General features: G+C 62.8%; 104 protein-coding genes, 1 other RNA gene and 1 pseudogene (1 of these 106 running past the window's edge). 57 read left to right on the top strand and 49 right to left on the bottom strand.

Features of this window, described 5'->3' with window-relative positions; all coding sequences use genetic code 11:
• The first annotated feature begins 90 nt into the window (after positions 1–90).
• Positions 91–612 (top strand): disulfide bond formation protein B, encoded by a 522-nt coding sequence (locus tag LOY37_RS26490; protein WP_045201012.1) that lies wholly within the window; start codon positions 91–93, stop codon positions 610–612.
• Between the two features lie 227 nt (positions 613–839).
• Entirely contained in the window at positions 840–1,310 is a 471-nt protein-coding gene (locus LOY37_RS26485) for an Rsd/AlgQ family anti-sigma factor (protein WP_045201014.1), read from the top strand.
• 15 nt (positions 1,311–1,325) lie between these two features.
• On the opposite strand, the gene LOY37_RS26480 is transcribed toward LOY37_RS26485, so the two are convergent.
• On the bottom strand, positions 1,326–1,991 hold the full coding sequence (locus tag LOY37_RS26480) for an FKBP-type peptidyl-prolyl cis-trans isomerase (RefSeq protein WP_258716048.1): 666 nt from the start codon (positions 1,989–1,991) through the stop codon (positions 1,326–1,328).
• Positions 1,992–2,217: 226 nt separating this feature from the next.
• Between LOY37_RS26480 and LOY37_RS26475 the strand changes: the two genes are divergently transcribed.
• Positions 2,218–3,306: an AlgP family protein gene (locus LOY37_RS26475; protein ID WP_258716047.1), complete on the top strand. Its 1,089-nt coding sequence runs from the start codon at positions 2,218–2,220 to the stop codon at positions 3,304–3,306.
• Here LOY37_RS26475 and LOY37_RS26470 read toward each other — a convergent pair.
• Positions 3,282–3,764, bottom strand: coding sequence for a TIGR02444 family protein (locus tag LOY37_RS26470; RefSeq protein WP_258716046.1), 483 nt, complete (start codon positions 3,762–3,764; stop codon positions 3,282–3,284). The genes LOY37_RS26475 and LOY37_RS26470 overlap by 25 nt on opposite strands.
• Positions 3,765–3,814: 50 nt before the next feature.
• Here LOY37_RS26470 and LOY37_RS26465 point away from each other — a divergent pair, with 50 nt between their 5' ends.
• From LOY37_RS26465 to LOY37_RS26455, 3 genes are all read left to right on the top strand, one after another.
• The gene (locus LOY37_RS26465) at positions 3,815–5,725 is read left to right on the top strand and encodes an ATP-binding cassette domain-containing protein (protein WP_195885294.1); all 1,911 of its coding nucleotides are present in this window, start codon (positions 3,815–3,817) and stop codon (positions 5,723–5,725) included.
• A complete protein-coding gene (locus tag LOY37_RS26460; protein ID WP_045201021.1) occupies positions 5,725–6,312 on the top strand; it encodes a mechanosensitive ion channel family protein in 588 nt (195 codons plus the stop codon). The genes LOY37_RS26465 and LOY37_RS26460 overlap by 1 nt, the downstream gene beginning before the upstream one ends.
• A gap of 82 nt (positions 6,313–6,394) precedes the next feature.
• The gene (locus tag LOY37_RS26455; protein ID WP_045201023.1) at positions 6,395–7,027 is read left to right on the top strand and encodes a LysE family transporter; all 633 of its coding nucleotides are present in this window, start codon (positions 6,395–6,397) and stop codon (positions 7,025–7,027) included.
• A 51-nt stretch (positions 7,028–7,078) separates the two neighbouring features.
• Here LOY37_RS26455 and LOY37_RS26450 read toward each other — a convergent pair whose 3' ends face one another.
• Genes LOY37_RS26450 through LOY37_RS26435 form a run of 4 tightly spaced genes read right to left on the bottom strand, consistent with a single transcriptional unit; the run spans position 7,079 to position 10,213 of the window.
• Positions 7,079–7,819 carry a hypothetical protein gene (locus LOY37_RS26450; protein WP_045201024.1) on the bottom strand — a complete coding sequence of 247 codons (741 nt, stop codon included), beginning with the start codon at positions 7,817–7,819 and terminating at the stop codon, positions 7,079–7,081.
• 3 nt (positions 7,820–7,822) lie between these two features.
• Entirely contained in the window at positions 7,823–8,410 is a 588-nt protein-coding gene (gene lpoB / locus LOY37_RS26445; RefSeq protein ID WP_045201026.1) for a penicillin-binding protein activator LpoB, read from the bottom strand.
• A gap of 24 nt (positions 8,411–8,434) precedes the next feature.
• Positions 8,435–8,806, bottom strand: coding sequence for a YcfL family protein (locus LOY37_RS26440; protein WP_045201027.1), 372 nt, complete (start codon positions 8,804–8,806; stop codon positions 8,435–8,437).
• A 9-nt stretch (positions 8,807–8,815) separates the two neighbouring features.
• Positions 8,816–10,213: a COG3014 family protein gene (locus LOY37_RS26435; protein WP_045201029.1), complete on the bottom strand. Its 1,398-nt coding sequence runs from the start codon at positions 10,211–10,213 to the stop codon at positions 8,816–8,818.
• Between the two features lie 344 nt (positions 10,214–10,557).
• On the opposite strand from LOY37_RS26435, the gene LOY37_RS26430 reads away from it, so the two are divergent.
• Complete coding sequence (locus tag LOY37_RS26430) at positions 10,558–12,456, top strand: cytochrome c/FTR1 family iron permease (protein WP_258716045.1); 1,899 nt, start codon at positions 10,558–10,560, stop codon at positions 12,454–12,456.
• A gap of 59 nt (positions 12,457–12,515) precedes the next feature.
• Positions 12,516–12,983, top strand: coding sequence for a YaiI/YqxD family protein (locus tag LOY37_RS26425; protein WP_038998109.1), 468 nt, complete (start codon positions 12,516–12,518; stop codon positions 12,981–12,983).
• Positions 12,984–13,070: 87 nt separating this feature from the next.
• Here the strand turns inward: LOY37_RS26425 and elbB are convergent, their stop codons facing one another.
• A complete protein-coding gene (gene elbB / locus LOY37_RS26420; protein WP_258716044.1) occupies positions 13,071–13,739 on the bottom strand; it encodes an isoprenoid biosynthesis glyoxalase ElbB in 669 nt (222 codons plus the stop codon).
• Positions 13,740–13,841: 102 nt separating this feature from the next.
• Here elbB and LOY37_RS26415 point away from each other — a divergent pair.
• Positions 13,842–14,480, top strand: a pseudogene (locus LOY37_RS26415) (sterol desaturase family protein); the annotation flags it as partial.
• A gap of 501 nt (positions 14,481–14,981) precedes the next feature.
• Here LOY37_RS26415 and LOY37_RS26410 read toward each other — a convergent pair.
• Positions 14,982–15,626 carry a DedA family protein gene (locus LOY37_RS26410; protein WP_082075496.1) on the bottom strand — a complete coding sequence of 215 codons (645 nt, stop codon included), beginning with the start codon at positions 15,624–15,626 and terminating at the stop codon, positions 14,982–14,984.
• Between the two features lie 207 nt (positions 15,627–15,833).
• Between LOY37_RS26410 and hemB the strand changes: the two genes are divergently transcribed.
• Positions 15,834–16,844 carry a porphobilinogen synthase gene (hemB, locus tag LOY37_RS26405; protein ID WP_045201037.1) on the top strand — a complete coding sequence of 337 codons (1,011 nt, stop codon included), beginning with the start codon at positions 15,834–15,836 and terminating at the stop codon, positions 16,842–16,844.
• Between the two features lie 19 nt (positions 16,845–16,863).
• The gene (gene ppk1, locus LOY37_RS26400; protein WP_045201039.1) at positions 16,864–19,095 is read left to right on the top strand and encodes a polyphosphate kinase 1; all 2,232 of its coding nucleotides are present in this window, start codon (positions 16,864–16,866) and stop codon (positions 19,093–19,095) included.
• On the opposite strand, the gene ppx is transcribed toward ppk1, so the two are convergent.
• Positions 19,082–20,584, bottom strand: a complete 1,503-nt coding sequence (gene ppx / locus LOY37_RS26395; RefSeq protein WP_258717228.1) for an exopolyphosphatase — start codon at positions 20,582–20,584, stop codon at positions 19,082–19,084. The two genes, ppk1 and ppx, sit on opposite strands and share 14 nt — an antisense overlap.
• Positions 20,585–20,825: 241 nt before the next feature.
• On the opposite strand from ppx, the gene trxA reads away from it, so the two are divergent.
• The 5 genes from trxA (at position 20,826) to LOY37_RS26370 (ending at position 26,127) form a co-directional block, all read left to right on the top strand.
• A complete protein-coding gene (trxA, locus tag LOY37_RS26390) occupies positions 20,826–21,155 on the top strand; it encodes a thioredoxin TrxA (RefSeq protein WP_195885292.1) in 330 nt (109 codons plus the stop codon).
• Between the two features lie 229 nt (positions 21,156–21,384).
• A complete protein-coding gene (rho, locus tag LOY37_RS26385; RefSeq protein ID WP_028942380.1) occupies positions 21,385–22,644 on the top strand; it encodes a transcription termination factor Rho in 1,260 nt (419 codons plus the stop codon).
• Between the two features lie 129 nt (positions 22,645–22,773).
• Positions 22,774–24,240, top strand: coding sequence for a 4-hydroxy-3-polyprenylbenzoate decarboxylase (ubiD, locus tag LOY37_RS26380; RefSeq protein ID WP_045201047.1), 1,467 nt, complete (start codon positions 22,774–22,776; stop codon positions 24,238–24,240).
• Positions 24,241–25,209: a CDP-6-deoxy-delta-3,4-glucoseen reductase gene (locus LOY37_RS26375; protein ID WP_045201050.1), complete on the top strand. Its 969-nt coding sequence runs from the start codon at positions 24,241–24,243 to the stop codon at positions 25,207–25,209.
• A 276-nt stretch (positions 25,210–25,485) separates the two neighbouring features.
• Complete coding sequence (locus LOY37_RS26370; RefSeq protein WP_045201052.1) at positions 25,486–26,127, top strand: gamma-glutamylcyclotransferase; 642 nt, start codon at positions 25,486–25,488, stop codon at positions 26,125–26,127.
• Between the two features lie 16 nt (positions 26,128–26,143).
• Here LOY37_RS26370 and LOY37_RS26365 read toward each other — a convergent pair whose 3' ends face one another.
• Positions 26,144–27,121 (bottom strand): NADPH:quinone oxidoreductase family protein, encoded by a 978-nt coding sequence (locus LOY37_RS26365; protein ID WP_045201054.1) that lies wholly within the window; start codon positions 27,119–27,121, stop codon positions 26,144–26,146.
• A gap of 156 nt (positions 27,122–27,277) precedes the next feature.
• On the opposite strand from LOY37_RS26365, the gene LOY37_RS26360 reads away from it, so the two are divergent.
• Entirely contained in the window at positions 27,278–27,682 is a 405-nt protein-coding gene (locus LOY37_RS26360) for a flagellar basal body-associated protein FliL (RefSeq protein ID WP_045201057.1), read from the top strand.
• On the opposite strand, the gene LOY37_RS26355 is transcribed toward LOY37_RS26360, so the two are convergent.
• From LOY37_RS26355 to LOY37_RS26340, 4 genes are all read right to left on the bottom strand, one after another.
• The gene (locus LOY37_RS26355) at positions 27,683–28,801 is read right to left on the bottom strand and encodes an ABC transporter permease (RefSeq protein WP_045201059.1); all 1,119 of its coding nucleotides are present in this window, start codon (positions 28,799–28,801) and stop codon (positions 27,683–27,685) included.
• Positions 28,801–31,524: a ribosome-associated ATPase/putative transporter RbbA gene (gene rbbA / locus LOY37_RS26350; RefSeq protein WP_258716043.1), complete on the bottom strand. Its 2,724-nt coding sequence runs from the start codon at positions 31,522–31,524 to the stop codon at positions 28,801–28,803. Before rbbA ends, LOY37_RS26355 begins: the two co-directional genes overlap by 1 nt.
• Positions 31,521–32,480, bottom strand: coding sequence for an HlyD family secretion protein (locus tag LOY37_RS26345; RefSeq protein WP_195885934.1), 960 nt, complete (start codon positions 32,478–32,480; stop codon positions 31,521–31,523). Before LOY37_RS26345 ends, rbbA begins: the two co-directional genes overlap by 4 nt.
• A gap of 101 nt (positions 32,481–32,581) precedes the next feature.
• The gene (locus LOY37_RS26340; RefSeq protein WP_258716042.1) at positions 32,582–33,031 is read right to left on the bottom strand and encodes an EVE domain-containing protein; all 450 of its coding nucleotides are present in this window, start codon (positions 33,029–33,031) and stop codon (positions 32,582–32,584) included.
• Between the two features lie 178 nt (positions 33,032–33,209).
• Here LOY37_RS26340 and LOY37_RS26335 point away from each other — a divergent pair, with 178 nt between their 5' ends.
• On the top strand, positions 33,210–33,350 hold the full coding sequence (locus LOY37_RS26335; RefSeq protein WP_165392175.1) for a hypothetical protein: 141 nt from the start codon (positions 33,210–33,212) through the stop codon (positions 33,348–33,350).
• On the opposite strand, the gene LOY37_RS26330 is transcribed toward LOY37_RS26335, so the two are convergent.
• The 4 genes from LOY37_RS26330 to LOY37_RS26315 all read right to left on the bottom strand — a co-directional run bounded on the left by LOY37_RS26330 (position 33,331) and on the right by LOY37_RS26315 (position 34,751).
• Positions 33,331–33,951: a 5-formyltetrahydrofolate cyclo-ligase gene (locus LOY37_RS26330; RefSeq protein ID WP_045201067.1), complete on the bottom strand. Its 621-nt coding sequence runs from the start codon at positions 33,949–33,951 to the stop codon at positions 33,331–33,333. The two genes, LOY37_RS26335 and LOY37_RS26330, sit on opposite strands and share 20 nt — an antisense overlap.
• A gap of 80 nt (positions 33,952–34,031) precedes the next feature.
• A non-coding RNA gene (gene ssrS, locus LOY37_RS26325) (6S RNA) lies at positions 34,032–34,209 on the bottom strand.
• Between the two features lie 18 nt (positions 34,210–34,227).
• Positions 34,228–34,545: a cell division protein ZapA gene (locus tag LOY37_RS26320; protein ID WP_258716041.1), complete on the bottom strand. Its 318-nt coding sequence runs from the start codon at positions 34,543–34,545 to the stop codon at positions 34,228–34,230.
• Positions 34,542–34,751 carry a TIGR02449 family protein gene (locus tag LOY37_RS26315; protein WP_010221172.1) on the bottom strand — a complete coding sequence of 70 codons (210 nt, stop codon included), beginning with the start codon at positions 34,749–34,751 and terminating at the stop codon, positions 34,542–34,544. The genes LOY37_RS26320 and LOY37_RS26315 overlap by 4 nt, the downstream gene beginning before the upstream one ends.
• Before the next feature lie 152 nt (positions 34,752–34,903).
• Here LOY37_RS26315 and LOY37_RS26310 point away from each other — a divergent pair, with 152 nt between their 5' ends.
• The 10 genes from LOY37_RS26310 (at position 34,904) to gcvP (ending at position 47,177) form a co-directional block, all read left to right on the top strand.
• Positions 34,904–35,458: a YecA family protein gene (locus tag LOY37_RS26310; protein ID WP_093378230.1), complete on the top strand. Its 555-nt coding sequence runs from the start codon at positions 34,904–34,906 to the stop codon at positions 35,456–35,458.
• Positions 35,459–35,481: 23 nt separating this feature from the next.
• On the top strand, positions 35,482–36,816 hold the full coding sequence (pepP, locus tag LOY37_RS26305) for a Xaa-Pro aminopeptidase (RefSeq protein WP_045201072.1): 1,335 nt from the start codon (positions 35,482–35,484) through the stop codon (positions 36,814–36,816).
• Complete coding sequence (gene ubiH, locus LOY37_RS26300; RefSeq protein WP_045201074.1) at positions 36,813–38,006, top strand: 2-octaprenyl-6-methoxyphenyl hydroxylase; 1,194 nt, start codon at positions 36,813–36,815, stop codon at positions 38,004–38,006. The genes pepP and ubiH overlap by 4 nt, the downstream gene beginning before the upstream one ends.
• 2 nt (positions 38,007–38,008) lie before the next feature.
• Positions 38,009–38,491 (top strand): DUF4442 domain-containing protein, encoded by a 483-nt coding sequence (locus LOY37_RS26295; protein ID WP_045201076.1) that lies wholly within the window; start codon positions 38,009–38,011, stop codon positions 38,489–38,491.
• A gap of 9 nt (positions 38,492–38,500) precedes the next feature.
• Complete coding sequence (locus LOY37_RS26290; RefSeq protein WP_258717227.1) at positions 38,501–39,718, top strand: 2-octaprenyl-3-methyl-6-methoxy-1,4-benzoquinol hydroxylase; 1,218 nt, start codon at positions 38,501–38,503, stop codon at positions 39,716–39,718.
• Positions 39,719–39,820: 102 nt separating this feature from the next.
• Positions 39,821–40,822 (top strand): extracellular solute-binding protein, encoded by a 1,002-nt coding sequence (locus LOY37_RS26285; RefSeq protein ID WP_045201202.1) that lies wholly within the window; start codon positions 39,821–39,823, stop codon positions 40,820–40,822.
• Positions 40,823–40,966: 144 nt separating this feature from the next.
• Complete coding sequence (locus tag LOY37_RS26280) at positions 40,967–42,589, top strand: iron ABC transporter permease (protein WP_258716040.1); 1,623 nt, start codon at positions 40,967–40,969, stop codon at positions 42,587–42,589.
• Between the two features lie 121 nt (positions 42,590–42,710).
• Positions 42,711–43,793, top strand: coding sequence for a glycine cleavage system aminomethyltransferase GcvT (gene gcvT, locus LOY37_RS26275; RefSeq protein WP_258716039.1), 1,083 nt, complete (start codon positions 42,711–42,713; stop codon positions 43,791–43,793).
• Positions 43,794–43,840: 47 nt separating this feature from the next.
• Positions 43,841–44,224, top strand: coding sequence for a glycine cleavage system protein GcvH (gcvH, locus tag LOY37_RS26270; RefSeq protein ID WP_123565199.1), 384 nt, complete (start codon positions 43,841–43,843; stop codon positions 44,222–44,224).
• A gap of 79 nt (positions 44,225–44,303) precedes the next feature.
• The gene (gene gcvP, locus LOY37_RS26265; RefSeq protein WP_258716038.1) at positions 44,304–47,177 is read left to right on the top strand and encodes an aminomethyl-transferring glycine dehydrogenase; all 2,874 of its coding nucleotides are present in this window, start codon (positions 44,304–44,306) and stop codon (positions 47,175–47,177) included.
• A 51-nt stretch (positions 47,178–47,228) separates the two neighbouring features.
• On the opposite strand, the gene LOY37_RS26260 is transcribed toward gcvP, so the two are convergent.
• The 3 genes from LOY37_RS26260 to LOY37_RS26250 all read right to left on the bottom strand — a co-directional run bounded on the left by LOY37_RS26260 (position 47,229) and on the right by LOY37_RS26250 (position 49,714).
• Positions 47,229–47,546: a DUF2388 domain-containing protein gene (locus tag LOY37_RS26260; protein WP_045201089.1), complete on the bottom strand. Its 318-nt coding sequence runs from the start codon at positions 47,544–47,546 to the stop codon at positions 47,229–47,231.
• Between the two features lie 91 nt (positions 47,547–47,637).
• Positions 47,638–49,308: a GspE/PulE family protein gene (locus LOY37_RS26255; protein WP_258716037.1), complete on the bottom strand. Its 1,671-nt coding sequence runs from the start codon at positions 49,306–49,308 to the stop codon at positions 47,638–47,640.
• A gap of 85 nt (positions 49,309–49,393) precedes the next feature.
• Positions 49,394–49,714, bottom strand: a complete 321-nt coding sequence (locus tag LOY37_RS26250; RefSeq protein ID WP_195885282.1) for a hypothetical protein — start codon at positions 49,712–49,714, stop codon at positions 49,394–49,396.
• A gap of 125 nt (positions 49,715–49,839) precedes the next feature.
• Here LOY37_RS26250 and LOY37_RS26245 point away from each other — a divergent pair, with 125 nt between their 5' ends.
• On the top strand, positions 49,840–50,310 hold the full coding sequence (locus LOY37_RS26245) for an Lrp/AsnC family transcriptional regulator (protein WP_093378268.1): 471 nt from the start codon (positions 49,840–49,842) through the stop codon (positions 50,308–50,310).
• A gap of 3 nt (positions 50,311–50,313) precedes the next feature.
• On the opposite strand, the gene LOY37_RS26240 is transcribed toward LOY37_RS26245, so the two are convergent.
• Positions 50,314–51,681, bottom strand: a complete 1,368-nt coding sequence (locus LOY37_RS26240) for an inorganic triphosphatase (protein ID WP_258716036.1) — start codon at positions 51,679–51,681, stop codon at positions 50,314–50,316.
• Between the two features lie 126 nt (positions 51,682–51,807).
• Here LOY37_RS26240 and argE point away from each other — a divergent pair, with 126 nt between their 5' ends.
• Both argE and argA read left to right on the top strand, forming a co-directional pair.
• On the top strand, positions 51,808–52,965 hold the full coding sequence (gene argE / locus LOY37_RS26235; RefSeq protein ID WP_258716035.1) for an acetylornithine deacetylase: 1,158 nt from the start codon (positions 51,808–51,810) through the stop codon (positions 52,963–52,965).
• 115 nt (positions 52,966–53,080) lie between these two features.
• Complete coding sequence (gene argA, locus LOY37_RS26230) at positions 53,081–54,379, top strand: amino-acid N-acetyltransferase (protein ID WP_195885279.1); 1,299 nt, start codon at positions 53,081–53,083, stop codon at positions 54,377–54,379.
• Positions 54,380–54,485: 106 nt separating this feature from the next.
• Here argA and LOY37_RS26225 read toward each other — a convergent pair whose 3' ends face one another.
• The gene (locus LOY37_RS26225) at positions 54,486–55,862 is read right to left on the bottom strand and encodes a glutamine synthetase family protein (RefSeq protein ID WP_045201104.1); all 1,377 of its coding nucleotides are present in this window, start codon (positions 55,860–55,862) and stop codon (positions 54,486–54,488) included.
• 605 nt (positions 55,863–56,467) lie between these two features.
• On the opposite strand from LOY37_RS26225, the gene LOY37_RS26220 reads away from it, so the two are divergent.
• From LOY37_RS26220 to LOY37_RS26190, 7 genes are all read left to right on the top strand, one after another.
• Entirely contained in the window at positions 56,468–57,826 is a 1,359-nt protein-coding gene (locus LOY37_RS26220; protein WP_045201108.1) for a glutamine synthetase family protein, read from the top strand.
• A 47-nt stretch (positions 57,827–57,873) separates the two neighbouring features.
• A complete protein-coding gene (locus LOY37_RS26215) occupies positions 57,874–59,232 on the top strand; it encodes an aspartate aminotransferase family protein (protein WP_093378291.1) in 1,359 nt (452 codons plus the stop codon).
• Between the two features lie 169 nt (positions 59,233–59,401).
• The gene (locus tag LOY37_RS26210) at positions 59,402–60,499 is read left to right on the top strand and encodes a polyamine ABC transporter substrate-binding protein (RefSeq protein WP_045201113.1); all 1,098 of its coding nucleotides are present in this window, start codon (positions 59,402–59,404) and stop codon (positions 60,497–60,499) included.
• A 163-nt stretch (positions 60,500–60,662) separates the two neighbouring features.
• The gene (locus tag LOY37_RS26205) at positions 60,663–61,757 is read left to right on the top strand and encodes a polyamine ABC transporter substrate-binding protein (protein ID WP_093378296.1); all 1,095 of its coding nucleotides are present in this window, start codon (positions 60,663–60,665) and stop codon (positions 61,755–61,757) included.
• A gap of 59 nt (positions 61,758–61,816) precedes the next feature.
• On the top strand, positions 61,817–62,959 hold the full coding sequence (potA, locus tag LOY37_RS26200; RefSeq protein ID WP_045201117.1) for a polyamine ABC transporter ATP-binding protein: 1,143 nt from the start codon (positions 61,817–61,819) through the stop codon (positions 62,957–62,959).
• Positions 62,956–63,876 carry an ABC transporter permease subunit gene (locus LOY37_RS26195; protein ID WP_093378301.1) on the top strand — a complete coding sequence of 307 codons (921 nt, stop codon included), beginning with the start codon at positions 62,956–62,958 and terminating at the stop codon, positions 63,874–63,876. The genes potA and LOY37_RS26195 overlap by 4 nt, the downstream gene beginning before the upstream one ends.
• On the top strand, positions 63,873–64,763 hold the full coding sequence (locus tag LOY37_RS26190; RefSeq protein WP_010221198.1) for an ABC transporter permease subunit: 891 nt from the start codon (positions 63,873–63,875) through the stop codon (positions 64,761–64,763). Before LOY37_RS26195 ends, LOY37_RS26190 begins: the two co-directional genes overlap by 4 nt.
• Before the next feature lie 70 nt (positions 64,764–64,833).
• On the opposite strand, the gene LOY37_RS26185 is transcribed toward LOY37_RS26190, so the two are convergent.
• Positions 64,834–65,994 carry an AAA family ATPase gene (locus LOY37_RS26185; protein WP_258716034.1) on the bottom strand — a complete coding sequence of 387 codons (1,161 nt, stop codon included), beginning with the start codon at positions 65,992–65,994 and terminating at the stop codon, positions 64,834–64,836.
• Positions 65,995–66,138: 144 nt separating this feature from the next.
• Between LOY37_RS26185 and LOY37_RS26180 the strand changes: the two genes are divergently transcribed.
• Genes LOY37_RS26180 through LOY37_RS26170 form a run of 3 tightly spaced genes read left to right on the top strand, consistent with a single transcriptional unit; the run spans position 66,139 to position 71,341 of the window.
• Positions 66,139–67,230, top strand: a complete 1,092-nt coding sequence (locus tag LOY37_RS26180; RefSeq protein ID WP_093378311.1) for an efflux RND transporter periplasmic adaptor subunit — start codon at positions 66,139–66,141, stop codon at positions 67,228–67,230.
• Entirely contained in the window at positions 67,227–68,297 is a 1,071-nt protein-coding gene (locus LOY37_RS26175; protein WP_258716033.1) for an efflux RND transporter periplasmic adaptor subunit, read from the top strand. The genes LOY37_RS26180 and LOY37_RS26175 overlap by 4 nt, the downstream gene beginning before the upstream one ends.
• Entirely contained in the window at positions 68,294–71,341 is a 3,048-nt protein-coding gene (locus tag LOY37_RS26170; RefSeq protein WP_258716032.1) for an efflux RND transporter permease subunit, read from the top strand. Before LOY37_RS26175 ends, LOY37_RS26170 begins: the two co-directional genes overlap by 4 nt.
• A gap of 78 nt (positions 71,342–71,419) precedes the next feature.
• Here the strand turns inward: LOY37_RS26170 and LOY37_RS26165 are convergent, their stop codons facing one another.
• The 11 genes from LOY37_RS26165 to LOY37_RS26115 form a co-directional block, all read right to left on the bottom strand.
• Positions 71,420–71,875 carry an REP-associated tyrosine transposase gene (locus LOY37_RS26165; RefSeq protein WP_093378320.1) on the bottom strand — a complete coding sequence of 152 codons (456 nt, stop codon included), beginning with the start codon at positions 71,873–71,875 and terminating at the stop codon, positions 71,420–71,422.
• 133 nt (positions 71,876–72,008) lie between these two features.
• Positions 72,009–72,653, bottom strand: coding sequence for a methionine ABC transporter permease (locus LOY37_RS26160; RefSeq protein WP_093378325.1), 645 nt, complete (start codon positions 72,651–72,653; stop codon positions 72,009–72,011).
• Positions 72,643–73,773, bottom strand: a complete 1,131-nt coding sequence (locus LOY37_RS26155) for a methionine ABC transporter ATP-binding protein (protein ID WP_258716031.1) — start codon at positions 73,771–73,773, stop codon at positions 72,643–72,645. The genes LOY37_RS26160 and LOY37_RS26155 overlap by 11 nt, the downstream gene beginning before the upstream one ends.
• A gap of 1 nt (position 73,774) precedes the next feature.
• Positions 73,775–74,578, bottom strand: coding sequence for a MetQ/NlpA family ABC transporter substrate-binding protein (locus LOY37_RS26150; RefSeq protein WP_258716030.1), 804 nt, complete (start codon positions 74,576–74,578; stop codon positions 73,775–73,777).
• Positions 74,571–75,962, bottom strand: a complete 1,392-nt coding sequence (locus LOY37_RS26145) for an LLM class flavin-dependent oxidoreductase (protein ID WP_258716029.1) — start codon at positions 75,960–75,962, stop codon at positions 74,571–74,573. Before LOY37_RS26145 ends, LOY37_RS26150 begins: the two co-directional genes overlap by 8 nt.
• Complete coding sequence (locus LOY37_RS26140; RefSeq protein ID WP_258716028.1) at positions 75,962–77,167, bottom strand: SfnB family sulfur acquisition oxidoreductase; 1,206 nt, start codon at positions 77,165–77,167, stop codon at positions 75,962–75,964. The genes LOY37_RS26145 and LOY37_RS26140 overlap by 1 nt, the downstream gene beginning before the upstream one ends.
• 22 nt (positions 77,168–77,189) lie before the next feature.
• Positions 77,190–78,431, bottom strand: a complete 1,242-nt coding sequence (locus tag LOY37_RS26135; protein WP_258716027.1) for an SfnB family sulfur acquisition oxidoreductase — start codon at positions 78,429–78,431, stop codon at positions 77,190–77,192.
• Positions 78,432–78,708: 277 nt separating this feature from the next.
• The gene (tcyN, locus tag LOY37_RS26130; protein ID WP_258716026.1) at positions 78,709–79,470 is read right to left on the bottom strand and encodes an L-cystine ABC transporter ATP-binding protein TcyN; all 762 of its coding nucleotides are present in this window, start codon (positions 79,468–79,470) and stop codon (positions 78,709–78,711) included.
• Positions 79,471–79,473: 3 nt separating this feature from the next.
• The gene (gene tcyL, locus LOY37_RS26125; protein WP_123565219.1) at positions 79,474–80,139 is read right to left on the bottom strand and encodes a cystine ABC transporter permease; all 666 of its coding nucleotides are present in this window, start codon (positions 80,137–80,139) and stop codon (positions 79,474–79,476) included.
• Positions 80,139–80,939 (bottom strand): cystine ABC transporter substrate-binding protein, encoded by an 801-nt coding sequence (gene tcyJ / locus LOY37_RS26120; RefSeq protein WP_093378350.1) that lies wholly within the window; start codon positions 80,937–80,939, stop codon positions 80,139–80,141. Before tcyJ ends, tcyL begins: the two co-directional genes overlap by 1 nt.
• A gap of 106 nt (positions 80,940–81,045) precedes the next feature.
• A complete protein-coding gene (locus LOY37_RS26115; RefSeq protein ID WP_093378354.1) occupies positions 81,046–82,044 on the bottom strand; it encodes a D-cysteine desulfhydrase in 999 nt (332 codons plus the stop codon).
• Between the two features lie 192 nt (positions 82,045–82,236).
• On the opposite strand from LOY37_RS26115, the gene epsC reads away from it, so the two are divergent.
• Entirely contained in the window at positions 82,237–83,169 is a 933-nt protein-coding gene (gene epsC, locus LOY37_RS26110; RefSeq protein WP_045201146.1) for a serine O-acetyltransferase EpsC, read from the top strand.
• A gap of 173 nt (positions 83,170–83,342) precedes the next feature.
• Complete coding sequence (gene betT / locus LOY37_RS26105; RefSeq protein WP_045201147.1) at positions 83,343–85,343, top strand: choline transporter BetT; 2,001 nt, start codon at positions 83,343–83,345, stop codon at positions 85,341–85,343.
• 66 nt (positions 85,344–85,409) lie between these two features.
• On the opposite strand, the gene tauD is transcribed toward betT, so the two are convergent.
• Genes tauD through tauA form a run of 4 tightly spaced genes read right to left on the bottom strand, consistent with a single transcriptional unit; the run spans position 85,410 to position 88,886 of the window.
• Positions 85,410–86,243: a taurine dioxygenase gene (tauD, locus tag LOY37_RS26100; protein WP_093378359.1), complete on the bottom strand. Its 834-nt coding sequence runs from the start codon at positions 86,241–86,243 to the stop codon at positions 85,410–85,412.
• Between the two features lie 19 nt (positions 86,244–86,262).
• A complete protein-coding gene (tauC, locus tag LOY37_RS26095; protein WP_093378363.1) occupies positions 86,263–87,102 on the bottom strand; it encodes a taurine ABC transporter permease TauC in 840 nt (279 codons plus the stop codon).
• Positions 87,099–87,893, bottom strand: a complete 795-nt coding sequence (gene tauB, locus LOY37_RS26090; protein WP_045201150.1) for a taurine ABC transporter ATP-binding subunit — start codon at positions 87,891–87,893, stop codon at positions 87,099–87,101. The genes tauC and tauB overlap by 4 nt, the downstream gene beginning before the upstream one ends.
• 15 nt (positions 87,894–87,908) lie before the next feature.
• On the bottom strand, positions 87,909–88,886 hold the full coding sequence (tauA, locus tag LOY37_RS26085) for a taurine ABC transporter substrate-binding protein (RefSeq protein ID WP_045201151.1): 978 nt from the start codon (positions 88,884–88,886) through the stop codon (positions 87,909–87,911).
• 587 nt (positions 88,887–89,473) lie between these two features.
• On the opposite strand from tauA, the gene LOY37_RS26080 reads away from it, so the two are divergent.
• From LOY37_RS26080 to LOY37_RS26045, 8 genes are all read left to right on the top strand, one after another.
• On the top strand, positions 89,474–90,799 hold the full coding sequence (locus LOY37_RS26080) for an OprD family porin (protein WP_093378368.1): 1,326 nt from the start codon (positions 89,474–89,476) through the stop codon (positions 90,797–90,799).
• A gap of 162 nt (positions 90,800–90,961) precedes the next feature.
• On the top strand, positions 90,962–91,600 hold the full coding sequence (locus tag LOY37_RS26075) for a peroxiredoxin (protein ID WP_045201153.1): 639 nt from the start codon (positions 90,962–90,964) through the stop codon (positions 91,598–91,600).
• A 223-nt stretch (positions 91,601–91,823) separates the two neighbouring features.
• A complete protein-coding gene (gene ssuE / locus LOY37_RS26070; RefSeq protein ID WP_045201154.1) occupies positions 91,824–92,417 on the top strand; it encodes an NADPH-dependent FMN reductase in 594 nt (197 codons plus the stop codon).
• A 92-nt stretch (positions 92,418–92,509) separates the two neighbouring features.
• Positions 92,510–93,475, top strand: a complete 966-nt coding sequence (locus tag LOY37_RS26065; protein ID WP_045201155.1) for a sulfonate ABC transporter substrate-binding protein — start codon at positions 92,510–92,512, stop codon at positions 93,473–93,475.
• A 58-nt stretch (positions 93,476–93,533) separates the two neighbouring features.
• Positions 93,534–94,682: an FMNH2-dependent alkanesulfonate monooxygenase gene (gene ssuD, locus LOY37_RS26060; protein ID WP_045201156.1), complete on the top strand. Its 1,149-nt coding sequence runs from the start codon at positions 93,534–93,536 to the stop codon at positions 94,680–94,682.
• Positions 94,683–94,692: 10 nt separating this feature from the next.
• Entirely contained in the window at positions 94,693–95,487 is a 795-nt protein-coding gene (ssuC, locus tag LOY37_RS26055) for an aliphatic sulfonate ABC transporter permease SsuC (RefSeq protein ID WP_195885265.1), read from the top strand.
• A complete protein-coding gene (gene ssuB, locus LOY37_RS26050) occupies positions 95,484–96,296 on the top strand; it encodes an aliphatic sulfonates ABC transporter ATP-binding protein (RefSeq protein WP_093378378.1) in 813 nt (270 codons plus the stop codon). The genes ssuC and ssuB overlap by 4 nt, the downstream gene beginning before the upstream one ends.
• A 19-nt stretch (positions 96,297–96,315) precedes the next feature.
• Positions 96,316–96,531, top strand: a complete 216-nt coding sequence (locus LOY37_RS26045; RefSeq protein ID WP_010221227.1) for a molybdopterin-binding protein — start codon at positions 96,316–96,318, stop codon at positions 96,529–96,531.
• A 56-nt stretch (positions 96,532–96,587) separates the two neighbouring features.
• Here the strand turns inward: LOY37_RS26045 and LOY37_RS26040 are convergent, their stop codons facing one another.
• The 4 genes from LOY37_RS26040 to LOY37_RS26025 form a co-directional block, all read right to left on the bottom strand.
• The gene (locus tag LOY37_RS26040; protein WP_045201159.1) at positions 96,588–97,214 is read right to left on the bottom strand and encodes a TetR/AcrR family transcriptional regulator; all 627 of its coding nucleotides are present in this window, start codon (positions 97,212–97,214) and stop codon (positions 96,588–96,590) included.
• 1 nt (position 97,215) lies between these two features.
• Positions 97,216–98,802, bottom strand: coding sequence for a glutamate--cysteine ligase (gene gshA / locus LOY37_RS26035; RefSeq protein WP_408980674.1), 1,587 nt, complete (start codon positions 98,800–98,802; stop codon positions 97,216–97,218).
• Positions 98,803–98,955: 153 nt separating this feature from the next.
• A complete protein-coding gene (locus tag LOY37_RS26030; RefSeq protein WP_045201161.1) occupies positions 98,956–99,339 on the bottom strand; it encodes a PaaI family thioesterase in 384 nt (127 codons plus the stop codon).
• Positions 99,339–101,657, bottom strand: a complete 2,319-nt coding sequence (locus tag LOY37_RS26025; protein WP_258716024.1) for a Tex family protein — start codon at positions 101,655–101,657, stop codon at positions 99,339–99,341. Before LOY37_RS26025 ends, LOY37_RS26030 begins: the two co-directional genes overlap by 1 nt.
• A gap of 240 nt (positions 101,658–101,897) precedes the next feature.
• On the opposite strand from LOY37_RS26025, the gene ompR reads away from it, so the two are divergent.
• Together ompR and LOY37_RS26015 are read left to right on the top strand one after the other, a co-directional pair.
• The gene (gene ompR, locus LOY37_RS26020) at positions 101,898–102,638 is read left to right on the top strand and encodes a two-component system response regulator OmpR (protein WP_045201163.1); all 741 of its coding nucleotides are present in this window, start codon (positions 101,898–101,900) and stop codon (positions 102,636–102,638) included.
• Between the two features lie 128 nt (positions 102,639–102,766).
• Entirely contained in the window at positions 102,767–104,080 is a 1,314-nt protein-coding gene (locus tag LOY37_RS26015; protein WP_038998193.1) for an ATP-binding protein, read from the top strand.
• Here the strand turns inward: LOY37_RS26015 and rimK are convergent.
• Positions 104,077–104,982: a 30S ribosomal protein S6--L-glutamate ligase gene (gene rimK / locus LOY37_RS26010; protein WP_010221234.1), complete on the bottom strand. Its 906-nt coding sequence runs from the start codon at positions 104,980–104,982 to the stop codon at positions 104,077–104,079. The two genes, LOY37_RS26015 and rimK, sit on opposite strands and share 4 nt — an antisense overlap.
• Positions 104,979–105,395 carry an ATP-dependent zinc protease gene (locus tag LOY37_RS26005; RefSeq protein WP_371128664.1) on the bottom strand — a complete coding sequence of 139 codons (417 nt, stop codon included), beginning with the start codon at positions 105,393–105,395 and terminating at the stop codon, positions 104,979–104,981. Before LOY37_RS26005 ends, rimK begins: the two co-directional genes overlap by 4 nt.
• A gap of 209 nt (positions 105,396–105,604) precedes the next feature.
• Here LOY37_RS26005 and LOY37_RS26000 point away from each other — a divergent pair, with 209 nt between their 5' ends.
• Entirely contained in the window at positions 105,605–106,006 is a 402-nt protein-coding gene (locus LOY37_RS26000; protein WP_038998195.1) for an RNA-binding S4 domain-containing protein, read from the top strand.
• On the opposite strand, the gene LOY37_RS25995 is transcribed toward LOY37_RS26000, so the two are convergent.
• Positions 106,003–106,806, bottom strand: a complete 804-nt coding sequence (locus LOY37_RS25995) for a phosphatase PAP2 family protein (RefSeq protein ID WP_258716023.1) — start codon at positions 106,804–106,806, stop codon at positions 106,003–106,005. The genes LOY37_RS26000 and LOY37_RS25995 overlap by 4 nt on opposite strands.
• Before the next feature lie 105 nt (positions 106,807–106,911).
• Between LOY37_RS25995 and hslO the strand changes: the two genes are divergently transcribed.
• Positions 106,912–107,814 (top strand): Hsp33 family molecular chaperone HslO, encoded by a 903-nt coding sequence (hslO, locus tag LOY37_RS25990; RefSeq protein WP_045201165.1) that lies wholly within the window; start codon positions 106,912–106,914, stop codon positions 107,812–107,814.
• A 179-nt stretch (positions 107,815–107,993) separates the two neighbouring features.
• Positions 107,994–109,535, top strand: a complete 1,542-nt coding sequence (locus LOY37_RS25985; RefSeq protein ID WP_258716022.1) for a phosphoenolpyruvate carboxykinase — start codon at positions 107,994–107,996, stop codon at positions 109,533–109,535.
• A gap of 63 nt (positions 109,536–109,598) precedes the next feature.
• Here the strand turns inward: LOY37_RS25985 and LOY37_RS25980 are convergent, their stop codons facing one another.
• Positions 109,599–109,871, bottom strand: a complete 273-nt coding sequence (locus LOY37_RS25980) for a type II toxin-antitoxin system RelE/ParE family toxin (RefSeq protein ID WP_258716021.1) — start codon at positions 109,869–109,871, stop codon at positions 109,599–109,601.
• Entirely contained in the window at positions 109,871–110,335 is a 465-nt protein-coding gene (locus tag LOY37_RS25975) for a hypothetical protein (RefSeq protein ID WP_258716020.1), read from the bottom strand. The genes LOY37_RS25980 and LOY37_RS25975 overlap by 1 nt, the downstream gene beginning before the upstream one ends.
• Positions 110,336–110,438: 103 nt before the next feature.
• Here LOY37_RS25975 and LOY37_RS25970 point away from each other — a divergent pair, with 103 nt between their 5' ends.
• On the top strand, positions 110,439–110,867 hold the full coding sequence (locus tag LOY37_RS25970) for a thioesterase family protein (RefSeq protein WP_258608520.1): 429 nt from the start codon (positions 110,439–110,441) through the stop codon (positions 110,865–110,867).
• 6 nt (positions 110,868–110,873) lie between these two features.
• On the opposite strand, the gene LOY37_RS25965 is transcribed toward LOY37_RS25970, so the two are convergent.
• Positions 110,874–110,887, bottom strand: the final stretch of a protein-coding gene (locus LOY37_RS25965; RefSeq protein WP_026001197.1) for a response regulator transcription factor. Its footprint extends 643 nt past the window's final position; 14 of the gene's 657 nt are visible here — the last part of the coding sequence; its start codon lies beyond the right edge, outside the window; the stop codon is at positions 110,874–110,876.

The raw sequence follows: 110,887 nt of genomic DNA, 5'->3' as shown, positions 1-110,887 counted from the left end.
TTCAGGGACGTGTCCCGGCTGTCTTGCCTTGATACAAGCCGCGCCTTTCCTCTACCGTTGTCGCCTGTCCATCGCGCTCCTGGATTCGCCATGTCGTTGGCCCGCTTGCGTTCACTGTTCTTCCCGGCGTTGCTGGCATCGGTACTGGTCCAGGCTGCCGCCTATTACCTGGAATTCGGCATGGGCCTGGTGCCTTGCCCGCTGTGCTACAGCCAACGTTTGTTTTTGGGCGCCTTTGCTCTGGTTTGCCTGTGCGCGGTAGTGCATTCCCCAGGGCGTCTGGGCACCCGCATCTATGCCGCGCTGGCGTTGTTCTTCGCCACCGGCGGGGCACTGTTGGCCGCCCGGCATGTCTGGCTGCAAGGCAATCCGGCGCTCTCGAGCATCGAATGCGAACCGGCTTTTGACTATGTCCTCGAAAGCATGCCAATGCTTCAGGTCGTCAAGGCAATGATCATCGGCAGCCCGGATTGCGTGCCAATCACCTGGAGTTTCCTCGACCTGACCATCCCTGAGTGGAGCCTTTTGTCGTTCGTCTTGCTGGCAACCCTGCCGACCTGTCGCCTGCTCGGGCGCACCCGTCCACTGTTCAGTCGCTCGGTAAAAAACTGAGGCGAAGTTTTTCACTGTGCAAGCGACCGGCGGCAAAGGATGGGCGGATTAAACACTTGTATGAACTTTGTCGCGTGCGTACCTTGAAGGCTAGGGCGCACGGGAATAATCTCCCTGCACGCATACCGAAAACACAGCTGCTCGATGCCGCTCTGCTGACTTCACCTTTGCTCTGCACATTTGCGGCGCGGGGGCAGGGGGCATTACCCAGAAGGGAAGAGATCGCCATGCTAGATAGTTGTCAGAATGCTCAGGAACGCTGGGGTGGGGTCCATAAACTCATTGACCGCTGGTTGGATGAGCGTGCAGAGCTGGTGACGGCTTTCCGCGAGCTGCGTGATGCCAAACCGGCCTTTGCCGACAAGGACAAGAGCCGGGACTTCTGTGCGGTACTGGTCGACTACGTGTCAGCCTGGCATTTCGAAGTGAGCGAGCAACTGGTCAGCGAAGCCAAGGCGTTTGGCGATACTCGCGGGCTCGAGCTAGCCAAGCAGATCAGCCCGCGCATTGATGCAATTACCGAAATCGCGTCGGCCTTCAACGATCATTGCGACAAGGGCGACTGCAATGACTCTGAGCGCTTCGCGAAAAAGCTTCGCGAGCTGGGCAGTTTGCTGCACGAGCGTTTCGAACTCGAAGACTGCCTGATCGAAGTGCTGCACACCGCGCACAGCGAAGAAGGCGCAGTCCAGGCTTGAGGGTGCTGCCGACCTTCAGTCGGCAACCCCAAGCAACTCGATCTCGAACACCAGCGGCGTATAGGGCGCAATCAGGTCGCCCGCGCCTTCGGCACCGTAAGCCTGTGCCGAAGGAATCACCAGCCGCCATTTCGACCCGCTCGCCATCTGTGGCAATGCCACTTGCCAGCCCTCGATCACACTGTCCAGATTGAACCATTGCGGCTGCTGGTTCTGATCGAACACCGTGCCATCCGGCAACTTGCCAACATAGCGAACCTGGACTTTGCCGCCGGCTTTTGGCTTGCTGCCAGTACCGGCCTGCAACTCGTTCACGAGTATCCCTTCAGCCAGTTCACGCACTCCGGCCCGGGCCCGTTCAGTGGCCAGGAATCGTTTTTCCGCGCTCAGCAATTGTTCGCTTTGTGCTTGAACTGCAGCTTGGTTGGCCTGGGCATCATGTTCGCTGAGTATTGCCGCCATGCGTTCTTGGCTCAGGGCCAATGGCTTGTTCTGATAAGCCTGGCGCAAGCCATCGATCAAGGCATCGAGTTGCAGGCCGGGAACTTCCGTGCGCAGGCGCTCGCCCAGGCTGGCACCCAGGCTGTAAGCCAGGTCATGGTCGCTGGCGGGTTTAGTATCAGGCGCTGCAATTAACGCTGTTGGCAACAGCAACAGGGTAAGGACTAGATAACGCGGCACAGGCTCGCTCCTGCTTCAGAGGAAATAAAGTATGCCAGCCTTCGCTCGTCACTTCGTGTAAATATCAGCAACACTTTGTGCAGCATCTACACTTGTTTCCAGCTGCAGCGATAACAACTTTGCCCAGGCATGCAACGCGGCGCATTTAATACTGTCAACATGCCCTAGCGGCGGTAGCAGCAGAAGCATAGTATGAGCCGCAATCTCGTCAGCCAGGAGGTAAACCATGTCGGCCAATAAGAAGCCAGTAAGTACGCCGTTGCACCTGCTCCAGCAACTCTCGGGCAGCCTGCTCGATCATTTGGAAAATGCCTGCTCGCAAGCGCTGGCTGATGCTGAAAAACTACTCGCCAAGTTGGAAAAACAACGTGGCAAGGCCCAGGAAAAACTGCACAAGTCGCGGCTGAAACTGCAGGACGCTGCCAAGGCTGGCAAAGCCAAGGCGCAGAAAAAAGCCAAGGACGGGGTGAGTGAACTGGAAGGTTTGCTCGACTCGCTGAAAGACCGCCAAACGCAAACCCGCACCTACATCCTGCAGCTCAAGCGTGACGCTCAGGAAAGCCTGAAACTGGCCCAGGGCGTTGGCAAGGTCAAGGAAGCTGCCGCCAAGGCATTGAGCGTGCGTTCGGCCAAACCTGCTGTTGCAGCAGCCAAGCCCGCAGCAAAACCTGCCGCCAAAGCACCGGCCAAACCTGCGGCGAAAACCGCAGCAGCCAAACCCGCAACCAAGCCAGCGGCTAAACCTGTGGCCAAAGCGCCAGCCAAGCCAGCGGCGAAAACCGCAGCGGCTAAACCTGCCGCCAAGCCAGCGGCCAAACCAGCAGCGGCGAAAGCACCTGCCAAGCCTGCAGCAAAAACTGCAGCAGCCAAGCCTGCCGCCGCTAAAGCCCCGGCTAAACCTGCGGCTAAACCTGCGGCAAAAACCGCAGCTGCCAAGCCAGCAGCCAAACCTGCGGCTAAAGCGCCAGCCAAGCCAGCGGCTAAAACCGCAGCGGCCAAGCCTGCCGCCAAGCCAGCGGCCAAACCAGCAGCGGCGAAAGCACCTGCCAAGCCTGCAGCCAAACCAGCAGCGGCAAAACCTGCAGCCAAGCCGGCCGCTAAACCTGCCGCAGCTAAAGCGCCGGCCAAACCCGTTGCCAAACCGGCAGCCACTAAACCTGCAGCCAGGCCAGCCGCTGCCAAGCCAGCTCAGCCTGTAGCTGCCAAGCCTGCTACTCCAGCAGCGCCTGCAGCACCCGCTGCTTCTGCACCGGCAACCACAGCGCCAGCAGCTTCGGTAGCATCGACCACTCAGACCCCGTCTTCGGCGTCCTGAGTCGTCAGCATCACGGCGCGCAGCCTTTGCAGCGCGTCGTGATGCGCACCGGCGCCTTCGGGTGCCAGCCAGCCTATCCAGTCCACTTCGGCTTCGGGCGTTGCTGCCCAGTCTTTGCAGGCCGTCTCCAGGCGCTCCAGCAGGATGCGTTCTGCCGCTAACTCCAGGCCTTTTACCTGCTCGCGCAATACCGCCAGTTGCGCATCCTTGGCTGCTTCGTCACGCCAGGATTGGCGCAGTGCGCGCAACGGTTTCACCACCTTGGTTTGCCAAGCCTCGGCGAGTTCCTTGAGTTGTTTAACCCGTTGTTCGTTCGCTGCAATACCGCGTGCGCCGAGCCACACGCCGCACAGCAGCAGGCAGACGTCGCCACCCCGGGCCTGCCATTGCAGGCAGGCGGCTTCTACGCCCGGTCGAGCGTAGAGCTTCAGGGCAAAATTCCACAGGTCGGTGTGCATGGTCCCACTCGCGCCAGTTGCCGACGAAGCTGGTAGACTCCGCGGCCATTATGATCAGACTATCGAACCTCACTTTACAGCGTGGTCCACAGCGCCTGCTAGAAGGCGCCGAGATGACCCTGCACGCCGGCCAGAAAGCCGGCCTGATCGGTGCCAACGGCGCCGGTAAATCCAGCCTGTTCGCCTTGCTGCGCGGTGAGCTGACGCCCGACTCCGGCGACTGCCAGCTGCCTGGCGACTGGCGCATCGCGCACATGCGCCAGGAGGTCGACACCCTCGAGCGCCTGGCGGTCGACTATGTGCTCGACGGCGATGCCCGCCTGCGCAAGGTCCAGGCCGACCTGGCTGCGGCCGAAGCTGCCCACGACGGCACTGCGTTGGCACGCCTGCATATCGAGCTCGACAGCGCCGACGGCTATACCGCCGATGCGCGGGCGCGCAAGCTGCTGGCAGGCCTGGGGTTTACCAACGAGCAGATGGACCGCCGGGTCGGCGACTTCTCTGGTGGCTGGCGGATGCGCCTGAACCTGGCCCAGGCCCTGATGTGCCCGTCTGACCTGTTGCTGCTCGACGAACCGACCAACCACCTGGATCTGGACGCCATCCTCTGGCTCGAAGACTGGCTCAAGGGCTATCCGGGCACGCTGCTGCTGATCTCCCACGACCGTGACTTCCTCGATGCCGTGGTCGATCACGTCGCCCATGTCGAGCAGTGCAAGCTGACCCTCTACCGTGGTGGCTACACCGCGTTCGAGCGCACCCGTGCCGAACGCCTGGCGCAGCAGCAACAAGCCTACGAGAAACAGCAGGCGCAGCGCGCGCACATGGAAAAGTACATCGCCCGGTTCAAGGCCCAGGCCACCAAGGCCCGTCAGGCGCAGAGCCGGATCAAGGCCCTGGAGCGCATGGAGGAGCTGTCGGCGGCGCATGTCGATTCGCCGTTCGACTTCGTTTTCCGCGAGTCGGAGAAAATCTCCAGCCCGCTGCTCGACCTGTCCGAAGCCCGCCTGGGCTATGGCGACAAGACCATCCTCGAGAAGGTCAAGTTGCAGCTCACCCCGGGGGCGCGGATCGGCCTGCTCGGTCCCAACGGCGCGGGCAAGTCGACCCTGATCAAGAACCTCGCCGGCGAACTGGAGCCGCTCAGCGGGCGCCTGGTACGCGGCGAGAACCTCTCGGTTGGCTACTTCGCCCAGCACCAGCTCGACTCGCTGGACAACAAGGCCAGCCCGTTGCTGCACCTGCAGCGCCTGGCGCCGACCGAGCGCGAGCAGACCTTGCGAGACTTCCTGGGTGGATTCGATTTCCGCGGCGCGCGCATCGACGAGCCGGTGGTGAATTTCTCCGGCGGCGAAAAAGCCCGCCTGGCCCTGGCCCTGATCGCCTGGGAGCGGCCGAACCTGTTGCTGCTCGACGAACCGACCAACCACCTGGACCTGGAAATGCGCCTGGCGCTGACCATGGCCCTGCAGGAATTCAGTGGTGCGGTGTTGGTGGTCTCTCACGACCGTCACTTGCTCAAGAGCACCACCGATGACTTCCTGCTGGTCGCCGACGGCAAGGTCGAGACCTTCGACGGTGACCTGGACGACTACACCCGCTGGCTGGTTGAGTACCGTCAACGCAATGCCCCGGTCAGCACTGCGCCGGTCAATGCCGACAAGACCGACAAAAAGGCCCAGCGCCAGGCCGCTGCCGCCCTGCGTCAGCAACTGGCACCGCACAAGCGTGAAGCCGACAAGCTCGAACGCGAGCTGGGCACCGTGCATGAGCAACTGGCCAAGGTTGATGCCAGCCTGGCTGACAGCGCCCTGTATGAAGCCGCGCGCAAGGACGAGTTGCGAGAGCTGTTGGCCCAGCAGGCCAAGCTCAAGGTTCGTGAAGGGGAGCTCGAGGAAGCCTGGATGGCCGCCCTGGAGACCCTCGAGGGCATGCAGGCGGAGCTGGAGGCGTTATCCTGATGGAATCCTTGCAGTTGCCATTGCCGGTGGAATGGATCGCTCCGTTCTGGCTGGGTTTGCAGATCCTGCTGATACTTTCGGCGGCGTTCATCCTGCAGCGCGTGGTTGCCCGTTGCCTCAAGCGCCTGGGCGAGCGCTACCCGTTGCCACCGGAGCTGCTGATGCCGCTGCGTGGTGGCCTGCGCTGGCTGATCATGGGCAGTGCGCTGATCTTCGTGCTCGAGCGCCTGGGGGTTTCCGCCACGGTGCTGTGGACCGCACTGTCCGGGTTCGTGGCGGTTGCCGCAGTGGCGTTCTTCGCCATGTGGAGCGTGCTGTCGAACCTGCTGTGCGCGGTGCTGATCTTTACCGTCGGGCCGTTTCGCATCGGCGATGTGGTGGAACTGGTGGAAACCATCGACAAGCCGGGCGTCAAAGGCCGGGTGGTGGCCATCAACCTGTTGTTCACCACCTTGATCGAACTGCCGGAAGCGGGCGGTGCGCTGGTGCAAGTGCCCAACAGCCAGTTCTTCCAGAAATCGGTGCGGCGCTGGCGCGGTGCCGAAGTGCTGCCGCTGGTGAGCGAGAGCAAAACCCCGGGCAATTGATCGATCGCAGAAAAAATCGTGGTGATTTTTTCGCCACGGCACTAGCTTAGAGGTTTGTAACAAGTTAGTGCCGAGGTGCGCGATGTCATTGGAAACGTGGTTGGCATTTTTTGCCGCTTGCTGGGTGATCAGTCTGTCGCCGGGTGCCGGGGCCATTGCCTCGATGTCCTGCGGCCTGCAATACGGCTTCTGGCGCGGCTACTGGAACGCGCTAGGCCTGCAGCTGGGCCTGGTGCTGCAGATTGCGATCATTGCCGCCGGCGTCGGTGCCATCCTCGCGGCATCGGCCACCGCATTCCAGGTGATCAAATGGTTCGGCGTGGCCTACCTGGTGTACCTGGCGGTCAAACAGTGGCGGGCGCTGCCGGCTGACATCAGCGACGAATCCGCCGTGCGCCCGATCGGCAAGCCGTTGAGCCTGGTGTTCCGTGGCTTTCTGGTCAACGTCAGCAACCCCAAGGCGCTGATCTTCATGCTCGCGGTGCTGCCGCAGTTCATCAATCCGCATGCGGCGCTGGTGCCGCAGTACCTGATCATTGCCGCGACCATGGTCACGGTCGATCTGATGGTCATGGCCGGTTACACCGGGCTTGCGGCCAAAGTGCTGCGCCTGTTGCGTACGCCCCGGCAGCAGCGGCGGATGAACCGCACCTTTGCCGGACTGTTCCTGGGGGCTGCGACCTTGCTGGCGACCATTCGCCGCGCGCCGGTGTAGGAAAACAATCAGCATAAAAAAAGGCGACCCGAAGGTCGCCTTTTTACTTTCTCAACGCAGGATCTGCGCTGGCTCGTCAGGCGGCAGGTTGTTGCGCGCCGGGGTGCGTTCACGCTCCGGCATCGCGCCTACCAGCTGTTCGGCCAGTTGCTTGGCAACGTCCATGCCCAGTTCCTTGGAAACCTCACGTACCACCCGTGGGCGGTTGAGGGTGACCCGAACATCCTGGCTGTTGACCAGCTTGGTGTCCTGGCCCTCACCCATGGCGGTGAACGCCGAGGTGATCTCGTAGGTCTTGGTGTTGATCAGGCTGAAGTCGGCCACCAGGCTCAGGCCGAGGATCGCCGAATAGCTGTTGGTGTTGTCCAGGGAGGTGATATCGCGCTGGAAGTCGATATCCGACAAGGTACCGAACAGCACGTAGTCAGCACCTTTGAAGTTGCCGTTCTTGATGCGGCGGATAACGTCGTAGACGTCAGCCTTGGCATCAGCGGTGTACGGCGTACCCTGGACCAGCTGGAACATCCCGGACTTGAGAATCTCGCCCTTGATGTCGCCGCTGAACTTGCGCAGCTCGGTCTGCTCGATGTAGCTCTCGCTGCTTTCGAACTCGCTGTAGCTCGACGAACCACTGGCGTGGTACATGCTCGCCTGGCTGCTGTTCTGCGCCGAGACCATGTGGATGTACTGCTCCACACGCTCCTGGTAGGCGAGGTCGGTTACTGCGACTTTTGGGGCCGCTTGCACGCTGAACGCGCAAGCCAGGCCCAGAATGCCCATCCATGCACGCATTGCTTAGCGCTCCGTGGTCTTGCGGATTTCTTTCTCGTCCATCCACTCGGCCAGGCCGCTCTCGACGTCGATCAGCTGCAGGCTGAACTTGTAGAACACGTCCTTGTAGTCGCTGCTGCGCTTGACGATCGAGCTGATCGAGCCTTCCAGGCGGTACTTGGCGGCGATCATGTTGCCGGTCTTGGCCACGGTGCCTTTCTTGTACAGGCCGCTCTGGTTCTGCAGCTTGAGCTGGTCAACCTGGCTCTGCATCTGGGTGTTGTCGCTGGCGAAGCGGGCGGTGCCGGACTTCATCAGCTGGGTCTTGATCGACGTGGTGATCTCGCGGGTATCGATGTACTCGCTGGTCTTGTTCTTCACGTCATAGACCTGCACCACCGGGCGACCCTGGAGGATGCCGGACTGGGCCAGCGAGCGGGTCATGGACTCGGCGATCATCTGCAGGTCGGTCGAACCGAACTCGTTGGTCACCAGTTCTACGGCCTTGCTGTCGCCGTAGCCGATGTTCTTGCCGCCCAGGACCGGCGACGGGGTGCTGCAGCCGCTGACCAGGGCAATGGCAATGGCGGCGAGGGAAATGCGTGCAATCATGAAAATGTGCTCCTGCAAAAATGATTACTGAGACTGAACTTCGATACGGAAGTCGGTGGCCTGGGATACCGGGGCAATCGCCGGCAACACGCTGGCCTGCTTGCCATACAGGGTGACGGTCTTCCAGCTCTCTTCATCGGCCACCGGGAAACCGTCGTTGCCCAGCCAGGCGAAGCGGTAGAACAGGGTCTTGTTGCTGCTGCTGGTGTTGTTCAGGGACACCTTGACGGTCAAGAAGCCGTTCTCGCGCGCAACGCGCATCGGGCCGGTCTCGATGTTCTTCAGGTTGCCCATTTTCACCACTTTGCTGGCAGCGCTGCCCGGCTCTGGTGGTGGCGGGGTCGCGCAACCGGCCAGCAAGGCTGTGACGAGAACGGCGAGCAATTTGATACGCATGGCGTTTCCTTAAGGTTGTTTGAGGCTGGCGACGGCCTGGCCAGTGGCTTTTGGTGCCACCTGCAGGGCAGGGCCACCGGCGAAGACCTGGTTGCCGACTACGCGCAGGGTGACCACCTGGAACGGCCGGTCAATCTTCACGCTGACCTGGCTGCCGCCCAGGCTCGAAGGCAGGCTCAACTGGTGTTCGCCCTGACGCAGGCGCACACGGGCTACCTGGGTTTCATCCGGCAGGGTGCGCCAGGTACGGGTGTCGGCACCTTCGGTGATGGTCGAGGCGATACCCAGTGCCAGGCCAGCCAGCGGGTTGGCGTCGTTCAGTTGCTTTTGCGCCACACCACGAGAGATAGCCCGCACGCTGGTGCGCAGGATGATCCCCGGCATGTCGTCACGCAGGGCGCGGCGGGACATGGCAGTGGTGCTGTTGAGTGCGGTCAGCTTCAGCGAGTGGTCGTTGAGGTAGATTTCGCTGAAATGCGCGGTGGAAGTGTCTTCCTTGATCACCGGGAACGACAGCGGGGTGATCACCAGGTTGCCGCTGATCGGCAGCGGCAGCGGGACGCGCACCGAGTCGCGGGCCGGAGCGAGGCCGCTCTGGATCACGATCAGCACATCGCTTTCAGTGGCTTTCGCCGCTGGCTTGTCCAGGTCGAGCAGGGCTTTTTCCAGCAGCGGGGTGTTCGGGCGCAGTTCGGCAGCCTTGCGGTAGCCCGGTGCGGCCAGGCCTTTCTCACCCAGGGCTTCGTAGACATAGCCAGACAGGTAGTGGCTGAACGCACTCTGGTAGCTGTTCTTGAGGCCCACCACTTCTGGCGCGTCGAGGCTGGCGACCGGGTAACCCTGAAGGTCCTTGTACTCGGTCTTGACGCCTTCTTTCTCGGCCTCTTCTTCGCGCTTGAGGTATTCCTTGTCGCGCAGCTCGGCAATCACCGCTTCGCGCTCGTGGGTCTTCTTGATTTCGGTACGGGCGCCGTCGAAGTCGTTCTGGGCCAGCAGGTTGAGGGCCATCTGCGTGGTCAGCATGACTTTTTCGTAGTCATAGCCTTCGTAGCGGCGCACCTTGTCGTTGACCAGGTAGCTGCCGAACTGGCTCAGGTACTTGTCGGTGTCGAGCTTGACCGACTCTTCCCACTTGAACACCACGTCATCGGCACTGCGCCAGGCCAGCTGGCTGCCGGCCAGGTCGCCCTTGGAGCGCAGCAGCTCGCCTTTCTCGAAGTAGTAGAGAAGGTCTTTGTCCTCACCCTTGTTGTTTTTTTCCAGCAGCGCCAGGGCAGCGTCGACGTTGCCGCTGGTCAGGTGCTGGTTGGTTTCCTGAAGTTCGCTGTCATAGCTGCGAAAGGCCGAGCAACCAGCCAGTTGAACGGCCGCGAGCAGTGTCGCGACGGTGAGGACACGGGATGCCATCTGAATTCTTCTTCCCTGAATTGATGAAAAGCCTGGGGGCGAGAAGGCTGTCATCCCTTTGGCAATATCGCCAAATCCTCTTAAAAGAAGAGCCAAAATTCTGATCCGCTATATAGCGGCGCGGCATTATAAACGCATTTGCTGGCTAAATAATGGCGTTGTGCTTTAGGAATTTGCCGTCGTGCCAGCATTCAGCTATCGGCCGACGAACGGTCGTTCTTTAATCGGAAGGTGTCGCAGGGTATTTGTCACAAAATTTTTCAAGGATTCATCTGGCAAGCCTTGAGCGAACGGCAGTGGAAGTGAACAATGCTTTACCTCGTATTTCCATTTGAGAGTCGCTCATGATTCCCCGTTCCCGCTTACTCGCCTGGCTGCTCTGGCCGGTGCTGGCGCTGAGCAGTGCCACGCTGCTGGCCGACAGCCCCGATGGCGCTGCCAAGGCCCTGCACCTGCTCGATTACATCGGTGCCGATTACCCGGCCACCGTCGAGGCGGGCAAGGTAATCGACGACGGCGAATACCGCGAACAGCTCGAATTCCTCGATGTGTTGCAGGGATTGATCGGCGCCTTGCCGGCACGCGCTGAGCGCCAGGCCCTGGAGCAGGGCGTGGCCAACTTGCGTACGGCGGTCAGCCAGCGCCAGGACGGCGCGGTGGTCGCCCGCCAGGCCCGTCAGCTTGGCGCGCAACTGGCGGTGGCCTATGAGGTCAGCCAGGCGCCGATCATTACCCCGGACCCGAGTCGCGGCGCGCCGCTGTATGCCCAGCATTGCTCGGTGTGTCATGGCGACACTGGCGCCGGCGACGGCCCCGCCGGCCTCGGCCTGACCCCGCCGCCGGCCAACCTGCGCAGCCTCGAACGGCTGGATCGCCTGAGCCTGTTCGACCTGTACAACACCCTCGGCCTGGGCATCGAAGGCACCGACATGCCGTCGTTCGCCGACCAGCTCGACGAGCGCCAACGCTGGGACCTGGCGACCTATGTCGCCAGCTTCACTGCCGACCCGGCCAAGGCCAAAGGCGATAAAACCTACAACCTGGCCGACCTGGCCCGTCAGACCCCGGCCGAAATTGAAGCCAGCGAAGGGCCAGAGGCACTCGCCCGGTTCCGCGCCCAGCGTGCGCAACCGCCGCAGGTCCAGCGCGGCCCGGCGCAACTGCTGGACTACACCGCCAGCACCCTGGACAAGAGCCTGGCGGCCTATCAGGCCGGTGATCACGAGCAGGCCTACGACCTGTCGGTAGCGGCCTACCTGGAAGGTTTCGAGCTGGTCGAAAGCTCGCTCGACAACGTCGATGCCAACGTACGCAAGGACACCGAAAAATCCCTGATGGCCTACCGTCAGTCGCTGCAGGACGGCTTGCCGCTTGAGCAGGTGCAGCAACGCCTGGATGCCGCCAAGGCCAAGCTCAAGGACGCCGCCGACCTGCTCGGTGGCGATGGCCTGAGCTGGTCGCTGAGCTACATCTCGGGCTTGCTGATCCTGCTGCGCGAAGGCCTGGAAGCGATTCTGGTGCTGGCGGCGATCCTCGCCTTCCTGCGCAATACCGGCCAGCAATCGGCGGTACGCAGCGTCAACGTCGGCTGGGGCCTGGCCTTGCTGGCCGGGCTGGGTACCTGGGCACTGGCGGCCTATGTAATCGACGTCAGTGGCGCCCAGCGTGAACTGCTCGAAGGCTGCACGGCGCTGTTTGCCAGCGTCATGGTGCTCTGGCTGGGTGTGTGGATGCACGATCGCCGGCACGCGGCGGCCTGGCAGGATTACATCAAGAGCAGCCTGGTCAGTGGTGGCGGGCGCTTTGGTTTTGCCGTGCTGGCGTTTTTCTCGGTGTACCGTGAGCTGTTCGAGGTGATCCTGTTCTACGAAACCCTCTGGCTGCAGGCCGGCCCTGCCGGGCACAACGCGGTACTGGCCGGTGGTGCCACGGCACTGGTGCTGCTGGTGGGCCTGGCCTGGGTGATCCTGCGCGGCTCGGCCAAACTGCCGCTGGCGTTGTTCTTCAGCATCAACGCGGCGCTGCTGTGCGCCTTGTCGGTGGTGTTTGCCGGGCACGGGGTCAAGGCGCTGCAAGAGGCCGGGGTGTTCGGCACCCGGCCGGTGGCGTTCTTCGATTTCGACTGGCTGGGCATTCACGCCGACGCGTATTCACTGGCCGCGCAACTGGTGGCCTTGTTGGCCATTGCCATCCTTTACGGGCGCAGCCGCCTGGCCGAGAAGCGCCGCCAGCCAGCGGGCTGATTTGAAGGCAAACGGGCGAGCAGGGATACTGTTCGCCCGTTTTGTTGGAAATCTGTGCCATGCGTGTGTGGATTGATGCCGACGCCTGCCCCAAGGCGGCCAAGGATCAACTGGTCAAGTTCGCCCTCAAGCGTCAGCTGGAAGTGGTGCTGGTGGCCGGCCAGAGCCAGATCAAGCCGGCTTTTGCCTGCGTCAAGCTGATCGTCGTGCCCAGCGGGCCGGATGCCGCCGACGATTACCTGGTCGAGCACGCCGTGCCCGGCGAACTGGTGATCTGCAGCGACGTGCCGCTGGCCGATCGCCTGGTCAAGAAAGGCGTTGCCTGCCTCGACCCGCGCGGCAAGGAGTTCGACGAGCGCAACATGGGTGAGCGGCTGGCGGTGCGCAACCTGTTCACCGACCTGCGCGAGCAGGGGCAGGTCGGCGGCGGCCAAGCGCCGTATGGCGACCGCGAGAAGCAGGCGTTTGCCAACTCCCTCGACCGCATTCTTACGCGGCTGAGTAGGAGCGGGCTTGCCCCGCGATGAGGTCCGTGATCTCAGCGCATCATGTGGTGCCTGGACGACGACCGCTTCGCGCTCGATCGTGGGGCAAGCCCGCTCCTACAGGGGTGTTCAGTCATTCTCGTGGGTCAGTTCCAGCACCCGGTCGACCAGCTTGTAGATGCCGCCGGCGGCTTCGCTGATGCTTTTTGCCAGCATGTAGGCCGGGGTGCTGACCAGTTTGCGCTGGGTGTCTTCGACGATGTCATGGACATCGCATTCCTCATGAGTGCCGCCCATCTTGACGATGGCCGCGCTGGTGCCGGCATCGCTGCCAATGGTGCAGACGACGCCGGGGCCGTAGATTTTCGCCGCAAGGGCCGGCGAGATGCAGATCAGGCCGACCGGCTTGCCGGCTTCGGCAAAGGCTTCGGCCAGGGCCAGGACGTCCGGGTGCACGCTGCAGTTCGCACCTTCAACGGCAAAGTTCGAAAGGTTTTTCGCCGCGCCAAAGCCGCCCGGCACGATCAGCGCGTCGAAGTCCTTGGCGTCGGCTTCGCGCAGGTCCTTGACCTCGCCGCGAGCGATGCGCGCCGATTCCACCAGCACGTTGCGGGTCTCGGGCATTTCTTCGCCGGTCAGGTGGTCGATCACGTGCATCTGCGCAATGTTCGGCGCAAAGCACTGCACCTGCGCACCGCGCTGGTCCAGGCGCAGCAGGGTGATCACGCTTTCGTGAATTTCGGCGCCGTCATACACGCCACAGCCGGAAAGAATCACAGCAACTTTTTTCTGGGTCATGCTCACTACTCCCGATTCGAGGCGCTAAATGTCCTCTAGTTTGGCAGATGTCGCCATAGGGTTTATGCCATTCCCGGCCTAATCTTGCTGGATAGGCTGGAGATGAAAAGACCCATGGACCTGATCCTCTTGGCGGTACCGTTTTTCATTGTTCTGATCGTTGCCGAGCTGCTCGCCGATCGATTGCGCGGCATGCGGACCTATCGCCTGGCAGATGCCATCAACAGCCTCAGCACCGGCGTGCTGTCGACCACCACCGGCCTGCTGACCAAGGGCGTTGGCCTGGTGACCTATGCGCTGGCCTGGGAACACCTGGCGCTGTTCAAACTGCCGGGCGAAGCCTTGTGGGTGTGGGTACTGGCGTTTGTCGTCTATGACTTTTGCTATTACTGGCTGCACCGTATGGGCCACGAGCGCAACATCCTCTGGGCCGCCCATTCGGTGCATCACCAGAGCGAGGACTACAACCTGTCGACGGCCCTGCGCCAGACCAGCAGCGGCTTCTTGCTGTCGTGGATCTTCTACCTGCCGCTGGCCGTGTTGGGGGTGCCGCCGCTGGTGTTCATCACCGTCGCGGCGCTGAACCTGCTGTACCAGTTCTGGGTGCACACCCGGCACATCCCCAAGCTGGGCTGGCTGGAATGGCTGTTCATTACCCCGTCCAATCATCGCGTCCACCATGCGCAGAACCCTCTGTACTTGGATCGCAACTACGGCGGAGTGTTCATTGTCTGGGATCGTCTGTTCGGCACCTTCCAGGAAGAGGACGACAACGAGCCGGTGATTTTCGGCGTGACCACGCCGCTGGCCAGCTGGAACCCGCTGTGGGCCAACCTGCAGTTCTATGCCCAGTTGTGGAGCGATGCGCGGCATGCCGAGCACTGGTGGGACAAGCTGCGAATCTGGTTCATGCCTACCGGCTGGCGCCCGGATGACGTGGTCAGGAGGTATCCGCAAGCCAAGCAGGACCTGAGCCGCTTCCAGAAATTCGAGGTGCCGCTGGCCTGGCCGCAACAGCTGTATGTGGCGCTGCAGTTCGCGGTGTACGTGGGCTTGGGCAGTTACTTGATGGAGCACGCCGAGCAGTTGTCGGTGGCTGCCCTGGTGCTGGGCTGCGGCTTGATGGTATTTGGCTTGTTCGTGCTTGGCACGGCCCTGGAGAACCGCCCCTGGGCTTTGCGGCTGGAGCTACTGCGCCTGGGGCTGAATGTCCCGGCCATGGTCCTGGCCGGGATGACGGGCTCAGGGCCGGTCACTGCCCTGGCTTGGGTCCTGCTGCTTGGCTACAGCCTGCTCAGCCTTTTCGGCCTCTACGGCAGCCGCTTCCTTGCGCGCAATGCGCGCGGCCTTGAAGCGCCGGCGCAGCCACAGGCAGCCGCCGAGCACCAGCAGGCCGCCGAGCACCCATAGCTCGTATTTCTTCACGTTGCCCAGCAGGCCTTCGAGGATGGCGCCGAAGTGATAGGCGGCGGCGCCCAGGGCCAGGGCCCAGATGGCCGCACCAATACCGTTGAGCAGCAGGTAGCGGCGCGGCGGGTAGCCGGACAAACCGATGGCCACCGGCATCACCGTGCGCAAACCGTAGACGAAGCGAAAACTCAGGACCCAGATGTCCGGATGGCGGCGAATGTGCTCCAGCGCACGGTCGCCCATCATCTGCCAGCGCGGTTTGCGTGCCAGCAACTTGCGCCCGTGACGGCGCCCCATGAAGTACCACAGCTGGTCGCCGGCATAGCTGCCGAAGAAGGCCACCACGACCACCAGGTTGATATCCATGTATCCGCGGAACGCAAGGAAGCCTGCGAGAACCAGGATGGTCTCACCTTCGAAAAACGTGCCGAGAAAAAGGGCAAAGTAGCCGAAATCCTGCAGGAATTGTTGGAGCATTTTCTGGGTGCTGGCGAAATGAACGCGCAGCCTAACCCTTCGTGGCCTTTGGGGAAAGTGTCCAAATGTGTCTCGACGTGAACATTTCCTACAAGGACAATGACTGCGTCCTCAAGTCGCAGGGTTGCCCTTGCCTGTCATACAGGCGTCATAATGGCCGCTTATAACTGTCGCGCTCGCCCGCCTGCGCGGGCTCAGGAGTCTGCCGTGAGCTTTACCCCCGCTAACCGTTTGTTTCCTGCCACCCGTCTGCGTCGCAACCGTCGTGACGACTTCAGCCGTCGTCTGGTTCGCGAAAATGTTCTGACTGTCGATGACCTGATCCTCCCGGTGTTTGTCCTCGATGGCGAAAACCGCCGCGAAGAAGTCGCCTCCATGCCGGGCGTCGAGCGTCTGTCCATCGACCTGTTGCTGGAAGCTGCGCAAGAGTGGGTAAACCTCGGGATTCCAGCCCTGGCGCTGTTCCCGGTCACCCCGGTAGAGAAAAAATCCCTCGACGGCGCTGAAGCCTGGAACCCCGACGGCATCGCCCAGCGCGCCACCCGCGCCCTGCGTGAGCGCTTCCCGGAGCTTGGGGTGATCACCGACGTTGCCCTGGACCCGTTCACCACCCACGGCCAGGACGGTATCCTCGACGAAGAAGGCTACGTTCAGAACGACATCACCGTCGACGCCCTGGTGCGCCAGGCGCTGTCCCACGCCGATGCCGGTGCCCAGGTGGTCGCGCCATCGGACATGATGGACGGGCGCATCCAGGCCATCCGTGAAGCGCTGGAGCTGGCCGGTCACGTCAACGTCCGCATCATGGCCTACTCGGCCAAGTATGCCAGTGCCTACTACGGTCCGTTCCGCGATGCGGTCGGCTCGGCGCTGAACCTGGGCAAGGCCAACAAGGCCTCCTACCAGATGGACCCGGCCAACAGTAACGAGGCCCTGCACGAAGTGGCCGCCGACCTGTCGGAAGGCGCCGATATGGTCATGGTCAAACCGGGCATGCCGTACCTGGATATCCTTCACCGGGTCAAAGACGAATTCAAAGTGCCGACCTTCGTTTACCAGGTCAGCGGCGAGTACGCCATGCACATGGCGGCGATTCAGAACGGCTGGCTCAGTGAAGGGGTTATCCTTGAATCCCTCACCGCTTTCAAACGGGCGGGCGCCGATGGCATCCTCACCTATTTCGCTGTTCGCGCTGCTCAATTGATGAGAGGGCAGTAACGCCCTTCAGGAACGCTAGATGAATAACGAAGTACTTACCGACGTTGCAGTCAAAGACGCCCAGCCCGTGCCCGAGCAACTGGTCGAGACCCCGCCACAGCCGCCTGCGGTGGCCGAGCCGGTGGTCGAGGCCCCGGCGCCGGCGCCAGTGGCTGCGCCTGCCATCGTCATTCCCGGTCTGGACGACAGCAGCCTGTACATTCACCGCGAATTGTCCCAGCTGCAGTTCAACATCCGCGTGCTTGAGCAGGCGCTGGATGAGTCCTATCCGCTGCTGGAGCGGCTGAAGTTCTTGCTGATCTTCTCCAGCAACCTGGATGAGTTCTTCGAAATTCGTGTGGCGGGCCTGAAGAAGCAGATCACCTTTGCCCGTGAACAGGCCGGCGCCGACGGCTTGCAGCCGCACCAGGCGCTGGCGCGGATCAGCGAGCTGGTGCACGGCGAGGTCGATCGCCAGTACGCGATCCTCAACGACGTGCTGCTGCCGGAGCTGGAAAAGCACCAGATCCGCTTCATTCGCCGCCGCCACTGGAACACCAAGCTCAAGACCTGGGTGCGGCGCTTCTTCCGCGACGAAATCGCGCCGATCATTACCCCGATCGGCCTCGATCCGACTCACCCGTTCCCGTTGTTGGTGAACAAGAGCCTGAACTTCATCGTCGAGCTTGAAGGCATCGACGCCTTCGGCCGCGATTCGGGCCTGGCGATCATCCCGGCGCCGCGTTTGCTGCCGCGGGTGATCAAGGTGCCGGAAGAGGTCGGTGGGCCTGGCGACAACTATGTGTTCCTGTCGTCGATGATCCACGCTCACGCCGATGACCTGTTCCAGGGCATGAAGGTCAAGGGTTGCTATCAGTTCCGCCTGACCCGCAACGCCGACCTGGCGCTGGACTCCGAAGATGTCGAAGACCTGGCCCGGGCCCTGCGCGGCGAGCTGTTCTCGCGTCGTTACGGCGATGCGGTGCGCCTGGAAGTGGCCGACACTTGCCCCAAACACCTCTCCGACTACCTGCTCAAACAGTTCAGCCTGAGCGAGAGCGAGCTGTACCAGGTCAACGGCCCGGTCAACCTGACCCGGCTGTTCAGCATCACCAGCCTGGACAGCCATCCGGAGCTGCAATACACGCCGTTTACCCCTGCAATCCCCAAGCTGTTGCAGAACAGCGAGAACATTTTCAGCGTGGTCAGCAAGCAGGACATCCTGCTGATGCACCCCTTCGAGTCGTTCACCCCGGTAGTCGACCTGCTGCGCCAAGCCGCCAAGGACCCGCATGTACTGGCTGTGCGCCAGACCCTGTACCGCAGCGGTGCCAACTCGGAGATCGTCGACGCGCTGGTCGACGCCGCGCGTAACGGCAAGGAAGTCACTGCGGTGATCGAGCTGCGTGCGCGTTTCGACGAAGAGTCCAACCTGCAGATGGCCAGCCGCCTGCAGGCCGCCGGTGCGGTGGTGATCTACGGTGTGGTGGGCTTCAAGACCCACGCCAAGATGATGCTGATCCTGCGCCGCGAAGCCGGCGAGATCGTCCGCTATGCGCACCTGGGTACCGGTAACTACCACGCCGGCAACGCCCGCCTGTACACCGACTACAGCCTGCTGACCTCCGACGACGCCCTGTGCGAAGACGTCGGCAAGCTGTTCAGCCAGCTGATCGGCATGGGCAAGACCCTGCGCATGAAGAAGCTGCTGCACGCGCCGTTCACCCTGAAAAAGGGCATGCTCGACATGATCGCGCGCGAAACCCAGTTCGCCCTCGACGGCAAGCCTGCGCACATCATCGCCAAGTTCAACTCGCTGACCGATCCGAAGATCATCCGCGCGCTGTACAAGGCCAGCCAGTCAGGGGTGCGTATCGACCTGGTGGTGCGAGGCATGTGCTGCCTGCGTCCGGGCATTGCCGGGGTGTCGCACAACATTCAGGTGCGCTCGATCATCGGCCGCTTCCTCGAGCACACGCGGGTGTTCTACTTCCTCAATGGTGGTGAAGAGCAGATGTTCCTCTCCAGCGCCGACTGGATGGAGCGCAACCTCGACAAGCGCGTCGAGACCTGCTTCCCGGTCGAGGGCAAGAAACTGATCCTGCGGGTGAAAAAGGAACTCGAAGGGTATCTGACCGACAACACCCACGCCTGGATCCTGCAACCGGACGGCCGTTACGTACGCAGTACGCCAACCGGCAACCAGAACCCGCGCAGTGCCCAGGCCGCTCTGCTCGAGCGCCTGAGCAACCCGGTGCTTATCGTACGCTGAGGACGAAACCGACCCGGGCCAGCCATTCTGCCTCCAGGCCGAAGTCGGCCTGGGTCAGCTGGTTTTCTTCCAGCCAGCCGGCCGGGAACTCGACGTCCAGGCTGTCGCCCTTGGCGTGCAGGGTGACCTTGGGCATCTGCTGGGTGCCGCGGATGTGATGGAACAGGATCGCGAAGCGCAACAGTACGCACAGGCGAATCAGCTTGGCGGCGTCCTCGCCGAATTCGGCGAACTTATCCTTGGGAATGTTGCGGCGATGGCCGCGCACCAACAGCGCCAGCATCAGCTGGTCTTCCCGGGAAAAGCCGGCCAGGTCGGAGTGCTCGATCAGGTAGGCGCCGTGCTTGTGGTAATGGTAGTGAGCGATGTCCAGGCCCACTTCATGCACCTTGGCTGCCCAGCCCAGCAGTTCACGCCAGATGCCGTCTTCCAGGTCCCAGGCTTTGGCCACCTGGTCGAAGGCGTGCAGCGCCTTGCGCTCGACCCGTGCCGCCTGGCCCTGGTCAACGTGATAACGCTCCATCAGCGAGGTCAGGGTGCGCTCGCGCACGTCTTCGTGGTGGTGGCGGCCGAGCAGGTCGTAGAGCACGCCTTCACGCAGGGCGCCGTCGCAGTGGTCCATGCGCTGCAGCTCAAGGGCGTCGAAAATCGCTTCGAGAATCGCCAGGCCCGCCGGGAAGATCGCCCGGCGGTCGGGTTTGACCCCGTCAAAATCGATCTTGTCGGTTTCTCCCAGCTTGAACAGCTTGCGCTTGAGCCAGGCCAGGCCTTCGGCATTGACCTCGCCGCTGCCCATGCCGCCGGATTTGAGCGCCAGGCCGATGGCGCGGATGGTCCCCGAGGAGCCGATGGCTTCGTCCCAGGTCAGGCGATGCAGGGCGTTCTCGATGCTCATCAGCTCCAGCCTTGCGGCGGTGTAGGCCTGGGCATAACGCGCCGGGGTGATCTTGCCGTCGCGGAAATAACGCTGGGTATAGCTGACGCAGCCCATCTGCAGGCTTTCGCGCAGCAGCGGTTCAAAGCGCTGGCCAATGATGAATTCGGTACTGCCGCCGCCGATATCAGCGACCAGGCGCTTGCCTGGCGTGTCGGCCAGCGTGTGGGACACGCCGAGGTAGATCAGGCGCGCTTCTTCACGACCGGAGATGACTTCCACCGGGTGGCCGAGGATGGCTTCGGCGCGGCGGATGAATTCGCCGCGGTTGCGGGCTTCGCGCAGGGCGTTGGTGCCAACGATGCGCACGGCGCCATCGGGCATGCCGTTGATCAGTTGGGCAAACCGCTTGAGGCAGTCCAGGCCGCGTTGCATGGACTCTTCGCTGAGCTGGCGCTCTTCATTGATGCCGGCGGCCAGCTGAACTTTTTCGCCGAGCCGCTCAAGGATGCGGATCTCGCTATGGTGGGCCTTGGCGACCACCATGTGAAAACTGTTGGAGCCCAGGTCTATGGCAGCGATCAAGGACAGATTCTTGGCTGTGGTTTGCGGCATGGTCATGGGTTCTCGGTCGATAACCCGGCAATCCTGCCACGATCCGGCGCTGGCGCCAACGCGCAGCGTATCAAGGCTTGATATGGGGCAGGTTGTGCGGGAATTATGACTTTCCCGTGACAGCAGCGATATGCGCGGTCATGCACAACTATAGTTACACTCAATCGTTCCTGGCTTCCTGTAGGCAGCCGGTGCAGCTATGATGGGCCACGTTTTTTTGCTTACGACCTTGGAGACTTCCATGAGCAGCGATCTTATCAAACACGTCACCGACGCCACCTTCGAAGCCGAAGTCCTGAAGGCTGAAGGCCCGGTGCTGGTCGACTACTGGGCTGAATGGTGCGGCCCTTGCAAAATGATCGCTCCGGTTCTGGACGACATCGCCACTACCTACGCGGGCAAAGTGACCATCGCCAAGCTGAACATCGACGACAACCAGGAAACCCCGGCCAAGCATGGCGTGCGTGGCATCCCGACGCTGATGCTGTTCAAGAACGGCAATGTCGAGGCCACCAAGGTCGGCGCGCTGTCGAAATCTCAGTTGCAGGCGTTCCTGGACGCCAATATCTGAGTGAAATTAGCCCCGCATTCGTCGGGGCTTTTCTTTATCTGGTGACTAGACGCCAGAAAAAGCAGGTGTTACATTCGGCCTCGCACTGTTTCTTCGGTGCCCTCTGCACGCCGTCGCCGACGCATCCCTAATTCGAATCAGTACGCGATCCTGTCGCCTTCTTTGCGGCGCGGCTTCATTAAGCCAGAAGCTTAATTCCCCCTTCTTACATGATTACGTCACTCCCCTTATGAACCTGACTGAACTCAAGCAAAAGCCGATTACCGATCTGCTCGAAATGGCCGAACAGATGGGCATAGAAAATATGGCCCGTTCGCGCAAGCAAGATGTGATTTTCTCCCTGTTGAAAAAGCATGCGAAAAGCGGCGAGGAAATCTCCGGTGACGGCGTGCTGGAGATTCTCCAGGACGGCTTCGGCTTCCTGCGCTCGGCCGATGCCTCGTACCTGGCCGGCCCGGACGACATCTACGTGTCGCCAAGCCAGATCCGTCGCTTCAACTTGCGTACCGGCGACACCATCGTCGGCAAGATCCGCCCGCCAAAAGAAGGCGAGCGTTACTTCGCCCTGCTGAAAGTCGACACCATCAACTTCGACCGGCCGGAAAACGCGAAGAACAAGATCCTGTTCGAAAACCTGACGCCGCTGTTCCCTAACGAGCGCCTGAAGATGGAAGCCGGCAACGGCTCCACCGAAGACCTCACCGGCCGGGTTATCGACCTTTGCGCCCCGATCGGCAAAGGCCAGCGCGGCCTGATCGTCGCTCCGCCAAAAGCGGGCAAGACCATCATGCTGCAGAACATCGCGGCCAACATCACCCGTAACAACCCCGAGTGCCACCTGATCGTTCTGCTGATCGACGAGCGCCCGGAAGAAGTAACCGAAATGCAGCGCACCGTGCGCGGCGAAGTGGTTGCCTCGACCTTCGACGAGCCGCCAACCCGCCACGTGCAGGTTGCCGAAATGGTTATCGAGAAGGCCAAGCGCCTGGTTGAACACAAGAAAGACGTGGTCATCCTGCTCGACTCCATCACCCGTCTGGCCCGTGCCTACAACACCGTGATCCCGAGCTCCGGCAAGGTCCTCACCGGTGGTGTCGATGCCCACGCCCTGGAGAAGCCGAAGCGTTTCTTCGGCGCCGCGCGTAACATCGAAGAGGGCGGCTCGCTGACCATCATCGCCACCGCACTGGTTGAAACCGGCTCGAAGATGGACGAAGTGATCTACGAGGAGTTCAAGGGTACCGGCAACATGGAACTGCCCCTGGACCGCAAGATCGCCGAGAAGCGCGTCTTCCCGGCCATCAACATCAACCGTTCGGGTACCCGTCGCGAAGAGCTACTGACCGCCGACGACGAGCTGCAGCGCATGTGGATCCTGCGCAAGCTGCTGCACCCGATGGATGAAGTGGCTGCCATCGAGTTCCTGATCGACAAACTCAAGCAGACCAAGACCAACGACGAGTTCTTCTTGTCGATGAAGCGCAAGTAAACTGTTGCGCTGGGCAAGAGCCGGGGCGACCCGGCTTTTTGCTATCTGTACTTTGGCTATTCTGAGCAGCCGAGTTCGGCGCTACACTCTGCAGCCCGACCGCTACGGCAGCCAATACGAGGCTTTTGCATGCAGTATCGCGATTTGCGCGACTTTATCCGTGGCCTGGAACAGCGCGGCGAACTCAAGCGCATCCAGGTGCCGATCTCTCCAGTCCTGGAAATGACCGAAGTCTGCGACCGCACCCTGCGCGCCAAAGGCCCGGCCCTGCTGTTCGAAAAACCTACCGGCTTCGACATCCCGGTGCTGGGCAACCTGTTTGGCACCCCGGAGCGGGTGGCCATGGGCATGGGCGCCGAGTCGGTCAGCGAGCTGCGTGAAATCGGCAAGCTGCTGGCCTTTCTCAAAGAGCCCGAGCCGCCGAAAGGCCTCAAGGACGCCTGGTCGAAGCTGCCGATCTTCAAGAAGGTCGTGTCCATGGCGCCGAAGGTGGTCAAGGACGCGGCATGCCACGAAGTGGTCATCGAAGGCGATGATGTCGACCTCGGCCTGCTGCCGGTGCAGCACTGCTGGCCGGGCGACGTTGCGCCGCTGATCACCTGGGGCCTGACAGTGACCCGCGGGCCGAACAAGGACCGCCAGAACCTCGGCATCTACCGTCAACAGGTGATTGGCCGCAACAAGGTCATCATGCGCTGGTTGAGCCATCGCGGCGGCGCCCTGGACTATCGCGAATGGTGCGAGAAGCACCCGGGTCAGCCGTTCCCGGTGGCGGTGGCCCTGGGCGCCGACCCGGCGACCATCCTTGGCGCCGTGACCCCGGTGCCCGATACCCTCTCCGAGTACGCCTTCGCCGGCCTGTTGCGCGGCAACCGTACCGAGCTGGTCAAGTGCCGTGGCAACGACCTGCAGGTGCCAGCCACCGCTGAAATCATCCTCGAAGGCGTGATCCATCCGGGTGAAATGGCCCCGGAAGGCCCGTACGGCGACCACACCGGCTACTACAACGAAGTCGACAGCTTCCCGGTGTTCACCGTCGAGCGCATCACTCACCGCAGCAAGCCGATCTATCACAGCACCTACACCGGCCGTCCGCCGGATGAGCCGGCGATTCTGGGTGTGGCGCTGAACGAAGTATTCGTGCCGATCCTGCAAAAGCAGTTCCCGGAAATCACCGACTTCTACCTGCCGCCGGAAGGCTGCTCGTACCGCATGGCGGTGGTGACCATGAAAAAGCAGTACCCAGGACACGCCAAGCGCGTGATGCTGGGTGTCTGGTCGTTTTTGCGACAGTTCATGTACACCAAGTTCGTTATCGTCACGGACGACGATATCAACGCGCGGGACTGGAACGACGTGATCTGGGCGATTACCACGCGCATGGACCCCAAGCGCGACACGGTAATGATCGACAACACCCCGATCGACTACCTGGACTTTGCTTCGCCGGTGTCCGGTTTGGGGTCGAAGATGGGCCTGGATGCGACGCACAAGTGGCCGGGAGAAACCACCCGCGAGTGGGGACGGGTCATCGTCAAGGACGAAGCCGTCACCCGGCGGATCGATGAGCTGTGGAACCAGTTGGGAATAGACTAAATGCAGGTAACCTTGCAGCCGTCCGGGGCCGTGTTGGCGCTCAAGCCCGGAGAAAGGATTCTGGATGCGGCGCGACGCCTGGGCTACGACTGCCCGCAAAGCTGTCGCAATGGCAACTGCCATGTCTGCGCCGCGCTGCTGGTCGAGGGCCGAGTGCGTCAGGATGGCGTCGAGCGTGATCATGGCGAGCTGTTCACCTGCATCGCCGAGCCACTGGAGGACTGCGTCTTGTTGTGGGATGGCGTGCTGGCCCTGGGCGAGCTGCCGGTACGGACCCTGGCCTGTCAGCTCAGCGAGTGTGTCGAAGTCGGCGGCGACGTCTGGCGCGTGCGCCTGCGGGCGCCTGCCGGCAAGCCACCGCGCTACCATGCTGGCCAGTACCTGATGATCGAGCGAGACAGCGGCGACAAGGCTGCCTTCTCGCTGGCCTCGGCGCCGCACAGTGGCCGCGACCTCGAGCTGCATGTACTGGCCCGCGAGAACAGTGCCCTGGAGCTGATCGCTCAGTTGCGGCGCAACGGCATGGCGCGGCTGCAGATGCCCTTTGGTGACACCCACCTGGCCGAATTGCCGGACGGCCCGCTGGTGCTGATCGCGGCCGGCACCGGCATGGCGCAGATGCACAGCCTGATCGAACATTGCCGGGCCAGCGGCTTCAAGCACCCGGTGCACCTGTACTGGGGCGTGCGCCTACCGGACGACTTCTACCAGATCGAGCACTGGGCCGAGTGGGAGAGCCTGCCCAACCTGTTCCTGCACAAGGTGGTCAGCGACCTGTGCGGCTGGGAAGGGCGCTGCGGCCTGTTGCACGAGGCGGTATGCGAAGACATCAGTGACCTGGCCGGTGTGCATGTGTACGCCAGCGGTTCGCCAAACATGATCTACGCCACCCTCGACGCACTGGTCGACGCCGGCATGGATGCGCATCAAATGCGCGCCGATGTATTCGCTTATGCCCCGCGCAATTGATTGACGGAATAAGGCACGCTGCAACAGCGTGCCGGTTTAAATAACTGCCGGTGCCGCCAGCGGTGATAAGCCACTAATTATTGCCGGCAACGAAAATAACTTTCGCTACACTTGAAACAGTGCACCTGTTATCGCACCGGTGCGGCCTTTATCGCCGTCTCATGGCGTCTGGGGGCTTGTATTGCGGCGCTTATCTGCCGTACGGTAACTCTGTGCACAGTGCGTTGCTTTATAGTGCAATGCGTTGGTAATTCATGGGGAAGTGTGGCGGCAGCTATGTCGGCGATCGAAACGGTATCTTTGAATGTGGCCTATCCGCCGTTGCTTGATTTCGGCGAACAGTTAACTCGCGAGCAACTTGTGCATTCAGTTCAACACACCATGTCCCGGCACCAGGGTGGCCCGGTATGGTTGTTTGCCTACGGCTCATTGATCTGGCGCCCGGAGTGCAATGCCGCCGAACGGCGACGGGCACGGGTGCACGGCTATCATCGCGGGCTGTATTTGTGGTCCCACGAGCACCGCGGCACGCCGGAATGCCCCGGGCTGGTATTCGGTCTTGATCGTGGTGGTTCATGCAGTGGTTTTGCCTACCGCCTGCCGGACGACTGCCTGGAAGATTCGTTGCTGGCCTTGTGGCAACGAGAAATGCCTTACCCTGCGTACCGCCCGCACTGGCTCAACTGCCGGCTTGAGGATGGCAGCAAGGTCCAGGCCCTGGGTTTTGTGCTCGAACGGCACTTGCCGTGCTACGCCGGCAACCTGCCGGACACCCTGCTCAGCCAGATTTTCGCCAATGCCAAGGGCCGTTACGGCAGCACCCGCGATTATGTCGAGCAGACCCTCAATGCCTTGCGCAGCCATGCCATGCCCGATCGCAACCTGGAGGCGCGTTTTCGGCGCTGCCATTCCAGGTAGGAGCGGGCTCAGCTGTTCAGGCCATGGTCACCACCAGCTTGCCCACCGCCTTGCGCTGGCCCAGCATCTCGATGGCTGCACCTGCTTCAGCCAGCGGGAAGGTCTGCGATACCAGCGGCTTGAGCTTGCCTTCGGCGAACCAGGCAAACAGCTGCTGGAAGTTCGCCGCATTGTCGGCCGGCTGGCGCTGGGCAAAGGCGCCCCAGAACACCCCGAGCACCGCTGCACCTTTGAGTAGCGCCAGGTTCACTGGCAGCTCGGGGATGCGCCCGCTGGCAAAACCGACCACCAGCAGCCGGCCATTCCAGGCAATGCCGCGTACCGCCTGGTCAAACAGATCGCCGCCAACCGGGTCGTAGATCACATCGGCGCCGTTGCCGCCGGTCAGGCGCTTGATTTCGTCCTTGAGGCTGGTTTCGCTGTAGTTGATCAGCTCGTCGGCGCCTGCCGCCTTGGCTACGGCAAGTTTCTCGGCGCTGCTGGCGGCGGCAATCACCCGCGCGCCCATGGCCTTGCCGATTTCCACCGCCGCCAGGCCAACCCCGCCCGAGGCGCCCAGCACCAGCAGGGTTTCCCCGGCCTTGAGCTGGCCGCGCTGGCTGAGCGCATGCATCGAGGTGCCGTAGGTCATGCCGAAGGCCGCCGCCGTGGTGAAGTCCATCTGCGCCGGGATCGGCAATACGTTGTAGGCCGGCACCGCCACTTGTTCGGCAAAGCTGCCCCAGCCGGTCAGGGCCATGACCCGGTCGCCGATCTTCAGGTTGCCGGCTTTTTCACCCACGGCGCTGACCACGCCGGCGGCTTCGCCCCCAGGGGAGAACGGCAGCGGCGGCTGGAACTGGTACTTGCCTTCGATGATCAGGGTGTCGGGAAAGTTGACCCCGGCGGCCTGCACGTCGAGGAGGATCTCGTTCTTTTTCGGCACGGGGCTGGCGACTTCTTCCAGGACCAGGTTTTGCGCCGGGCCAAGGGCTTTGCACAACACTGCTTTCATCGGGACTATTCCTTTGCGCGTAGTGGCCGATAAGTGTAGGTGGGCGAGGTGCCGGGTCAACGAGCATGGCCCGCCCTGATAGGCCGGCATAAGCCCGGGCTTGGGTTTGACCGGTGCGCTGGGTATGCTGGCGCCAACTGTATGAGGAGCGAATTCGTGAAAGCGTGGATCTTGATGGTACTGGCGCTGATGCTGCCGATGGCGGCCATGGCCGAGGAAGCCAAGGAAGGGGAACCGAAGGTCTCCTACATTTCCCTGAGCCCGCCTTTTGTGGGCAATTACGCCCTTGATGGCGGGCCGAAGCTGCGCGTGTACAAGGCCGACGTGGCCCTGCGGGTAAACAGCGATGCCGCCGCCGCAGCGGTAAAGCATCATGAGCCGCTGATCCGCAACCAGCTGGTGGCGCTGTTCACCCAGCAGAACCTGGAGGCCATGAGTAACGTCGAGGCCAAGGAAAAACTGCGTCAGGAAGCCCTGAAGCAGGTCCAGCAGGTGCTCGAATCCGAAGAAGGCAAGCCGACCGTCGACGACCTGCTGTTCAACAACCTGATCGTCCAGTAATCACGAGGTCAGGCTGCGGCGAAAACGCGCCAGGGCAATAGCGAAGAAGGCCAGGCCAATGGCGGCGAGCGCCGCGATGTCTGGCCAGACCACTGCCAGCCCGGCGTCACGGAACAGGATCGCCGCGCTGAGGCTGACGAAGTGGGTCGAGGGCGAGCCCTGCATGACCCACTGCAGCCATTGCGGCATGCTGTCCAGCGGCGTGCTGCCGCCTGACAGCAACAGCATCGGGATGATCACCGGAATCGCCAGCAGGCCGAATTGCGGAGTCGAGCGCGCCAGGGTGGCGAGGAAGATCCCCAATGCGGTGCTGGCGAACAGGTACAGCGCCGTCACCGCCAGGAACAACCCCAGCGATCCCGCCAGCGGTACCCCCAGCGCGCCCTTGACGATCACCTCAAGCGATACCCAGGTGCACAGCACCACCACCAGGGCGTTGCTGGCGATCTTCGCCAGCATGATTTCCAGCGCGGTCAGCGGCAGCACCAGCAGGTGGTCGAGGGTGCCGTGCTCGCGCTCGCGCAGCAGTGCCGTGCCGGTGAGGATGATGGCCAGGATGGTGATGTTGTTGACGATCTGGATCACCGCCAGAAACCAGCCGCCCTCAAGGTTGGGGTTGAACAACGCCCGGGCACTGAGCAGCGCCGGGCTGCCGGCGGTAGCCGAGCCCTGCTTGGCATAGTCGAGCAGCTCGCGCTCGACGATCCTGCCGATGTAACCGGCGCCCATGAACGCCTGGCTCATGGCCGTGGCGTCGACGTTGACTTGCAGCTCGGGCGAGCGCCCGGCCAGCAGGTCGGTCTGGAAGTTCACCGGTACGTTGATCACGAAGGTGTAGCGGCCGCTGTCCAGGGCCTGGTCGAGCTGGTCGTAGGGCAACGGCACGGCGTGCTGGAATTCCGGTGGTTGCAGGGCCTCTGCGAGCTTGCGCGAGACCAGGCTGTGGTCTTCGTCGATGATCGCCACGCTGGCGTTGTGCACGCCGATCACCGAGCCTGCGGCCGGCATGTAGATCGCCACGCTGAAGGCGTACAGCAGGAACAACAGCAGCACGCTGTCGTGGCGCAGGCTGGTCAGCTCCTTGAGCCCCAGGCGCAGGGTATGTGCCAGGCGATGCATCAGACCTCCTGCTTCTTCAGCATGGCCAGACTCAGGCCAGTGAAACCGACAAAGAAGCCCAGCAGCGCCAGGCACTGGGGCCAGAGTTCGCGCAGGTCCAGGGCTTTGGTAAAGGTGCCGACGGCGATATCGAGAAAGTAACCGGCCGGGAACAGCTGGCCCATCAAGGCCGCCGCGCCATCGAGCGAGGAACGCGGCACGATCAGCCCGGAGAACTGGATGGTCGGCAGGCTGGTGATGATCATGGTGCCGAGGATCGCGGCGATCTGCGTGCGGGTGAACGCCGAGATCAGCAGGCCCAGGCTGGTGGTCGCCAGCAGGTAGAGCACGCCGCCGCAGGCCAGGGCCAGGGCGCTGCCCTTGAACGGCACGCCGAACAGCCAGCGGTTCATTGCTACCAGCAGCGCCAGGTTGACCAGGCTTACCGCCAGGTAGGGCGCCTGTTTGCCGAGCAGGAACTCCAGGCGGGTCAGGGGCGTGGCATAGAAGTTGGTGATCGAGCCCAGCTCTTTTTCGCGCACGATGCCCAGTGCGGTGAGCATTGCCGGAATGAACGCCAGGATCAGCGCCATGACCCCGGGGCCGATGGCGTTGACGCTGACCACGTCCTGGTTGTAGCGAAAGCGGGTTTCCAGGCGCACTGGAGTTTGCCCGGCCCGGGCCTTGCTGCTCAGCGCCGCCAGTTGTTCGAGGTTGCCCTGGTGCACGGCTTCGACATAGTTACGGCTGGTCTCGGCGCGAAATGGCATGCCGCCATCCAGCCAGGCTGCTACCACCGGCTGGCGACCGGCGTGCAGTTCGCGACCAAAACCTGGTGGAATCTCCAGGGCCAGCTTGATTTCCGAGCGCTGCAGGCGTTTGTGCAACTGTGCGGCATCGCGAATTGGCGTCTGTTCGGCGAAGTAGCGCGAGCCGCGGAAGGCTTCAAGATAAGCGCGGCTTTGCGGGCTCTGGTCCTGGTCATAAACGGCGAAAGCGAGGTTTTCCACGTCCAGGGAGATGCCGTAGCCGAAGATCACCATCATGAACAGCGCGCCAAGCAGGGCGAACGCCAGGCGCACTTTGTCGCGCAGCAGTTCCTTGCCTTCGCGGGTGGCGACGGCGACCAGGCGCTTGAGGCTGAAGCCATGGCGCAGGGGTTGCGTTGCTGTATTGGCCGGGCTGTCGAACTGGGTTGGGGCCGTTGGCGCTTCGCTGGCGCCCTGGGCCTGTTCCAGGCAGGTGACGAAGGCATCTTCCAGGGTTTCACCGCCGAACTGCTGCTGCAGCGCCGCCGGGGTGTCGCAGGCCAGGACCTTGCCGGCATGCATCAGGGAGATCCGGTCGCAGCGCAGGGCTTCATTCATAAAGTGAGTAGAGAGGAAGATCGTCACTCCCTGGTCCCGTGACAGCTCGATCAGCAGGCGCCAGAAATCGTCGCGTGCTGCCGGGTCCACACCTGAGGTGGGCTCGTCGAGGATCAGCACTTCCGGGCGGTGCAATACCGCCACTGCCAGCGACAGGCGCTGGCGCAAACCCAGGGGCAGGGCGCCGGACTGCTGGTCGGCGATGGCGCCCAGATCGAAACGCTCGATCAGCTCAGCGATGCGCGGGCCGCTGTCGGCCTTGGGCAGGTCGAACAGCCGCGCATGCAGTTCAAGGTTCTGCCGCACGCTGAGTTCGCCATACAGCGAGAAGCTTTGGGACATGAAGCCAACGCGCTTGCGCGTGGCCAGGTCCTTGGCGTTCACCGGGCGACCGAGCAGGGTGGCGCTGCCCTCGCTGGCCGGCATCAGCCCGGTGAGCACCTTCATGGTGGTGGTCTTGCCGCAGCCGTTGGAACCGAGAAAACCGAAGATCTCGCCACGGCCGATGGCGAAACTGACCTTGTTCACGGCGGTGAAGTCACCAAAGCGCAAAGTCAGTTCATGGGCTTCGATAGCGATCTCGGCATCGCCGCTATCGCGCGGCGGGATCACCAGGGGCTGCTGGCTGCGCCGGCTGTCGCCCTGAAAGTGGGTAAAGGCGTCATCGAGCTTGTGGCTGGCGGTGGCTGCGGCCAGCTCTTCGCTCAAGCCTGCGGCAATCAGCCGGCCACGATCGAGCATCAGACAGTGTTCGAACTGTTCGGCCTCTTCCATGTAGGCCGTGGCGACCAGCAGGGTCAGTTGCGGGCGTTCCTGGCGCACCTGCTCGACCAGCTCCCAGAAGCGCCGGCGCGACAGCGGGTCGACGCCAGTGGTGGGTTCGTCGAGGATCAGCAGGTCCGGTTCGTGGATCAGCGCACAGCACAGGCCGAGCTTCTGCTTCATGCCGCCCGACAACTTGCCCGCCGGGCGTTCGGCAAAGCGCAGCAGGTCGGTGGCCAGCAGCAGGTTGTGCATGCGCTGCTCGCACTCCGTGGCGCCAAGGCCGAACAGGGTGGCGAAGAAGCGGATGTTCTCGCTGATCGACAGCTCGGGGTAAAGGTTGCCACCCAACCCCTGGGGCATGAAGGCGATACGCGGGTAGAGGCTGTTGCGATGGCGGCGCTGGCGGATCGAGCCGCCAAGCACCTGCAGTTCGCCGCTTTGCAGCTTCTTCACCCCGGCGATCAGCCCGAGCAGGCTCGACTTGCCGGCGCCGTCCGGGCCGATCAGGCCGCAGCGGGTGCCGGCCGGCAGGCTGAAGGCAATGTCCTGCAGGGCGTTCAGCCCGCCGTAGCGGTGGTTGATGCCCTCGGCGTGCAGCGCCAGCGCGCTCATTGCAGGTTGGCCGGCCAGTCCACATCAGCGGTGCGCACATAGCCTGCGCCCGGCATGCCGGGTTTGGCCTGGGGCACGGCGCTTGGTTCGGTCAGGCGCAGCTTGACCCGGAACACCAGCTTTTGGCGCTCGTCACGGGTTTCCACCTGTTTGGGGGTGAACTGCGCCTTGGCCGCGACGAAGGCGATCTTCGCCGGCAAGGCCCGGTCGGGCAGGGCGTCGAGAACGATGCGCGCCTGGTCGCCGACGGTCAGGCGGCCGGTCGTGGAGGCGGGCAGGTAAAGGTTCATGTACTGGTCGCTGGGGTCGATCAGCATCAGCACGCGGCCGCCGGCACCGAGCACTTCACCTGGCTCGGCCAGGCGCAGCTGGATCACGCCGTTGATGGGCGCGCGCAGGCTGCTGTCGTCGATTTCGCTGGTCAGCTGTGCCACCTGGGCTTCAGCGGCGCCGATGGCGGCCTTGATTGCCGCCAGTTGCGCGCGGGCGGCGACCACGGCGGAGTTGCTGGTGTCGTAGCGGGCCTGCTGCTGGTCGAGCAGCTGCTGGCTGGCATATTTGCGCTGGAAGATCTCGCGGACGCGCTTGAGCTCCTGGCTGGCCAGCAGTTGTTCGCTCTGGCGCAATTGCACCGTGGCCTGGGCGGCGGAGTAGTTTTCCCGGGCCCGTAGCACTTCGGCTTCGGCCTGGTTGCGCTGGGCTTCGAGGGTGCGGGTGTCGATGCGGGCGAGCAACTGGCCCTGCTTGACGGTATCGCCTTCGTCGACCAGCACCTCGGCCAGGCGCCCGGGGATCTTGCTGGCGATCTGCACTTCGGTGGCTTCGAGCCTGCCGTTGCCCATGCTCAGGCCTTCGGGCAGGCGGTCATGCAGGGACTTCCAGTAGCCCAGGCCTCCCGCGGCCAGGAGCAGGGCGATCAAGGCACCGGCGAAGAATTTCGGGGCGTGTTGGCTCATCGACATGGTTGGGCAATCCTTGCTGCATTAACGTCAAATTGTGACGCCGCACCGATCCTGGTGCGTTGATGTTCGTCAAATGAGCGGCAATCCTACCCTGTTTAGCGCAGTGCGAGTACCGCTGCCCACTGTTCGGCGGTCACCGGCATCACTGAAAGGCGGCTGCCTTTCTGTACCAGCGGCAGTTCAGTCAGCGCGGATTGCTGCTTGAGGTAACCCAGTTGCAGGACCTTGCTGAAGGTTTCGACATGGGCGACATCGACGGCGCTCCAGGGGTTCTTTTCGTCGTTGGCCTTGGCGTCGAAGTAGTGGCTTTGCGGGTCGAGTGCTGTGGGATCGGGATAGGCTGCGGCACTGATGCGGGCAATGCCGGCAATGCCCGGCTCCGGGCAACTGGAATGGTAGAAAAAGAACTGGTCACCGACTGCCATGGCACGCAAGAAATTGCGTGCCTGGTAGTTGCGCACGCCATCCCAGCGCGCTTCGCCCAGCCGCGCGAGGTCCTTGATCGAGAGTTCGTCGGGCTCGGATTTCATCAGCCAGTAGGCCATGGGTGGTGCTCCAGACAATGTTTGAAATAACCTGTTTCAGGAAACCGACGGTCGGTTGGCGTCAACGTTTGCGTGTCGCCTCAGGTTGTCGGAGAATGCGCGCATTTTAAGCTTGACGCTGCTGCAACAACAAAAACGTTGCTGACAACGTGATCAGTTTGCCTGAGGGGGGCAATCGATGAATCGCAAACCGGATTTGCTCTGGATTCTGGTGTTTCTGTTCGGTTTGGGTGTTGTCACTACCGGTTATGCGCAAAGCCTTTGGGAACGCAAACTCGACGCCCCCTACGAAATGCCGGTCAATCCGCAACAGCGTTAATAGCCAGGTACCAGCCACGGTCCGAGACCGTCCCCTGCAGCGGCACATCCCAGCTGGCTTGCGCCAGTCGTTCGACCTTCTGGCACTCATGCGCCAGGCCCAGCAGCAAGGGCTTTTTCCAGGCCTTGCGGCGGGCCTGATAGGCGAGGCTGCGGTCATAGAATCCGCCGCCCATGCCCAGCCGGCCCCCCACTTCATCAAAACCCACCAGCGGTAGCAGGATCAGGTCCAGCGCCCAGATCGGCCGTTGCCGGGCCAGGCTGATGTGCGGCTCGGGGATGCGAAAGCGGTTGCGCCGCAGCTTCTCGCCGGCTTCGATGCGCTGGAACACCATCTTGGTTTTTGGCCAGGCGTGTAGCACCGGCAGGTAGGTGCGCTTGCCGCGGCGCTGGGCCTCACGCATCAGCAGGCGCGGGTCGATCTCGCAATCATTGGGCAGGTACAGAGCGATGTGCCGAGCCCGGCGGAACAGCGGATGCTGCGCGAGCTGACGGTACAGGCCACGGGCTGCCTGGCGTTGCTCGGCCGGCGTCAGGGCGCGGCGGGCATCGCGAAGCAGGCGGCGAAGCTGGGGGCGGGTAAGCGGCGCGGTGTCGGTCATGGCACGGGCGGTCCCAGAGTGGGCTGCCACCCGCGGGGTGACAGCTCAATTGCCCGCGCAGAAGGGCGGGCAAAGAATTCAGGCTCCCCGACGAACCGCTGTCGGTGTAGCCCTTGAACCCGAAAGTTCAAGGTGGAGATTGCAGGAGGCGTTAAGGCTTTCCGTCAAGCGGACATGCACACCGGCCCCACGTGCAACCCCCGTGGTTGTGCGTATCGGCTCAGGGACATGACCGACTGGCAAGCACTCCAGGGAGTGGCGCCAGTATACCGATACTCAACCCTTATTTGAATCTTGATCGTCGGCCAATGCCTGATCGACGCGTTCAAGCAGGTCGCGCACCTGTTCACGGGTGGCGCCGCCCGCCGGCACATCCGGACGTTCCTGGTTGTGCAGCAGGTCGTGGGTAATGTTCAGCGCAGCCATCACGGCGATGCGGTCGGCACCGATGACTTTGCCGCTGCTGCGGATTTCGCGCATCTTGCCGTCCAGGTAGCGCGCGGCGCTGACCAGGTTGCTGCGTTCTTCCGGCGGACAGATGATCGAATATTCTTTGTCGAGAATCTGAACAGTGACGCTATTGCTTGAGCTCATGAGTCTTGCTCCAGGGCCTTGAGTCGCAAAATCATCGATTCGACCTTACGCCGGGCGATTTCATTTTTTTCGATGAGGTGGGCGCGCTCTTCGCGCCAGGATTTTTCCTGAGCTAATAAGAGTGCGTTTTGCCGTTTTAGTTGCTCGACCCGCTCAATCAGCAGTTCGAATCGGCCCATCAGCGCTTGCAGATCGTTCTCTTGCATTGGTTGCCACTCGATTCGGTCGTGCGGGTGGTTGCCCGGTTTATGCCCTGGCCGGCCCGGAGTTGGCCGCGTCGATGGTCTTGGCGCGCCTGCCGGTGCTAGGATACAAGGTCTTCATTCTAGTCATTGCGCCGTCTGGCGCCTAGTTGCCCATGCCCAATATCAATTCGCCGTACACCGCCTTCGCCACCTTGCTCAGCAGCAACGGGCATCCTGTTTCCCCTGCCGAACTGCACGGGCTGTTGCTCGGGCGCAGCTGCGCCGGTGCCGGCTTCGATGCCGAGGCATGGTTGGCAGACGCCGCCGGCCTGCTGGAAAGCGAACCGGCAGACAACGTTCGTAACGCCTTGATCGGCCTGCAAGAAATGGTCAAGGGCGAACTGACCAGCGACGATATCACCGTGGTGCTGTTGCTGCCGGGTGATGATGAGCCGCTGACCGAGCGTGCCACCGCCCTGGGTCAATGGTGCCAGGGCTTCATTGCCGGTTTCGGTTTGAATGCCGGTGGCAAGGACCTGAGCACCGAGGCCAAGGAAGTGCTGCAGGACCTGGTCGCGATCTCTCAGGTTCAGGACGCCCTGGAAGAGTCCGAAGACGGCGAAAACGACTATATGGAAGTCATGGAATACCTGCGCGTCGCCCCGCTGCTGCTCTACACCGAGCTGAAGCAGCCGGTCGAGCCTGCGGCCAAACCTTCGTTGCACTGATCAACCACGGACTGCCACTGCCCATGAGCCACATCCCCAAGTCGGAATACGCCCGTCGACGCAAGGCGCTGATGGCGCAGATGGAACCCAACAGCATCGCCATCCTGCCCGCCGCCGCGGTTGCCATCCGCAACCGCGACGTCGAGCACGTGTACCGCCAGGACAGCGACTTCCAGTACCTCAGCGGCTTCCCCGAGCCTGAGGCGGTGATCGCCCTGATCCCCGGCCGCGAGCACGGCGAGTACGTATTGTTCTGCCGCGAGCGCAATCCCGAGCGCGAGCTCTGGGACGGCCTGCGCGCTGGCCAGGAAGGGGCGATCCGCGATTTTGGCGCCGATGATGCTTTCCCCATCACCGATATCGACGACATCCTCCCCGGCCTGATCGAAGGTCGCGACCGGGTGTATTCGGCCATGGGCAGCAACGCCGAGTTCGACCGCCACTTGATGGAGTGGATCAACGTCATCCGCTCCAAAGCGCGCCTGGGTGCGCAGCCGCCGAACGAATTCGTTGCCCTGGATCATCTGCTGCACGACATGCGCCTGTATAAATCGGCGGCGGAAGTGAAAGTGATGCGCGAGGCCGCAGCGATTTCTGCGCGTGCCCACGTGCGGGCCATGCAGGCCTGCCGCGCCGGTTTGCGCGAATACAGCCTGGAAGCCGAGCTCGACTACGAGTTCCGCAAGGGCGGGGCGAAGATGCCGGCCTACGGCTCGATCGTCGCCGCCGGGCGCAACAGCTGCATCCTGCATTACCAGGAGAACGACGCGCCGCTCAAGGACGGCGACCTGGTGCTGATCGACGCCGGTTGCGAGATTGACTGCTACGCCAGCGACATCACTCGCACTTTCCCGGTCAGCGGGCGTTTTTCGCCGGAGCAGAAGGCCATCTACGAGCTGGTGCTCAAGGCCCAGGAAGCGGCCTTTGCGGTCATCGCCCCGGGCAAGCACTGGAATCACGCCCATGAGGCCACGGTGCAAGTGATTACCGAAGGCCTGGTGGAACTGGGCCTGCTCAAGGGCCAGGTGCACGAACTGATTGAAAGCGAAGCCTATCGGGCTTTCTACATGCACCGCGCCGGGCACTGGCTGGGCATGGATGTGCATGATGTCGGCGAGTACAAGGTCGGCGGCCAGTGGCGAGTGCTCGAGCCGGGCATGGCCCTGACTGTTGAACCGGGCATTTACATTGGTGCCGATAACCAGAGTGTCGCGAAAAAATGGCGTGGCATCGGTGTGCGAATCGAGGATGACGTAGTGGTAACCAAGCAGGGCTGTGAAATCCTGACCTCCGGCGTACCCAAGACGGTTGCCGAAATCGAAGCCTTGATGGCTGCTGCGCGCAGTGCCGCAGCATGAGCCGGGTCAACCTTGCGATCATTGGCGGCGGCCTGGTCGGCGCCAGCCTCGCCCTGGCCCTGCAAGCCGGCGCCAAGGCGCGTGGCTGGAAGATCCTGCTGATCGAGCCGTTCGCCCCGGGTGACAGTTTTCAGCCGAGCTATGACGCCCGCTCTTCGGCGTTGTCTTTCGGTACCCGGCAAATCTACGAGCGTCTTGGCCTGTGGCAACAGATCAGCCGCCGCGCCGAGCCGATCCGTCAGATCCAGGTCTCCGACCGTGGCCGTTTTGGCGCCACCCGCCTGGACGCCCTGGAAGAAGGGGTACCGGCGCTCGGCTACGTGGTCGAGAACGCCTGGCTTGGCCAGTGCCTGTGGCAGGGCCTGGACGCTGAGGTGGTGAGCTGGCGCTGCCCGGCGGAGGTCACCGCCCTGCAGCCGCTGGAAGACGGTTACCGGCTGTCGCTCAACGACGACACCACGCTTGAATGCGACCTGGCGGTACTGGCCGATGGCGGCCGTTCCGGCCTGCGCGAGCAACTGGGTATTCATGTCAGCCAGCGGCCGTACAACCAGAGCGCCCTGATCGCCAATATCACCCCGAGCGAAGCCCACTGCGGCCAGGCTTTCGAGCGCTTTACCGACGAAGGGCCGATGGCCTTGCTGCCATTGCCGGAGAACCGCTGCGCGCTGGTCTGGACCCGTGCCGGTATGGACGCCAAGCGCCTGGCCGAGCTGGACGAACGCAGCTTCCTCAGCGAGCTGCAGGACGTGTTTGGCTACCGCCTCGGTGCGCTGCGCCAGGTCGGTGCCCGGCACTTGTATCCGCTGTCGCTGGTCGAGGCCCAGGAGCAGGTGCGCCCGCATCTGGTAGTCCTTGGCAACGCCGCACACAGCCTGCACCCGATTGCCGGGCAGGGCTTCAACCTGTCACTGCGCGATGTGCAGTCGCTGGCCGACGGCTTGCTGGCCAGCCCTGGAGTGCCGGGTGATTTCGCCACCCTGCAGGCCTACCGCGAGCGCCAGCGCCTGGACCAGGACCTGACCGTGGGCTTCTCCGACCGCGTCACCCGATTGTTCGGCAGCGCCCAACCCTTGGTCGCTACCGGCCGCAACCTGGGCCTGCTCGGCCTCGACCTGCTGCCTCCGGCCAAGCGCTGGTTCGCCCGCCAGGCCATGGGCCTGGGAACTCGCCCGGATCCACGGAGCTGAGCATGAGCGACCCGCGCAAACTGGCCCGGCGCGCGCGCAGGCTGCGCTGGCTGCTGAATATCTACCCGCCGTACCTGGGCGCGGGCATTCGCGTGCTCAGCGTCAGCCCCGACCTGCGCCACATCCGCGTGCGCATGGGCCTGCGCTGGTTCAACCGCAACTATGTCGGCACCCAGTTCGGCGGCAGCCTGTACTCGATGGTCGACCCGTTCTACATGCTGATGCTGATGGAGCTGCTCGGGCGTGAGTACATCGTCTGGGACAAGGCCGCCAGCATCGATTTCGTGTCGCCGGGCAAGGGCCCGGTGTTCGCCGACCTGCGCATCGACGATGCCCTGCTCGACGACATCCGCCAGCACACCGCCGGCGGCAAAAAGTACCTGCCACGACTTCAGGTCGATATCCGCGACGCCGCCGGTGAACTGGTGGCGCGGGTCGACAAAACCCTTTACGTGCGGCTCAAGCCGCAAGCGAGACAGGCTTAAGGCATGGAAATGCGCGCAGATCTGTTGATTGTCGGTGCCGGTATGGTCGGCAGCGCCCTGGCCCTGGCGTTGCAGCACAGCGGCCTGGAAATTCTCTTGCTCGACGGCAGCCCCTTGTCGATCAAACCCTTCGACCAGCAGTCGGCGTTTGAGCCGCGGGTCAGCGCCTTGTCGGCGGCCAGCCAGCGCATTCTCGAACGCCTGGGCGCCTGGCAGGGAGTCAGCGAGCGACGCCTGAGCCCCTACTCGGACATGCACGTGTGGGATGGCAGCGGCACCGGCCAGATCCACTTCTCGGCGGCCAGCGTGCACGCCGAAGTGCTTGGCCATATCGTCGAGAACCGGGTAGTGCAGGATGGCCTGCTGGAGCGTCTGCACGACAGCGAAATCGGCCTGCTGGCCAATGCCCGCCTGGAGCAGATGCGCCGCTCTGGCGACGACTGGCTGCTGACCCTGGCCGACGGCCGTACCCTGCGTGCGCCGCTGGTGATTGCCGCCGACGGTGCCAACTCGGCGGTACGCCGCCTGACTGGCTGCGAGACCCGCGAGTGGGATTATCTGCACCACGCCATCGTCACCAGCGTGCGTTGTGCCCGGCCACATCAGTCGACCGCCTGGCAGCGCTTTACCGACGAGGGGCCGCTGGCGTTCCTGCCGTTGTTGCGCGATGGCCAGCAGGACTGGTGCTCGATCGTCTGGTCGACCACGCCCGAGCAGGCTGAACACTTGATGGCCTTGAGCGACGAGGCGTTCTGCGCCGAGCTTGAGCGCGCCTTCGAAGGGCGCCTGGGCGGCGTCCTGCAGGCCGACCCACGGGTTTGCGTGCCGCTGCGCCAGCGTCACGCCAAGCGTTACGTGGCCGAAGGCCTGGCGCTGATCGGCGATGCCGCGCACACCATCCACCCGCTGGCCGGGCAGGGCGTCAACCTCGGTTTCCTTGATGCCGCGGTTCTGGCCGAAGAGTTGCTGCATGCCTACGAGCGTGGCGAGCGCCTGGCTGATATTCGCGTGCTGAGCCGTTTCGAGCGCCGACGCATGCCGCACAACCTGGCCTTGATGGCGGCGATGGAAGGCTTCGAGCGCTTGTTCCAGGCCGATCCACTGCCGTTGCGCTGGTTGCGCAACAGCGGCCTGAAATGGATCGAGCAATTGCCGGAAGCCAAGGCCCTGTTCGTGCGCCAGGCCTTGGGCTTGAGCGGTGACCTGCCGGAACTGGCGCGGGCCTGAGGGCCCCGCAACATCTGGTAACTCCTCCCTTGTGAGTTCGGTTGAGAAGGCAAATGGGATTAACTACCATTTGCGCCTCTCATGAATTCCGAGGACTGCACCATGTTGCCACGCAAGCACGTAATGGCCGCCCTGGCTCTGACCCTGTTCGGCACGGCCGCCCAGGCGGCGGACGAGGTGGTGGTGTATTCCTCGCGCATCGACGAGCTGATCAAACCGGTATTCGATGCCTACACCAAAGAAACCGGGGTGAAGATCAAGTTCATCACCGACAAGGAAGCGCCGCTGATGCAGCGGATCAAGGCCGAGGGCGAGAACGCCACCGCCGACCTGCTGCTCACCGTCGACGCCGGCAACCTTTGGCAGGCCGAGCAGATGGGCATCCTGCAGCCGATCAAGTCGGACGTCATCGACAAGAACATCCCCGCCCAGTACCGCGCCTCGTCCCACGACTGGACCGGCCTGAGCCTGCGCGCACGGACCATCGCCTACTCCACCGAGCGGGTCAAACCCGAAGAGCTGAGCACCTACGAGGCCCTGGCCGACAAAAACTGGGAAGGTCGCCTGTGCCTGCGTACGGCGAAGAAGGTCTACAACCAGTCGCTGACCGCTACCCTGATCGAAACCCATGGCGAGCAAAAAACCGAAGAGATCATCAAGGGCTGGGTCAACAACCTGTCCACCGATGTATTCTCCGACGACACCGCCTTGCTCCAGGCGATCAACGCCGGCCAGTGCGACGTCGGCATCGTCAACACCTACTACTACGGCCGCCTGCACAAGGAAAACCCCAAGCTGGCAGTCAAGCTGTTCTGGCCCAACCAGGCTGACCGTGGCGTGCACGTCAACCTCTCGGGTATCGGCCTGACCAAATATGCGCCGCACCCTGAGGCGGCGAAGAAGCTGGTCGAATGGATGACCGGTGCCGAGGCGCAGAAAATCTTCGCCGGCGTGAACCAGGAGTTCCCGGCCAACCCGGCCGTGGCGCCATCTGAAGAAGTGGCTGCCTGGGGCACCTTCAAGGCCGACAGCATTGCTGTGGAAGTGGCCGGCAAACGCCAGGCCGAAGCCATCCGCCTGATGGATCGGGCTGGCTGGAACTAAGCGCCAGGCTTTATCCTTGCGGGGCCCTTATCGGCCCCCTGTGGGAGCGGGCTTGCCCCGCGATTGCAATGTGACTGACACAATGCAATCGCGGGGCAAGGCCGCTCCCACAGAGCCTGTGCTTCTACATAGAGATTTTTCCTTTTGGCCCACCCCGCCCAACGCCGCTGGTACCCCCTGGTCTTCATCATCGCCGCCCTGGTGCTGCTGCCGCTGAGCGTGCTGTTGTTGTCCTGGCAGTCGGTCGACCTGCAGATCTGGTCGCACCTGCTCGATACCCAGATGAGCCGCCTGCTGGGCAACACCCTGACGCTGATCTTCGGTGTCGGCATCGGTGTGACGGTGCTCGGCGTGAGCCTGGCCTGGCTCACCAGCCTGTGCGAGTTCCCCGGGCGGCGCTGGCTCGACTGGGCCTTGATGCTACCATTCGCGATTCCGGCCTATGTGCTGGCGTTCGTGTTTGTCGGCCTGCTGGATTTCGCCGGGCCGGTGCAAACCCTGCTGCGCGAATGGTTCGGGCCCATGCGCCTGCCGCGGGTGCGCTCCACCGGAGGGGTAATCACCGTGCTGGTGCTGGTGTTCTACCCCTACGTCTACCTGCTGGCCCGTAACGCCTTCCTGGCCCAGGGCAAGGGCCTGATGGAGGCGGCGCGGGTCCTGGGACTGTCGCCGCTGCAGGCATTCTGGCGGGTTGCCATGCCCATGGCGCGGCCGGCCATCGGTGCCGGGGTGGCCCTGGCATTGATGGAAACCCTGGCGGATTTTGGCGCGGTGTCAGTGTTCAACTTCGACACCTTCACTACCGCCATCTACAAGACCTGGTACGGCTTCTTCAGCCTCTCAAGCGCCGCGCAACTGGCCAGCCTGCTGTTGCTGGCGGTGATGCTGGTGCTGTACGGCGAGCGCCGGGCCCGTGGCGCCGTGCGCAGCAGCAACGAACGCCCGCGCGGCCAGGCCTTGTATCACTTGCGGGGCATCAAGGCCCTGGCCGCCAGCAGCTGGTGCCTGCTGGTGTTCGCCTGTGCCTTCGTGGTGCCGATGCTGCAATTGCTGGTGTGGTTCTGGCAGCGTGGCCGTTTCGACCTCGACGAGCGCTATGCCGGGCTTATCCTGCATACCCTGTACCTGGGCGCCATGGCGGCACTGATTACTGTGTGTGTTGCCCTGATGCTGGCGTTTGCCCGGCGCCAGGCGCCGACCTCGACCATCCGCGCCGGCGTCGGCCTGGCCAACCTGGGCTATGCCTTGCCCGGCTCGGTGCTGGCAGTGTCGATCATGCTGGCCTTCAGTTACCTCGATAACCACTTGGTGGTGCCGCTGTCCGGCTGGCTCGGTGGTGCCGGCAAGCCGTTGCTGCTCGGCAGCCTGTCGGCCTTGTTGCTGGCGTATCTGGTGCGCTTTATCGCCGTGGCCTACGGCCCGCTGGAAAATAGCCTGGGACGGATTCGCCCGTCCTTGCCGGAAGCATCGCGCAGCCTGGGGGTCAGTGGCCCGAGATTGTTTTTCAAGGTGTATCTACCCTTGCTGGTGCCCGGTGCCATGAGCGCGGCGCTGCTGGTATTCGTCGACGTGCTCAAGGAAATGCCGGCGACCTTGCTGATGCGCCCCTTTGGCTGGGATACCCTGGCGGTTCGGGTATTCGAAATGACCAGCGAAGGCGAATGGTCGCGGGCTTCGCTACCGGCGCTGACCCTGGTGCTGGTCGGCTTGCTGCCGGTCATCGGCCTGATTCGACGTTCGGCCCGCCACCCCGGTCAAACGCGCTGAGGGTGTAAGCCTGCTTGCTTGCAGCTACAATGCGCGGCATTCGCTGCGGCCGGTCCTACAGACCGGGTAGCTGCAACGCTGCCAGCCGCCGTAGCCTCGCCACGCCCGGAAGGAGAAACCCATGGGACAGCGTACGCCTCTTTATGACCTGCACTTGGCCCTCGGCGCCAAGATGGTCGATTTTGGCGGTTGGGATATGCCCCTGCATTACGGCTCGCAAGTCGAGGAACACCATCAGGTGCGCCAGGCCTGCGGGGTCTTCGATGTATCCCACATGACCGTGATCGATATCCGTGGCGCCCAGGCCGGTGCCTGGCTGCAACAGGTACTGGCCAATGATGTCGCGCGCCTGAACACCACCGGCAAGGCCCTGTACAGCACCATGCTCAACGAGCAGGGCGGGGTGATCGACGACATGATCGTCTACCGCTGTGAAGACGGTTACCGCCTGGTGGTCAACGCCTCGACCCGCGACAAGGACCTGGCCTGGCTGCAGGCGCGGATGATCGGCTTCGAGGTCGAGCTGAGCGAGCGCCCGGAACTGGCCATCCTTGCCATCCAGGGCCCGCAGGCGCGAGAAAAGGTCGCGGAGCTGGTAACCGCTGCCCGCGCCGCTTTGATCCGTGAACTCAAGCCCTTCGAAGGCCTGGCCGATGGTGACTGGTTCATCGCCCGCACCGGTTATACCGGTGAGGATGGCCTGGAAATCATTTTCCCGGCGGTACAGGCGCCGGCGTTCTTCAACGACCTGGTCGGCGCCGGCATCGCCCCTAGCGGCCTTGGCGCCCGCGATACCCTGCGCCTGGAAGCGGGCATGAACCTGTATGGCCAGGACATCGACGAAGCCCACACGCCGCTGACCTCGAACCTGGGCTGGAGCATCGCCTGGGAGCCGGCAGCGCGTGACTTCATCGGTCGCAAGGGCCTGCTGGAAGAAATCGAGCATGGCGTCGAGCAGAAACTGGTCGGCCTGGTGCTCGAAGAGCGCGGGGTTTTACGCGCCCATCAGGTGGTCCGTGTCGCCGGGATTGGCGAAGGGGAGATCACCAGTGGTAGTTTCTCTCCTACGCTGAGCAAATCCATTGCCCTGGCGCGGTTGCCGATGGCCACCGCCGATCGTGCCGAGGTGGAGATTCGCGGCAAGTGGTACCCGGTGCGGGTGGTCAAGCCGACCTTCGTGCGCCATGGCAAGATCCTGATCTGAACCCAATTCTGGCGGGCCAACCGCTGACCCAATCGAGGACAACAATTATGAGCAATATCCCCGCCGACCTGCGTTTTGCCGAAAGCCACGAATGGGCCCGGCTGGAAGCCGATGGCTCTGTGACTGTCGGGATCAGCGACCATGCCCAGGAAGCCCTGGGTGACGTGGTGTTCGTCGAGCTGGCGGAAGTGGGCAAGGTCTTTGCCGCCGGCGATGCGGCGGGCGTGGTCGAGTCGGTCAAGGCCGCTTCCGACATCTACGCACCAGTCAGCGGTGAAGTGATCGCGGTCAACGAAGAGCTGGCCGACAGCCCCGAGTCGCTGAACAGCGACCCGTACGGCAGCTGGATCTTCAAGCTCAAGCCAAGCGACAAGGCCGAGCTGGACAAACTGCTCGACGCCGCCGGTTACAAAGCCGCCATCGGCGAATAGTTTCACGCAGGCGGCAATCTCTTCCTAGACTCAATATGCCTCGAGCGCTCGAGGCTTGGTCGAGGAAGAGAGAGCCGCTATGTCCCAGTCGCCGTCCCTGAGCCAACTGCACGACCGCAATCCTTTTCTGCGTCGCCACCTGGGCCCCGATGCCTCGGAGCAGCAGGCCATGCTCGCCACCCTCGGGGTTGGCAGCCGCCGCGAGCTGATCGAACAGACCGTGCCGCCGGGCATCCGCCTGAACCGGCCACTGGAGCTGCCTGAGGCCCTCGATGAACAGGCTGCCCTGGCCAGGCTCAAGGGCTATGCCGAGCAGAACCAGGTGTGGACCAGCCTGATCGGCATGGGTTATCACGGCACCATCACGCCAACCGTCATTTTGCGTAACGTCCTCGAAAACCCGGGCTGGTACACCGCCTATACCCCGTATCAACCGGAAATCGCCCAGGGCCGCCTGGAAGCCTTGCTCAATTTCCAGCAAATGATCATCGACCTCACCGGCCTGGATCTCGCTAACGCCTCGTTGCTCGACGAAGCCACTGCCGCGGCAGAAGCCATGGCCCTGGCCAAGCGCGTGGCCAAGTCGAAAAGCAATGCCTTCTTCGCCGATGAACACTGCCACCCGCAAACCCTCTCGGTGCTGCAGACCCGCGCCGAGGGCTTTGGTTTCGAACTGATCGTCGACGCTGTGGATAACCTCGCCAAGTACAAGGTGTTCGGGGCCTTGCTGCAATACCCCGATACCCACGGCGAAGTGCGTGACTTGCGGCCGCTGATCACTCAGCTGCATGCCCAGCAGGCGCTGGCCTGCGTCGCTGCCGATCTGCTCAGCCTGGTGATGCTGATGCCGCCGGGTGAGCAGGGCGCCGACGTGGTACTGGGCTCCTCTCAGCGCTTCGGCGTGCCCATGGGCTTTGGTGGCCCGCATGCGGCGTACTTTGCCTGCCGGGACGAATTCAAGCGGGCCATGCCTGGGCGCATCATCGGCGTGTCCAAGGATGCCCGCGGCAACACCGCGTTGCGTATGGCCCTGCAAACCCGCGAACAGCATATCCGCCGCGAGAAGGCCAACTCCAACATCTGCACCGCCCAGGTGCTGCTGGCCAACATCGCCGCCTTCTATGCGGTGTACCACGGCCCGGAAGGCCTGCAGCGCATCGCCCAGCGCGTGCATGCGTTGACCTTCGTGTTGGCGGCGGGTCTGGAGAGCAAGGGCATCAAGCGCCTCAACGAGCACTTCTTCGACACCCTGACCCTGGAAGTCGGCGGCAGTCAGACGGCCATTATCGAAAGCGCCGAGGCGGCGCAGATCAACCTGCGGATTCTGGGTCGCGGGCAACTGGGCGTGAGCCTCGACGAGACCTGTGACGAAACCACGGTGATGCGCCTGTTCGATATCTTCCTGGGCGCCGACCACGGCCTGGATATCGCCGCGCTGGATGCTCTGGCGCAGCCCGAGGGCATTCCGTCGGCATTGGTGCGACGCTCGGCTTTTCTCAGCCACCCGGTGTTCAACCTGCACCACAGCGAAACCGAGATGCTGCGCTACCTTAAGCAGCTGGAGAACAAGGACCTGGCGCTGAACCAGTCGATGATCCCGCTGGGCTCGTGCACGATGAAACTCAATGCCAGCAGCGAGATGATCCCGATCACCTGGCCGGGTTTCGCCCTGCTGCACCCCTTTGCCCCGGCCGCGCAGGTGCAGGGCTACAAGGCGATGATCGACGAGCTGGAAAGCTGGCTGTGCGCGATCACCGGCTTCGATGCCATCTGCATGCAACCCAACTCCGGCGCTCAGGGCGAGTACGCCGGGCTGATGGCGATTGCCAAGTACCACCGCAGCCGTCATCAACCGCAACGTGATATCTGCCTGATCCCGGCCTCGGCCCATGGCACCAACCCGGCCTCGGCGCAGATGGCCGGGATGCAGGTGGTGATCGTCGAGTGCGACCAAGCCGGCAACGTCGACCTGGCCGACCTCAAAGCCAAGGCGCAGGCGGCTGGCGACAAGCTGTCGTGCCTGATGGCGACCTACCCATCGACCCATGGTGTGTACGAGGAAGGCATCAGCGAGATCTGCGAAGTTATCCACACGCACGGCGGCCAGGTGTACATGGACGGTGCCAACCTCAATGCCCAGGTCGGCCTGGCGCGGCCAGCGGATATCGGCGCCGACGTCTCGCACATGAACCTGCACAAGACCTTCTGCATCCCCCACGGCGGTGGCGGCCCGGGCATGGGCCCGATCGGTGTGCGCGCACACCTGGCGCCGTTTGTCGCCAGCCACCCGGTCATCCCGCTGCCTGGCCCCGACCCGCAGAACACCGCAGTCAGCGCCGCGCCCTGGGGCAGCGCGAGCATTTTGCCGATCAGCTGGATGTACATCGCCATGATGGGCCCGCAACTGGCCGATGCCAGCGAGGTGGCGATCCTCTCGGCCAACTACCTGGCCGAGCAATTGGGCGGCGCCTTCCCGGTGCTTTATCGCGGGCGCAACGAACGGGTGGCCCATGAATGCATCCTCGATCTGCGCCCGCTCAAGGCCTTGACCGGCATCACCGAGGAGGATGTGGCCAAGCGCTTGATGGATTACGGTTTCCACGCGCCGACCATGTCGTTCCCGGTGCCGGGCACCCTGATGGTCGAGCCGACCGAGAGCGAGTCGAAGGCCGAGCTGGATCGCTTTGTCGAGGCGATGCTGAGCATTCGCGCCGAGATCCGTGAAGTGCAGGAGGGTAACTGGCCGGCCGAAGACAACCCGCTCAAGCATGCGCCGCATACGCTGGAGGATGTGCTAGGGGTGTGGGAGCGGCCCTACAGCATTGCCCAGGGCGTGGCGCCCAGTGCCCATGCGCGGCAGCACAAGTATTGGCCGGCAGTGAATCGCGTCGACAATGTGTATGGCGACAGGAACCTGTTTTGCGCCTGTGTGCCGGTGGATGACTATCGTTGAAGCGCTATTGGTGTGGGAGGGGATTTATCCGCTCCCACAGCGGTCGCGAGCTTACTCGCTGGCTAGCGCATTCTTGGCCAGGATCGCATTGGCCAGTTCCATGTCGCTGACTTGCAGCCCCGGGTTGTCGGCGCGCACTTTGTGCATCGCCGCTTCCAGGTACGGGCCGCGAATCGCGCCTTCGCTGGCGACGTAGCTGCCGGCATCATCCTGGGCCGCCATGACCAGTTTGTGGTCCTTGAAGGTCAGGTAGGTGGAACCGGTGGTGGCGCCGGACGAGATGACGTTGCGCCAGAAGGTATCGGCCATGGCAGAACCAACCGGCAGGGACAGCAGGGCGAGGGTGGCGACTGCGAATTTGAGGCGCATCGGGGGTGACTCCAACGTGAGGTGAACTGGGGCCTTTGATCGGCTTTGCGCAGATCTAGTTCCCTGCCCGGGTAAAAGCTTTGGCGCAGCCTCAGGCCGTGACGCGAAGCACTTCAGCCTGGCTTGTCTGCCCGGCCGCGACCTTGTCCAGGCCACTTTGCCTGAGGCTGTGCATCCCTTCCCTCAACGCCAGTTGGCGCAGGCCAGGCAGGTCGGCTTCACGGTTGATGAGTGACTTGAGCGCTTCGCTGATGCCCAGCAACTCGAAGATCGCGCTACGGCCGTGATACCCGGTGTGCCGGCATTCCCGGCACCCCAGCGGCGCTCCCTTGCAGTGCCGGCACAGGGTACGCACCAGGCGCTGGGCCATGACCCCGATCAGGCTGGCCTTGAGCAGGTAGGGCGCAATGCCCAGCTCGAGCAGGCGGGTGATGGCGCTGCAGGCATCGTTTGTATGCAGGGTCGAGAGCACCAGGTGGCCGGTGAGGGCGGCCTGAATCGCCACCTGAGCGGTTTCCAGGTCGCGTATTTCGCCGATCATGATGACATCCGGGTCCTGGCGCAGCAGGGCGCGGGTGCCGGCGGCAAAGTCGAGGTCGATGGCTGGTTGCACCTGCAACTGGTTGAAGGCCGGTTCTACCATCTCGATCGGGTCTTCGACGGTGCACAGGTTGATCTGCGGGGTAGCCAGGTGTTTGAGGCTGGCGTACAGGGTGCTGGTTTTGCCCGAGCCGGTAGGCCCGGTGACCAGGATAATGCCGTGGCGATGGTCGAGCATGGCCAGCCAGCGCTTGAGGTCGGCGCCGCCGAGGCCCAGTTGGGCAAAGTCCTGTTGCAGCAACTGTGGATCGAAAACACGCAGTACGAGTTTTTCACCGAATGTGGTCGGCAGGGTCGACAGCCGCAGCTCGATCTCTGCGCCGCCTGGCAGGCGGGTCTTGATCCGGCCGTCCTGGGGCCGGCGTTTTTCTGCGACATTCATGCGCCCCAGGCTTTTCAGGCGGCTGACCACCGCCAGAGTCACCGGCCCCGGAAACTGGTAGACCGGGTGCAGCACGCCGTCGATGCGAAAGCGCAGCTGGCCCTGATCGCGCCGGGGCTCGAGGTGGATATCGCTGGCGCGCTGCTCGAAGGCGTACTGCAACAACCAGTCGACGATGCTGACAATGTGCGCATCGTTGGCTTGTGCGTCAGCCCCGCGCGCGCCCAGCTCAAGCAACTGCTCAAGATTACCCGCAGCGATTGGCGTCGACTGCTGCTGACTGGCGCCGCTGACCGATTGCGCGACCTGGAAAAACGTCTGGCTGAGCTGACGGATCTGCACCGGGCTGGCCAGCACGCGCTTGATTGGCCGTTGCAGCCCCTGCGTCAGGTCCGCTTCCCAGGCGCGTACATAAGGTTGTGCGCTGGCCACGGTGACGCCGCTGGTATCGGCGGCCACCGCGAGGATGCCGTGGCGCCGGGCGAAGCCTGCAGACATCAGGCCGGTGAGGCGGGCGGGGTCGATCTCCAGGGGATCGATACGCAGGTACGGCTGCCCGGCCTGCCTGGCCAGCCATTGGCACAGGCTATCGAGGTCCAGGTGCTGGCCGGGATTAAGCAGGTCGGCAAGCTGCTGGCTGGCGATCCACTCCAGTGGGTGCTGGTCGTGCGGCACCGGCGGGCAATTGCCGCGATCAGCCGGGCTGATGCGTTGCTCGGCCAGCAGCTCGTCCAGCAGGGTGTTCAGGTCAAGCCAGCGATCTTCGCTAAGGTTGTGCATGGCTGCGGGCTTCCTTGCCGCGCCACCGACAGTGATGGCTTGAGCAAGGTTAGCGGCTGAGCCGGGGCTTCCCGCTGAACAAGGGTTACCAGGCTTTTCCGGCAGTGCTCAACTGCACTTCGCTTACGCAAATCAGGTTGCGCATTTTTTGCGCAATCAGCTCGGCGCGGTGCCAGCTAAGGCCGCTGATGCCAATCTCGACGTTGAGCAGGTCATCCTGCTGCTCGACATTCAAGCGATGTGGTACCAGAAATTGCAGGGCAAACAGGTTGAGCACCCGGCACAGGCTGTCGGGTTCGGCTTCGACCTGCAGTTGATAGCAGACATCGCTGTGGGCGTTGTTGGCGGCCCAGACATCGTGGCGCAAGGGCGTAAGGGGGCTGTCCAGCCGTTCGAGAGCGCTCATGGGTTTCTCCGCAAAAAGTGGAGAAATTTTTACATGCGGGCCGGGGCATTTCTTCTCTATGATCGTGAGATATTGCGGATTATTGAATAGCTCAATTCGAATCAACCGACTTTGGAGAAAAAATCATGCACAGTGAACTGGACGGCTATGACCGGCGCATTCTGGCTTTGTTGCAGGAAGATGCCTCGCTCTCCAGCGCGCAGATCGCCGAGCGCGTGGGCTTGTCGCAATCGCCTTGCTGGCGGCGCATACAACGCCTGAAAGAGGAGGGGGTGATTCGCGCCCAGGTGACCCTGCTCGACCGCAAGAAGATCGGCCTGAACACGCAGATTTTCGCCGAGGTCAAACTCAACGCCCACGGGCGCTCCAACTTCACCGAGTTCACCGAGGCGATCCGCGGTTTTCCGGAAGTGCTGGAGTGTTATGTATTGATGGGCGCAGTGGATTTTCTGCTGCGCATTGTCACCCCGGACATCGAAGCCTACGAACGGTTCTTTTTCGAAAAGCTGTCGATGGTGCCGGGGATCCAGGAGGTCAACTCGACCGTGGCCTTGTCCGAAATCAAGTCCACGACGAGTTTGCCGGTATTGCCTTGAGCCTTACTTGCGCAGCAGGTGTTTCCAGCCGCGGCTCTGGAACACGGCCATGGCCTGGTGGACGCGGGCTTCGAGCACTTCGTCGCTGATCGGCAGGTTGGCCAGTTCCTGGAGCTTGTTCAGCTCGCCGAACAGGCGGTCCAGGTCCGGGCTTTCCAGCACCTGGCGGGCATGATGCAGCCAGGCCAGCAGGCGCTCGATGCGCGGCAGCTGCTCGGCCAGGTCTTCCGGTTGGCGATGGTACAGCGGCAGGTTGAGGGCCTTGGCTTCTTCGGCCAGCAGCACGTTCAGCCAGTTGGCCAGTTGCGCGGCGCCCTGGCGGTCGCCGCGCTTGTTGCGCTCGACGGTCCAGGCACGGGCCAGCAGCCAGCGCGAGGTCTCCAGGGAGAACTGGCCCCAGCGGGTTTCCAGCAGCTCCTCGGCGAACTGCTCGGGCGCTGCGCGGCGTACATCTTCGTCGTCGGCACCAGCGAGCACCAGCGGGCGCCAGTCTTCGAGCAGGGCGTCGAGGCTGTTGCGCAACTCGCGGGTGCTGGCGCGTGGGCCGGCCTGGCCGAGGCTGCTGGCCAGGGCACGCAGTTCCCAGAGGTTTTCGACCCAGTCTTGCAGCAGGCGCCAGTGACCGTTGAAACGGTACTGTTCGGCCAGGCGCTGACTGCTGCCGAGCAACTGCCAGGCCAACGCGGCGAAGGCGTCGTCGAGGGTCATTTCGGCGTTCAGTTCGGCGGCTGGCAGGCTCAGGGCGTAGCTGCCGGCGTCGAGCAGGCGGTAGCCGCGCTCGGCCTTGCTGATGTCGCAGGGCATCAGCGGCAGCTTGGCTGACAGCTCGGCGGCCAGTTCCAGCAGGGCTTCGGGGGCGCCTTCGCGCAGCTCGAGCTCCAGCTCGCAGATCTCTTCTTTTTGCTTGCCGGCGACCACGGTGCCGAGGTCCAGGGCGGCTTCGATTACCACTTTGGCCTTGCCGCGGCCCCAGGCGATTTCGGCGTACTCACGGATGAAATCGGTGGTGAACAGCGCCTTGATGGTCTTTTTGTCGACATCGGCCAGTTGCTCTGGCCAGCACTCGGCGTCGAGTTTTTTCAGGTCGAGCTTGGCCTTGGGCAACTGCCATTCGAACTCGTTGCGCTGGGACAGGCCGGCGACGCTCTGGCCGCGGGTCTTGAGGGTCTGGATGACCACCTCGCCGTCGCGGCGCAGGCGCAGGGCGACCTTGGCGGCGGCCAGGTCGCGCTCCGGAGTGTCGAAGTACTGGTTGAGCAGTTCGCGGCTTTGCCACCCGGACTTGTTGCGCTTGTTCAGCAATGGGTGTTCACGCAGGGCGGCGAGGGTCTCGCGGCTGACCCGCAGTTTGATTTCGGTTTCTTTATGCATTGCTGGGTAATCCAGGCTCGAATGACAGGGAGCGTCTTGGGGGTGCAGTGTACAGGAGTCGGCTCGCGGCGGTTTATTCCCGGTGCCGGATGGCCCTATGATGAGCTTCGCCCAAGGAGAAAGCGCATGCCGTTGCCATCGCTCAAAGAGCAGTTCGCCGCCCTGATCGCCGCGCCATCGGTCAGTTGTACCCAGCCGTCGCTGGATCAGTCCAATCGTGCGGTGATCGACCTGCTGGCCGGCTGGCTGGGGGACCTGGGTTTTGCCTGTGACATTCAGCAGGTGACTCCGGGCAAGTACAACCTGCTGGCGAGCTACGGCAGCGGCCCGGGCGGCCTGGTGCTGGCCGGGCACAGCGATACCGTGCCGTATGATCCTGAACTGTGGCAGACCGACCCGCTCAAGTTGACCGAGGTCGACGGCCGCTGGGTGGGCTTGGGCAGTTGCGACATGAAGGGCTTCTTCGCCCTGATCATCGAGGCCGTACAGCCCTTGCTGGCGCATGACTTCAAGCAGCCGCTGCTGATTCTCGCCACCTGCGACGAAGAGAGCTCGATGGCCGGCGCCCGCGCCCTGGCCGAGGCCGGCCGGCCGCTGGGCCGTGCGGCGGTGATCGGCGAGCCGACCGGGCTCAAGCCGATCCGCCTGCACAAGGGGGTGATGATGGAGCGCATCGACATTCTTGGGCGCAGTGGCCATTCGTCCGATCCGAGCCTGGGCCATAGCGCCCTGGAGGCCATGCACCAGGTGATGGGCGAGCTGATGAACCTGCGTCGGCAGTGGCAGCGGGAATACAACAATGCCCAGTTCAGCGTGCCGCAACCGACGATGAACTTCGGCTGCATCCACGGCGGCGACAACCCTAACCGCATCTGCGGGCAGTGCGCCCTGGAGTTCGACCTGCGCCCGCTGCCGGGCATGGACCCTGAAGTACTGCGCAACGCCATCCGGCACAAACTGGCGCCGCTGGCCGAGCAGCATCAGGTGCGCATCGACTACGCGCCGCTGTTCCCCGAGGTACCGCCGTTCGAGCAGGCCGCCGATGCGGAACTGGTACGGGTCGCCGAACGTCTTACCGGCCATCGCGCCGAAGCGGTAGCCTTTGGCACCGAAGCGCCTTATCTTCAGCGCCTGGGTTGCGAGACCCTGGTACTGGGCCCCGGCGACATCGCCTGCGCCCACCAGCCGGGCGAATACCTTGAAATGTCACGCTTGCAGCCTACCGTGCGTCTATTGCGTGAGTTGATCGAACATTATTGCCTCAGCCCGGTAATTGCCCGCTGAGCTGAACCGTTTTGCAGAGGAGATTGCGCGTGACGCCAAGCCTGTTCCGACGATAACCCTTCGAGCGCTGTGTGCTTTCCCGTTCTTGTCCCTATTTTCTACAGGCTCTCCGGTTATGCCCGAATACGTCAATTGGCTGCGTCATGCTTCGCCTTACATCAACGCCCACCGCGACTGCACCTTTGTGGTCATGCTGCCCGGTGACGGCGTCGAACACCCCAACTTCGGCAATATCGTTCACGACCTGGTGCTGCTGCACAGCCTTGGCGTGCGCCTGGTGCTGGTCCACGGCTCGCGCCCGCAGATCGAAAGCCGCCTGGCGGCCCGCGGCCTGACCCCGCACTACCACCGCGGCATGCGCATCACCGATGCGGCGACGCTTGAATGCGTGATCGATGCCGTAGGCCACTTGCGCATCGCCATCGAGGCGCGCCTGTCGATGGACATGGCCGCCTCGCCGATGCAGGGCTCACGCCTGCGCGTGGCTGCCGGCAACCTGGTTACCGCGCGGCCGATCGGCGTGGTCGAAGGCGTTGATTACCACCACACCGGCGAAGTGCGCCGGGTCGACCGCAAAGGTATCAATCGCCTGCTCGACGAGCGCTCTATCGTCCTGCTTTCGCCTTTGGGCTATTCGCCCACCGGCGAGATCTTCAACCTCGCCTGTGAAGACGTCGCCACTCGCGCCGCGATTGAACTGAATGCTGACAAGCTGCTGCTGTTCGGCGCCGAGCGCGGCCTGCTTGATGAACAGGGCCGGCTGGTGCGCGAACTGCGCCCCCAGCAAGTGCCGGCGCACCTGCAGCGCCTGGGCAGCGACTACCAGGGCGAGCTGCTTGATGCCGCCGCCGAAGCCTGCCGGGGCGGTGTGGCGCGCAGTCATATCGTCAGCTATGGCGAAGATGGCGCCTTGCTCACCGAGCTGTTCACCCGCGATGGTGGCGGTACCCTGGTGGCCCAGGAGCAGTTCGAGAAGGTGCGTGAAGCCGCGATCGAGGATGTCGGCGGCTTGCTCGACCTGATCAGCCCGCTGGAGGAGCAGGGCATTCTCGTGCGCCGTTCGCGTGAGGTGCTGGAGCGTGAGATCGAGCAGTTCAGTGTGGTCGAGCGCGAGGGCATGATCATCGCCTGTGCGGCGCTGTACCCGATTGCCGATTCCGAAGCGGGCGAGCTGGCGTGCCTGGCGGTCAACCCGGAGTATCGCCATGGTGGCCGTGGTGACGAGCTGCTGGAGCGTATCGAGACGCGGGCGCGGGAAATGGGGCTCAACACCCTGTTCGTGCTAACAACGCGGACAGCGCACTGGTTCCGCGAACGCGGCTTTGTGCCTAGCGGCGTCGAGCGGCTGCCGGCGGCGCGGGCATCGCTGTACAACTATCAGCGTAATTCGAAGATCTTCGAAAAAGCGCTGTAAAGCATCGCGGGTCAAGTCGGGTCGCCGCACCGCCGCTCCCACAGAAGATATTTGTGGGAGCGGCGGTGCGGCGACCCGACTTGACCCGCGATAAGGCCCTCAAGCATCAAACGGTATGCAGATACCAGTTGTACTCAAGGTCGGAGATGGAGTGTTCGAACTCCTCCAGCTCGCTCTCTTTACAGGCCACGAAGATATCGATGTATTTCGGATCGATGTACCTGGCCAGGATCTCGCTGTCGTCCAGCTCGCGCAGGGCATCACGCAGGTTGTTCGGCAGGCTCTGCTCGTTCTGCTCGTAGGAGTTGCCTTCAACCGGTTCGCCCGGGTCGACCTTGTTGGTCAGGCCATGGTGAACACCGGCCAGTACAGCGGCCATCAGCAGGTACGGGTTGGCATCGGCACCGGCTACGCGGTGTTCGATGCGCACGGCGTCCGGGGTGCCGGTCGGCACGCGCAGGGCCACGGTACGGTTGTCCAGGCCCCAGCTAGGCGAGTTCGGCACGTAGAACTGGGCACCAAAACGGCGGTACGAGTTGACGTTCGGGCACAGGAACGCCATCGACGCCGGTAGGGTCTCGAGCACACCGCCGATCGCGTGACGCAGTGCGGCGTTCTGCTCGGGATCCTCGCTGGTGAAGATGTTCTTGCCATCTTTGTCCAGCACCGAGATATGGACATGCAGACCATTACCCGCCTGGCCCGGGTAGGGCTTGGCCATGAAGGTGGTGTCCATTTCATGGTCGTAGGCAATGTTCTTGATCAGGCGCTTGAGCAGTACCGCGTAGTCGCAGGCCTTCATCGGGTCGGCAACGTGGTGCAGGTTGACTTCGAACTGTGCCGGGGCGCTTTCCTTGACGATGGCGTCAGCCGGAATGCCTTGTTCCTTGGCACCCTCGAGGATGTCCTGGAGGCAGTCGACGTATTCGTCGAGGTCGTCGATCAGGTAGACCTGGGTCGAGATCGGGCGTTTGCCGGAGATCGGCGAGCGCGGCGGTTGCGGGCGGCCGTTCACGTTCTCCTGGTCGATCAGGTAGAACTCAAGCTCGAATGCGGCGCAGATGGTCAGGCCCAGCTCGTCGAACTTGCTCACGACCTGGCGCAGGACTTCCCGCGGGTCAGCGAAGAACGGTTCGCCTTCGAGCTCGTGCATGGTCATCAGCAGTTGCGCGGTCGGGCGCTTCTGCCAGGGCTCGTTGGACAGGGTGTCCGGGATTGGATAGCAGATGCGGTCGGCATCGCCGATGTCCAGGCCAAGGCCGGTGCTTTCGACGGTCGAGCCGTTGATATCCAGGGCGAAGAGGGAGGCCGGCAGGTTGATGCCTTTCTCGTAAACCTTGTGGAGGCTGGTGCGCTCGATGCGCTTGCCGCGCACCACACCATTCATATCTGCAATCAGAAGGTCAACGTAGAGAACCTCAGGATGTTCCTTAAGGAACGCGTTCGCTTCGTTAAGCTGAACGGCACGCGGGGGTACCGACATGATGCAACACCTTTGTTGTTAAAAATATCAATCAATGGGGGCTTGCAGGTTCAGTCAATCGGAAAGCCTTGCTGAAGTCAAGCCAGCCCCATGATGCCCTAAAATGGCCCTCAAGCGGCATTTTTGCTGCAATTGGGGGCGCCGACAAGGGCTGCTTTCGTACGGTAACGGCGATCTTGAGCGGGCCGTGTTCTATTTTTTACGGGGGTGTTGTGTAAAAAAATGAACAAGGCTAAGCTCGGTGGCAACCCATAACACCAATAATACCGGGGGTTACATGTCACGCCTGCCGACAACCGGCATCATCGCCCGCCGTTCACAGAACGGTTTGCACGCATTCCTCGCGGGTGGCTTGCGCCCTGCGCCAGCACCTTGCGCCCCGGCTGAAATAATTGACGGCCCAGGCGTCCTGCCTGCTGTCGACGCTACTTCGAATGACCTCTGCCATCACTATAGCGGGCTCGTCAGCCTTGCGGGAACTGCCCGTTGCGGCCTCCCTGCGCCTGACTTTTGCTTTAGCCCCGTGGGGCATCCAGAATGTCTGGGACGGCCCACTCCGGGTCACGTCCTGACGTCAGTCCAGACATTTACCTCCTGAGGTATTTATGAGTAGCAACCTCGACCAGCTCACCGATTGGTTGAAAGAACACAAGATCACCGAAGTCGAGTGCCTGATCAGCGACCTCACCGGTATCACCCGCGGCAAGATCTCGCCGACCAACAAGTTCATCGCCGAAAAAGGCATGCGCCTGCCCGAGAGCGTGTTGCTGCAGACCGTGACCGGCGACTATGTCGATGACGACATCTATTACGAACTGCTCGACCCGGCCGACATCGACATGATCTGCCGCCCCGACGAGAACGCGGTGTTTCTCGTGCCCTGGGCCATCGAGCCGACCGCCCAGGTGATCCACGACACCTACGACAAGCAGGGCAACCCGGTCGAGCTGTCGCCGCGCAACGTGCTCAAGAAGGTTTTGAAGCTCTACGCCGACAAGGGCTGGCAGCCGATCGTGGCGCCAGAGATGGAGTTCTACCTGACCAAGCGCTGCGAAGACCCGGACTTCCCCCTGCAGCCGCCGATTGGCCGCTCCGGGCGCCCGGAAACCGGTCGCCAGTCCTTCTCTATTGAAGCGGCCAACGAATTCGACCCGCTGTTCGAGGACGTCTACGACTGGTGCGAGCTGCAGAACCTGGACCTCGACACGCTGATCCACGAAGACGGCACGGCGCAGATGGAAATCAACTTCCGTCACGGGAATGCCTTGTCGCTGGCCGACCAGATTCTGGTGTTCAAGCGCACCATGCGCGAGGCTGCGCTCAAGCACAACGTCGCCGCCACCTTCATGGCCAAGCCGATGACCGGCGAGCCGGGCAGCGCCATGCACCTGCACCAGAGCATCATCGACGTGCACACCGGCAAGAACATCTTCTCGGACGAAGACGGGCGCATGAGTGAGCTGTTCCTCAACCACGTCGGCGGCCTGCAGAAGTTCATCCCGGTGGTGCTGCCGCTGTTCGCCCCCAACGTCAACTCGTTCCGCCGCTTCTTGCCCGACACCTCGGCGCCGGTGAACGTCGAGTGGGGCGAAGAGAACCGTACCGTCGGCCTGCGCGTACCGGATGCCGGCCCGCAGAACCGCCGGGTCGAGAACCGCCTGCCAGGCGCCGACGCCAACCCCTACCTGGCGATCGCCGCCAGCCTGCTGTGCGGTTTCATCGGCATGGTCGAAGGCATCAAGCCGAGCGCGCCGGTACAGGGTCGTGGTTACGAGCGGCGCAACCTGCGCCTGCCGCTGACCATCGAGGACGCCCTCGAGCGCATGGAAAACTGCAAGGCCCTGGAACCCTACCTGGGCAAGAAATTCATTACCGGCTACGTCGCCACCAAACGCGCCGAGCATGAAAACTTCAAACGCGTAATCAGCTCCTGGGAACGTGAGTTCCTGCTGTTTGCGGTCTGATCAACCCGGAGCCGCAGGACCGCGGCCGTCAACAAACGGAGAAGCACATGAGCGTCAACAACCCGCAAACCCGTGAGTGGCAAACCCTTAGCAGTGAGCATCACCTGGCACCTTTCAGTGACTATCAACAGCTGAAAGAGAAGGGGCCGCGGATCATCACCAAAGCCGAGGGCGTGCACCTGTGGGACAGCGAGGGCAACAAAATCCTCGATGGCATGGCGGGCCTGTGGTGCGTGGCGGTCGGTTATGGCCGTGAAGAGCTGGTTGAAGTGGCCGCCAAGCAGATGCGCGAGCTGCCGTACTACAACCTGTTCTTCCAGACTGCCCACCCACCGGCACTGGAGCTGGCCAAGGCGGTTACCGCCGTGGCGCCCAAGGGCATGACCCATGTGTTCTTCACCGGTTCCGGTTCTGAAGGCAACGACACCAACCTGCGCATGGTCCGCCATTACTGGGCGCTCAAGGGCAAGCCGCAGAAACAGGTGATCATTGGCCGTATCAATGGCTATCACGGCTCCACCGTGGCCGGCGCCGCCCTGGGCGGCATGAGCGGCATGCATGCCCAGGGTGGCACGCTGCCGGGCATCGAGCACATCCCGCAGCCATACTGGTTCGGTGAGGGCGGCGACATGACCCCGGACGAGTTCGGGGTCTGGGCTGCCGAGCAGCTGGAAAAGAAAATCCTCGAAGTCGGCGAAGACAAGGTCGCCGCCTTTATTGCCGAGCCGATCCAGGGCGCCGGCGGGGTGATCATTCCGCCAGAAACCTACTGGCCGAAGATCAAGGAGATCCTCGCCAAGTACGACATCCTGTTCATTGCCGACGAAGTGATCTGTGGCTTCGGTCGCACTGGCGAGTGGTTCGGTTCCGATTACTACGACCTTAAGCCCGACCTGATGACCATCGCCAAGGGCCTGACCTCCGGTTACATCCCCATGGGCGGTGTGATCGTGCGTGACGAAGTGGCCAAGGTGCTTAGCCAAGGCGGCGACTTCAACCACGGCTTCACTTACTCCGGCCACCCGGTGGCGGCGGCGGTAGGCCTGGAAAACCTGCGGATCCTGCGCGACGAGAAGATCATCGAGCGGGTTCAGGCCGAAACGGCACCGTATTTGCAGAAACGTCTGCGTGAGCTCAACGATCACCCGCTGGTGGGCGAAGTGCGTGGCCTGGGCATGCTCGGTGCCATCGAACTGGTCAAGGACAAGGCCACCCGTGCCCGTTACGAAGGCCAGGGTGCCGGCATGATCTGCCGCCAGTTCTGCTTCGACAACGGCCTGATCATGCGCGCCGTGGGCGACACCATGATCATCGCGCCGCCGCTGGTGATCAGCCACGCCGAGATCGACGAGCTGGTGGAAAAGGCGCGCAAATGCCTGGACCTGACGCTTGAAGCGCTGAAATAGCCAAGTGCTAGGCTAGCGTAATGGCATCAATGGGTTTCAAGGCGCCTCTGTTGTTGAAAGAGCGCCTTGTAACTTGCCAGACTAGCGGCTGTTTCAGTCGCTCGGAGCTTGCGCCGAATAAGCCGGCCGCTGAACAGATGGCTAAATAAAAAATTCTGGAGCATTACGCATGAAGAAATTGGGCAAGACGTTGTTGGCCGTGTCCCTGATGGGCGCCATGGCCAGTGCTGTTCAGGCGGATGACAAAGTACTGCACGTCTATAACTGGTCCGACTACATCGCACCAGACACCGTCGCCAAGTTCGAGAAACAGTCCGGTATCAAGGTCGTCTACGACGTCTTCGACAGCAACGAAACCCTCGAAGCCAAGTTGCTGGCAGGCAAGTCCGGTTACGACGTGGTGGTACCGTCGAACAACTTCCTGGCCAAGCAGATCAAGGCTGGCGTCTATCAGGAGCTGGACAAGTCCAAGCTGCCAAACTGGAAGAACCTCGACGAAGACCTGCTCAAGGCCGTTGGCGATGCCAGCGACCCGGGCAACAAGCATGCGTTCCCGTACATGTGGGGCTCCATCGGCATCGGCTACAACCCGGAGAAGGTCAAGGCGGCGCTGGGCGTCGACAAGATCGATTCCTGGGACGTGGTGTTCAAGCCGGAAAACATCGCCAAGCTCAAAAGCTGCGGCGTGAGCTTCCTCGATGCCCCGACCGAGATGATTCCGGCGGCGCTGCACTACCTGGGCAAGCCGACCAACAGCACGAAAAAAGAAGACCTCAAAGCCGCCGAAGACCTGTTCCTCAGCGTGCGTCCTTCGATCGGCTACTTCCACTCCTCCAAGTACATCTCGGACCTGGCCAACGGCAACATCTGCGTGGCCGTAGGTTATTCGGGTGACCTGGAGCAGTCCAAGGCACGTGCCCACGAAGCCGGCGACAAGGTCAAGCTCGACTACATCATTCCGAAAGAAGGCGCCGGTACCTTCTACGACATGGTTGCCATCCCTAAAGATGCCGTCAACGTCGACGCCGCCTACAAGTTCATGGATTTCCTGATGCAGCCGGAAATCATGGCCGAGATCACCAATGCCGTCCGTTTCCCGAACGGCAACAAGGCGGCCACCGCACTGGTGGACAAGGACATCTCGGGCGATCCGAGCATCTACCCACCGGCTGATGTGAAGAAGCAGCTGTACGCAATTGCTGACCCGGGTGCCAAGGCCCAGCGCGAAATCACGCGCAGCTGGACCAAGATCAAGTCGGGCAAGTAACAGCGGTGACCTCCCTGGGCGCGGTGTAAATCCCGCCCGGGGAGCATGAAAGCACAAATTTTTTTTGCGGCATGAGTGCATCGAAGGTAAGTTGCGCGCCGGTTTGCTTATCCGGCAGGTATTTCTGCCGTTTGCCACGGGCACATTTGTGAGGACCTCCCACTTGTCTATTTCTGTATTTCGCAAGGCCATGTTGGCTGGAGCGGGTCTGACGCTGGCGATCAGCGTCCAAGCGGCGCCCACGGTGCACATTTATAACTGGTCCGACTACATCGGTCAGACCACCCTCGCGGACTTCGAAAAAGCCACTGGCATCAAGCCGGTGCAAGATGTCTTCGACTCCAACGAAACCCTGGAAGGCAAACTGCTGGCCGGTCGCACCGGCTATGACGTGGTGGTGCCGTCCAACCATTTCCTCGGCAAGCAGATCAAGGCGGGCGCGTTCCAGAAGCTCGACAAGGCGCTGCTGCCAAACTATGCGAACCTCGACCCGGCGCTGATGAAGCGCCTGGAAAAGAACGACCCGGGCAACCAGTACGCCGTCCCCTACCTGTGGGGCACCAATGGCATCGGCTATAACGTCGACAAGGTCAAGGCGGCGCTGGGTACCGACAAGATCGATTCCTGGGCCGTGCTGCTCGAGCCGGAGAACATCAAGAAGCTCTCCAAGTGCGGAGTCGCGTTCCTCGACTCGGCCGACGAGATGCTCCCGGCGGTGCTCAACTACATGGGGCGCGACCCCAACAGCACCAACCCCAAGGACTACGCCGACGCCGAGAAGAAGCTGCTGGCCGTGCGTCCCTACGTGACCTACTTCCACTCCTCCAAGTACATCTCCGACCTTGCCAACGGCGACATCTGCGTGGCTGCCGGTTTCTCCGGCGATGTATTCCAGGCCAAGTCCCGCGCCGAAGAAGCCGGCAAGGGCGTCAAGGTGGCCTATGCGATTCCCAAGGAAGGCGGCAACCTCTGGTTCGACATGCTGGCGATCCCCAAGGACTCCAAGAATGTCAAAGAGGCCCATGCCTTCATCAACTATTTGCTGCAGCCTGAGGTAATTGCCCAGGTCAGTGATTACGTCGGTTACGCCAACCCGAACCCCAAGGCTGGCGATCTGATGGACCAGAGCGTGCGAACCGACGCAGCGGTTTACCCACCGCAAGAAGTGCTGGACAAGTTGTACGTCAACTCCGAGCTGCCTCCCAAGGTGCAACGGTTGATGACCCGTAGCTGGACCAAGGTCAAGTCGGGCAAGTAAAAATCCAGGGTCCGTCACGGCAGGGGCGGACGCAAAAAATCTTGTTGGGAGTTTCACAAATGGCAGTTGCCTCCGGTGCCTATAAGAAAGCCCTCGAGGGCGACCAGCAACCTAAACAGGTGCTGGTCAAAATCGACCGGGTCACGAAAAAGTTCGACGAAACGGTCGCCGTGGACGATGTGTCCCTGGAAATCAAGAAGGGCGAGATCTTCGCCCTGCTCGGTGGTTCCGGTTCGGGCAAATCCACCTTGCTGCGCATGCTCGCCGGCTTCGAACGGCCCACCGAAGGGCGCATTTTCCTCGATGGCGTAGACATCACCGATATGCCGCCCTACGAGCGGCCGATCAACATGATGTTCCAGTCGTACGCATTGTTCCCGCACATGACCGTGGCGCAGAACATCGCCTTCGGCCTGCAGCAGGACCGCATGCCCAGGTCTGAGATCGACGCCCGCGTGGCCGAGATGCTCAAGCTGGTGCACATGACCCAGTACGCCAAGCGCAAGCCGCACCAGCTCTCCGGTGGCCAGCGTCAGCGTGTGGCCCTGGCCCGTTCGCTGGCCAAGCGGCCGAAACTGCTGCTGCTCGATGAGCCGATGGGCGCGCTGGACAAGAAGCTGCGCTCGCAGATGCAACTGGAGCTGGTGGAGATCATCGAGCGGGTCGGCGTGACCTGTGTGATGGTGACCCACGATCAGGAAGAGGCCATGACCATGGCCCAGCGCATCGCCATCATGCACCTGGGCTGGATCGCCCAGATCGGCAGCCCGATCGACATCTATGAAACCCCGACCAGCCGCCTGGTTTGCGAGTTCATCGGCAACGTCAACCTGTTCGAGGGCGAAGTGGTCGACGATGCCGAAGGCCACGCGGTGATCGCCAGCCCCGAGCTTGAGCGCAAGATCTACGTCGGCCACGGTGTCACCACTTCGGTGGAAGACAAGCGCATCACCTACGCCCTGCGCCCGGAAAAACTGCTGGTGACCACCGAGCAGCCGACCTGCGAGCACAACTGGTCGCGCGGCAAGGTCCACGACATCGCCTACCTGGGCGGTCACTCGGTGTTCTACGTCGAGCTGCCTGGCGGCAAGATCGTCCAGTCGTTCGTTGCCAACGCCGAGCGCCAGGGCACCCGGCCGACCTGGGACGACCAGGTCTACGTCTGGTGGGAGGATGACAGCGGCGTGGTACTGCGCTCATGAACGCCCGCAAGCTCAAGCGAGCCTTCAACCGAATAAAGCCCGAGGGGCGCCATGTGGTGATCGGCGTGCCGTTCATCTGGCTGTTCCTGTTCTTCATGCTGCCGTTCTTCATCGTTCTGAAGATCAGCTTCGCCGAAGCCGACGTGGCGATCCCGCCGTACACCGAGATTTACAGTTACGTCGAAGACAAGGTGCAGCTGGTGCTCAACCTGGCCAACTATGGCCTGTTGACCGAAGACGAACTGTACATCTCGGCGTACCTGGGGTCGTTGAAGATGGCCTTCGTCAGCACGCTGCTGTGCCTGCTGATCGGCTATCCGATGGCCTACGCCATCGCCAACGCGCGCAAGGAAACCCAGACGGTACTGTTGCTGCTGATCATGATGCCGACCTGGACCGCAATCCTGATCCGTGTCTATGCCTGGATGGGCATCCTCAGCAACAACGGCCTGCTCAACGCCCTGCTGCTGTGGCTGGGCTGGATCGATCAGCCGTTGCAGATCCTCAACACCAACCTTGCGGTGTATATCGGCGTGGTCTATTCGTACCTGCCGTTCATGATCCTGCCGCTCTACGCCAACCTGGTGAAGCATGACCAGAGCCTGCTTGAAGCCGCCTCGGACCTGGGTTCGAGCACCTTCAACAGCTTCTGGAAAATCACCGTGCCGCTGTCGAAGAACGGCATCATCGCCGGCTGCATGCTGGTGTTCATTCCGGTGGTGGGCGAGTTCGTCATTCCTGAGCTGCTTGGCGGCCCGGAAACCCTGATGATCGGTAAAGTGCTCTGGCAAGAGTTCTTCAACAACCGTGACTGGCCGGTGGCCTCTGCCCTGGCGGTAGTGATGCTGGCGATCCTGATCGTACCGATCCTGCTCTTCAACCGTAGTCAGGCCAAAGAGATGGAGGGCAGGGCATGAAGCGTTTCAGTTTCTCCAAATTGATGTTGGTCCTGGGCCTGCTGTTCATCTACCTGCCCATGCTGATCCTGGTGATCTACTCGTTCAACGCCTCCAAGCTGGTGACGGTGTGGGGCGGCTGGTCGGTGAAGTGGTACGTCGGCCTGCTCGACAACACCCAGTTGATGGGCTCGGTGATGCGCTCGCTGGAGATCGCCTGCTACACCGCGATCGCCGCCGTGGCGCTGGGCACCCTGGCCGCCTTCGTGCTGACCCGGGTTACCCGCTTCAAGGGCCGCACGCTGTTCGGTGGCCTGGTTACCGCACCGTTGGTAATGCCCGAGGTGATCACCGGTCTGTCGCTGTTGCTGCTGTTCGTGGCCATGGCGCAGATGATCGGCTGGCCGCAGGAGCGTGGCATCGTCACCATCTGGATCGCCCACACCACCTTCTGCGCAGCCTATGTGGCGGTAGTGGTGTCGGCGCGCCTGCGTGAGCTCGACCTGTCGATCGAAGAAGCGGCCATGGACCTCGGTGCCCGGCCGTGGAAGGTGTTCTTCCTGATCACCATCCCGATGATCGCACCGTCGCTGGCAGCGGGCGGGATGATGTCCTTTGCTCTGTCGCTGGACGACCTGGTACTGGCCAGCTTCGTCTCGGGCCCGGGTTCGACCACCCTGCCGATGGAAGTCTTCTCTGCCGTGCGTCTGGGCGTGAAGCCGGAAATCAACGCCGTGGCCAGCCTGATCCTGCTCAGCGTGTCGCTGGTGACCTTCATGGTCTGGTACTTCAGCCGTCAGGCCGAAGAGCGTCGCCGCCGGGCGATCCAGCAGGCTATCGAAGAAAGCGCTGCCGACTCGTGGAAACAACCGGACGTGCGTCGCGCGCCGGCGCCGGTTTCGGCGTGATCTGAAACCCTTCGCGGGGCAAGCCCGCTCCTACAAATGGGTAGGAGCGGGCTTGCCCCGCGATTGGTTTTTACTCCGGCCAGTGCCAGGCCGGCTCATCGAGCATCCCCTGACCGGCTACGCGGGTCTGCCCCAGCACCTTCTCCAGCACGATCGAATTGCAGGTCGCATCCTGTTCCAGCGCGGCCACCAATCTTCGTGCATGCGACACCACCCACACCTGACACTGCTCCGAGGCGCGGATGATCAAGCGCGCCAACGCTGGCAGCAAATCCGGGTGCAAGCTGGTTTCCGGCTCGTTCAGCACCATCATGGTCGGCGGCCTTGGCGTCAGCAGCGCGGCGACCAGCAGCAGGTAGCGCAAGGTCCCGTCCGATAGCTCTGCGGCGCTCAGCGGTCGCAACAAACCTTCCTGATAGAACAACACCCCGAACGCCCCACCCGGCACTGCATCGATCTCCAGGCGTGCGCCCGGGAAGGCATCGGCGATGGTTGCCTGCAAGGCCTGCGGGTCGCCGATCTCGATGATGGTCTGCAGCGCAGCAGCCAGGTCGCGGCCGTCGTGGTGCAGTACCGGTGTGCGCGTACCCAGTTGCCGGCGCCGGGCCGGGGCATCACGGTCGGTGCGAAAGTGATCGTAGAAGCGCCAGCCACGGATGCGCTCGCGCAGCAGCAACACCTCCGGTGAGGAGCGCAGGTTGCCGACCTGATCGAACAGGCTGTCGAAGCTCGGCGTGTGCTGCGCCTGCACCTCCCATTGGCGGCCTTCACGGACCTTGACCATCGGCCCCTGGCGGTCCACCAGCAGGCTGGCCGGGCGGTACAACGGACCTGCCCAGATGCTTTCGCGCTTGATCTGCGGGTCGAGGGCGAAAGATGACCTGCTCGGCTCCGGCAGGCCGAGACCGATGGCGTAGCCGAATTCTTCGTCGCCAAAGCCCAGGCGCAAGCGCCGTGCATGCTGGCGCGGGCCGCCCTGGATGGCGACTTCGCCGTTGCTCATGCGCCGGCTGATCTGCTCGGGGCCGGCCCAGAACGTCGACTCCAGCCCGCCCTCCACCGCCAGGGCGTTGACCACACCGCCTTGCGCCGTTTCGGCGAGCAGGCGCAGGGCCTTGTACAGGTTGGACTTGCCGCTGCCGTTGGGCCCGGTGATGACATTAAGGCGTGCCAGTGGCAGCACTAGGTGATTGATCGAGCGGTAGTTGGCGACAGCCAGGGTGGTCAGCATGGCAGCGTCCATTCAGGTAAAGAGGGCAGTATCGCCGATTCCGCGTGGTGAACGAATTGTGTACACCGACAAGCGATCAAGGGAACCCTGATCTACGCTAACACTCGCATTCCTAAATAGATCTGGCACATGCAAGGAGCCTGCATGAGGGTGTTGCGTCCTTTATCGCTCGTCTGCCTGGGGGTGTCGCTGGTGCTGACGGGATGCGGGGAGAAAAAAGCCCCTGAAGCCGAACTGCCCAGGGTTGGTGTTCAACGTGTTCAGCCCAGTGATTTCGCAGCGTCCGTAACCCTGACCGGCGATGTTCAGGCGCGGGTGCAGACCGATCTTTCCTTTCGCGTGGGCGGCAAGATCATTGCCCGAAGCGTCGATGTCGGCGATCACATCAAGGCCAACCAGGTACTGGCCAGGCTTGACCCCAAGGACCTGCAAACCAACGTCGACTCGGCCAAGGCCGAGGTCTTCGCCGAGCAGGCGCGCGTGACCCAGACTGCCGCGGCCTTTGTTCGCCAGCAAAAACTGTTGCCCAAGGGCTACACCAGCCAGAGCGAGTACGACTCGGCCGAAGCCGCCTTGCGCAGCAGCCAGAGCGCACTCAAGGCCGCCCAGGCGCAACTGGCCAACGCCCGAGAGCAGTTGAGCTACACCGCGCTGGTCGCCGAGGCGGACGGGGTGATCACCGAGCGCCAGGCCGAGGTCGGCCAGGTGGTTCAGGCCACGGTGCCGATCTTCAGCCTGGCCCGCGATGGTGAGCGCGATGCGGTGTTCAATGTCTACGAAGCCTTGCTGGTGGCCCCGGCCACCCGTGAGGCAATCAAGGTCAGCCTGGTGGATAACCCGAAAATCCAGGCTCAGGGTTACATCCGTGAGGTCACCCCGACGGTTTCGGCGCAAAGCGGCACGGTGCAGGTCAAGGTGGCATTGAATGATGTGCCGCCCGGCATGGACCTGGGCTCGCCAGTTACTGCCACCGGCAAAGTTCAGGGCAAGCCGAGCGTAGAGTTGCCCTGGTCAGCGCTGACCAAAGACCTGCATGAGCCGGCGGTGTGGCTGGTGGGCGAGGGTGACAAGGTGCGCTTGCAGAAGGTCAAGGTGATGCGCTACCTGACCGGCAAGGTGGTGGTGGGCGATGGCCTCAAAGGTGGGGAAACCGTTGTGGTAACGGGCGGGCAACTGCTAAATCCGGGCATGCAGGTGGAAATCGCGCCGCTCAAGGACAGCGGGGTGGCGCAATGAAAGCAATCACGTTTGTCTTGGGCGGCGCACTGCTGCTCGTAGGTTGCGGCAAGCAAGCCAGTGCGCCAGAACCTGTGCGACCAGTGCTGTCGGTCATTGCCCAGCCGCAGGTACAGGCCAATCTTGGACGTTTCGCTGGCAGCATCCAGGCCCGTTTTGAAAGCACCCTGGGCTTTCGTGTGGGGGGCCGGATTGCCCGGCGCTGGGTCGATGTCGGCAGTCAAGTGCAACCAGGCGATGTGCTTGCCAGCCTTGATCCCACCGACCAGCGCAACCAGTTGCGCGCCGCTGAGGGCGACCTGGCGAAGATCCAGGCGCAGTGGATCAACGCCCAGGCCAACGCCCGACGTCAGCAGCAGTTGTTTGATCGCGGCGTGGGTGCGCAAGCCCAGCTGGACATCGCGCAGACCGACCTGAAGACCACTGGAGCCTCCCTCAAGCAGGCGCGGGCGGCGGTTGACCAGGCCCGTGATCAACTGGGTTACAGCGAGCTGAAGGCCGACCATGGCGCCGTAGTCACCAATTGGCAGGCCGAGGCCGGGCAAACGGTGAGTGCCGGCCAGGCCGTGGTGACCCTGGCGCGACCGGATATCAAGGAAGCGGTGATCGACCTGCCGACCAGCCTGGCCGAGCAATTGAACACGCAGCTTCAGTTCCTGGTGGCCTCGCAACTGGACCCGGATATCAACACCACGGCGACCCTGCGTGAGCTGGAGCCGCAGGCCGATGCCACCACGCGCACCCGTCGCGCCCGCCTGACCTTGGTCGATACGCCGAATGCGTTCCGTCTCGGCACGGCTATCAGCGTCACCCTGACCTCGGCGGTTTCGCCACGCACCGAACTGCCGGCGTCGGCCTTGCTCGAAAGCGACGGCAAGACCCGGGTATGGGTGGTCGATCCGCAGCAAAAAACCGTCGCCACACGTGATGTGAAGCTGCTTGAGCGTACCCCCGGCAGCGTAGTGCTGACCTCGGGCGTACAGCCTGGCGAGCGAGTAGTAACCGCCGGTGTAAACAGTCTCAAACCGGGCCAGAAGGTCATCGTCGACGAGGAAGACCCGCAATGAATGGAAGCTTCAACCTGTCGGAGTGGGCGCTGAAGCACCAATCCTTTGTCTGGTACCTGATGTTCGTCGGCTTGCTGATGGGCGTGTTTTCCTACATGAACCTGGGGCGTGAGGAAGACCCTTCGTTCACCATCAAGACCATGGTCATTCAGACCCGCTGGCCGGGTGCGACCCAGGATGAAACGCTGTACCAGGTCACCGACCGCATCGAAAAGAAGCTCGAAGAGCTGGACTCCCTCGACTATGTGAAAAGCTACACCCGCCCGGGCGAGTCAACCGTGTACGTCAACCTGCGCGACACCACCAAGGCGGCGGACATCCCGCAGATCTGGTATCAGGTGCGCAAGAAGATCCAGGATATTCGCGGCGAGTTTCCCCAAGGCATTCAGGGCCCGGGTTTCAACGATGAGTTCGGTGACGTGTTCGGCTCGATCTACGCCTTTACCGCCGATGGCCTGAGCATGCGCCAGCTGCGCGACTACGTCGAGCAGGTGCGTGCCGAGATCCGTGAAGTGCCCAACCTGGGCAAGGTGGAAATGATCGGCACCCAGGACGAGGTGCTCTACCTGAACTTCTCGACCCGCAAGCTGGCGTCGTTCGGCATCGACCAGCGCCAGGTATTGCAGGCCCTGCAGAGCCAGAACGCAGTCACCCCGGCCGGGGTGATCGAGGCCGGTCCCGAGCGCATTTCGGTACGCACCACCGGCCAGTTCGCCTCGGAGAAAGACCTCGAGGCGGTCAACCTGCGCATCAACGATCGCTTTTTCCGCCTGGCGGATATCGCCGAGATCCAGCGAGGCTTTGTCGACCCACCCGCGCCGATGTTTCGCTACAACGGCCAGACCGCCATTGGTCTTGCCATCGGCATGAAGGCCGGCGGCAACATCCAGGTGTTCGGTGCCGACCTGCACAAGATGATGGACCGCGTGGTCTCCGAGTTGCCGGTTGGTGTTGGCGTGCATACGGTGTCTGACCAGGCGGTGGTAGTAGAGGAGGCCGTGGGCGGCTTTACCAGCGCCCTGTTCGAGGCGGTGGTGATCGTCCTGGTGGTCAGCTTCATCAGCCTCGGGGTACGCGCCGGTCTGGTGGTGGCCTGTTCGATTCCGCTGGTGCTGGCCATGGTCTTCATCTTCATGGAATACAGCGGCATCACCATGCAGCGGATCTCCCTGGGCGCGCTGATCATTGCCCTGGGCCTGTTGGTGGACGATGCGATGATCACCGTCGAGGTCATGGTCACGCGCCTGGAAATGGGCGAGAGCAAGGAGCAGGCAGCCACCTTCGCCTACACCTCGACCGCCTTTCCGATGCTTACCGGTACCCTGGTGACGGTCGCGGGCTTCGTGCCGATCGGCCTCAATGCCAGCTCGGCAGGGGAGTACACCTACACCCTGTTCGCGGTGATCGCGGCCGCCTTGCTGGTGTCCTGGGTGGTGGCCGTAGTATTTGCCCCGGTACTCGGCGTGCATATCCTCAGCACCAAGGTCAAACCGCACAGCGAAGAGCCGGGGCGTATCGGCAAGGCCTTTGGCAACAGCCTGCTGTGGTGCATGCGTCATCGCTGGCTGACCATCATCGGCACTGTGTTGCTGTTCGTGCTGGCGGTGTTCTGCATGCGATTCGTGCAGAACCAGTTCTTCCCGTCCTCAGACCGCCCGGAAATTCTCGTCGACCTCAACCTGCCGCAAAACGCCTCGATCGAGGAAACCCGCAAGGCGGTGGATCGCCTGGAAGCGACGCTCAAGGGCGACCCGGATATCGTGCGCTGGAGCACTTACATCGGCCAGGGCGCGATCCGTTTCTACCTGCCGCTGGACCAGCAACTGCAGAACCCGTACTACGCCCAGCTGGTGATTGTCAGCAAAGGCCTGGAGTCGCGCGAGGCATTGATGGCGCGCCTGCAAAAGCGTCTGCGTGAAGACTTCGTCGGCATTGGCAGCAACGTCCAGTCACTGGAAATGGGCCCGCCGGTCGGGCGGCCTATCCAGTACCGGGTCAGCGGCAAGGACATCGATGAAGTGCGCAAGCACGCCATTGCCCTGGCCTCGCTGCTCGACCAGAACGAGCACATCGGCGAGATGATTTACGACTGGAACGAGCCGGGCAAGGTGCTGCGGGTCGAGATCGCCCAAGACAAGGCACGCCAGCTCGGGTTGTCGTCCGAAGACGTGGCCAATGTGATGAACAGCATCGTCAGCGGCGCGCCGGTGACCGAGGTCAACGACAACATCTACCTGATCGACGTCATCGCGCGCGCCGTAGACAGCGAGCGCGGCACGCCGCAGACCCTGCAAAACCTGCAGATCGTCACCCCCAACGGCACCTCGATCCCGCTGCTGGCCTTCGCCACCGTGCGCTATGAGCTGGAACAGCCGCTGGTATGGCGTCGCGACCGCAAACCGACCATCACCATCAAGGCCTCGGTGCGCGGCGAAATCCAGCCGACCGACCTGGTGGCCGAGCTCAAGCCGCAGATCGACGAATTCGCCAGCAAACTGCCGGTGGGTTACGCCGTGGCCACCGGCGGTACCGTGGAAGAAAGCGGCAAGGCCCAGGGCCCGATCGCCAAGGTGGTGCCGCTGATGCTGTTCATGATGGGCACCTTCCTGATGATTCAGCTGCACAGCGTGCAGAAGCTGTTCCTGGTCGCCAGCGTGGCGCCGCTGGGCTTGATCGGCGTGGTCCTGGCGCTGGTGCCGACCGGCACGCCGATGGGCTTTGTGGCGATCCTGGGGATTCTTGCGCTGATCGGCATCATCATCCGCAACTCGGTGATCCTGGTGACCCAGATCGACGAGTACGAAGCCCAGGGCTACACGCCCTGGGATGCGGTGCTGGAAGCGACCAACCACAGGCGCCGGCCGATTTTGCTGACTGCGGCAGCGGCGAGCCTGGGCATGATCCCGATCGCCCGCGAAGTGTTCTGGGGGCCGATGGCCTACGCCATGATCGGCGGGATCATCGTCGCCACCTTGCTGACCCTGCTGTTTTTGCCGGCGCTGTACGTGGCCTGGTACAAGATCCGCGAGCCGCAGCGCCAGTGATTGCGCCATCGCGGGTCCAGCCCGCTCCCACAGTTGCAACGGTGTATTCTGTGGGAGCGGGCTTGACCCGCGATGCTTTTAGATCCAGACCGCATCCCAATGAGGATAGTCACCAATTCGCTGCACCAGCCCTGCACGAATAGGGTTGGCAACAATGTAACGAGCTACTGCCTGGACATCTTCTTCATAGCGCAATGCACGATCATGAAACCCAGGCTGCCAGAGTCTGCTTTTGAGTTTGCACGCCTTGCAAATGGCGCAGCCACTGCGTGACTTGAGCCTGCGCATTAGTGTTTTCAATGTGCAGGACTGCAACTCGATGAGCCAATGAAAGTGATCAGGCATTACTACCCAGGCCAGTGATCGCGCAGCGCCTTCTTGCTCAGCTAGTTTGAATTGGGCAACGACGAGCCGGGCCAAGCCAAACTCTCTGAGTATGGGGGCCCGGTTTTCAGTGATGCTCGTCAGTAGATACAACCTGCCGGGTTCGGAAATTCGCCCCCGTCGCAGGAGCTTGGAGTGTGGACGGTCCATGTCGACTTCCTTGAGTTTGAAACTTCAAGGTAGCTGGACTCGCTGGGGGAGCATGGAGGTCTTGAAAACAGAATGTTTCCCTGTGCCATAGATGTGGGGGTGGTACGACGTCTCGACTTGACCCGCGATAAATTCAGCGCTTGTTCAAGCCCTTCGCCAACCGGTCCCCGCCCAGCTGAATCAACGCCACCAGCACCACCAGCATGACGATCACCGTCAGCATGATCTGGCTGTCGAAGCGCTGGTAGCCATAGCGGTAGGCGATGTCGCCCAGGCCTCCGGCACCAATGGCGCCGGCCATGGCCGAGGAGTTGATCATGGTCACCAGGGTGATGGTAAAGCCGCCAACGATGCCCGGCAGGGCTTCGGGCAGCAGTACATGCCAGACGATATGCCAGCGCCGGCAGCCCATGGCCTGGGCCGCTTCGATCAGGCCGTGGTCGACCTCGCGCAGGCTGACTTCGGCAATGCGCGCAAAGAACGGTGTGGCGGCAATGGTCAGCGGTACCACTGCCGCCCAGACGCCGTAGGTGGTGCCGACGATCAAGCGAGTGAAGGGAATCAAGGCCACCATCAGGATCAGGAACGGAATCGAGCGGAACAGGTTGACGAAGGCGCCGAGCACCCGGTTCAGGGCAGGCGCTTCAAAGATCCCGCCCTTGCCACTGGTGACCAGGATCACCGCCAGCGGCACGCCGGCGAGCAGGGCGATCAGCGATGAGACGCCGACCATCAGCAGGGTGTCGAGCACGCCCTGGAGCAAGCGATCAAACCACATAACCCAATACCTCCACTTGTGCCGCCCATTGCCGGGCGCGCTCAATCACTTGCTCGTGGCGGTGCGGCGAGTTGGCCACCGACACAACAAGTTGCCCCAACGCGCGGCCCTGGATCGGTTCGATGCCGCCTTGCAGCAAGCTGATCCGACCGCCGAGCAAGGCGAATAATGAAGACAATTCCGGCGCATGCTTGTCTTTGCCACTCACCCGCAAGCTCAACACCAGTGCTGCCTCAGGCCCCGGCGGGTGCGGCTGCAAGCGAGCCTGCAACGCAGCTGGCAGAGCAGGCTGCAAGGGCGCGAGCAGGGTCTTGCTGACCTCATGCTGCGGATCGCCGAACACCTGCCAGACAGCGCCTTGTTCAACGATGCGCCCACGCTCGAGCACCACCACCCGGTGGCAGATATCGCGGATCACCGCCATCTCGTGGGTGATCAACACGATGGTCAAACCCAGGCGCTGGTTGATATCGCGTAGCAGGCCGAGGATCGACTCGGTGGTTTCCGGGTCGAGTGCCGACGTAGCCTCGTCACACAGCAGGATCTCGGGGTCATGCACCAGCGCCCGGGCAATGCCGACGCGCTGCTTCTGCCCGCCGGACAACTGCGCCGGGTAGACGTGATGCTTCTCCTGCAGGCCGACCAGTTCCAGCAATTGGGCAACCTTGCGCTGGCGCTCGGCCTTGGGCACGCCGGCGACCTTGAGCGGTAGCTCGACGTTCTGCCAGACGGTCTTGGCCGACATCAGGTTGAAGTGCTGGAAGATCATGCCGATGCGCCGGCGCAGGCGCACCAGGCGGTCTTCGTCGTACTCGCCGATGTCTACCTGGTCGATCAGCACCCGACCCTGGCTGGGTTGCTCGAGGCGGTTGATGGTGCGGATCAGCGACGACTTGCCGGCGCCGCTGCGGCCGATGATGCCGAAGATCTCGCCGTGCTGGATGTTCAGGTCGATGCCGTCCAGCGCCGGGGCCTGTTGGCCAGGGTACGTCTTGCCGAGGCCAATGAAGCGTACATGGGCGTTGCCCAGCTCCGGGTGCAAGGCCCGTTGCCGGGCCTGTTGCAGGGGCGCGAAAGTGGCCTGCTGCTCCTGCGCCACGCGGGCGCTGATGGCGCTCATTTCAGCTCTCCCAGCCGGCTTGGTAGAGCTTGCCGTGGGCCTGGTCGAGGGCAGCACGCACCACCGGCGAGTGCTGGTAGATGTCGATGAACCTGGCCAGGCGCGGGTCGTCCTTGCTCTGCCGGCGGATGACGAACTGGATCACGTATTCCTTGTGGTCGAGGCCGTCGAACAGCAGCGCCGAAGTGGCGTCGAAGGTCTTGGCCAGGCGGATGTAGGCCGGGTAGCCCTGAACCAGGTCGGCGTCGTCGTAGGCACGCACCAGTTGTACTGCTTCAACCTGGAGGATCTTCAGCTTCTTCGGATTGGCGACAATGTCTTCTTCGGTGGCCTTGTAGCCGACGCCGGGCTTGAGGGTGATCAGGCCGGCCTTGGCCAGCAACTGCAAACCGCGGCCGCTGTTGATCGGGTCGTTGGCGATGGCCACGCTGGCGCCCTCGGGCAGCTCGGCGAAGCTCTTGTACTTTTTCGAATACAGGCCGACGTTGTTGATGATCCCCGGGGCGAAGGGCACCAGGTCGAAACCGGCAGCAGCCTTGGCGTTTTCCAGGAACGGGATGTGCTGGAAGTAGTTCACGTCGATGTCGCCGGCCGCCAGGCTGACATTCGGCGCGATCCAGTCGCTGAACTCGATCAGTTCGACGTCCAGGCCCTGTTTCTTGGCCTCGCTGACGGCGGCTTCAAGCGGGATCGAGAAGGCTGCGGTGGTGCCGACTTTCAGGGCATCGGCGGCCTGGGCGGCGCCGAACAGGCCGAGGCTCAAGGCCAGGGCTGCGACCGGGCGGGCAATAAAGGTCTTAAGCATGCTGTAGCGCTCCCGTCGGGGTCGTGGTGGTGTGGCGATAGCTGGCGCCAGGATGGTCTGCCGGCAGGTGAGGCTGGTCGCTGGCGAAGAGTTTTTCGCGCAGGCTGCCCTGTTCGTAGGCGGTCTTGTACGAGCCGCGGTGTTGCAACTCGGGGATGACCAGGTCGATGAAGTCGACATAGCTTTCCGGGGTGACCGTGCGCGCCAGGTTGAAACCGTCGAGGCCGGTTTCGGCGATCCAGCTTTCCAGCGCGTCGGCGACCTGGGTCGGCGAGCCGATCAGGGTGATGTAGCGCCCGCCCAGAGCGTGCTGTTCGAGCAGCTTGCGCCGGGTCCAGTCGTTGTTCTGCAGGTTCTTGGTGGCAGACTGGATGGCATTGCTTTTCACGTACTGGATCGGCTCGTCCAGTTCGTACTCGGAAAAATCGATAGCGGTGGAACTGGCAAAGTGCGCAACACCGGCCTCGGGGCTGGCATAGCGCAGGTACTCGGCGTGCTTGGCCTTGGCCTGTTCTTCGGTGCGGGCGACGATCACCGTCAGGCCCATGAACACCTTGATGGCCTGCGGGTCGCGCCCGGCTGCGACGGCGGCAGCGCGGACCTTGTCGACCTGGGCGCGGGTGGCGGCCTTGTTCTGGCCGCTGATGAACACGCATTCGGCATGGTTGCCGGCAAAGCCCAGGCCACGCTCGGAGCTGCCAGCCTGGAACAGCACCGGCGTACGCTGCGGCGACGGCTCGCAGAGGTGATAGCCCTCGACCCGGTAGAACTCGCCTTGATGCTTGACCTTGTGCACCTTGTCCGGCTGGGCGTAGATCCGCTGCTGGCGGTCGTTGAGCACCGCGCCGTCTTCCCAGCTGCCTTCCCAGAGCTTGTACAGCACCTGCAGGTACTCGTCGGCCTGGTCATAGCGGCGGTCGTGCTCGGGTTGCTGGTCCAGGCCCATGGCCTTGGCGGCGCTGTCGAGGTAGCCGGTGACGATGTTCCAGCCGACCCGGCCACGGCTCAGGTGGTCGAGTGTGGAAAGGCGCCGGGCAAACAGGTACGGCGGCTCGTAGGTGAGGTTGGCGGTCAGGCCGAAACCCAGGTTGCGGGTGACCGCGGCCATTGCCGAGACCAGCAGCAGCGGGTCGTTGACCGGTAGCTGGATCGACTCTTTGAGCGGTACATCGACCGACTGCTGGTAGACGTCGTAGACACCGACGATATCGGCGATGAACAGCCCGTCGAACAGCCCGCGCTCGAGCAACTGGGCAAGCTCGGTCCAGTATTCGAGGGTTTTGTACTGGCTCGAGTTGTCTCGCGGGTGGGTCCACAGGCCGTGGTTGATATGGCCAACGCAGTTCATGTTGAAGGCGTTGAGCAGGATCTTTTTCTTGGCCATCAGATGGTGCCCCGCAACGGTGGGTTTTCATCGTTGAGGTAGTAGTTGCCGATGGCGTGGTACTTCCAGCGCACCGGGTCGTGCAGGGTGTGCACCCGGGCGTTGCGCCAGTGCCGGTCGAGGCCATGCTCGGCCAGGGTGGCCTGGCTGCCCGACAGCTCGAACAGAGTGGTGCCGGCGGCGAGGGAAATCTCGGTGCTGATCGCCCGCGCTTCGGCCACGGCGATGGAGGCGGCGGCGACGGTTGTGGCATTGGGCTCGGCCTGGGCGCGGTCGAGGTATTCGCCGGCGCGTTCGAGCAGCGCTTCAGTGGCGTGCAAACGGATCGCCAGGTGGCCGAAGGATTTCACCGTCAGTGGATCTTCGCTGGCCTTATCGACCCCGGAGTCGACCCATGGCCGGCTGCGGGTGCGCACGAAGTGCAGGGCATCTTCGTAGGCGGCGCGGGCGATGCCGGTGTCGATGGCGGCGTGGAGGATCTGCGCCAGCGGGCCGACCGTGGTCGGGCGCTCGAAGGCGCTCTGGAACGGCAGCACGTCTTCGGCGCCAACCTGGACGTTATCGAACAGCACCGAACCGCTGCCGGTGGTGCGCTGGCCGAAGCCGCTCCAGTCGTCGATGACCTTCAGCCCGGAGCTGTCTGCCGGGACGAAGGCCAGGCGCTGGATGCCGTCCTCATCGACAACCGAGGTGGGAATACGCTGGGCATAGAGCGCACCGGTGGCGTAGAACTTGCGCCCGTTGATGCGGTAAGCATCGCCGTCGCGGCTCAGGGCGGTGGTGCGGTCGTGGGCGGTCTTGGTGCCCAGCTCGGCCAGGGCATTGCCCAAGCGCTGGCCGGCCAGTACTTCGGCATACAGGCGCTGCTGTTGCGCCGCGCTGCCGTTGACCCGCAGCACTTCCAGGGCATAGAAGTGGTTCTGCGGAATCTGCCCCAGCGAGGCGTCCGCCTGGGCGATGCGGGCGATGACCTTGGCCAGGGTGACGTTCGATACGCCAGCGCCACCAAAGGCCTTGGGTACGCTGATGCCCCACAGGCCGGAGCGCGAGAATAGTTCAAGTTCAGGGTGTGGCAGGCGTCGTTCGCGGTCGCGCAGGGCGCTGTCGCGGCGCAGCTGGACGGCGATTTCCTCGGCGACTTGCAATGCCTGGGCGTCAGTGTGGATGACCGCGACGTTGGCGTGCGGTTGTGGCAAAAGGCTCATAAACAGGGCTCCAGTGGTCTGGTCAAATCCAGGAGTGCCGGGCAGGCAAGGTACCGTTGAGGTGATAGGCGCCGACGGCGTGGTATTTCCAGCGCACCGGATCGTGCAGGGTGTGCACGCGAGCATTGCGCCAGTGCCGGTCGAGGTTGAACTCGGCCAGGGTGGCGCGGCTGCCGGAGAGCTCGAAGAGCTTCTCGCTGGCCAGCAGCGAAATCTCGGTGGTCAGCACCTTGGCTTCGGCCACGGCAATCGAAGCGCGAGCGGCCGCAGCGGCATCGACCGGCGCGGCGCTGACTTCGTCGAGCACCCGCGCAGCCTTGGAAAGCAGCGCCTGGGCGGCATGCAGCTCAAGCTGCAGGCGGCCGACGTCGGCGATTACATACAGATCATCGCTGGCGCGATCGACCTTGGCGTCGATCCATGGCCGGGCTTTGTCGCGAACGAAGGCGATGGTGTCGGCAATCGCCGCTTCGGCGATACCGGCATCGATGGCCGCCTGGATCAGCTGCGAAGCCGCGCCCTGGATGTTTGCTACTTCGCTCTGTTTCCAGGTGTCGATCACCAGTTCCGCATCGACCTGCACCTTGTCCAGCAGCACGGTGCCGCTGGCGGTGGTGCGCTGGCCGAAGCCGGACCAGTCATCGACGATGCGCAGGCCCGGGGTGCCGCGGCGGACAAAGGCCATGACCTGACGGCCGTCATCGTTCAGCGCCTTGACCGCGACCCAATGGGCAAACAGGGCGCCGGTGGAGTAGAACTTCTGGCCGCTGAGCACATAGTGATCGCCCTCGCGGGTGATCCGTGCCTTGAGGTCCAGGGTGTGTTTGGTGCCGCGTTCCGGCCCCGCATTGCCGATGCGCCAGCCATCGAGCACCGAGGTGAACAGCAGCTCTTTCTGCCGCTGCGTGGCGGTGCCTTTGAGCAGTTGCAGGATGCCGAACTGGTTTTGCGGGATCTGCCCCAGCGCCGGGTCGGCGGCGCTGATGATGCGAAAGACTTCGGCGATGGTGACAAACGACACCTGCGCGCCGCCAAAGGCGCGCGGGATGCTGATGCTGCCAAGGCCGCTGCGGGTGAACTGTTCGATTTCTGCCCAGGGCAGCTTGCGTTGCTGGTCGCGCTTGGCCGCCTGGGTGCGCGCTGCTTCGGCCAGCTCGTGGGCTGCCTGCAGGGCTTGTTCGTCGCTGCTCAGCACCTTGGCCGGCAGCAACAGCGGGGCGCTGTCCAGATCGCTGTGGACTGTGGTTTCTGCCAGATTGGACATCAGTACCGCTCCTTGGCTGCACTCAATGCCCTGGCGTTACGCACTGGGGTGATTGTGTTCCTGACCATACCTACCTCACGAATTGAAAACGTCGGCGCGGGTTGCGACGACAAAATTGCGCTGGTCCGGTGGTCCGGTGCATATACCCTAATAGCGTATAAAAATTAAATAAACTAACTTTTAGGAATAAATATAGAAGTACTTGGCGGTCGCTGGACGAACCCCTGCCGGGGCTGGGCAGGCGCTGTAAGAGGGGCGGGGAAAGGTCGGGGAAAACTCAGTAGCCGGTATTTTGCGTACCGAGGAATTTGCTCAGGAACTGGCGTGTGCGTTCTTCCTTGGGGTGGGCGAACAGCGCCTTGGCTTCGCCCTGTTCAACGATCACGCCCTTGTCGAAGAAGATCACCCGGTTGGCCACGTCGCGGGCAAAACTCATCTCGTGGGTGACGATGATCATGGTGCGCTTTTCTTCGGCCAGGCCACGAATGGTCGCCAGCACTTCACCGACCAGCTCGGGGTCGAGCGCCGAGGTCGGCTCGTCGAAGAGGATCACTTCCGGCTCCATCGCCAGGGCCCGGGCAATCGCCACTCGCTGTTGCTGGCCGCCGGAGAGCTTGCGCGGGTAGGCGGCTTCCTTGCCGGCCAGGCCGACCTTGGCCAGCAGCTTCATGCCCAGGGCCACGGCTTGCTCGCGCGGGGTCTTCTTGACCACCAGCGGGCCTTCGATGACGTTCTCCAGCGCCGTGCGATGGGGGAACAGGTTGAAGTTCTGAAACACGAAGCCGACCTCCTGACGCAACTGGCGGATCAGCCCGCTTTGCTGGCCCAGCGGGCGGTTGGCGTCGATTTCTACCTTGCCGACCGTGATGCTCCCGCTGCTGGGGGTTTCCAGCAGGTTCAGGCAACGCAGGAAGGTGGTCTTGCCGGAGCCGCTGGGGCCGATGATGGCGATCACCTCGCCGGCCTCGACCTTGAGGCTGATGTCATCGAGCACGGTCTGGCCGTTGAACTGCTTGCTCAGTCGTTGTACCTCGATCATGCCTCAGGACTCCTGGTCGTGCCGGTTGACCCGCGCTTCCAGGCGGTTCTGCAGGTGCGCGAGAACGCTGGCCAGCACCCAGTAGATCAGTGCGGCGGCAAGGTACATGGTGAAGATCTCGAAGGTGCGCGCAGTAATCAGCTGCGCCTGGCGGAACAGCTCCGGCACCTGGATGGTGGCGGCCAGGGCGGTGTCCTTGACCAGCGAAATAAAGCTGTTGCCCAGTGGCGGCAAGGCGGTGCGCGCCGCTTGCGGCAGGATTGCCCGGCGCATGGCCTGGCCACGGGTCATGCCGATGCTGGCGGCAGCCTCCCACTGGCCGCGGTCGATGGAACTGATCGCGGCGCGGAGGATTTCACAGGCGTAGGCGGCCATGTTCAGCGAGAAGCCGATCAACGCTGCGGGCAGCGGGTCGAGCTCGATGCCCAGTTGCGGCAGGCCGTAGTAGATCATGAACAGCTGCACCAGCAGCGGCGTGCCGCGAAAGAACGACACGTAGACCCGCGCCGTCCAGCTCAGCAGCTTGATCGACGACAGGCGCATCAGCGCCAGGCCAAAGCCCAGCAGCAGGCCGAAGAACATCCCGCCAAGGCTGAGAATTACCGTGTAGTACGCGCCCTTGAGCAAAAAGGGCGCGGACTCCAGCGCCAGTTGCAAAGCTGCTTCCATTATTGGGTGACGTCAGCGTTGAAGTACTTTTCCGAAAGCTTTTTCAGTGTGCCGTCGGCGCGTAGCTTGTCGAGAGCTTTGTTCACTGCTGCCAGCAGTTCCGGCTCGCCTTTGCGCAGGGCGATACCGGCTTCCTGGCGGGAGAAGGCGTCACCGGCGGCGGTGGTGTCCTTGGCTTTCTTGGCGTATTCCAGGGCGGCCAGACGGTCGATCAGGATGGCGTCGATACGACCCACGCGCAGGTCCTGGAACTTGGTCGGATCGTCTTCGTAGGTGCGCACGTCAGCGGTTGGCACGTTGGCTTTGACCCACTGTTCGTAGTTGGTGCCCAGGCCCACGCCGACTTTCTTGCCGCCCAGATCGGCAGCGGACTTGATGTTCAGCTCGGCGGCCTTTTTCGTCAGCACCAGCGCCTGAATCCCGGAAACAGTGTAGGGCGCGGAGAAGTCGTACTTTTTCTTGCGCTCATCGGAGATGGTCACCTGGTTCACCACCGCGTCCAGGCGCTTGGACTCCAGTGCGGCGAGGATGCCGTCCCACTTGGTCGGCTGCAGCTTGACCTTGACCCCCAACTCCTTGGCCAGGGCTTCGGAAAGCTCCACTTCGAAGCCGGCCAGCTTGCCGTCGGCATCGACGAAGCTGAACGGTGGATAAGTGCCTTCAAGGCCGATGTTGATCACGCCCTTGTCTTTGATCTGCTGCAGTTGCTCACCAGCGACAGCCTGGCCGAGCAGGCTGGCGCCGAGCAGCAGACCGAGACCTGCGGCGACTGCCTGTTTACCGAAAGCGGAAATCTTCATGGTTAGCCCCAATGTTGTTGTGAGTGTGGCGCTGACTATAGGGTGACGCTTTTAGTCTTAAAAATAATATAAATTCATTTTCTTATATTATTTCAGGCTATGTTAATTAGCCGTTCCAGACCTCAGGGTAGGCGAATAATGCCGGGGCCCCACCGGTATGCAGAAAAATCAGCGGGCCGTCATCGAATCGCTGACGGGCAATACCATCAAGCAGCCCGGCCATGGCCTTGCCGGTGTATACCGGGTCAAGCAGCAAGCCTTCCTGGCTGGCCAGCAGGCGGATGGCGGCGAGGGTACCGGCGTTCGGTTCGCCATAGCGCGGGGCGAAGTACTCATCCCACAATTCGATCTTGAAGGTGGCCGGCAGGCGCAGGCCCAGCAGCTCGGCGGTGCGCTCGGCCAGGCCCTGGACTTTCGGGCGCTGGTCTTCGTCGCTGCGCGACACGGTGACGCCGATCACCGGCAGCTTCGGCAGTTTTTCTGCCAGGGCGATGGCCAGGCCGCTGTGGGTACCGGCACTGCCGGAGGCCAGCAGCACCCCGGCGAACTGCTCGCCGCAATGTTCGATCTGTTCGGCCAGCTCCAGGCCTGCGCGTACATACCCCAGGGCACCGAGGGCGTTGGAGCCGCCAATCGGCACGATGTAGGGCTTGCGGCCACTGGCGTGCAGGCGCACGGCCAGGGCCTGCAGTTGTTCGTCGGCATTGTCGAGGTTATCGACCAGCTCGACCTTGGCGTCGAACAGCTCCAGCAACAGGCGGTTGCCGTTGTGCTGGTAGTTGGCTGAGTCGCTGGCGATCGGGTTTTCCAGCAAGGCTACGCAGGCCAGGCCCAGTTGCGCGGCCAGCGCCGCGGTCTGGCGCACATGGTTGGACTGGATGGCGCCTGCGGTGACCAGGGTGTCGGCGCCCTTGGCCAGGGCATCGGCGGCCAGGTATTCGAGCTTGCGCAGTTTGTTGCCGCCCAGCGCCAACGGCGTGCAGTCGTCGCGTTTGACGTAGATGTCGCGGCCGGCCCAGGCTGACAGCCGATGCAGTTTTTCCAGCGCGGTAGGGGCGCCAAGCAGGTCCAGACGATTGAAGCGGGCAAGCTGTCGGTCGATCATGGGGTCACGTCGGCTAGGTAAAATTCGACTATAGGCAGCCCGGGGCAGGTGGGCAACTCCCGGGCTTATGCCACCTTTATTGCGTTCTGGAATAAAGGGTTATTTTTTCTGTCGCAGGAAATTGCCGTAAAGTAATCGGCACTTCGGCGGCACCACCATCCACCGACCGCCGCTGCAGCAGGAGAGGTAACCGTGAGCGACAACGCGCAAACAGGGCATTGGCAGTTGCAGACCATCGTCGGCCAGCTGCGTGCCGCCCGCGACCAGTGGCGCAGCAGTAACGGGCGCAGCAGCGGCGAGCAGGGCGGCCGCGAGCTGCCGTCACGCGAGGCCATGCGCCATATTCTCGAGCAGTTGTGTGGTGCCCTGTTCCCCATGCGCCTGGGCCCGGTCGACCTGCGTGAAGAGAGCGAAGACTTCTATGTTGGCCATACCCTCGATGCCGCGCTGACCGCCTTGCTCGCCCAGGCGCGCCTGGAGCTGCGCTACGTGGCGCGCCACGGCAAGCAGGCCACGGCCGAGATCGACGCCACGGCGCTGCGCCTGATCCAGGACTTTGCCGCCGCCCTGCCAAGCCTGCGCAGCATCCTCGATACCGATGTGCTGGCCGCTTTTCATGGCGACCCGGCGGCGCGCAGCGTCGATGAAGTGCTGCTGTGCTACCCGGGCATCCTCGCGGTGATTCACCACCGCCTGGCCCACCATCTGTACCGCGCTGGCCTGCCATTGCTGGCGCGGATCAGCTCGGAGCTGGCGCACTCGGCCACCGGCATCGACATTCATCCGGGGGCGCAGATCGGCCCGAGCTTCTTCATCGACCACGGCACCGGCGTGGTGATCGGCGAAACGGCGATCATCGGTGAGCGAGTACGCATCTACCAGGCCGTGACCCTGGGCGCCAAGCGCTTCCCGGCGGACGAGGACGGGCAGTTGCAGAAGGGCCATCCGCGTCACCCCATTGTCGAGGACGACGTGGTGATTTATGCCGGCGCGACTATTCTGGGACGAATCACCATTGGCAAGGGTTCGACCATCGGCGGTAACGTCTGGCTGACCCGCAGCGTGGCGCCGGGCAGCAACCTGACCCAGGCCAATCTGCAGCACGATGACGGTACCCAGAAGTAGGTGATCCGAAGCTTGGCTTGCGGCAACGGGTCGCATCGCGACCCCCATCCATGTTTAACTTGAACGCTTGTTCAAGTTAAAACGGTGGTCCGCTGCCGGTGTTCAACAGGAGGAAACCCTTTGCTGAACCCGTTCAATCCAAGCTTCTCCCCCCTCGGCGAGGTGCACATCCGATGAGTGCACCCAGCTCCGAATCCAGCGGCAAGATCCGCATGAACCCGCCGGTTTTCTACTTCGCGGCGAGCTTTATCCTGATATTCGGCCTGGTGGTCATCAGCAACCCGCAAGCCGCTGGCGAGTGGCTGCTGGCGGCGCAGAACTGGGCGGCCAACACCGTTGGCTGGTACTACATGCTGGCGATGACCCTGTACCTGGTCTTCGTGGTGGTCACCGCCTTGTCTGGCTACGGCAAGATCAAGCTCGGTGCCGACCACGACGAGCCCGAGTTCAGCTACCTGTCCTGGGCCGGCATGCTGTTCGCCGCCGGCATCAGCATTACCCTGTTCTTCTTCTGCGTCTCCGAACCCCTGACCCACATGCTGCAGCCGCCGCAAGGCGAGGCCGGCACGGTCGAGGCCGGGCGCCAGGCCATGCAGTTGCTGTTCCTGCACTGGGGCCTGCATGGCTGGGGGGTGTTCGCCTTTGTCGGCATGGCCCTGGCCTATTTCGCCTACCGCCATAACCTGCCGCTGGCCCTGCGCTCGGCGCTGTATCCGTTGATTGGCAAGCGCATCAACGGTCCGATTGGTTATGCCGTCGACGGCTTCGGCATCATCGCCACGGTGTTCGGCCTGGGCGCCGACATGGGCTTTGGCGTGTTGCACCTGAACTCCGGCCTGGACTACCTGTTCGGCGTGCCGCACACCCAGTGGGTGCAGGTGATCCTCATCACCCTGATGATGGGCGCGGCGGTCGCGGTGGCGGTTGCCGGGGTCGAGAAGGGCGTGCGGGTGATGTCCGACATCAACATGTTCCTGGCCTGCGCGCTGCTGCTGTTCGTGCTGTTCGCCGGCCCTACCCAGCACCTGTTCAACACCCTGATCCAGAACCTCGGTGACTATCTTGGCGCCTTGCCGCGCAAGAGTTTTGACGTCTACGCCTACAACCAGGCCAATGAGTGGCTGGGCGGCTGGACGGTGTTCTACTGGGCCTGGTGGATTGCCTGGGCGCCGTTTGTCGGCCTGTTCATCGCGCGGATTTCCCGCGGCCGGACCATCCGCGAGTTCGTCTTCGGCGTGTTGCTGATTCCGCTGGGCTTCACCCTGGCGTGGATGTCGATCTTTGGTAACAGCGCGTTGTTCCAAGTGCTCGAGCACGGCATGACCGCGCTGGGCCAGTCGGCCCTCGATAACCCGTCGATGACCCTCTACCTGTTGCTGGAAACCTACCCGTGGAGCAAGGCGGTGATCGCCGTCACGGTGTTCATCAGCTTCGTGTTCTTCGTCACCTCGGCAGACTCCGGCACCGTGGTGCTCTCGACCCTCTCCGCCCGTGGCGGCAATGCCGATGAAGACGGGCCGAACTGGCTGCGGGTGTTCTGGGGCGCGATGACCGCACTGGTGACCAGCGGCTTGCTGTTCGCCGGCAGTATCGATTCGCTGAAATCGGCGGTAGTGCTCACCTCGCTGCCGTTCTCGGTGATCTTGTTGCTGATGATGTGGGGCCTGCACAAGGCCTTCTATCTGGAGTCGCAACGACAGATCGCCCAGTTGCATTCGCTGGCGCCGTTCGCCAATTCGCGGCGCGGCCGCGGTGGCTGGCGTCAGCGCCTGAGCCAGGCCGTGCACTTCCCGTCACGCGACGAGGTGTACCGCTTCATGGACGACGTGGTGCGCCCGGCGATTGCCGAGGTGACCGAGGTGTTTAGCGAGAAGGGCCTGCACGTCATCACCCAGGAAGACCCGAGCCACGACAACGTCAGCTTGAAGATCGGCCATGGCGAAGAGCAGCCGTTCATTTACCAGGTGCAGATGCGCGGTTACTTCACGCCGTCATTTGCCTTGGGCGGCCTGGGTACCCAGGAGCTGAAGAACCGTCGTTACTACCGTGCCGAGGTGCACCTGAGCGAGGGCAGCCAGGACTATGACCTGGTGGGCTACAGCAAGGAGCAGATCATCAACGACATTCTGGATCAGTACGAACGGCATATGCAGTTCTTGCATCTGGTGCGCTAAAAGCATCGCGGTCTTGCCCGCTCCCACAGTGTGGACTGCTGGGAGCGGGCAAGACCGCGATGGATCTTAAAACGGCGCATCCCCGAGAATCGTCGCCCGGTGCATCACCCGCCGCGCCGGCCGGTAATCATCCACCGCGTAATGCTGGGTCACGCGGTTATCCCAGAACGCCACGTCGTTTTCCTGCCAGCGCCAGCGAATGGTGAACTCCGGGCGGGTCGCGTGGGCGAACAGCAGCTTGAGAATCGCCTCGCTTTCAGCCTCGCTCAGTTCGTTGATGCGGGTGGTGAAGCCCTCATTGACGAACAGTGCCTTGCGCTTGCTCACCGGGTGGGTACGGATTACCGGGTGCGACAGCGGCGGGTTGTTACGCCGTGCCGTTTCCCAGCGCGCCAGGTCCTCAGGGGTGGTGCCGAAACGCTCCAGCGGGAACGACTTGGTGAAATCATGGGTGGCGGTGAGGCCAGCCAACAGCTGCTGCAGCGGTGCCGACAGTGCCTCATAGGCAGCAATGCCACTGGCCCACAAGGTATCGCCACCGTAGGCCGGCAGTTGCTTGGCACTGAGCACCGCACCCAGTGCCGGGGTTGGCAGGAAGGTCACATCGGTGTGCCAGATGGCGTTGTCGCGCACGTCGGTGACGGCGGTGTCGAGCACCAGCACCTGCGGGGTTTCCGGTACATTGGGGTAGATCGGGTGGATATGCAGGTCGCCAAAGCGCGCGGCGAAATCGGCCTGCTGCTGCGGGTTGATCGGCTGGTCGCGAAAGAACAGTACCTGGTGCTTGAGCAGCGCCTGTTCGATGGCGTCGCGTTGTTCTTTGTTGATTTCGCGGCTGAGGTCGATGCCGCTGATCTGGGCGCCGAGCGCCGGGCTCAGCGGGGTAATGGTCAGGCTCATGGTTGTTCTCTGTTCGGTTTCAATGGCTCTGGCCGTGCCAGGGCACCAGCTTGCGCTGCAGGGCGCGCAGGCCCATTTCCAGGGCGAAGGCAATCAAGGCGATCACCAGGATGCCCAGCACCACCACGTCGGTGACCAAAAACTGCGCCGCCGACTGCACCATGAAACCCAGGCCGCTGGTGGCGGCGATCAGCTCGGCGGCCACCAGGGTTGACCAGCCAACCCCCAGGCCAATGCGTACGCCGGTAAGAATGTCGGGCAGGGCGCTGGGCAAAATCACGTGGCGAATCAGCTGCCAACGGGTGGCGCCCAGCGACTGCGCCGCGCGCAGCCTGGTCGGGTCGACGGTGCGCACGCCAGTGGCGGTGGCAATGGCGATCGGGGCGAAGATCGCCAGGTAAATCAGCAGCACTTTCGACAGCTCGCCGATACCGCACCAGATCACGATCAGTGGCAGGTAGGCCAGGGGCGGAATCGGCCGGTAGAACTCGATCAGCGGGTCGAGAATGCCGCGGGCTATACGGTTATGGCCGATGGCGATGCCGATCGGGATTGCCGTGACAATCGCCGCGCCAAGGGCCAGGCCGATACGTTGCAGGCTGGCGCCCAGGTGCTGCCACAGGGTGGACTCCATGTAGCCCTGGGTCAGCAGCAACCAGGCCTTGCCCAGCACCGCTTCCGGCGAGGGCAAAAAAAGTGGCTCGATCCATTCGGCGGCGGTCACCGCCCACCACAGCAGCAACAGCGTGGCCAGGGTCAGGCCGCTGATCCAGCGGGTGCTCAGGCTGCGCCGGGGTTTGCTCGGCGCAGTGTGGCTGGCGGTGCGTTTGCTCGCTACCGGGACATCCAGGCTGCTCATGCGGACTCCTGCCGCGTTGCGGCACTGCGTTGGGAGAACACCCGGGCCAGCACGTGCTCGCGGGTTTCGATAAAGCGCGGGTCGGACTTGATCGAACGGGCCGACTCGCCGGCGCTGTAGCGCTGGCCAAAGTCCAGTTGCAGGCGTTCGACGATCTGCCCGGGGTTCGGCGCCAGCAACACCAGTTCGGTGGCGAGGAACACCGCCTCTTCAATGTCGTGGGTAATCAGGAATACCGGCTTGGCGGTACGCTGCCAGACCTGCAACAGCAACTCCTGCATCTGTTCACGGGTAAAGGCATCCAGCGCGCCGAACGGCTCGTCCATCAGCAGAACCCGCGGATCGGCGGCCAGCGCCCGGGCCAGGCCCACGCGCTGCTTCTGGCCACCGGACAATTGCCAGATGCGCCGGTTGCCGAAGTCCGCCAGGTCGACCAGGGCGAGCATTTCGCGGGCCTTTTTCTCGCGGCTGGCGCGTGGCACGCCGGCCAGTTCCAGGCCGAAGGCGACGTTGGCCAGCACGTCTTGCCAGGGCAGTAGAGCATCATCCTGGAACACCACGCCGCGCTCGGCGCCCGGACCTTGTACCGGCTCGCCGTCGAGGGTGATACGGCCACTGCTGGGCGCCACGAAACCGGCAATCAGGTTGAGCAACGAGGTCTTGCCGCTGCCCGAAGGGCCGAGGGCCACCAGCAATTGCTGCGGGCCCAGGCTCAGGTTGATATCGGCCAGCACCGGCTCGGCCGCGCCGGGGTACTGTGCGCTGATGCGCTCCAGTTGTAACAGGGCCATGGTCTGCTCCGAGTCTCAGTTGGCGATGAATTTGGCGCTGACGTAAGGCGCGTAGTCCGGCAGCACCGCTTCGACCTTGCCTTGCTCCTTGAGGAAGGTGGCGGTGTCGGTGATTGCCTGGGTGGTCGGTGCACCGAGTGCTGCGACCTGGTCAGCGGCCAGCGGGAACACGTTGCCTTGCAGCAGGCCAGGGATGTCAGCCGCCTTGGCGCCGGAGAGCTTGACCAGCTTGTCGACGTTACTCTGGTTTGCCAGCCACGCTTGCGGGTCCTTGCGGTAGTCGGCGTAGGCATCGAGGGTGACCTTGGCGAAGGCCTTGACGATCTCCGGGTGCTTGGCGGCGAAGTCCTTGCGCACGATCCAGGCATCGAAAGTCGGCGCGCCTTTTTCGGCCAACTCAGCGGAGGTGATCAGCACCTTGCCGTTTTCCTTGGCCACGCCCAGGGCCGGGTCCCAGACGTAGGTGGCGTCGATGTCGCCGCGCTTCCAGGCGGCGATGATTGCCGGTGGCGCGAGGTTGAGGATCTGTACCTTGGCTGGGTCGATGTTCCATTGCTTGAGTGCGGCCAGCAGGCTGTAGTGACCGGTGGAGACGAACGGCACGGCAATCTTCTTGCCGATCAGGTCCTGTGGCGAGTTGATGCCGGCGCCGTCGCGGGCGACCAGGGCTTCGGCTGCGCCGATCTGGGTGGCGATCAGGAAGGTTTCCACCGGCAGTTTGCGGGTCGCAGCGGCGGCCAGCGGGCTGGAGCCGAGGTAGCCGATCTGTACGTCGCCGGAGGCCACGGCGGTGATCACGTCGGCGCCGCTGTCGAATTTGCGCCAGTCGATATCGGCCTTGCTGGTTTTCTCGTAGGTGCCGTCGACCTGGGCGACTTTCGCCGGGTCGACGGTGGTCTGGTAGGCCACCGTCAGGTCGGCCGCCTGGGCAAACCAGCTGGTGCCGGCCAGGGTCAGGGCGGCGAACAGGCGCAGGGGAGCATGCAGGGTCATGGTTAACTCCTTGTCAGGCGGGCGATTGTGTTGGTGTGGGATAAGACTAGATGATCTAAGAAAGTTAAAATAAATAACCTTTTAGCATTAGCTTAGGAGCCAATTGATTTAAGGCTTGCGAAAGGGGGGAGTCATCGCGGGGCAAGCCCGCTCCAGCCTATAGGCGCCATCGGCCTGGGCGACAAAAGTGACGCTGGTCAAGGTCAGGGCGCAGAGGAAACGCAATGATGGCCTGGCCATGAGGGCTACTTTGTCGAAGGGGAAGGATCGACGAAGCTAAGCGATCTAAAAAACCGCTTTGAAATATCCTTTAGGAATTAGCTTATGTGCCGATAACGGCAGCGAAGAAAAATCTTGGGTGATATTCCGTAATAATCTGAAAAATTACGAAATAAGTCTTTTTGGATTTATAGGATTGTCATTATCCTTCACCCCCACCGCTGGTGCATTAGACCAAAGTAGTGAAATGAATAGTTACGATTGACTTGACGGTCACCCTTTGGTGCTAATCGCCCATCGACGTCGAGCGGGACACAAAGATCCTGCCGTAAGCGACACACAAGAATTAGAACGTAGAGGAGCAAAACATGTACAAGTCCACCTTGGCACTTGCCGTGGCCGTTGGGGTTCTGGCCCAGCAGGCGGGTGCTGCCGGCTTCATCGAAGACAGCAAGGCAACACTGAAGCTGCGCAACTTCTATATCAACACCGACAACCGTAACCACGGTACCAACACCAGCACCAACTACCAGGAAGAATGGGGTCAGGGCTTCCAGGTCGATTACGCCTCGGGCTTCACCCAGGGCACCGTCGGCTTTGGTGTTGACGCTATTGCCCTGTTGGGCGTGCGTCTGGACTCGGGCAAGGGCCGTCATGGCAACCCGACCAGCGCCTCCTATGGTGGTTCGGTGTTCCCGACCGACAGCAACGGTCGTGCAGTCGACGAGTACTCCAGCCTGGGCCTGACCGCCAAGGCCAAGATTTCCCAGACCGAACTGCGCTACGGCACCCTGCTGCCGAAGCTGCCGGTCATCTCGTACAACGATGGTCGCCTGCTGCCGCAAACCTTCGAAGGTGGTCAGATCACCTCGAACGAGTTCAAGGACCTGACCCTGATCGGTGGTCAGATCGAGCACGTCAAAGGCCGTAACTCCAGCAACAACGAAGAAATGTCGATCGCTGGCGCCAACAACGCCCGTACCGGCAAGTTCAGCAACAAGTTCCTCTACGCCGGTGCCGACTACAAGGTCACCAAGGACCTGCTGCTGCAGTACTACTATGGCAACCTGGAAGACTTCTACAAACAGCACTTCCTGGGTGCGGTACACAACTGGGCAATCGGCCCGGGCGTGCTGAAGTCCGACTTCCGTTACTTCCACAGCACTGACGACGGCGCCAACAGCAACGATCCGGCCTACTTCACCAGCGGCTGGTACGGCAACGGCACCAAGGGCAAGGTTGATAACGATCTGTACAGCGCCCTGTTCCTCTACACCGTCCAGGGTCACACCTTCGGTGGCGGTTACCAGGTCTCTAGCGGTGACAGCGACTTCCCTTGGCTGAACCAGGGTGACGGCTCGTCCAACTACACCATCACCGACTCGCAGATCCAGAAGTTCGGCCGTGCCGGTGAGCGTACCTGGCAGGCTCGCTACTCCTACGATTTCGCCAAGGTCGGCCTGGCGGGCGCTACTGCCGGCGTCACCTACCTCAAAGGCGATAACATCGATTCGGCAATCGGTGACCGTACCGAGTGGGAACGTGATATCACCGTGGCCTACGTGGTACCGGAAGGCACCCTCAAGGGCCTGGGCATCATGTGGAAAAACGCCACCTGGCGCAGCGACATTGCCAACACCAAGGACCAGGACGAAAACCGTCTGATCCTCAGCTACTCCATCCCGCTGCTGTAAGGCGAGAAAAGCGCGCCCGCCCGGCCCTGTGCCGCGCGGGCGTTGTTTTGCCTGTTTTTTAATATTTCTGTTAGTTCTAAATAAATCGATATTTATTCTTTTTAATTTCAGCAGGAAGCAGGCACAGTGAAGCCATAACGAACCCAGCCAAGGAGCCGCACCATGAGCCTCAGACTCGGCGATATCGCCCCCGACTTCGAACAGGATTCCAGCGCCGGCAAGATCCGCTTCCACGAATGGCTGGGCGACAGCTGGGGCGTGCTGTTCTCTCACCCGGCCGACTTTACCCCGGTGTGCACCACCGAACTGGGCTTCACCGCCAAGCTCAAAGAGCAGTTCGCCGAGCGCGGGGTCAAGGCCATTGCCCTGTCGGTGGACCCGGTCGATTCGCACCACCGCTGGATCGAAGACATCAACGAAACCCAGAACACTGTCGTCAACTTCCCGATCCTGGCTGATGCCGATCGCAAGGTTTCCGACCTCTACGACCTGATTCATCCCAATGCCAGCGACACCCTGACGGTGCGTTCCCTGTTCGTCATCGACCCGAACAAGAAGATCCGCCTGACCATCACCTATCCGGCCAGCACCGGGCGCAACTTCCACGAGATCTTGCGGGTAATCGATTCGCTGCAACTGACCGACAACCACAAGGTTGCCACCCCGGCCAACTGGCAGGACGGTGACGAAGTGGTGATCGTGCCATCGCTCAAGGATGAAGACGAAATCAAGCGCCGCTTTCCCAAGGGTTACCGGGCGGTCAAGCCATACCTGCGCCTGACCCCGCAACCCAATCGTTGATCTTTAGCCATAGCAGGGAACTCGGGCCGTTTACGGCCCTTTTTTTATTCCCCTGGAGGCCGGTAGGAGCGGGCTTGCCCCGCGATGCCCCTATAGTTCCGTAAAGAATAAACAAATGAAAAAATATGATTTATAGATATATGTATCGAGCTGTTAAGGTCACTCCACTCCAGCGAGAACTGCAACTCGCGGCCCTCTAGAACACGATCAAGGATGCGCTCCAATGCTGGTTGTTTCTCTCGGTGGTAGTCCCAGTCTGCGTTCGCGCTCCGGCGTCCTGCTTGAGCGCAGCCGCCAGTGGCTGCAGGGCCAGGGCGTGGAAGTGGTGACATTCCAGGTACGCGACTTTCCCGCCGAAGACCTGCTGCATGCACGCTTCGACAGCCCCAGGGTGCAGCATTTTCTGCAGTTGGTAGAGCAGGCCGACGGCTTGGTGGTTGCCACTCCGGTGTACAAGGCTTCGTTTGCCGGTGCGCTGAAAACCCTGCTCGACCTGCTGCCCGAACGCGCCCTGAACCACAAGGTGGTGCTGCCGATCGCAACCGGCGGCAGCATCGCCCACATGCTCGCTGTGGACTACGCGCTCAAGCCGGTACTGTCTGCGCTCAAGGCCCAGGAAACCCTGCAAGGCATCTTCGCCGACGACAGCCAGATCGCCTACGGCGAAGGCAGTGCCGCCGCGCAACTGGCGCCGGCGCTGGAGCAGCGCCTGCTGGAATCGCTCGAACTGTTCCACAGCGCCCTGGCGCGTCGACCCAAACCGGTCGCCCCGGGCGTGTTGAATGAACGTCTGCTCAGTGCTCGCTGGAGCATCTGAGGCTTACCTCCCGTTACCTGTAATTCCCACCTTACTCGCCCGCCAACGGGCAAGCAGGTGCAGCCTGAACCCCAACAGCAAAGGAGAGCGCTATGCGCACTGTCATTTTGCGTCGTGGTCTGGTCGCTCTGTTTGCTGCGGCTGTGTCCTTCGGCGCCATTACTCAAGCCCAGGCTGAAAGCCTGCGTATCGGTTACCAGAAGTACGGCACCCTGGTGCTGCTCAAAGCCAAGGGCACGCTGGAAAAACGCCTTGCCGCCCAGGGCGTGCAGGTGCAATGGACTGAATTCCCCGGTGGCCCGCAACTGCTCGAAGGCCTGAACGTCGGCTCGATCGACTTCGGCGTTACCGGCGAAACCCCGCCGGTGTTCGCCCAGGCCGCTGGCGCCGACCTGCTGTATGTCGCCTACGAGCCGCCGGCGCCGCACAGTGAAGCGATCCTGGTGCCCAAGGGCTCGCCGATCCAGTCGGTGAAGGAACTCAAGGGCAAGAAAGTCGCGCTGAACAAAGGTTCCAACGTCCACTACCTGCTGGTCCGCGCCCTGGAAGACGCCGGCCTCAAGTACAGCGACATCCAGCCGGTGTTCCTGCCGCCCGCCGATGCCCGCGCCGCCTTCGAGCGCGGCAGCGTCGATGCCTGGGTGATCTGGGACCCGTACCAGGCGGCGGCCGAGCAGCAGCTGCAGGCGCGAACCCTGCGCGATGGCCAGGGCATCGTCGACAACCACCAGTTCTACCTGGCGACCAAGCCTTATGCGCAAAAGCACCCTGAAGTGATCAGCGCGCTGGTCGATGAAGTGCGCGCGGTGGGCGAGTGGTCCAAGGCCAACCCGCAGGAAGTCACTGACCAGGTCGCGCCGCTGCTCGGCCTGCCGGCCGACATCACCCTGACCTCGGTCAAGCGCCAGGGCTACGGCGCTGCCTTCCTGACCCCGCAAGTGATCGCTGCCCAGCAGAAGATCGCCGACACCTTCAAGACGCTCAAGCTGATTCCCAAGCCCTTGAGCATCAAGGATGTGATCTGGACCCCACCGGCCAAGGTCGCCAGCGCCCCTTGACGATTTGCCCGCGCCGGGGCGCCGCCCCGGTCTGCGCCACCCCTAGGAGACAACTCCAATGAGCCTCAACGTATTCTGGTTTCTTCCCACCCATGGCGACGGCCATTACCTTGGCACCGCCGAGGGCGCGCGCGCCGTCGATCACGGCTACCTGCAGCAGATTGCCCAGGCCGCCGACCGCCTCGGTTTTGGCGGCGTGTTGATTCCGACCGGGCGTTCCTGCGAGGACTCCTGGCTGGTTGCCGCGTCGCTGATCCCGGTAACCCAGCGCCTGAAGTTCCTGGTCGCGCTGCGCCCGGGGATCATCTCGCCGACCGTAGCGGCGCGTCAGGCGGCAACCCTGGATCGTCTTTCCGGTGGCCGTGCCTTGTTCAACCTGGTCACTGGCGGCGATCCGGAAGAGCTGTCCGGTGACGGCCTGTTCCTCAGCCATGAAGAGCGCTACCAGGCTTCAGTGGAATTTACCCGCATCTGGCGCCGGGTGCTGGAAGGCGAAACCGTCGACTACGACGGCCAGCACATCCAGGTCAAAGGTGCCAAGCTGCTCTATCCGCCGATCCAGCAGCCGCGTCCGCCGCTGTACTTTGGCGGCTCTTCAGAAGCGGCCCAGGACCTGGCAGCCGAGCAGGTCGAGCTGTACCTGACCTGGGGCGAGCCGCCTGCGGCGGTGGCCGAGAAGATCGAGCAAGTGCGCGCCAAAGCCGCCAAGCAAGGCCGCACGGTGCGCTTCGGCATCCGCCTGCACGTGATCGTGCGCGAAACCAACGCCGAAGCCTGGCAGGCCGCCGAGCGGCTGATCTCGCACCTGGACGACGACACCATCGCCCGCGCCCAGGCCTCGCTGGCACGCTTCGATTCGGTCGGCCAGCAACGCATGGCCGCGCTGCATGGCGGCAACCGCGACAACCTCGAAGTCAGCCCCAACCTCTGGGCCGGTGTCGGCCTGGTGCGCGGCGGTGCCGGCACGGCGCTGGTCGGCGACGGCCCGACTGTGGCCGAGCGGGTCAAGGAATACGCAGCATTGGGCATCGATACCTTCATCTTCTCCGGTTATCCACACCTGGAAGAGTCGTACCGGGTCGCCGAGCTGCTGTTCCCGCACCTGGACGTGGAGCGCCCGCAACTGCCGCAAAGCGGTGGCTACGTGAGCCCGTTCGGCGAGATGGTCGCCAACGACATCCTGCCTAAATCCTCGGCGCAGCGCTGAGGGCCGGGCCATGAGTCGTAAATCCACTCCCTGGCAGCAACGCCTGGCGCCCTGGGCGTTGCCGCTGCTGTTGTTGGCGGTCTGGCAACTGGCAGTCAGCGTCGGCTGGCTGTCGACGCGGATTTTGCCGGCGCCCAGCGCGGTATTAAGCGCTGGCGTCGAGCTGGTACGCAGCGGCGAGATCTGGACCCACCTGGCAATCAGTGGCTGGCGCGCCGGCGTCGGTTTTGTGATTGGCGGTGCCATCGGCCTGGCGCTGGGCTTTATCACCGGCCTGTCGAAATGGGGCGAACGCCTGCTCGACAGTTCGGTGCAGATGATCCGCAACGTACCTCACCTGGCGCTGATTCCGCTGGTGATCCTGTGGTTCGGCATCGACGAGTCGGCAAAGATTTTCCTGGTGGCCCTGGGCACTTTGTTCCCGATCTACCTGAACACCTACCACGGCATCCGCAACGTCGACCCGGCGCTGGTGGAAATGGCCCGCAGCTATGGTTTGTCCGGCTTCGAGCTGTTTCGCCAGGTGATTCTGCCCGGTGCCTTGCCGTCGATCCTGGTCGGCGTGCGCTTTGCCCTGGGCTTTATGTGGCTGACCCTGATCGTTGCCGAAACCATTTCGGCTAACGCCGGCATCGGCTACCTGGCAATGAACGCCCGCGAGTTCCTGCAGACCGATGTGGTGGTCCTGGCGATCGTTCTCTATGCCGTGCTCGGCAAGCTTGCAGACCTGGCCGCACGCGGCCTCGAGCGGGTCTGGCTGCGCTGGCATCCGGCCTATCAAGCGAGCAGGGGAGAGGGCGCATGACCATCCTCAAGGATCCACCACCACGGCTGCTGCGCGGGATTCCGCTGGCGGCGCAGAACCTGCAGAAGACCTTCGGCCAGCGCCAGGTACTGCGTGATATCGACCTGCACATTCCGGCCGGGCAGTTCGTCGCCATTGTCGGGCGCAGTGGCTGCGGCAAGAGCACCTTGCTGCGCTTGCTCGCCGGCCTCGACCAACCCAGTGGCGGCGAGTTGCTGGCAGGTTCCGCGCCGCTGCGCGAAGCCCAGGAAGACACCCGCCTGATGTTCCAGGAAGCGCGCCTGCTGCCGTGGAAGAAGGTTATCGACAACGTTGGCCTGGGCCTCTCGGGCAACTGGCGGCCACGGGCGCTGGAAGCGCTGGCAGCGGTCGGCCTGGCCGAGCGTGCCAATGAATGGCCGGCGGCCTTGTCGGGTGGCCAGAAGCAGCGCGTGGCCCTGGCCCGGGCACTGATTCACCAGCCACGCCTGTTGCTGCTCGATGAGCCGCTAGGGGCACTGGATGCCCTGACCCGGATCGAGATGCAGCAGTTGATCGAACGGCTGTGGCGCCAGCACGGCTTCACCGTGTTGCTGGTTACCCACGACGTCAGCGAGGCGGTGGCGGTAGCCGACCGGGTGATTCTCATCGAAGACGGCGAGGTGGGCCTGGACCTTATCGTCGACCTGCCACGCCCGCGGGTACGCGGCTCACACCGCCTGGCTGCACTGGAAACCGAAGTTCTCAACCGGGTTCTGTCGATTCCGGGCACACCGCCCGAGCCGGAACCTGTCGCACCTTTGCCGACGCAATTGCGTTGGGCTCTCTGACCTGTAAGGAACCAAGCAGATGACTATCAAAGCGATCAACGTACGCAACCAGTTCAAAGGCACCGTCAAAGAAATCCTCGAAGGCCCGGTATTGTCGGAAATCGATGTGCAGACCGCCTCGGGTATCGTCACCTCGGTGATCACCACCCGTTCGGTGCGTGAGCTGGAATTGACTATTGGCAGCGAGGTGATTGCCTTTGTGAAGTCGACCGAAGTGTCGATCGCCAAGCTCTGAAAATCGCGGGTCAAGCCCGCTCCCTGTAGGAGCGGGCTTGACCCGCGATGAGGCCGTCAGCGTTTAGGCAGAAAGGGCGGTAGGTACAAGCCCAGATACGCATCAAACACCCGCATCCCTTCCTCGGCCATGCGCGGCGTAATCTGCCCATGCAACTGCACCGAACGGGCATACACCCGGTCACCCAGTTCCATGGCCAAGGCAAACACATCGACATCCTCCGGTAACACCGGCAACTGGAAATGCGCGGCAAACAGCCTGTGCATCAGGTCGCCCAGCTCGATGTCGTGCTGGCGGTCAGCCTGGGTCACTTCGCTCAGGCCATGTTGGGCGAGAATCAATTGCCGGGCCGCGGCGTCTTCGTTGTAGATCACCAGCATGCGCTGCTCGACCAGGCGCGACAGGTCGTGCCAGGTGTTCAGCGCCGCTGAATCAATCGGTGCTTCAAGGCAGGCGCGAAAGGCGCCATGTACGTCGGCGGTGAGTGCTTCAAGCAACGCCGGGACACTGGCGAAGAAGTGATACACCGACGACGGCGGAATCTGCGCGCGCTCGGCCACGCTGTAAATCGACAGGCTGGCCACCCCTTCGCTGGCCAGCAGCGTGCGCGCCGCCTCGAGGATCGAATCGATCCTCGCCTGGCTGCGGGCCCGGGGTTTGCGCGGGGTAACGGTGCGGGTCATGTCAGTTGCTGATCGCCAGGATGCTCGCCTGGTAAGCGCTGACGAACAGGTCGAAATCAGCCTTGTCCTCTTCACGTTCAAGCTTGGCCTGGGCTTCCAGGGACTGGCGCGCTGCGCTTTCGAAACCTTGCTGCTGCTCGGCTGAAAGGGCCTGGGCGCGGAAGAACTCGGCATGCGCCTGGCTTTGGCGCAAGGCGAAGCGGCTGAAGCTTTCCTTGTGCTCGGTCATGCTCGCCAACACCTGCGCCGATGGCGTCAGGGCAGGGTCGCTGACCTTGGCTTTCTGCGCCTGCAGGGCCTTGGCGTGTTCGTCGCCGCCCTGGCTGCGGTCAAGCAGTTCAGCCAGTGGCGCGATGCGTTCGAGCAATTCATCGGCCCACTGCTTGAGTTCGACCGGCTGGCCGTCACGCTGCAGTTGCAGGCCCGGGCGGCGACCTTCCTTGACCACGCTGAGGAAGTTGCCGGTGCAGTTACCGCATTCCTGGTTGTCCAGCAGCGGGCTGTCTTCCAGGGCGCAGAACAGCAGGAAGGCATCGAGGAAACGCGCTTGCGGCAGGTCGATACCGGTGGGCAGGAACGGGTTGATGTCCAGGCAGCGTACTTCGACGTACTGGATACCACGGGCCATCAGCGCCTGGATCGGCCGCTCGCCGCTGTAGGTGACGCGCTTGGGGCGAATGTTGGAGTAGTACTCGTTTTCGATCTGCAGGATGTTGGTGTTCAGCTGAACCCACTCGCCATCCTTGTGCGTACCGATCTCGACATAGGGCGCGTACGGCGTGGCCACCGCCTTGCGCAGGCTGTCGGTGTAGCTGGCGAGGTTGTTGTAGCACGGCGTCAGGCCGGCCTGGGCGTTGCTCTGGTAACCCAGGTCGCTCATGCGCAGGCTGGTGGCGTAGGGCAGGTACAGGGTGTCGGCGTCGAACTGCTCAAGCTGGTGCGGGCGGCCACGCAAGAAGCCGGCATCCAGGGCCGGCGAGGCGCCGAACAGGTACATCAGCAGCCAGCTGTAGCGACGGAAGTTGCGGATCAGGGCGATGTAGGCCGACGACTGATAGTCGCGATCATCCACCGTGCTGTGTTCCGCTTCGCGCAGCAGCGGCCAGAGTTTTTCTGGCAGCGAGAAATTGTAGTGAATCCCGGCGATGCACTGCATGGTGCGGCCGTAGCGCAGGGCCAGGCCCTTGCGGTAGACGTACTTGAGCTGGCCGATGTTGGAGGTGCCGTACCAGGCGATCGGAATGTCTTCCTCGGCCGGCAGCGGGCAGGGCATCGACGGGCTCCAGAGGAACTCGTTGCCAAGCTTGGTATAAGCGAAGCGGTGGATGTTCTCCAGGCTTTCGAGGGTCTGCGCCGGGTCGGCCAGGGCTGGGGTGATGAACTCCAGCAGCGACTCCGAGTAGTCCGTGGTGATCTGCTCGTGGGTCAACGCCGCGCCCAGGGCTTCGGGGTGCGGAGTCTGGGCCAGACGACCTTCCTCGGTCACACGCAGGCATTCACGCTCGATGCCGTGCAGGCACTGCTTGAGCAGGGAGAGGTTGTCGCCTTGGCCGAGCAGGCTCAGGCGGCGGTTGAGAAGTTCGCTCAAGATGGATTCCTTCACGCGTCAGTCGCCCCAATATGGGGGTAGAGATGACGGTCTACAAGGGTGGACAGAGGAACTGGCGTTGTCGCCTGGTTTTGGCCGGCTTTCGGCAGCGCCTGCGCTCTGCCGAAAGTACCGCAGTTTGGCCATTTGCGGCTAGAGGACGACGAAAGTCCCCTGCGCTTTTGCCACCAGTTTGTCGCCCTGGAGTACATCGGCGTCGACCACCAGCGTGCGCCGCCCGGCATGCAGCACCCGGGCGATGCACAGCACGTCACCTTCGCTGACCGCACGCAGGTAGTTGATCTTGCATTCGAGGGTCACGCTCTGCTGGTCGAAACCATGGGAACTGGAGCAGGCCAGGCCCATGGTGGTGTCGACCAGGCTGAAGATTGCCCCGCCATGCAGCTTGCCGCCGCGGTTGCGCAGGTGCGGCTCCAGGGCCATGGCCACCTCGGCAACGCCGTTTTCCAGGCGTTGCAGACGGCAGCCGAGCAACTGGCTGAAGGCGCTGAAGACGACGTCGTCGGGAACCGTCATCACTTCTTCTTCAGCTGCTTGGCGTTGGCGAACAGCGAGGCCATGGCGTTGTTGGCCGGTGCCGGGGTTTCCTTGGCGCGGGCCGGGGCACTCTGTTGGCGCGGGGCCGAGCCCGGGCGGCTGCCACGGGCGCCGTCGATCTTCTCGCCCGGGGTGTCGCTCATGCGCATCGACAGGCCGACGCGTTTGCGCGGGATGTCGACTTCCATGACCTTGACCTTGACCACGTCGCCGGCCTTGACCGCTTCACGCGGGTCCTTGATGAACTTCTCCGACAGCGCCGAGATATGCACCAGGCCATCCTGGTGCACGCCGATGTCGACGAAGGCACCGAAGTTGGTGACGTTGGTCACCACGCCTTCGAGGATCATCCCCAGTTGCAGGTCCTTGAGGTCTTCGACGCCTTCCTGGAACTCGGCGGTCTTGAACTCCGGGCGTGGGTCGCGGCCGGGTTTGTCCAGTTCCTGGAGGATGTCGGTGACCGTCGGCAGGCCGAAGGTTTCGTCGGTGAACTTCTTCGGGTCCAGGCGCTTGAGGAAGCCGCTGTCGCCGATCAGCGAACGGATGTCACGGTCGGTCTCGGCGGCAATGCGTTGCACCAGCGGGTAGGCTTCCGGGTGCACCGCCGAGGCGTCCAGCGGGTTGTCGCCGTTCATGACGCGCAGAAAGCCTGCGGCCTGTTCGAAGGTTTTTTCGCCCAGGCGGCTGACTTTCTTCAGCGCGGCGCGGGTCTTGAAGGCGCCGTTGGCGTCGCGGTGGGCGACGATGTTCTGTGCCAGGGTGCTGTTGAGGCCGGAGATGCGCGCCAGCAGCGCCACCGACGCGGTGTTGACGTCGACGCCGACGGCGTTCACGCAGTCCTCGACCACCGCATCCAGGCCACGGGCCAGCTTCAACTGCGAAACATCGTGCTGGTACTGGCCGACACCGATGGATTTCGGCTCGATCTTCACCAGTTCCGCCAGCGGGTCCTGCAGGCGGCGGGCGATCGACACAGCGCCACGGATCGACACGTCGAGGTCCGGGAACTCCTTGGCCGCCAGCTCCGAGGCCGAGTACACCGAAGCACCGGCTTCGGAGACCATGACCTTGGTCATTTTCAGCGCTGGATATTTTTTGATCAGTTCGGCGGCGAGCTTGTCTGTTTCGCGGCTGGCGGTGCCGTTACCGATGGCGATCAGCTCGACCGAGTGCTTGGCGCACAGCGCGGCGAGCACGGCGATGGTCTGGTCCCACTGGTTTTTTGGTACGTGCGGGTAGACGGTGGCGGTGTCCAGCAGCTTGCCGGTGGCATCGACCACGGCGACCTTGCAACCGGTGCGCAGGCCCGGGTCCAGGCCCAGGGTGGCGCGCGGGCCGGCCGGGGCGGCCAGCAGCAGGTCGTGCAGGTTGTGGGCGAAGACGTTGATCGCCTCGCCTTCGGCATTGTCGCGCAGCTCGCCGAACAGGTCGGTTTCCAGGTGGCTGTAGAGCTTGACCTTCCAGGTCCAGCGCACCACTTCGGCCAGCCATTTGTCGGCAGGACGGTTCTGATTTTGCAGGCCGAAACGCTCGGCGATCATCATTTCGCACGGGTGCAGGGTGCCCGGCAGTTCTTCGCCGACTTTCAGCGAAGCGGACAGCACGCCTTCGTTGCGGCCGCGGAAAATCGCCAGGGCGCGGTGCGACGGTACGCTCTTGAGCACTTCGTCGTGCTCGAAGTAGTCACGGAACTTCGCCCCTTCCTCTTCCTTGCCGGCCACCAGGCGGGCGCTGAGCACCGCTTCCTGCTTGAGAAAGCTGCGCAGCTTGTCGAGTAGGCTGGCGTCTTCGGCAAAGCGCTCCATGAGGATGTACTTGGCGCCTTCGAGGGCGGCTTTGACATCGGCCACGCCTTTTTCGGCGTCGACGAAACGCGCGGCTTCGGTTTCAGGGCTCAGTTGCGGGTCGTTCAACAGGCCGTCGGCCAGCTCGCCGAGGCCGGCTTCCAGGGCGATCTGGCCCTTGGTGCGGCGCTTTTGCTTGTACGGCAGGTACAGGTCTTCGAGGCGGGTCTTGGTGTCGGCCAATTTGATTTCACGGGCCAGTTCCGGGGTCAGCTTGCCTTGCTCTTCGATGCTGGCAAGGATGCTGACACGCCGTTCGTCCAGCTCGCGCAGGTAGCGCAGGCGCTCTTCCAGGTGACGCAGCTGGGTGTCATCCAGGCTACCGGTGACTTCTTTCCGGTAACGGGCGATAAAAGGCACGGTCGAACCTTCATCAAGTAGAGCCACGGCCGCTTCGACCTGTTGTGGGCGGACACCGAGTTCCTCGGCGATGCGGCTGTTGATGCTGTCCATAAAACCACCTGACAAATTGTGAATACAAAGGCCGCGGCGGGCGCTGTAGAGCGCTTGTGGTCAATGCGGCGCTGGCTGAAAGCGGCGCATTATACCCAGCGCGTCCGGCTTGCGGTGATAGCAGCAGGCCAGTTGTCGGCCCGGCAATACTGGCACCCGGGGAAAAATCTGCTAACAATGCACACGGCACGGCCATTGATGGCTAAGCCATAATGCGTGCCGAGATTAGAGGAGCTACCCATGAGCAGCACTGCACAAACCGCCGAAGGCGACAAAATTCTCATCGTCGACGATGACCCGGGCCTGAGCAGCCTGCTGGAACGGTTCTTCACCAGCAAGGGTTATCGCGCCCGTGCAGTACCCAATACCGAACAGATGGACCGCCTGCTGGCCCGCGAGGTTTTCAACCTGGTGGTGCTCGACCTGATGCTGCCCGGCGAAGACGGCCTGACCGCCTGCCGCCGCCTGCGCGCCGCCAACAACCAGATCCCGATCATCATGCTCACCGCCAAGGGCGACGAGCTGAGCCGCATCAAAGGCCTGGAGCTGGGTGCCGACGACTACCTGGCCAAGCCATTCAACCCCGACGAACTGATGGCCCGGGTCAAGGCCGTGCTGCGCCGCCAGGCCCCGGCAGTACCGGGTGCACCGGGCAGCGAGGACGAAACCGTCACCTTCGGCGACTACGAGCTGTCGCTGGCCACCCGCGAACTCAAGCGCGGCGAAGAAGTGCACATGCTCACCACCGGTGAGTTCGCCGTGCTCAAGGCGCTGGTCATGCACGCCCGCGAGCCGTTGACCCGCGACAAGCTGATGAACCTGGCCCGTGGCCGCGAGTGGGACGCCCTCGAGCGCTCCATCGACGTGCAGATCTCGCGCCTGCGCCGGATGATCGAACCCGACCCGTCCAAGCCGCGTTACATCCAGACCGTCTGGGGCGTTGGTTATGTGTTTGTCCCGGATGGTAATGCCAGCAAGTGATGTTTCGTTTGCAGGAGTAGCTCACCGCCAGCAGGGCAGGCCTTCGGGATTGCCCTGTTTTTGCCTGTGCAGCGCTTTGCAAAGCCTGCGAGCCCCGCTCGTTCCCGCATAGTGTGTAGCCGTTGTCGATGAAAACGCCCCTGTGGTTCCCGCAAAGCTTCTTCGCCCGCACCCTCTGGCTGGTGCTGATCGTCGTGCTGTTCTCCAAGGCCCTGACCCTGGTGTACCTGCTGATGAACGAGGACGTGCTGGTCGACCGCCAATACAGCCATGGCGTGGCCCTGACCCTGCGCGCCTACTGGGCTGCCGATGAGTCCGATCGCGACAAGATCGCCGAGGCGGCGGGGCTGATCCGGGTGGTTGGCTCCGGGGTGCCCGAGGGTGAGCAGCACTGGCCGTACAGCGAAATCTACCAGCGCCAGATGCAGGCCGAACTTGGCGCCGACACCGAGGTGCGCCTGCGTGTACATGCGCCGCCGGCCTTGTGGGTACGGGCGCCGAGCCTGGGCGATGGCTGGCTGAAGGTGCCGCTGTATCCGCATCCGCTGCGTGGGCAGAAGATCTGGAGCGTGCTTGGCTGGTTCCTGGCCATCGGCCTGTTGTCGACCGCCTCGGCGTGGATTTTCGTGCGCCAGCTCAACCAGCCGCTCAAGCGTCTGGTGTTCGCCGCCCGGCAATTGGGCCAGGGGCGCAGTGTGCGCTTGCCGATCAGCGATACGCCGAGTGAAATGACCGAGGTGTACCGTGCCTTCAACCAGATGGCCGAGGATGTCGAGCAGGCCGGGCGCGAGCGTGAACTGATGCTCGCCGGGGTCTCCCATGACCTGCGCACACCGCTGACGCGCCTGCGCCTGTCGTTGTCGTTGCTGGCCAACGAAAGCGACCTGACCGACGACATGGTCCGCGATATCGAAGACATGGACGCGATTCTCGACCAGTTTTTGGCGTTCATCCGCGATGGTCGCGATGAGCCGGTCGAAGAAGTCGATTTCAGTGAACTGGTGCGTGAGGTGGTGGCGCCGTTCAACCAGCCCGAGGAACAGGTGCGCCTGTGCCTGGAGCCGATTCCGCCGTTCCCGCTGCGCCGGGTGTCGCTCAAGCGCTTGCTCAACAACCTGATCGGCAACGCCCTGTACCACGCCGGCAAGGGCGTTGAAGTGGCGGCCTATGTGTCTGGCGAGAATGGCGCGCCCTACGTGGTATTGAGCGTGCTCGACCGCGGCGCCGGGATCGACCCGGGCGAGCTGGAGGGCATCTTCAACCCGTTCATCCGCGGCGACCGTGCCCGCAGCGGCAAGGGCACCGGGCTGGGCCTGGCGATCGTCAAGCGGATCGCCGCCCAGCACGGTGGCAACGTGCAGTTGCGCAACCGTTCAGGCGGCGGCCTGGAGGCGCGGGTGCGGCTGCCGCTGGGGCTGATGCTGCCGCGCGACGCTGTTTAGCCTTTGCCCTTGGTGCGGGTCAGGTTCGGCCCGCCATTCTTCTCCAGGTGTTCGATGATCATCCCGGCAACGTTCTTGCCGGTGGTGACTTCGATGCCTTCCAGGCCAGGCGAGGAGTTGACCTCCATCACCAGCGGGCCGTGATTGGAGCGCAGGATATCCACACCGGCCACGCTCAGGCCCATGACCTTGGCGGCGCGGATGGCGGTCATGCGCTCTTCCGGGGTGATCTTGATCAGGCTGGCGCTGCCGCCGCGGTGCAGGTTGGAGCGAAACTCACCGGGCTTGGCCTGGCGCTTCATCGAGGCGATGACCTTGTCGCCGACCACGAAACAGCGGATATCGGCGCCTCCGGCTTCCTTGATGTATTCCTGGACCATGATGTTCTGCTTCAGGCCCATGAAGGCTTCGATCACCGACTCGGCCGCCTTGGTGGTTTCGCACAACACCACGCCGATGCCCTGGGTGCCTTCGAGCACCTTGATCACCAGGGGCGCGCCATTGACCATCTGGATCAGGTCGGGGATGTCGTCCGGCGAGTGGGCAAAACCGGTGACCGGCAGGCCGATACCCCGGCGCGACAACAGCTGCAGCGAGCGCAGCTTGTCCCGCGAGCGGGCGATGGCCACCGATTCGTTGAGCGGGAACACCCCCATCATTTCGAACTGGCGCAGCACCGCGCAGCCGTAGAAGGTCACCGAAGCGCCGATCCGTGGGATCACCGCGTCGAAGTTTTCCAGCGGCTTGCCGCGGTAGTGGATCTGCGGCTTATGGCTGGCAATGTTCATATAGGCGCGCAGGGTGTCGATCACAACCACCTCATGGCCTCGTTCGGTACCGGCTTCGACCAGGCGACGAGTGGAATACAGACGCGGGTTTCGCGACAGCACGGCGATCTTCATGCAACACCTGTGGAGGGAGTGATAGTGGCCGGGAATGCCGGCTTGTCCTGAACGTACTTGAGCCCCGGGTTGACCACCAACTGGCCATGGATCAGGGCTTTGGAACCGAGCAACAGGCGATAGCGCATGGCCTTGCGGCAGGCCAGGGTGAATTCCACCTCCCACACCCGGTCACCCAGCGCCAGGGGCGTGCGGATCACGTAGCGGGTCTGGGCCTGGCCGTTGGAGCTCTTGATGGTTTTCATCGTCACCAGCGGCGCCTCGCAGCGCCGGTGACGCAGTTGTACCACCGAACCCAGATGGGCGTTGAAACGCACCCACTGTTCGCCATCGCGCTCGAAGGGTTCGACTTCGGTGGCGTGCAGGCTCGAGGTGCTGGCGCCGGTGTCGATCTTGGCCCGCAGGCCGGCCAGGCCGAGGTCCGGCAGGGCCACCCACTCGCGCAGGCCGATCACGGTCAAATGGTCAAATGTCTTCAAAATGCTCAACCAGCGTAGTAAGTCGTCAGGCACCAGGGCGGGCATGAACGACAGGTCGGTGAACTGTAAGCACGCCGCGTGTTTTTTGCATCCGCCAGATACGGTAGTACAGTTCCCTTTACGAAAATAAGTGGGGAAATGTCATGGCACAAAAGCCGGAAGAGGATGACAAGGTCCGTCTGGACAAATGGCTATGGGCGGCGCGCTTCTACAAGACCCGGGCGCTGGCCAAGGCGGCCATCGAAAGCGGCAAGGTGCATTGCCGGGGCGAGCGCTGCAAGCCGGGCAAGGAGCCGCGGTTGGGCGATGAGTTCGTCCTGCGTACCGGCTTTGACGAGCGTACGGTGGTGGTCAAGGCGCTGTCGGTAGTGCGTCGCGGCGCGCCTGAAGCTCAGGCGCTATACGAGGAAACCGCGCAGAGCATCGCCCGCCGGGAACAGGCTGCGGCGATGCGCAAGGCCGGTGCCCTGGGGGTCAGTACTGATGGCCGGCCCACCAAGAAACAGCGGCGCCAGCTGCATCAGTTGCATGACAGCGCCGGTTAAGCGCGCGGGTTGACCACATTCAGGCGCCCGAGCAGTGGCAGCCGCGCCATGAGCTCGAACAGCGGTGCGCTCAGGCGCATCAGGGCAGCGCTGGCCTTGGCGGCAAACGGGGTATAGCAGCTCCAGCCCAAGGCCAGTACCGCCATCAGCACGCCGCCGATGTAGTCGTCCTGGCCCCAGTGTGCGCCGGCCACCAGGCGCGGCAACATGAACAGCAGCGCCAGGGCCCAGACCAGCAGTTGCTGTAGCAGCTTGCGGCTGAACAGGCTCATGAACATCGCCCAGATCAGCAGCACCGAGGCGTGATCGCCAGGGATGCTCTGGCTGGAGCGGTCCTTGAGTTCCCAGCGTGCTTCAAGTTGCGGGTAGAAATCGCTGAGGTGAATGGCATCGCTGAACACCATCGACGGGCTGTTGTGCTGCCAGCCCATGGCGTTCATCCATTTCGAGAACAGCGCGCGGATCACCAGCAGCAGGACCAGGGTAGCGAAGAAGCCGAAGAAGGCCTGGCGCACCTGACTGGCCTTGAATACCCAGTCGCCACGGATCAGCAGGCTGAGGAGGATCAGGCCGACGACAATATCGAACGGGCGCAGGCTGCCGACGGTCCAGATGTAACGCCAGACGCTATTGTCGGCCAGTGGCCGGTTGAGCAGGTGAAACAGCCATTCGTCGAAAGTCAGGCAGATGATCTGGCCAACAGGCCACAACCAGAAACACAGTAGAGCAACGGGCAAAACCGTGCAGAGAATCAAGGGACCCCAAGCCCACCTTGCTTGGAACAGTGAAGAATTGTCCATAAACTACCTCTTTGCTGCGAACCACGAGTGCACCATTCTGGTGCTCTAGACTGGGCTTTATAGGCCCTTGAAATTATTTTGTCATCATTCAGAAAGCCAAAGCCCATGTCCGATTTGCCAGATACCGACTACACACAACGCTTCCTTTTCGACGACCGCGACGTTCGCGGTGAAATGGTCGGGCTGGAGCGCAGCTACGCCGAAGTGCTGGCCAAGCACCCTTATCCGCAGCCTGTGGCACAGTTGCTCGGCGAGCTGATGGCGGCAGCCGCGCTGCTGGTCGGTACGCTGAAGTTCGATGGCCTGCTGATCCTCCAGGCGCAGTCGAGCGGGCCGGTGCCCCTGCTGGCTATCGAGTGCACCAGCGAGCACGAAATTCGTGGCCTGGCCCGTTATGCGGCCGAGCAGATCAAGGATGATGCAACCCTCGCCGATCTGATGCCTGGCGGCCACCTGGTGCTGACCATCATTCCGGTCAACGGCCAGCGCTACCAGGGCACGGTGGAACTGGACGGCAAGGATCTGTCGGAATGCTTCACCAACTATTTCGTCATGTCCCAGCAGGTCAACACCTGCATCACCCTGGCCGCCGACGGCATTCGTGCCCGCGGTCTGCTGGTGCAGCAGCTGCCGGCCGACCGCCAGAAGGACATCGAGGAACGCGAGGAAAGCTGGAACCACGTCAAGGCGCTGGCCAATACCCTGAAGGCCGAGGAACTGCTGGGCCTGGACAACGAGACTGTGCTGCATCGGCTGTATCACGAGGATGCCGTGCGCCTGTTCGATATCCAGCCGCTGCATTTTCGCTGCAGCTGCTCCCGTGAGCGCTCCGGCAATGCCCTGGTGAGCCTGGGCAAGCATGACGCGCTGGAGCTGATCAACGAGCATGGCGGCCAGATCGAAGTCGATTGCCAGTTCTGCAATCAGCGCTACCAATTTGATGCCGCCGATATCGAGCAATTGTTCGCCGGTGGCGGTGTAGACACACCGTCAGATACTCGTCACTAAAACGTTTCACCACAGGTAAATCTCCTGTCTAACGCCGGAAACACGCCGTTCTGACAGGAGGGCCCTACTTTTTTTGGGCGTTTCTGGCATAATCCGGCCACTTTTTTCGCTGTAGTAGTTTTCAAAGCTCTACTACAAAACGTTTGGAGCACTCGGCCGCAGGCCGGATGGGGAATCTCATGACGCAAGCCAACAACACCGTCTACACCGACCTGAGCGTCGATGAGCTGGTAAAAGAAGCGCTGAACCGCGGTGAAGGCGAGCTGGCCGATACTGGCGCGCTGGTCGTGAAAACCGGTCACCGTACCGGTCGTTCGCCGGTGGATCGTTTCATCGTCGAAGAGCCGTCCACTCAGGACGCCATCGCCTGGGGCCCGATCAACCGCAAGTTCCCGGCCGACAAGTTCGATGCCCTGTGGGACCGCGTCGAGGCGTTCAACAACGCCCAGGATCACTTCGTTTCCTACGTTCACGTAGGCGCGGCTGCCGATCACTACCTGCCAGTGAAGATGACCACCCAGACTGCCTGGCAGAACCTGTTCGGTCGTTGCCTGTTCATCAATCCTGAACAGTACAACCCTGCTGGCCGTGATCAGTGGCAAGTGCTCAACGTTGCCAACTTCGAGTGCGTGCCTGAGCGTGACGGCACCAACTCCGATGGTTGCGTGATCCTCAACTTCGCCCAGAAGAAAGTCCTGATCGCCGGCATGCGTTACGCCGGTGAAATGAAAAAGGCCATGTTCTCGGTACAGAACTTCCTGCTGCCGGCTGCCGACGTGCTGCCAATGCACTGCGCCGCCAACATCGGCGAAGAGGGCGACGTGACCCTGTTCTTCGGTCTGTCGGGTACCGGCAAGACCACCCTGTCGGCTGACGAAAGCCGCTACCTGATCGGCGACGACGAGCACGGTTGGGGCGAAGGCGTTGTCTTCAACATCGAAGGTGGCTGCTACGCCAAGTGCATCGACTTGTCCGAGAAGAACGAGCCGGTCATCTGGAAAGCCATCAAGCACGGCGCAGTACTGGAAAACGTCGTCATCGACGATGCCAAGCACGCCGACTACACCGATGTCAGCCTGACCCAGAACAGCCGCGCCGCCTACCCGCTGGAACACGTTGCCAAGCGTTCCGAGAAAAACCTCGGTGGCGAGCCTAACGCGGTCATCTTCCTGACCTGCGACCTGACCGGCGTGCTGCCGCCAGTGTCGATCCTCAACGAAGAACAAGCGGCCTACCACTTCCTGTCCGGCTACACCGCTCTGGTGGGCTCGACCGAAATGGGTTCGGGCAGCGGCATCAAGTCGACCTTCTCCACCTGCTTCGGCGCGCCGTTCTTCCCGCGTCCGGCTGGCGAATACGCAGAGCTGCTGATCAAGCGTATCCGCGGTTTCGGCTCCAAGGTCTACCTGGTCAACACCGGCTGGACCGGCGGTGGCTACGGTGTGGGCAAGCGCTTCAACATCCCGACCACCCGCGCGGTGATCGCAGCGATCCAGAGCGGCGCCCTGATCGGCAGCGAAACCGAGCACCTGAACACCATCAACCTCGACGTGCCACTGGCCGTACCGGGCGTTGAAACCAACCTGCTCAACCCACGCAACACCTGGGCTGACCAGGCTGCTTACGATGAAGCTGCAAAAGCCCTGGCTGGCCTGTTCATCGAAAACTTCAAGAAGTTCGAAGTGTCCGACGCCATCAAGGCTGCTGGCCCACAGCTGTAAGCTGAAGCCTGCGTAAACAAGAAGCCGCCCTCAGGGGCGGCTTTTTGTTTTCCGGCTGTTCAATCATGGCCATTGTTGCCTGGCATGCAGCACCCGGATGATCTCGACGCAGTCTTCCACCACGCGATAGATCATTAAGTAGTTGGGACGAACCACGATTTCATGCGTACCGGGAAATCTTCCCGCTTTGTACATAGTCGGTGAATATTGCGCTTTCCGGGCTTTGCTTTCAAAAGCCTCGTCCAGCGCGATTGCCGCTTCCAGGTTGTCGGCTGCAATGTGGTCCATGATCAGTTCGCGGTCGCTCAGTGCCATGGCTCGCCACACCAGTCTCATCAATGCGAACGAGCTTTCAGCGCTGCGCGGCGCTCGGCGAACAAGCGGCGAGCTTCATCATCCTCGATTGACGGAGTAGTGTCCTGCAGGCTGGCTTCGACTTGTGCGCTGAACCAGGTTTCGTAGGCCGCCGCTTCATGTGCTGTTTTAAGGGCCTGGGCACGATCAGGTCTTTGATAGGTCTGGAGTGTCTCGGGGTCGTAGCTGGAAGTGTCGACCTTGAAGTATTCAATGCCTAGCGCCTGGAGATAGCTCACCAGCGTCTCGAGTTTTTTGAACAACCGGACATTGCCACTGCGTTGTGCAGTGAGTATGTGCTCCTGGTCCCTGGCGGAGACTTGAACAGCCCAGCCCCCCGCTTGCGCGACTACATGCGTGGTGTTGATGCAGCCAATCTCGACCATCTTGCTGAGTTCGGCATGGTCCATGTTATGAGTTGGCATGGGTGAATGTCTCTGCTTCATAAGGTCGATCCATGCTATGCAATCTATAGTTGATTGCAACTATAGGGCTTCTGAAGTGTTTGTGGGAAGCTTCGCACTCTTCCACAAGTGTCTCAGGTCCCTCATGTCCGAACTCCCACAACGCCAAGCCTTCCGCCATCTGCACCCGATCCTCAGCCGCTGGCAGGACAGCGACCTCAATGGTCATATCGCCGGTGCCACGGTCTATGCCTACTTCGACACGGCGATCCAGGCGTACCTGCTGCAACAGGCCGGGCTGGACCTGCAGGACGGCGAGGTCGCCGGTTTCGTGGTCAGTTCGGCGGCGGACTTCTTTGCCTTGCCAGCCTTCCCTGACACCCTTGAAGTCGGCCTGCGGGTGGCGCGTCTGGCGGGCAGTTCGGTGGAGTATCAGTTGGCACTGTTTCGGGTCGAGGACGGGCAGCCTTGCGCGGCCGGCAAGCTGGTGCAGGTGTTCGTCGAGCGCGAGTCAGGGCGGCCGGCGCAGTTGCCGGCCACGCTGCAGGCGGCACTGGAGCGCTTGCAAGGCTGAGACCGCTCAATCGTTGAGGC

This window comes from Pseudomonas sp. B21-012, from assembly GCF_024749305.1.
Lineage (GTDB): Bacteria > Pseudomonadota > Gammaproteobacteria > Pseudomonadales > Pseudomonadaceae > Aquipseudomonas.
This window is presented reverse-complemented; position numbering and strand designations above follow the sequence as displayed.

Excerpts from the sequence above, each read along its gene's own strand:
- LOY37_RS26015 (WP_038998193.1), top strand. The coding sequence starts at position 102,767 with ATGAAAACGCCCCTGTGGTTCCCGCAAAGCTTCTTCGCCCGCACCCTC.
- LOY37_RS26145 (WP_258716029.1), bottom strand. The coding sequence starts at position 75,962 with ATGGCCAAGAAAAAGATCCTGCTCAACGCCTTCAACATGAACTGCGTT.
- LOY37_RS26225 (WP_045201104.1), bottom strand. The coding sequence starts at position 55,862 with ATGTCGGTACCCCCGCGTGCCGTTCAGCTTAACGAAGCGAACGCGTTC.
- gcvT (WP_258716039.1), top strand. The coding sequence starts at position 42,711 with ATGGGACAGCGTACGCCTCTTTATGACCTGCACTTGGCCCTCGGCGCC.
- LOY37_RS26180 (WP_093378311.1), top strand. The coding sequence starts at position 66,139 with ATGAGGGTGTTGCGTCCTTTATCGCTCGTCTGCCTGGGGGTGTCGCTG.
- ssuC (WP_195885265.1), top strand. The coding sequence starts at position 94,693 with ATGAGTCGTAAATCCACTCCCTGGCAGCAACGCCTGGCGCCCTGGGCG.
- ubiH (WP_045201074.1), top strand. The coding sequence starts at position 36,813 with ATGAGCCGGGTCAACCTTGCGATCATTGGCGGCGGCCTGGTCGGCGCC.
- rbbA (WP_258716043.1), bottom strand. The coding sequence starts at position 31,524 with ATGAGCGCGCTGGCGCTGCACGCCGAGGGCATCAACCACCGCTACGGC.
- LOY37_RS26150 (WP_258716030.1), bottom strand. The coding sequence starts at position 74,578 with ATGCTTAAGACCTTTATTGCCCGCCCGGTCGCAGCCCTGGCCTTGAGC.
- LOY37_RS25985 (WP_258716022.1), top strand. The coding sequence starts at position 107,994 with ATGACGCAAGCCAACAACACCGTCTACACCGACCTGAGCGTCGATGAG.
- LOY37_RS26330 (WP_045201067.1), bottom strand. The coding sequence starts at position 33,951 with ATGACCGACACCGCGCCGCTTACCCGCCCCCAGCTTCGCCGCCTGCTT.
- LOY37_RS26430 (WP_258716045.1), top strand. The coding sequence starts at position 10,558 with ATGATTCCCCGTTCCCGCTTACTCGCCTGGCTGCTCTGGCCGGTGCTG.
- LOY37_RS26285 (WP_045201202.1), top strand. The coding sequence starts at position 39,821 with ATGTTGCCACGCAAGCACGTAATGGCCGCCCTGGCTCTGACCCTGTTC.
- LOY37_RS26240 (WP_258716036.1), bottom strand. The coding sequence starts at position 51,681 with ATGCATAAAGAAACCGAAATCAAACTGCGGGTCAGCCGCGAGACCCTC.
- LOY37_RS26040 (WP_045201159.1), bottom strand. The coding sequence starts at position 97,214 with ATGACCCGCACCGTTACCCCGCGCAAACCCCGGGCCCGCAGCCAGGCG.
- ppk1 (WP_045201039.1), top strand. The coding sequence starts at position 16,864 with ATGAATAACGAAGTACTTACCGACGTTGCAGTCAAAGACGCCCAGCCC.
- LOY37_RS26295 (WP_045201076.1), top strand. The coding sequence starts at position 38,009 with ATGAGCGACCCGCGCAAACTGGCCCGGCGCGCGCGCAGGCTGCGCTGG.
- tauC (WP_093378363.1), bottom strand. The coding sequence starts at position 87,102 with ATGAGCAGCCTGGATGTCCCGGTAGCGAGCAAACGCACCGCCAGCCAC.
- LOY37_RS26365 (WP_045201054.1), bottom strand. The coding sequence starts at position 27,121 with ATGAAAGCAGTGTTGTGCAAAGCCCTTGGCCCGGCGCAAAACCTGGTC.
- tcyJ (WP_093378350.1), bottom strand. The coding sequence starts at position 80,939 with ATGAAGATTTCCGCTTTCGGTAAACAGGCAGTCGCCGCAGGTCTCGGT.
- elbB (WP_258716044.1), bottom strand. The coding sequence starts at position 13,739 with ATGACCCAGAAAAAAGTTGCTGTGATTCTTTCCGGCTGTGGCGTGTAT.
- LOY37_RS26000 (WP_038998195.1), top strand. The coding sequence starts at position 105,605 with ATGGCACAAAAGCCGGAAGAGGATGACAAGGTCCGTCTGGACAAATGG.
- LOY37_RS26370 (WP_045201052.1), top strand. The coding sequence starts at position 25,486 with ATGTCGGCGATCGAAACGGTATCTTTGAATGTGGCCTATCCGCCGTTG.
- ssuD (WP_045201156.1), top strand. The coding sequence starts at position 93,534 with ATGAGCCTCAACGTATTCTGGTTTCTTCCCACCCATGGCGACGGCCAT.
- LOY37_RS26465 (WP_195885294.1), top strand. The coding sequence starts at position 3,815 with ATGATCAGACTATCGAACCTCACTTTACAGCGTGGTCCACAGCGCCTG.
- LOY37_RS26025 (WP_258716024.1), bottom strand. The coding sequence starts at position 101,657 with ATGGACAGCATCAACAGCCGCATCGCCGAGGAACTCGGTGTCCGCCCA.
- LOY37_RS26345 (WP_195885934.1), bottom strand. The coding sequence starts at position 32,480 with ATGAGCCAACACGCCCCGAAATTCTTCGCCGGTGCCTTGATCGCCCTG.
- LOY37_RS26075 (WP_045201153.1), top strand. The coding sequence starts at position 90,962 with ATGAGCCTCAGACTCGGCGATATCGCCCCCGACTTCGAACAGGATTCC.
- LOY37_RS26440 (WP_045201027.1), bottom strand. The coding sequence starts at position 8,806 with ATGCGTATCAAATTGCTCGCCGTTCTCGTCACAGCCTTGCTGGCCGGT.
- LOY37_RS26220 (WP_045201108.1), top strand. The coding sequence starts at position 56,468 with ATGAGTAGCAACCTCGACCAGCTCACCGATTGGTTGAAAGAACACAAG.
- tcyL (WP_123565219.1), bottom strand. The coding sequence starts at position 80,139 with ATGGAAGCAGCTTTGCAACTGGCGCTGGAGTCCGCGCCCTTTTTGCTC.
- LOY37_RS26470 (WP_258716046.1), bottom strand. The coding sequence starts at position 3,764 with ATGCACACCGACCTGTGGAATTTTGCCCTGAAGCTCTACGCTCGACCG.
- LOY37_RS26115 (WP_093378354.1), bottom strand. The coding sequence starts at position 82,044 with ATGATCGACCGACAGCTTGCCCGCTTCAATCGTCTGGACCTGCTTGGC.
- LOY37_RS26410 (WP_082075496.1), bottom strand. The coding sequence starts at position 15,626 with ATGCTCCAACAATTCCTGCAGGATTTCGGCTACTTTGCCCTTTTTCTC.
- LOY37_RS26135 (WP_258716027.1), bottom strand. The coding sequence starts at position 78,431 with ATGTCCAATCTGGCAGAAACCACAGTCCACAGCGATCTGGACAGCGCC.
- ppx (WP_258717228.1), bottom strand. The coding sequence starts at position 20,584 with ATGCCGCAAACCACAGCCAAGAATCTGTCCTTGATCGCTGCCATAGAC.
- LOY37_RS25975 (WP_258716020.1), bottom strand. The coding sequence starts at position 110,335 with ATGAAGCAGAGACATTCACCCATGCCAACTCATAACATGGACCATGCC.
- ompR (WP_045201163.1), top strand. The coding sequence starts at position 101,898 with ATGAGCAGCACTGCACAAACCGCCGAAGGCGACAAAATTCTCATCGTC.
- LOY37_RS26355 (WP_045201059.1), bottom strand. The coding sequence starts at position 28,801 with ATGCATCGCCTGGCACATACCCTGCGCCTGGGGCTCAAGGAGCTGACC.
- ssuB (WP_093378378.1), top strand. The coding sequence starts at position 95,484 with ATGACCATCCTCAAGGATCCACCACCACGGCTGCTGCGCGGGATTCCG.
- LOY37_RS25970 (WP_258608520.1), top strand. The coding sequence starts at position 110,439 with ATGTCCGAACTCCCACAACGCCAAGCCTTCCGCCATCTGCACCCGATC.
- LOY37_RS26455 (WP_045201023.1), top strand. The coding sequence starts at position 6,395 with ATGTCATTGGAAACGTGGTTGGCATTTTTTGCCGCTTGCTGGGTGATC.
- trxA (WP_195885292.1), top strand. The coding sequence starts at position 20,826 with ATGAGCAGCGATCTTATCAAACACGTCACCGACGCCACCTTCGAAGCC.
- LOY37_RS26290 (WP_258717227.1), top strand. The coding sequence starts at position 38,501 with ATGCGCGCAGATCTGTTGATTGTCGGTGCCGGTATGGTCGGCAGCGCC.
- LOY37_RS26255 (WP_258716037.1), bottom strand. The coding sequence starts at position 49,308 with ATGCACAACCTTAGCGAAGATCGCTGGCTTGACCTGAACACCCTGCTG.
- LOY37_RS26065 (WP_045201155.1), top strand. The coding sequence starts at position 92,510 with ATGCGCACTGTCATTTTGCGTCGTGGTCTGGTCGCTCTGTTTGCTGCG.
- potA (WP_045201117.1), top strand. The coding sequence starts at position 61,817 with ATGGCAGTTGCCTCCGGTGCCTATAAGAAAGCCCTCGAGGGCGACCAG.
- LOY37_RS26245 (WP_093378268.1), top strand. The coding sequence starts at position 49,840 with ATGCACAGTGAACTGGACGGCTATGACCGGCGCATTCTGGCTTTGTTG.
- LOY37_RS26030 (WP_045201161.1), bottom strand. The coding sequence starts at position 99,339 with ATGACGGTTCCCGACGACGTCGTCTTCAGCGCCTTCAGCCAGTTGCTC.
- LOY37_RS26435 (WP_045201029.1), bottom strand. The coding sequence starts at position 10,213 with ATGGCATCCCGTGTCCTCACCGTCGCGACACTGCTCGCGGCCGTTCAA.
- LOY37_RS26165 (WP_093378320.1), bottom strand. The coding sequence starts at position 71,875 with ATGGACCGTCCACACTCCAAGCTCCTGCGACGGGGGCGAATTTCCGAA.
- LOY37_RS26315 (WP_010221172.1), bottom strand. The coding sequence starts at position 34,751 with ATGCAAGAGAACGATCTGCAAGCGCTGATGGGCCGATTCGAACTGCTG.
- LOY37_RS26375 (WP_045201050.1), top strand. The coding sequence starts at position 24,241 with ATGCAGGTAACCTTGCAGCCGTCCGGGGCCGTGTTGGCGCTCAAGCCC.
- rho (WP_028942380.1), top strand. The coding sequence starts at position 21,385 with ATGAACCTGACTGAACTCAAGCAAAAGCCGATTACCGATCTGCTCGAA.
- LOY37_RS26160 (WP_093378325.1), bottom strand. The coding sequence starts at position 72,653 with ATGTGGTTTGATCGCTTGCTCCAGGGCGTGCTCGACACCCTGCTGATG.
- ubiD (WP_045201047.1), top strand. The coding sequence starts at position 22,774 with ATGCAGTATCGCGATTTGCGCGACTTTATCCGTGGCCTGGAACAGCGC.
- LOY37_RS26155 (WP_258716031.1), bottom strand. The coding sequence starts at position 73,773 with ATGAGCGCCATCAGCGCCCGCGTGGCGCAGGAGCAGCAGGCCACTTTC.
- LOY37_RS26175 (WP_258716033.1), top strand. The coding sequence starts at position 67,227 with ATGAAAGCAATCACGTTTGTCTTGGGCGGCGCACTGCTGCTCGTAGGT.
- LOY37_RS25980 (WP_258716021.1), bottom strand. The coding sequence starts at position 109,871 with ATGAGACTGGTGTGGCGAGCCATGGCACTGAGCGACCGCGAACTGATC.
- LOY37_RS26450 (WP_045201024.1), bottom strand. The coding sequence starts at position 7,819 with ATGCGTGCATGGATGGGCATTCTGGGCCTGGCTTGCGCGTTCAGCGTG.
- LOY37_RS26190 (WP_010221198.1), top strand. The coding sequence starts at position 63,873 with ATGAAGCGTTTCAGTTTCTCCAAATTGATGTTGGTCCTGGGCCTGCTG.
- LOY37_RS26335 (WP_165392175.1), top strand. The coding sequence starts at position 33,210 with ATGAATCGCAAACCGGATTTGCTCTGGATTCTGGTGTTTCTGTTCGGT.
- gcvP (WP_258716038.1), top strand. The coding sequence starts at position 44,304 with ATGTCCCAGTCGCCGTCCCTGAGCCAACTGCACGACCGCAATCCTTTT.
- LOY37_RS26320 (WP_258716041.1), bottom strand. The coding sequence starts at position 34,545 with ATGAGCTCAAGCAATAGCGTCACTGTTCAGATTCTCGACAAAGAATAT.
- LOY37_RS26045 (WP_010221227.1), top strand. The coding sequence starts at position 96,316 with ATGACTATCAAAGCGATCAACGTACGCAACCAGTTCAAAGGCACCGTC.
- ssuE (WP_045201154.1), top strand. The coding sequence starts at position 91,824 with ATGCTGGTTGTTTCTCTCGGTGGTAGTCCCAGTCTGCGTTCGCGCTCC.
- LOY37_RS26080 (WP_093378368.1), top strand. The coding sequence starts at position 89,474 with ATGTACAAGTCCACCTTGGCACTTGCCGTGGCCGTTGGGGTTCTGGCC.
- tauB (WP_045201150.1), bottom strand. The coding sequence starts at position 87,893 with ATGGCCCTGTTACAACTGGAGCGCATCAGCGCACAGTACCCCGGCGCG.
- tauD (WP_093378359.1), bottom strand. The coding sequence starts at position 86,243 with ATGAGCCTGACCATTACCCCGCTGAGCCCGGCGCTCGGCGCCCAGATC.
- LOY37_RS26490 (WP_045201012.1), top strand. The coding sequence starts at position 91 with ATGTCGTTGGCCCGCTTGCGTTCACTGTTCTTCCCGGCGTTGCTGGCA.
- gcvH (WP_123565199.1), top strand. The coding sequence starts at position 43,841 with ATGAGCAATATCCCCGCCGACCTGCGTTTTGCCGAAAGCCACGAATGG.
- LOY37_RS26250 (WP_195885282.1), bottom strand. The coding sequence starts at position 49,714 with ATGAGCGCTCTCGAACGGCTGGACAGCCCCCTTACGCCCTTGCGCCAC.
- tauA (WP_045201151.1), bottom strand. The coding sequence starts at position 88,886 with ATGACCCTGCATGCTCCCCTGCGCCTGTTCGCCGCCCTGACCCTGGCC.
- LOY37_RS26425 (WP_038998109.1), top strand. The coding sequence starts at position 12,516 with ATGCGTGTGTGGATTGATGCCGACGCCTGCCCCAAGGCGGCCAAGGAT.
- LOY37_RS26170 (WP_258716032.1), top strand. The coding sequence starts at position 68,294 with ATGAATGGAAGCTTCAACCTGTCGGAGTGGGCGCTGAAGCACCAATCC.
- LOY37_RS26485 (WP_045201014.1), top strand. The coding sequence starts at position 840 with ATGCTAGATAGTTGTCAGAATGCTCAGGAACGCTGGGGTGGGGTCCAT.
- rimK (WP_010221234.1), bottom strand. The coding sequence starts at position 104,982 with ATGAAGATCGCCGTGCTGTCGCGAAACCCGCGTCTGTATTCCACTCGT.
- pepP (WP_045201072.1), top strand. The coding sequence starts at position 35,482 with ATGAGCCACATCCCCAAGTCGGAATACGCCCGTCGACGCAAGGCGCTG.
- LOY37_RS26475 (WP_258716047.1), top strand. The coding sequence starts at position 2,218 with ATGTCGGCCAATAAGAAGCCAGTAAGTACGCCGTTGCACCTGCTCCAG.
- lpoB (WP_045201026.1), bottom strand. The coding sequence starts at position 8,410 with ATGATTGCACGCATTTCCCTCGCCGCCATTGCCATTGCCCTGGTCAGC.
- argE (WP_258716035.1), top strand. The coding sequence starts at position 51,808 with ATGCCGTTGCCATCGCTCAAAGAGCAGTTCGCCGCCCTGATCGCCGCG.
- LOY37_RS26195 (WP_093378301.1), top strand. The coding sequence starts at position 62,956 with ATGAACGCCCGCAAGCTCAAGCGAGCCTTCAACCGAATAAAGCCCGAG.
- tcyN (WP_258716026.1), bottom strand. The coding sequence starts at position 79,470 with ATGATCGAGGTACAACGACTGAGCAAGCAGTTCAACGGCCAGACCGTG.
- hslO (WP_045201165.1), top strand. The coding sequence starts at position 106,912 with ATGTCCGATTTGCCAGATACCGACTACACACAACGCTTCCTTTTCGAC.
- betT (WP_045201147.1), top strand. The coding sequence starts at position 83,343 with ATGAGTGCACCCAGCTCCGAATCCAGCGGCAAGATCCGCATGAACCCG.
- LOY37_RS26210 (WP_045201113.1), top strand. The coding sequence starts at position 59,402 with ATGAAGAAATTGGGCAAGACGTTGTTGGCCGTGTCCCTGATGGGCGCC.
- LOY37_RS26340 (WP_258716042.1), bottom strand. The coding sequence starts at position 33,031 with ATGGCCTACTGGCTGATGAAATCCGAGCCCGACGAACTCTCGATCAAG.
- LOY37_RS26460 (WP_045201021.1), top strand. The coding sequence starts at position 5,725 with ATGGAATCCTTGCAGTTGCCATTGCCGGTGGAATGGATCGCTCCGTTC.
- LOY37_RS26215 (WP_093378291.1), top strand. The coding sequence starts at position 57,874 with ATGAGCGTCAACAACCCGCAAACCCGTGAGTGGCAAACCCTTAGCAGT.
- argA (WP_195885279.1), top strand. The coding sequence starts at position 53,081 with ATGCCCGAATACGTCAATTGGCTGCGTCATGCTTCGCCTTACATCAAC.
- LOY37_RS26140 (WP_258716028.1), bottom strand. The coding sequence starts at position 77,167 with ATGAGCCTTTTGCCACAACCGCACGCCAACGTCGCGGTCATCCACACT.
- LOY37_RS26260 (WP_045201089.1), bottom strand. The coding sequence starts at position 47,546 with ATGCGCCTCAAATTCGCAGTCGCCACCCTCGCCCTGCTGTCCCTGCCG.
- LOY37_RS26185 (WP_258716034.1), bottom strand. The coding sequence starts at position 65,994 with ATGCTGACCACCCTGGCTGTCGCCAACTACCGCTCGATCAATCACCTA.
- LOY37_RS26310 (WP_093378230.1), top strand. The coding sequence starts at position 34,904 with ATGCCCAATATCAATTCGCCGTACACCGCCTTCGCCACCTTGCTCAGC.
- LOY37_RS25995 (WP_258716023.1), bottom strand. The coding sequence starts at position 106,806 with ATGGACAATTCTTCACTGTTCCAAGCAAGGTGGGCTTGGGGTCCCTTG.